This is a genomic window from Nocardia sp. CA-151230 (genome assembly GCF_050942175.1).
Taxonomy (GTDB): Bacteria; Actinomycetota; Actinomycetes; order Mycobacteriales; family Mycobacteriaceae; genus Nocardia.
Genome location: NZ_CP192061.1, coordinates 4263691 through 4379033 on the forward strand (window position 1 = coordinate 4263691; position 115343 = coordinate 4379033).

Genomic DNA, 115343 nt, shown 5'->3' on the forward strand with positions numbered 1-115343 from the left:
GGTAGGAGAGCAGTCCCATGCCATCCGGTTGGCCGGTACCCTGCTCGGCGAGTTGCTCTATGAGAAAGGGCAATTCATCGAGGCTGAAGCGCTGCTGACAGCCGGGCTGAGTCGTGAGGGAGGCACGGTCGAATTCCTGTCGGCCGCTTACGGAACCGGTGCGCGGCTGGCTGCGGTGCGTGGCGACCTCGACACCTTGCACGAGCGACTCGACGAAGGATCGAAGATCGCGGCCAATCTGTCGTTGCCGCGCTTGGCCGCGCGGATCCGCAACGAGCGCATCCGTTGCGGACTGACGATCACCGACGACGACCGCCGTCATCTCGAGGAACTCGAACCCTTGATCGCCTTCCCTGATGCGCCGTCCGCGATAACCGCCGAAATCGATCACGACTCCGCGATCCGGCTCCTGCTCGCCGCCGGCACCCGGTCGGCGGCGGAGCAGGCCACCCATAGGGCCGAATCCCTGGTGCGTGTCATCGCAAGCCAGAATCGCCCTCGTGCCCTGCTCAACGCCGAGCTGCTCCACGCATGCTGCCTATCCGCGACCGGCCGCGCAACCCAGGCCGCCGAGCAATCGACCTCGGCGCTGACCCGTTGCGCGGAACTCGGGCTGATTCGGCCCGTCGTCGATGCCGGAGCGGGCCTCCAGTCGGTGATCGAAACCCTTTCCGGTGCAGAGGTATCCCTGCCCCAGCCGCTGCGGGCGTTTCTGAGGCAGGTGCTGGCGGAGTTCGAACACTGAATGCGGACCGTCCGCATCGCTTGTCGACCTATCCTCTGCCTCAATGCGACATCGCCTCTTCGGCCGCGAGATCGGCTACGGTGGTCGGCTGAGAGAAGGCGCGGCCCTCGATGTCGATGCTCGGGAGCAGTCGCGCGAGCGGGCGCGGCAGCCACCACACGGCATCGCCGAATATCGACATCACCGCCGGCACGAGCAGCATGCGGACAACGAACGCATCGACGGCATTGGGGCGCGCGCTCGGAACCTCGGGCACCGCAGTCGTTTTCGCCGGCACCACCGTAGCCATTGCGCTGACAGCTTTGGCGATCGTCCGAATCCACCTGATCACGACCATGGGCCTGGCCGCCACCGCCACAGTCGCAATCGTCGTGCTGGCCGCGCTGACTCTGCTACCCGCCCTGCTCGGCCTCGCCGGTGAACGGATCTGCACACCGAACGCACGCCAGAAAGCCGCCCTCACCCGAGCGATCCGCACACCCTCACACCGGGCAGTCGATTCCGACACGCATACGGCCTACATCACGGACTTCCACGGTCAATCGGTCATGCTGGTCGACACCAATACCTATGCGGTAAGCCACATTTCGTTGAAGCCCGAGCCTTCGCACGCGGTCGCGATCGATCCCGCCCTGCATACCGTCTACCTGACCTCGGGGGCGTTCGGCAGCATCACGATGGTCGATGCCAGGACACGGAGGATCGCCGCCTCTCGCCTCACCGCGGGCACGCCCTACAGCGGCCGTTGGTCCGGCGGGATCGCGGTGGACGCCATCACCCACGAGATCTATGTGACCCAGGGCGAGAGCGCCCACACCATCGAAATCCTCGCACCCTCATAGTCGAAGGCCGGGTCGCGTGAACGACGAACGTCCCGGCAGGTGGACTGCCGGGACGTTCGTTGTCGGGGTCGGTCAGCGGCGGGCGCCGAGGCCCGTCTCGATCGCCTCGATGATGCGCGGGCGGAGTTCGGTGGCGCGGATGATGGCGTCCACCGAGCCGACCTGGACGGCGCGTTCGATGTTGTGGACGCGGTCGAATTCGGCGGCGACCTCGCCCAGCTTCTCGACGCGGACCGAGGAGCGCAGTTCGTCGCGTTCCGCGGTCAGGGTGGCGCGGTCGGTGCCGGAGGCGGTGACGGCGCGGGATTCGAAGTCGCGGACCCGGGGATCGGCGGCGGTACGCGCGCTGACCTCGCCGGCGAACACGACCGCGGCGGCGGGGGCGCCGCCGAGCACGGAGGCGAAGGAGCCCTCCAGTGCCAGGACCGTCATGTTCGGGTTGAGGGCCTTCGAGAACACCACGAACGCGCCACCGTGATAGCGCGAGATCACGCAGAACACGATCGGGCCCTCGAAATTGACGATCGCCCGGCCGATTTCGGCGCCGTACTCGAGCTGCAGCTTGCGCATCGACTCGGGGGAGCCGTCGAAGCCGGACAGGTTCGCCAGCACCACCAGCGGACGGTTGCCGCTGGCCGTGTTGATCGCGCGCGCCGCCTTCTTCGACGACTGGGGGAACAGCGTGCCCGCGGTGTAGGTGTCGGGGCCGTCGGTGGCCGGGAAACCGCGCCGCGAGACGCCCCGCGACTCGATGCCCAACAGGCACACCGGGATTCCGCCCAGCCTCGCGTCGTGCACGACGGCCGTCTCGGCGTCGGCCATGCCCGCCCAGCGTTCCAGCACCGGGTGGTCCTGGTCGGCCAGCGCCCGCATCACGGTGCGGATGTCGAAGGGCTTCTTGCGATCCGGATTGTGGGTGGCGGAGAAGATCTCGCCGACCGTGGTGAAATCGCTGCCGTCGAGCACGTGCGGGAAATCGGAGACGTCGCGGTCGACCGGGTCGCTCGTCGCCATCCGGCGCGGTCCCGGCTCACCGGGCGCGACATAGGTGTGGTCGTAGTGCGACATCAGGATGTCCCGCGCGGCAAGCAGATTCGGCGCCCAGTACTGGGCCTGGCCGTTGGGGCCCATCACCCGGTCGTAGCCGCCGATACCGAAGTTGTCCTCGGCGGAGACCGCGCCGGAGAAGTCCAGCGCCTGCTTACCGGTCAGCACCATGGCCGATTCCGGCGTCATGATCAGCACACCCTTGGTGTGCATGAGCATGGTCGCCTCGGCGTTCCAGTACGGCTGCGCACCGACATTGATGCCGTTGACCACGATATTGATCTCGCCACCGGCCTGGGTGAACTCGACGATCCGCTTGAGCGCGGCCGCCACCCAGTCCATGTTCTCGGTACCCGACTGCATCGAGATGCGGGCGCCCGAGGACAGCGCGTACCACTCCAGCGGCACCCGCAGCTGCTCGGCGAGATCCAGGGCCGCGATCACCCGGCGGCACTCCGGTTCCGACAGCGCGCCCAGCGATTTCGTCGGATCACCGAGCAGCGCCACACGGGTGATCCCGTCGGGGTACTGCTCGGTCGCCGTGGTGACCACACCGGCGACCAGCGCCGCCTTGTTGTGTCCCTTGGGCCGGTCGACCGGCACCAGCGCGTGCTGTCCGTCGAGGTCGTATTCGGTGAAATCGCCGAGCAGACCGGTCAATTCGTAGGGGTAGACGGTGTTGCGGCTGCTGGCGCGCAGCACCTTCTGCCGGTACTCGTCGAGCGGCTCGACCGGATCGTCGGTGCGCTCGTCGACGCTCACCGAGACACCGCCGGTCGCCTCGAAGGAGACTCGCACCGCGATCTTCTCCAACTGACCGGTCTGCGGGTCGCGCTGGCGCGCGATGAGCAGGATCTCCTCGAGCCCCGCGCCCGCCGTCATCGGCTGCACGTGCCCGGCGATCACCGTCTCCAGCTCGCTGCGGGTGACGTCGACCACCGGCCAGATGTACATGACGATGCGGTTGGTGTTGAACCGCTTGTTCGACGGTCGCTGGGTCTGCGCGCGGCGGATGGAGTCCAGGCAGGTGGCGATGGTGCTCTCCGCGGTCGGCAGCACCAGCAGCCGGCCGTCGTGCTCGCGCAGCGCGGCCAGGTCGCGCACCTGCGCGAACGCGATGAGCCGTTCGTCGGCCGCGTTCTCCTTGGCCACGGCGCGGAACAGGTACACCTCTTCGTCGTCCGAGGACGGCAACCGGGTGAGGTCGAACTTCCGCAGCCGCCGCATCTGCATGCGCTGGGCGATGTAGGGGTGCAGGCCGCGGATGAGCCGTTCCTCGCTCATCCCGGTGGTCGCGGGCCGGAAGGTGAAGTGGTGGTGCATGACCGCACCGCCGCTGCCCGCCACCGTGCAGGTGATCCGATGCACCTGATCCGGAAGCGGTTGCGCCGCCAGCGCTTCCTGCAACGCCCCCGCCATCGCCTCGAAGTCCTCGGGCTGCTTCTCCCAGCTGAGGTAGATGTCGGCTTCGACGGAGGCGGTATTACGGCCCACCTCGGCCAGCCCGCGCAGGACGGTGTCGAGCGCGTCGAAACTCACCGCGGCCGACACCAGGTTCACGCCCCGGCGCTCGGCGATGACGAAACGGTGACCGTTCGACTCCTCGGTCCGCACGTCGGTGAGGTCTTTGTTGCCGTAGTAGCGGCGGGTCAGCACCTCCAGCATGGCGGTGTTGTCCGCGCTGCCGCGCACCAGCCGCTGACCGAGCAGCCGCACCAGCGGTTCGGTGGCGCGCACCATGTCCGCGATGCGCTCGGAGCGCTCGTGGGTATCCGGCTGGGCGTCAAGGAAACTCAGGTGCTTGCGCACGGTGGTGTACACGCGGGCGCGGTTGCGGCGCAGCAGCGGATGGCCGTACCAGGCGTACGCGACGCCGCGCGCGAGGTCGGCGAGGCCGGGGAAACGGATCTGGGTCGCTGTGACCAGGCGCTCCAGCGCCAGACCGGCCGGCTCCCGCAGCGCACGGTCCGGCACCGGCTCGCGCAGCCATTCGCGCAGTAGCGAGGTGATGACGGTGACGGTGTCGGCGGGCCGCTGCTGGGCGAGGAAGATCCGGAAGACCGCGGCCTCGAGGTCGGGGGAGCGGTCCAGTTCGGTGACGCCGTAGTGCGCGAACGCCTTCGACAGATCGGCCCGGTACGACTCCGGCAGTCCGGCCCGCTCGACGTCGAGGCTCTGCATGTAGGTGTGGAAGAACTCGCGGGCGCTGTGCACGTGGCCCTGCGCGCCGTCGTCCTCCCAGGACCGGTTGGTGCTGAGTTCTGCGAGGTCGGCGAACATCTGCACGAGCTCGACCTCGTCGGACAGGGGGCGGCGGTTGTCGGCGACGGCGGCCCGGCGCGCGGCCAGGTAGTCGTCGAGCACGCGCTGCTCGTCGTGCGGGTCGACATCGAAGCCCAGCAGCAGGCTCCGCAGATCCTGCAGGCTGCGGGTCAGGCCCTCGTGCGGCAGCACCGGCGCGGAGGCGCCGGGCAGATCCAGCTCGACCGCACCGGCGGCCGCGGTGTCCTCGGCCTCGTCGTCGGCGGCGAGCGGTTCGAGCCGCAGCAGCGGCGCGCCCGTCTCGACCTGGGTGCCGACCGAGACCGCGCTTTCCTTCAGCCGCGCCCGGAACGGTGCGCGCAGCACCGTCTCCATCTTCATGCTCTCGAGCACGAGTACCGGCGCGCCCGCCTCGACCTCGTCGCCGACGGCCAGCGGCGTGGCGACGACCAGCGCCGGTGCGGGCGAACGCACCACACCGCCCTCGTCACGGCTGATCCGGTGCGTGACACCTTCGACGTCGACCAGCGTGACCGGGCCGTGCGTGCCGGTGACGACGCGGAATCGGCTGCCGTTCACCACGATCTGTCCGGTGTGGCGATCGAAGCGTTCGAGATCCACATCGGCAGTGCTCATTTCGCCGCCCGCCTCGATCCCGATCCGGAACCGGTGCGCACCGATGCGGGCGACGCGCACCCGGTAGCCGACACCGCGCAGCTTCAGGTCGTGCGGACGTCCGCTCTCGTGCTGCACCTGGGGACGGCCGCCGGCCGCCGTGGACAGCAACCGCGTGCGTTCGGCCTGCTCTTCCTCCTCGTAGGCGTCGATGGCCGCGACGGCCACCGCGATCGCGGAGTGGCGATGCGACACCAGCCGCCCCTGCGCGCGGACGCGGTCGATCCAGCCGGTGTCGGCGCTGCCGTCGATCACCTCGGGCTGGTCGAGCAGGTCGAGCACGAAACTCTTGTTGGTGGAGCCGCCTTCGATGACCACCCGGGTCTGCGCCATCGCGCGGCGCAGCCGGCCGAGGGCCTCGTCGCGGTCGCGGCCGTAGGCGATGATCTTGGCGATCATGGAGTCGAAGTCGGCAGGGATGGTGTCGCCCTCGCTGACGCCGGTGTCGACCCGAATGCCAGGCCCGGCAGGCAGATCCAGGCGCGCGATGCGGCCCGGGGCGGGCGCGAAGTCGCGGTCGGGGTCCTCGGCATTGAGCCGCGCCTCGATGGCGTGGCCGCGTTCGGCCGGGGGCTCTCCCTCCAACCGGCCGCCCGAGGCGACCAGCAACTGCGCCCGCACGAGGTCGAAACCGGTGGTGGCCTCGGTAATCGGGTGCTCGACCTGCAGGCGGGTATTGACCTCGAGGAAGGCGAACAGTTCGTCACCGGGGTGGTACAGGAATTCGACCGTCGCCGCGCCGCGATACCCGACCGCGATCGCCAGCCGCTCGGCCGATGCCTTCAACTCGGCGGCCTGCTCGGGGCGCAGCACCGGCGAGGCCGACTCCTCGATGACCTTCTGGTTGCGCCGCTGCACCGAGCAGTCGCGCACACCCAGCGCCCACGCGGTGCCCTGACCGTCCGCGATCACCTGCACCTCGACATGGCGTGCGCCGGTGACCAGGCGCTCCAGGAACACGACGCCACTGCCGAAGGCGCGCGCGGCTTCCTGCCGGGTGCGTTCGTAGGCGTCGACCAGCTCGGCCTCGTTGGTGATCATGCGAATGCCGCGACCGCCACCGCCGGCGGTGGCCTTCAACATCAGCGGGTAGCCGATCTCCTCGGCGGCGGCCACGGCGGCCTCGACAGTGTCGACGCCACCACGGCTCCACGGCGCGACCGGCACGCCGACCTCCTCGGCGATCAGCTTCGCGCCGATCTTGTCGCCGAGCTTGCGCATGGCCTCGGGGCTGGGACCGATGAAGGTGACCCCGATCTGCTCACACAATTCTGCGAAGGCCGGATCCTCGGCGACGAAACCCCAGCCGACCCAGGCGGAATCGGCTTCGGTCGCCAGCAGCGCGCGCTCGAGCGCCTTCAGATCGAGATATGGGCGTGCCGACGCCGGCCCGAGGTCGTAGGCGATATCGGCCTCGCGCACGAAGGTCGCGCTGCGGTCGACATCGGTGTGCAATGCGATGATCTGGATCGATTGTCCGGTCTCGGCTGCGAGATCCCGGACGGCATGAATCAGGCGAACCGCAGCCTCACCGCGGTTCACGATTGCAATACGGCTGAACACCGCCAGCTCCTTCCGATGCGCTTCGTTGGCCCGGTCGGGCGACATTGCGACTGCGGGTCCCGGGTAGTGTGCATCCCTGCTGCGTTCGATACCACCTCGGTAGGGGGTTACTCGTACGTATCGTGGGGACAGCGTCATCCGAGCCCGTGACTTGTGGGAGGCGATCCGCGTGGCCGACATCATCGACGTACTGCAGTCGCGCTGGGCCGAGTCGGCCGCGGAAGCCATCTTCACCGGGGACGAGCACCCGAGCTTGACTCTCACCACCCACGAGGCGGTGGACCTCATCGCGCACATCGCGGCTCTGCGTCACGCGGTCACCGAAGCCGCCGCCTCCTTCGAACGCATCCGCGCGGTCCTGGACCAGCACACCGCCCACCCGGAAGCGCAATCCCGCCAGGCCTGCACCATCGCCCGCCACGCCGCCGAGAGCCTTACCAGCGCGAGCGAGCGCCCACTCTGAACGATGTGCTCCGGCGGTGGAACCGCGGGGCGTCGACCATCGGTCCGGCCGCTCAGCGGCGCGGCGCGCCGGTTCGCGGGCTCGGGCCGACCAGGGTGATCGGGCGGCGGAGGTCGAATGCGTTCCGTGTCGGGAACGTGGTGTCACGGACGATGATCGGTCCGAGGTCCGGTGTGCCGATGGAGACCGAGGCGGTGCAGTCGCCGGAGCCGAGTTGGATCAGTCGCCCGCCCTGGACGGTCGCCTCGAGCGGCAGGATCTGCAGCGTGATCTCGACCGTGACCTCGAACCGGCCGACCTGGCGACCGTCCACGAACACTTCGAGGGCCGGCTGGTAGGAGTGGGTGATCTCGTGTTCGTACAGGGGCACGTGCTCGGATCCGCCGTGGCGGGTGCGTTCGGCGGCGCGTAACAGCCGGTCGTAGCGGGACCAGCCTTCCACGGCCACCTGGGCCAGGCTGACGCTGAGCAGCCCGTCGATCGCCTTGGCGATCTCGGCGAGGGCCGCCGTGCGCAGGGGCTCGGTGATCGCGACCGCGCCGTTCAGGGCGATGCGGTCGATTCCGCTCGAGCGCAGGTAGTTCGCGAGGTCGCCCGCATCCGGGGCCGCGTAACCGAGCACCACCGTGCGGGCCGACATCATCGGAGTGGTCATCGTCGTATCTCCCTGACGAGCACCTCGGGTCCGCCGACGTGCATACGAATGTGGACGGTGGGCGGATCTGCCGCGCGGGGGAACTCGCGAATGACGGTCCGCGGATTCGTATCCGGTGAAACGGACACTCGCACCGTCGGTTGGTGTGTTGTTCGGGGGCCTTGGTCCCTGGTGAAGTGACTGGCGGAGCGGGCAGAGTGGGCAGGACTCACCCGGTCATGAGGGAGAGCACCCTGATCTGGATGGGAGTTACCGATGGGGGCATCAAAAGTCTTGGGACGCGCGGTTGGCCGGCGACTGTACGCGATCAAGCGTGGGATGTATCCGGACGGGCGACCGGGCGCGGTGGCTCGGGTGCTGAACTGGATCTCGCGCCTGCAGTACTCGGCGGGTCTTCTGTCGCCACATTATGCCGTGACTTTGGAGGTCGCCGGTCGGCGCAGTGGTCGTCCGGTGATGCTGCCGATCGTGGTTGCCGAGTACGAGGGCAACCGGTATTTGGTATCGATGCTCGGCTCGGATGCCAACTGGGTCCGCAACGTCCGGGCTGCTGAGGGGCGAGCCGTGTTGCACCGTCGCGGTAGTGAGACTGTGCAGCTGGTAGAGGTACCCCCAGATGCTCGTGCTCCTGTCCTGCGCCGATACCTCGCGGTGGCTCTCGGGGCGCGCCCCCACTTTCCGATCGATCGCAAGGCGCCGCTGGCCGAATTCGAGAAGATCGCCGACCGATATCCGGTCTTCCGGATAGACAGTGCGTTCTGATCGAAAGACCTCACACCGGGGAAACCTGCGCAGCGGAACGGACCGCGCGAACCCGAGTCGAAGATCAACGCGCCGAAATCATCTCAGCCACAGGAACGCGCGATCATGCCGGTTCCCGCGCTCACCGACGGCCAGCGCGGACCAGGTGGAAGGTCAACTGGCCGTGGCGATCCGAGGTCGGCGAACGCACGCACTATGCCGAATGTCGTGCAGTTCGATGGACGTCCGGATACCAATCCTGGAGGGTGGGGGATCCATGTTTTCTCCAGCTCAGAGATGCGTCGCCAGCATGCGGTCGGGCATGTCGGCGGGGTGGGCTCGGTAGAAGTCGAGGTGGGCGCGCGCGGCCCGATCCCAGCTGAACAAGGCGGCCAGCGCCTTTCCGTGTTCGGCGCGGGATGGGTCGGTAGCCAGCGCGTGGGACATGCCTGCGGCCATGTCGACTGGCGACACGGCGTACTGGACGGTGTCGCCGAAGACCTCGCGCAGGACGGGGAGATCGCGTGCGACAACGGGGATTCCGGCGGCCAGGGCTTCCATCGCGGCGAGTCCGAATCCCTCTTTGGTGGAGAAGAACGGGACCATGGCGGCACTGGCCATCAGCGCGGGCAGGTCGGGGTGGGGAACCGTCCCCAGAATCGTGGGGCGGATGCCTAGTTCGGCGGCCCGGGCATCGAATCGGGAGCGATAGTCACGATAGTCGAAAAGTGTTTCGCCTCCCGCGAATACGAGGTGCAGGTCCGGGCTATCCCGGTGGAGGAGGGCGAAGGCTTCGAGGAGGTCGAGGCCGCCCTTGCGGGGTTCGATTCCGCCCAAGGCCAAGACATAGCGGCCGAGTCGCTGTCGCCAGCCGGCGCGTGCCGCGCGTGCGTCGGTGGAATCGCCTGCGGCAGTGGCGAAGCGCTCGTACTCGACGCCATTGGGGATGACGGTCGGCCGCAGCCCCCACCCGGCGCGGACTTCCTCGGCGACCGCGGCCGACACGCAGATCCGCGCGTAGGGCTCGACGACGGCGCGTTCGTGACAGCTCGCGAGTTCGGGGGTGGTGAAGGTGTCGAGGTGGTGGATGGTCCGGATGCAGCGCCCGACGGCGTTGGCGCTGATGCAGTCCTGGGCGTGCACGATGTCGTAGTCGGAGGGTGTGAAAGTGTCGCGTAAGACGTTGATGGAGCGCATGATTCGCGGTCCGACAGCCTCGCCCTCGAGGCCCTCGAAAGGCACGACGCGAATCGTGACCCCCGGGTCGACCGGCCGGAAGAACGCCCCGTCGCCGCCGCGGCCCAGGGTCCACACGGTGGTGTCGGCGCCGAGGCGGGAGAGGGCTTCGGCGAGGTTGAGCGTGTGCACCACGCCGCCGCGCGGTTTGGTGGAGTAGGTGAGCAGCGCGATCCGCATCAGTGGCCGCCTTTGTCTGTCATGAGGTTGTGGTAGGTGTCCACGCGGCGTTCGTCGAGATGCCGCAGCACGCGGCGGGCACGTTCGACCTCGGCGTCGACGTCGATGTCGGCCAACGCGAGTCCGCCCTTGGACCAGGTTCGGGAGAGGATGTCACCGCCCGGCCCGACTACCTTCGCCTGGCCGAGAAAGCGCAGGTTCCCGGTGATTCCGGTTTGGTTGGAGGAGGCGAGCACGATCTGGTTCTCGGCGGCGCGGGCCTGGTCGTAGAGATCGAACAACCGGGATTGGCGATCATTGGGCATTCGGGAAGCCCGGTCGGTGACGCTCGCCGGCCAGGCCGACAGGGCGGCGATGGTACGCGCGCCGTCGAGGGCGAGGACGCGCGCGGACTCCGGGAAGGTCTTGTCGTAGTCGATGAGCATGCCGAGTCGGCCGATCGGAGTATCGAAGGCCGCGAAGCGGTCTCCGGCGGCATACGCCAAGTGTTCGCCGGCCGGTTGGTGGACCTTCCGGTGTCGTCCGAGGACACCGTCGCCCGTCAAGCACACCGCCGCGTTGTAGCGGGTGCTGTCGGCGTACTCGGCGTAGCCGATGCAAATTGTCATGGCCCCCGCCAGTCGGCACAGCAGCCGGATCTCGGGCCCATCCGGGTCGATGGCCTCCGGCCCGGTAGCGGGGTCCGGGTTCCGGAGGTCACCGATATAGCCGCCGAGGGTGGCGTCGGGCAGGACCAGCAGGTCGACGCCATCGTGGGCGAGCCGGTCCACGATGCTGGTGATCTTGTCCAGGGCACGGGCGATGTCGGCGCCGAAATGGGCTGCGACAGCGGCGATTCGTGTGACGGCCATGACGGTGCTCAGGCGGCGGCGGTGGCGCGGGCGGTGACGGTGATCTGATCGGCCAGGTGCTCGGCGTCTCGTGCGATGGCGGCGAAGCGACCCGAGCCCCAGGTGTGCAGCCACGGCAAACCCAGGAAGTACAGGCCGGGGGTGGTGGTGACACCGCGGTTGTGGCACGGGTGGCCTTCGCCGTCGAAGACCCCGACCCGCAGCCACCGGTAGTCGGTGCGGAACCCGACCGACCACACCACCGCGGTGATATCGGTGGTGGCCAGGTCGATTTCGGTGATCTCGCGATCAGGCCGCCACACGGGCTGGTAGCGCGGTTCGACGGGCGCGTCGATTCCTGTCCGGGCGATGTAGGCGTCGATGGAGTCCTTGATGCTCTCGGCGACGGCGTCGGCGGCGTCGAGCTCCTTCTCCAGTGACGATTCGAAACGTGCCGCGCCGTCTGCCACGTCGACCAGGCGGCCGTAGAGCGCCATGCCCTCGACTGCGAACTGCCGCAGGTCGATATCGCGGCCGCCATCACGGCCGGTGACATAGTGGTTGGTGTTCTCCCGCTTCCCGAGGCCGCCGGGCTGGTCTTCGATCGGAATGTCGTAGTGGCCCATATCCTGCAGCCACGCCACACAGTCGCGGCCGCGGTAGGACCGTGCGACACGGGGCGCGCTGCCGACCGCGAGATGCACCTTGCGGCCTTCCAGGTGCAGATCCTCGGCGATCTGCGCGCCGGACTGTCCGGTGCCGACCACCAGGACGGCACCGTCGGGAAGGTCCGCGGCACTGCGGTATTCGGCCGAGTGCAATTGCCGGATCGAATCCGGCAGGCGTTCGGCGAAACGGGGGATGGCCGGCGCGTGATAGCCGCCAACGGCAACCACGATCTGATCGGAATGCAATGGGCCGGAGGTGGTTTCGACGTCGAAACCTCCGTCCTTCGCGACCGTGACTGCAGTGACCGTGACGCCCTCGCGCACGGGCGGGTCGAAGGTATCGGCGTAGTCGCGCAACCAGGCGTAGACCTCGTCGCGTTTCATGAACCCGTCCGGATCCGGCCCGTTGTATCTGTAACCGGGCAGCACGCACTGCCAGTTCGGGGTGACGAGGGTGAAGTTGTCCCAGCGGGTGTCGCGCCACTCGTGGGCGATGGTGTCGCGTTCGAGCACGACGTGGTCGATGCCGCGTGCGGTCAGATGCCAGGACATCGACAACCCGGCCTGCCCGCCGCCGATCACGACGATGTCGTGGTGCTCGACGGGATTCGAATCAGGGAGCGGGGTCACGGTTTTCCTCCAGGGTTCGCGGCGTGCACCGACGGTGGGGTCATCGACAGCACACGCACCGTGCCGGGGGTCGTACGGGCGTGTGCGGCAGCGGTTTCGATGGCGTCCAGGGTCTGCACGGCGGAGCTGCAATAGAAGCCGAACTTTTCCTTCACGCGTTCGGCGGCGATGGTCAATGCGGTCGAGGCGCGTCGCAGGAATTCGTCGACCGCATAGTCCACGCCGGTCGCGAGGTGGTCGTGAATGACCAGTGACGGCGAATAACAGCTCTGGACGGTGCCGTTCGGCCAGCGGATGTCGAAGGTCATCTCAGGCATGAGCGGCCGCCAGCTGTTCGGGCACGCCGGGCTGTCCCACGACCCCGTGCCGGGCGACGACTCGGTTGTAGAGCTCCGGTCGCCGGTCGCCCAGGTTGTACATGCCGCCGCCGCGGGCGAGTTCGAGCACGTGGTCGACGTCGACGGTCACGGTGGCCAGCCCTGCTTCGGTGCCGGTGGTGGCGAGGATCTCGCCGCCGGGGCCGACGATCTTGGCGCTGCACACGAAGCGCAGCGAGCCGAAGGTGCCGGCCTGGTTGGCCGCGATCCACACCACCTGGTTCTCGAGGGCGCGGGCACGGTCGTAGATGTCGAAGCGCTGGGTCCAGCGGTCGTCCTCGAGCCGTTCGGCGGTGGCGGTGCGGGCGGTGGGCCACGCCGAGAGCGAGGTGATGATCTCCGCGCCGTCCAGTGCCAGGGCACGTGCTGCCTCGGGGAAGGCCTTGTCGTAGCAGATCTGCATCCCCATCCGACCGACCGGGGTGTCGAAGGCCTGGTACTCGGATCCCGCTGCGTAGCAGAGGTTTTCACCGAGCGGCTGATGCACCTTACGATAGGAGCCGAGAATTCCGTCGCCGTGCAGCGTCACGGCGGCGTTGTAGCGCACGTCGCCGTCGGCTTCGCAGAAGCCGAGCGTGATGACCAGGTCCCCGGCCATCGCGGCGATGCGGCGCAATTCCGGTCCGTCGAGGGTGAGGGCGGGCGGCAGGCTGCGTAGCCGGCGTTGCTTGGCCTCGTCGCTCTCGGCTCCGCCGCCGAGGCTGGGCAGATATCCGCCCAGGCAGGCTTCGGGCAGTACCAGCAGGCGGCTGCCGCGGGCATGGGCCTGTTCGATCAGGCCCGCGATGGTGGCGTAGCAGGCTTCCATGTCGCGGCCGAATTCGGCGGCGGCCACGGACATCGTCAGTTCGGTCATGAGTGTCCCAATCCGGTGACGGTGCCGGGCACCGCTGTCGTGGTTGTTCCGTCCGGCCAGCGCAGGCGCACGCCGGGAGCGGAGGTGAGTACGCCGCACACCGCGGACGCGGCGGGGCCGGGGTCGGCAATGTTCGCTTCGGGGCGATCGGCGGTGAGCATGGCGAAGCCGGGAAAACAGGTGATCCAGTCCGCCAGAGCGGCATTCGCCGGTCGCGGGATACGCGCAATATCCAATTCGACGCCGACCCCGGATGCTTCGGCCAGCATGCCCGCCGTTCCGGCGATACCCGCCATGCTGACGTCCTTGGCGGCGGCGGGGGAGGTCGCGGCGACGAACCGGCCCAGCGCGCGGAGCTCGGTGGCGGCGCGGTGGGAGGACGAATCCCATTGGCGGCCTTGGTATCCGTGCCGCCACCGGCCGCCGAGGTCTGCGGTGATGCGCAAGTGGTCGCCGACGCGTCCGCCGCCGCCCGGCACCGGACGGGCCGTCCGACCCAGCGCGGTGACCGACAACGCTGCCGGGCCGAGCTGGGTGTGGCCGCCCAGGACCGGCACACCCCAGGTCTCGCTCGCGCGGGCCAGTCCCCTCATGATCCTGGTCAGCAACGAGCGGGTCGGGGCGGCGACGGCGTCGAGCAGGCCGACGGGTTCCGCGCCCATGGCCGAGAGATCATTGAGGTTGACCAGCACCGAACACCATCCGGCCCATTCCGGATCACGCTCCACCATCGACGGCAGGATCGCGTCACAGGCGGCGATGAGGTCGCTACCGGGCACCGGAGCGCCATCGTCGCCCCGGAATCCATTGCCGCCCAGAGTCATCGGTTGTCCACCGAGGTCGCCCAGCAGCGGGCCGAGCATCGACTTGGTGGCGTGGGCCAACCGTTCGATGCGGTCGATCGGCCAGCGCATCCGGGCGTGGGGCGTCCCGTTGATCTCCGTCTCGCCCAGCCGAATCCAACCCAGGTGGGTGAACAGGGCAGCGTAGCGGGCCTGCACGGTCGCCTCGAAACGCAGCACATTGTTGCTCTCGGCGAAGGCGCAGGCCGCGCGGACCAGCGCGTTGCCCACACCGCGGGTGCGGCGTCCGCAGTCGACGACCAGGCGACTACCGGTCCACCATCCGAGGTCTTCGGCGGTGGCCGGTGCGACCCGGACGCCACCGAGTACGGTGCCGTCCGGTGTCAGGGCGACCAGCACGATGGTGCGTGGGTCGTCGTCGATGTCGTCGGTGTCGCTGCCGCGGAACAAGCCCTGCTCGATCACGAAGTTCTCGCGGCGCAGTGCCCGGTAGGCGGCCAGCTGCCGGACGTCGGCCGGGCGGATCAGGAATCCGTCCTCGGGTTCGGCCGGATACGGATGCCCGGACAGGACGCAGTAATCCAGAGACACCGTGCTGGGCTCGGGTGCGTCGTCGATCCAGGAGCGTTGTGCGCGTCGAGGTTCGGTGGTGGTCATGTCACCCTCCAGCGGTCTGCAGCACGCTGCACGCCCCACATGCCGCGCAGCCGGCCTTCTGCCCTGCACCGAACATCCCGGCATCGCGCAGCTCGAGGGCGACCCGGCGAGTGACGTCCTCGAGCATTTCCGGCGTCGGTGCCATCGCCCCGTCGACGTCGACGGCGAGCGTCCCGGCCAGCGGCCGGAACGGGACGATGAACGGGTAAACGCCCATGTCGATCAATTCCCGTGCGCCGGAAACCAATTCGTCAGGGTCCTCGCCCAGACCGACCAGGAGGTAGGTCGAGACCTGGTTGCGCCCGAACACGCGGACCGCCTCGGCCCACGCGGCTTTGTACTCTGCCATCGGCACGGTGGACTTGCCGGGCATCCACCGGGCGCGCACCCGGTCGTCGAGGGACTCGACGTGGATGCCGATGGAGTCGGCCCCCGCCTCGTGCAGTTCGGTGAGCACGGCCAGATCCGCCGGCGGCTCGCACTGCACCTGGACCGGCAGATCCGGCACCGCCTGCTTGACCGCCCGCACGCATCGTGCGAGATGCCTTGCGCCACGGTCTTTTCCGGCGGAGGTGCCGGTGGTCATGACCATCTGGCGCACCCCGTCGAGCCGGACCGCCGCGGCGGCGACCTCGGCCAGTTGCTCGGGGCGCTTGACCGCGACGGTCTGACCCGCGTCCAGGGATGCCTCGATGGCACAGAACCGGCAGCGCTGGTCCTCGGCGTAGCGGATGCAGGTTTGCACGACCGTTGTCGCGAGGACGTCCGCGCCGTGCAGTTTGGCGATCTGCTCGTAGGCGACCCCGTCGTCGGTCCGCAGATCGTAGAAACGCGGCCGCCGCACCGGTTCCACCGAGACACCCAGATCGGCGCCGTCGAGGAGCAGCCGGTCGCCACGCAGGGTGTAGGGCGAATCGGAGCGGATGGGGATGGCAGCGCCGGCACCCCCGAACAGCACATGACCGTCGTCGCTGGGCCCGGCTCCGGAACGGCGCTGCACCGGCACATCGACGCGGATGCCGAGTAGCGCGAGGTCTACTCGTGTGGATACCTCGGTCATGGCTGCCGCCTACACCTGGTAGGTGGAGTTGATGATGGCGCCCTTGCGCGCGTAATGGATCAGCGCGTCCTGCACATCCAGCGGGTGCGCGGGGATCACGCCCTCGATGAGGTCCTCTTCGCGGGCACCGTGCAGGGCCAGGCCGAAGCGGCAGGCGAACACCTTGCCGCCCTCCTTGATGAAGGTCGACAGCGCCTCGTTGATGTTCTGCTCGCCGGGGAACCCGCTGTCACCAGTGGTCGGGAAGCCGCGGGTGGCAATGGCATTGATCGCGCCGGGACCGTAGAAGTAGATGGCGGACTCGAACCCCTTGCGCAGCGCACGGGTCGCCTGCAACACCGCCACGAAACTCACCGACGACTCGTGGGCGATACCGTGCACCAGTGTGAAGTAGGTTTCGCCGGCCTCGGCCCGATAGTCGGGGAAGATCTTGGTCGCGCCGTAGATGTTGGTGCCCTTGGGCAGCGCCGGATGCGGAATCTCAGCGAGGGACTTGGCGATGTTCTCCTCGATCGCCTTGTCGATGTCGGCGGTCGTCTTGGTGGGTGCGGACATAGTCGTCTCCTGCGAAAGATGGGCGAGAATCGGTGATTGCGGACCGTCTGCCGAGTGGGGGAGCGGCTCACCGATGAGTCAAGTTGACGCTCGGGGTATTTCTGATTGGTCACGTACGGAAGAAGTCGACGTTGCCGCCTGTTCACGATGAGCGCATGGTGGCTGCCGTCCTGTAATAGCCGGTGCCACAATAGAATTCGAGGAAATCTCAATCTGGTCGCCGGCGCATGTCGTGGTGCGAGTTCGATGCGTTGTAATCACAGTCCTGGGCTTTTGCCGATGCCATTAACAATCGGTAGCCCGCGAACCCGCCCATTCGTAACATCGGCGAAATCGCTACCCAGCAGTAGCTTCCCACCGGGGTCTGTGGTGCGCGATCCGATTTCCAGTCCGAGCAGAACCGACAACGATTCGAGGTGGAGACGGAGGACGTACGACCGATGGGCCGCACACTCGAGCAAGCTCGTCGTCGGAGCCGGGCGTTCCGGTATTGCTGCGCACAACCTGCGGCGGGAACTGCCGGAAGCTATGTGATTCTCGAGGCGCGCGACGTGCGGTCCCACGTGGGATCACGCAAACCGTGCCAGATCCAGTACTCACGTGCTGCCGAGTGGGTGTGGGGGATGGTAGACAGCTCGCGGTGAGGGCATTGGTACACGAGGGTCCCGTTGGGTGGATCGTTGGGTAGCCGAGGACGTTGGGCTCAGCTGTGGGGTCTTCGGACTCTGCTGGCATCGGGGCCTGCCGTGTGATCGTCGAACTCGACGCGGTCGGCGATGTTGGACGACCCGAGTTCGAGGAGAGATCGATGGATATGAACAGCATGGACATGCAGTCGCCGCTGATGCAGGTGTGCCACACGGTCATGATGTGGCTGCATCAGCAGGGCATTCTGCCCCCGATGACGATGTGATCGCCTGCGGCAGCGGCCGATCGGTTCGATCGGGGGCCTCGTCACCCTCGTTCGTTACTCGAGTGGACCCGCTCCGCGCGGCGACACCGGTGCGCGGCCGACCCCGCAGCAGATGCTGGCCGAGCGGTACACGCGCGGGGAGACCGACGACGAGGAATACACCCGCCGCCTGAAGGTCCTCGGTATCGGCACGTCGAGTTGACCGCGGAGTCCGGGGCGGCGCCGGAAAGGGGACGAACAGTGGACACGAAATTGTCGGCGACCGTCCACGCGGCCATCGACGAGATCACTGCCGGATGGCACTCTCTGCGGGTCAGTGGGCGTGGCCGGACGGATTATGGCCGGTGTGGTCGTGGTGGGTGTGCTCGTCGTCGGGTGCGCTGCCCATCATGCGCAGCATGGGGATGCCGCCGGTGCGGACGAAGCGCAGGACGAGGAGTGCGGTGAGGGTGAGGAAGGCGATGTTGAGCCAGGTGGTGTAGTTCCAGTGGATGCCTTCGGTCATCACCATGGCGTTGCGTTCACGGGGGATGAGACCGGTTGTGCCGAAGAGGATCTCGACGAGGTAGCCGGCGCCGACCATGGCGGCGTAGAAGGTGCAGAGCAGGGTGAGCATCATGCGGGTGCCGTAGTACTTGCGGTAGATGTTGAGGATCGGCAGGATCAGCAGGTCCGCGTAGATGAAGGCGATGACGCCGCCGAAGCTGATGCCGCCGTTCCACAGCACCGCGGCGAGCGGCACGTTGCCGATCGAGCAGACGAACGACCCGATCGCCACCAGCGGTCCGACGAGTGGGCTCCAGATCGCCGAGGCCAGCGGGTGGTCGGTCAGGAAGAACTTCTGCCAGAACGAATCCGGCACCCAGGCGCCGATCGCGCCCGCGATGAGCAGGCCGATGACCAGGTCGCGCAGGATGGCGGCCCATTCCATGACGAAGACGTGAGATACGGCGGTCAGACCCTGTCGGGAGAAGAGTCGTCGCAGGAACGGACCCTCCGTCGGCACCGACATGTCCATGGCCGCATGGCCTTCCATCGATCCGGACAGCCCCTTGTCGGCCTGTTCGTGGGCCGCGTCGACCAGTCGGGAGCGCACGAACAGCCGGAACAACACCGCCAGCAACACGATCATGATCGGGCCGCCGACGAATTCGGCCGCAGTGAACTGCCACCCCATCAGCAGGGCCAGGATGATGCCGAGTTCGACGACCAGGTTGGTCGAGCCGATCTCGAATGCCATGGCCGCGGTGAAGTTCGCGCCCTTGCGGAACAGCGAACGTGCCAGCGCCACAGCGGCATACGAGCACGACGACGACGCCGCACCCAATCCGGCCGCGATCGTCAGGGTACGCGGGCGGTCGTCGCCGAGTAGTCGAACGATCGTCGACTTGCGTACGACCGCCTGCACCAGCGCCGACAGCGCGAAACCCAGGATCAGTGCCCACAGGATCTCCCAGGTCATCGACCCGGCCAACGCCAGCGCGTGCCCGATAGCGTTCATCGCCGTCCTCGTCTCGTCCTGTTCGGCAGTCTCTGTGACTATGCCGCGACCATATACCCCATAGGGGTATGAATCAACCGGTAGGGGCCGGAAGCCCGCCGCCCAAGGACGGATTGCCCCATCAACGCCAGTGCACGTGGTGCATACTCCACTCGAAGAATGCTGTCGCAAAGGCAGCTGCGCGATGACGGCCACGAACAGCCGATGGTGCTCGAGCGGAGCGCTTTCGGCCCGATTCGGAGTGGGCGGGCAGCAGCAGGGAGACGGAAAGGGAACGCTTGCCAGCGCGTCATCGGGATCGGTCGCGTTGAACGCGTTCAGGATCGGACCCGCGGCGATACCTACCAGGACTGATTCGACGGAGCACGGCGATCGCCTCCCCGCTGAAGCTGGTGATGTTGTCACCGCTCTGGCCCGGTCCCGGCGTTGCGGCCCGATGTCACCATCCTGGGTGTGCGGCTGCTCGATTGAGCGCATCACCGAGAAACCAGTTGCGGGCCGCCGAAACGTGGACCAGCACTGCGGCTTTGCTCAGGCCACGCGGTTCGAGGTCGGTAACGGAGCGCCCGTGTAGGTCCACACGGCCGGTATCAGCACGTCGACGTCGAGCTCGTCCGCCAATCGCTGCCTGGCCAGGCGTTCGCTCAGCTCCGGCATGGCACCGACAGGACTGCCCGCCAGATCGGTCAGGCACCTTCGCAGTACCAATTCCACTTGCGGCCGCGATAGCTCGCCGCCGAACTCCGCGCATAGCCGCGTCACGGTCTGCTCGTACATTCCGGGATCCATTGTGTGCCGCGACTGCGTGGTATCGAGAACCATGATCACGGCTACCAGGCTGCAGTGTGCGCCGACGCCACGGCAGGGCCGAAAGGCTCCTCCCGATTTGCCTTGGCCACCAACGGTTGTGCACTACATCCAGGACCGACGGCTCGGTTCTGGCAACAGTGATGTGCCCTTCGGGCCCCGACAGCTGACTTTCGGCCCCTGTGGTGAGCCAGTGTGGTGGGCGATCTTGGATCAGGCAGCGCCGGCGTAGTCGCTGCCACTTCCGGAATGTTCGTGCACATCAGGAGAATCGCATGAGCGACACCACCGCCCAGCCCGCCATCGGCCGCGTCCGGAACTCGGTGGTCTGGCCCGACCCGAGCCCCTTGGACTCTTGGTGGCACAGGGTGATGTACGCCGAAACCAGCTCGGCCCCGCAGACACTCCGAACGGCACGCTGACCAGCGACCCCATACACGCAAATCGACACCTCGAGCCGAAGAAGGAGAATCGGAGATGGCCCGAACGCAGTGGAACGATCTGAACGTGCGCACTCGCAGGCTGATCGTGGGCGCGGGCGTGATCGACGGCATCGCGAAGATCGCAGCCCTGCTGGATCTGCTCCAACGGCCGCCCGAGCAGATCCGCGGCTCCCAACGCGTATGGGCAACCTCGATCGTGCTGGTGAACTCGATAGGCGCCCTCCCCGTCGCATACTTCCTCCTCGGGCGCCGCGCACCGGACGACAACGCTTGACCTGCCTCTGTACGTTCCTCCCGATCCCAATGAAGATCACCGAGAGCGCAATCATGAAGAACGCCATCGAGGTCACCAGGTACATTTGCCCGAGCACCTTGGGTCGGTGGTGGTGACCGGGCGCTGGATGACCGATCCCTGCGGTGCGCGCCGAGTATGGGCGCGTGACCTGTACTGGTAGTTCCGGTTTCGGTGATATGCGGTCACCAACATCCTCCTTGTTCGGCTTTCAGGAGGAGTACGTCCGCGGCTGGATTTCCGGACGGCGCTCAACCCAGCGGACGGTAGTGACCGGACGGTATTCGATGACCTTGGTCTATCGGTTAGGGCCCGATTGCTCTGCCGTGGCCCGGTGCGGGGCGGCAGCCTGGCGCGTATGGGTTCGAGGGTGCGGCGCATCGCCGTGGTGTATGCGACAGGGCGGGGAACGACCGGGGAGATCGCCGAGTTCATCGGTACGGCACTGGAATCCCCGGAGGTGGTGGTGGAGGTGTTGCCCATCGGTCACCGGGTGCCCGATCTGAGTGGGTTCGACACGGTGGTGCTGGGCAGCCCCGTGTACCACGGGGCGTTGATGAAGTCGTTCGTCGTCTTCGTGTATCAGCGGCTCGACCAGCTCGCGAAACCGAATGTCTGGCTGTTCAGCACCGGCCTGGCCCCGGAACTGTCCGGCTCGATCGGCCGACGGTGGGCGCGTGCGGTGCCGAAGAACATTGCGACCGTGCGGGATGCGTTGGCGGTGCGCGGCTACCGGGCGTTCTCCGGCTGCTACCAGCGGTCCAACATGCCGGTGCGTGCCCAGTTGCGGTACTTCCTGATGGGTGGCCGTCGCTACGGTGATCTGCGCGATTGGGACGCCATTCGAGCCTGGGCCGCAGGGATAGCGGCGGACTCCGCGCAGTGCGCATGATCTTCACCGGCGGTATGCCGGCGCCCGCTGCGAGGCGGGCACCGACATGCCTTTCTCTCAGGGCTGTCCAGCGCCGATGGTGAAGTCGTGGCCCCACAGGCTGACGGCGGTGGATTCGCGTGCGATCCAGGAGCGGTCGTCCACTTCCAGGCCGCCGCAGCCGAATTCGATGTCGAAGCCACCGGGTGTCTTCAGATAGAACGACAGCATCGCGTCGTTGATGTGCCGGCCGAGGGTGGCCGAGAGCGGGATTTTCCTGCGCTGGGCCCGATCCAGGCAGAGGCCGACATCGTCGGAGCTCTCGACTTCGACCATCAGATGGACGATGCCGGACGGCGTCGGCAGGGGCACCAGTGCCAGCGAATGGTGGCGCGCATTGCAGCCCAGGAACCGCAGCCAGGCGGGTTCGCCGTCGGCGGGCCGACCGATCACCTGCGGGGGGAGCCGCATGGAGTCGCGCAGCCGGAAGCCGAGCACGTCCCGGTAGAAGGCGAGGGCGGTCGTGTCATCGGTGCAGGTCAGCACTACATGGCCGAGACCCTGTTCCGCGGTGACGAAGCTGTGGCCGTGGGGGCTGACGAAACGTCGGGCCAGGTACTGTGTGCCGTGAAAGGCTTCGAGCACATTGCCCGACGGGTCGCTGAACCGGATCATCTCCTGGACCCGCCGGTCGGCGAGCTCGTCCGCGGCGGCTTCCGCGAAGGGCACCGCGGCGTGTCGCAACCGATCCCGAAGCGCCTGCAGGGCAACGGAGTCCGTGACCTCCCAACCCGATGCTTGCAGCTGGTCCTGGTCTCCCGGCACGATCACCAGTCGTGCCGGGAACTCGTCCATGCGCAGGTAGAGGGAGTCCGGGTCGGCGCCGTCCACCTCCTGCATGCCGAGTACCTTCAGCCCGAATTCGCGCCACGCTGCCACATCGGTGGCCTCGATACGCAGGTAGCCCAGCGCGCGAATGCCCACGGGCAGGTTCCCGGCACCGAGGTCCCCGGCGGGTCGCGATATCGATTGTGTCGTGATGGTCATCGGCTACACCATCGTGTCGCCGACGGGCAGCCCGAAGGCGTGGTTGCCGTACATGACGTAGACGCGCTCGGCGTCATTGGCCGCGTGCACCCGACCGGCGTGCGCGTCGCGCCAGAACCGCTGCAGCGCAGTGCCGTTCGCGAGAGCGGTAGCACCCGACGCCTCGAACAGCCGGTCGATGGAGGCGATGGCGCGGCCGGTGGCGCGTACCTGGTCGCGGCGGGCGCGGGCGCGCACGTCGAACGGGATCTCCCGGCCCGCGACCAGACACGCGTACTCGTCGGCGACATTGCCCGACAGCTGACGCCAGGCGGCGTCGATGTCACTGGCGGCCTCGGCGATGCGCACCTTGCCGAATGGATCGTCCTTGGCGTTCTCGCCCGCGTAGGCGGCGCGCACCCGCTTGCCCTGGTGCTCGACATGCGCGGCGTACGCGCCGTAGGCCATACCCACGATCGGAGTGGAGATGGTGGTGGGGTGGATTGTGCCCCACGGCATCTTGTACACCGGATCGGTATTCTGCTCCAGACCAGGTGATTTCAGCTCGCCCATGGTCCTGAAGCCGAGGAAGCGGTGTTCGGGGACGAAGACGTTCTCGACGACGATGTTGTTGGATCCGGTGCCGCGCAGGCCGACCACGTCCCACACGTCGTCGATGCGATAGTCGCTGCGGGGGATGAGGAACGAGCCGAAGTCGACCGGCTTGCCGTTCTTGATCACCGGGCCGCCGACGAACACCCAGTCGGCGTGGTCGCAGCCGGAGGACCATGCCCACGTCCCGTTCACGAGGTAGCCGCCGTCGACCGTTGTGCCCGCACCCATGGGGGCGTAGGAGGATGCGACTCGCGCATCGGTGTTCTCACCCCAGACATCCTGCTGCGCACGCTGATCGAACAGCGCCAGGTGCCAGTTGTGGATGCCGAGGATGCCCGCGACCCAGCCGGTGGAACCGCACGCGCCGGCGATCTTGCGGACGGTGTCGTAGAAGAGCACCGGGTCGGCGGCATGACCGCCCCACTGCCGTGGTTGCAGCAGCGTGAAGAAGCCGGTCGCCTGGAGGTCCTTGATGGACTCGTCCGGGATGCGGCGCAGATCTTCGGTTTCCTGGGCGCGTTCGCGCAGACTCGGCAGTACTGCTTCGACGCGCTCGATGATTTCCTGGGCCATGTCGCCGGATGCTCCTGACTGTCGGGCGGTGGGTGTCTCGCCGCCGCCGAAATAGAACAAGTTCTAGTCAATATCGAGCACTGGTACGCCGGGGGCTAGTGGAGCAAATGACCAAAAAATGGGGACTTTCGACCATTGACGGGCGGTCGGCTCGTCGCGGAAGCTGGCACAGTTCTGCAACAGGTTCTATTGATGCGAGGAGCGTGTGATGGTGGCAAACCCCCAGGGCCGCAGCGGGAAGGTCCGCGAAATCGACGTGGGCTCGTTGCCCGGCCGGTATGCCCGGGGCTGGCACTGCCTCGGCCTGGCCGAGACCTTCCGTGACGGTAAACCGCACTCGGTCAATGCTTTCGGCACCAAGCTGGTCGTCTGGGCCGACGGCGCGGGTGAGCTGAGAGTACTGGATGCCTACTGCCGGCACCTGGGCGGGGACCTGTCCATGGGAAAGGTCAAGGGCGACAATGTCGCCTGCCCCTTCCACGACTGGAGCTGGGGCGGCGACGGCAAGTGCAAGGACATCCCCTACGCGCGGCGGGTGCCCCCGTTGGCCCGCACCCGCTCATGGCTCACCCTGGAACGCAACGGGCAGCTGTTCGTCTGGCACGACCACGAGGGCAATCCGCCCGCGCCCGACGTGACCATCCCCTCCATCGAGGGCCCGTACTCGGATCACGAAGACAATCCGACCCGTACGCACAACAGCGACTGGACGCCGTGGACGTGGCATTCGATCCTCATCGAGGGCTCCAACTGCCGCGAGATCATCGACAACATCGTGGATATGGCGCACTTCTTCTATATCCACTACGCGTTCCCCACCTACTTCAAGAATGTCTTCGAGGGCCACATCGCGACCCAGTACCTGGAGACCAAGGGCCGCCCCGATATCGGCATGGCCACCAAGTACGCCGGTGACACCTTGTTGAAGTCGGAGGCTTCGTACTTCGGGCCGTCGTACATGATCAATCCGCTGCTCAATATCTACAGCGGCTTCGAGGTCCGCAGCGTGCTCGTCAACTGCCATTACCCGGTCACCCAGGACTCGTTCGTCCTGCAGTACGGGATCACGCTGGAGAAACCCACGGGTCTGCCCGACGCGGCGGCGAACCGGCTGGCGGCCAAGATGACCGAGGGCATCGGCGAGGGTTTCCTGCAGGACGTGGAGATCTGGAAGCACAAGTCCAAGATCGAGAATCCGCTGCTGTGCGACGAGGACGGCCCGGTGTATCAGCTGCGACGCTGGTACGAGCAGTTCTATGTCGACGTCGCCGACATCGACCCGAAGTCCAGGCAGCGCTTCGAATTCGAGGTCGACACCTCCAAGGCCAATGAGATCTGGGAGGCAGAGGTCGCCGAGAACCTGCGCAGGCAGCGAGAAACCGTTCCCACCCACCCCTGCACCGACTCGTGAGGATCTGCGAGATATGGCCTATGTGATCACGCAGCGTTGTTGCAACGACGCCAGCTGCGTACCCGAGTGTCCGGTCGATTGCATTCGTCCCACGCCCGAGCAACGTGAGTTCGCTACCACCGAGCAGCTCTACATCGACCCGGACACCTGCATCGACTGCGGCGCCTGTGTCGATGCCTGCCCGGTCGATGCGATCTTCTCCGAGGATGATCTGCTCGCCTCGCTGGCGCGGTTCCGCGATATCAATGCCGACTATTTCGGGCGGCATCCGCTGGAGTCGAACTTCGAGCCGCTGGTCGCGCCGTCGCGGGCGCCGAAGGAACTGGGTACGTTGCGTGTCGCCATTGTCGGCGCGGGCCCGGCCGCCTGCTATGCCGCCGAGGAGCTGCTGCGCCGCGCCGATGTCGAGGTGGAGCTGTTCGACCGGCTGCCCACCCCGTACGGCCTGGTGCGTGCGGGTGTGGCCCCCGATCACCCGGGCACCAAGTCGGTGGCCGGGCTGTTCGAGTCGGCGTTCCGGCGCGAGGCGCTGGCGTACCGGTTGAATGTCGAAGTCGGCAAGCACATCTCGCACGAGGAGCTGCTGGCCCACCACCACGCTGTCATCTACGCCGTCGGCGCGGCCACCGACCGCCACCTCGGTATCCCCGGCGAGGACCTGCCCGGCAGCCACTCGGCCACCGAGTTCGTGGCCTGGTACAACGGTCACCCGGACTTCGCCGACCGCGAATTCGACCTCTCCGGCGAGCGCGCCGTGATCGTCGGCAACGGCAATGTGGCCCTGGATGTGGCCCGTGTGCTCACCGTCGGCCCGGACGAGCTGGCCCGCACCGATATCGCCGACCACGCCCTGGATGCGCTGCGCCGCAGCAACATCACCGAGGTCGTGGTGCTGGGCCGTCGCGGTCCGTTGCAGGCCGCCTACACCTCGCCGGAATTCCTGGCGCTGACCCACCTGAAGGGCGTCGACATCATCGTCGACCCCCAGGACCTGGTCCTGGACCCGGCGTCGCAGGCCGTCCTGGACGACCCGCAGGTCGAGCCCTCGCTGCAGCTCAAGTACACCCTGGCCCAGGAGTACGCCGCCGGTTCCCGCAACCGGGCCAACAAGCGAATCGTGTTCCGTTACCTGGTCTCTCCCACCGCCATCACCGGCGACGGCAAGGCGCAGGTGGTCGAGTACGTGCACAACGACCTCGTCGAGGAGAACGGCCGCACCATCGCGCGCGCCGGCGATCGTAGCGGCACCCTGCAGGCGTCGCTGGTGCTGCGCTCCATCGGCTACAAGGGCGAGCCCGTCGCGGACGTGCCGTTCGACGAGTCCGCCGGTGTCATCCCCAATGACAAGGGCCGGGTCCTGGCCGACGGCAACCCCGTTGCGGGGGTCTATGTCTCGGGCTGGATCAAGCGCGGCCCGCGTGGGGTCATCGGCTCCAACCGGGTGGACTCGCAGGAGACCGTCGACCAGCTCATCGAGGACTTCACCCAGGGCAGGCTGCCTGCCCCGCAAGCCGGTCGTGCCGCGCTCGAGGCCCTGCTCGCCGAGCGCCAGCCCGACCAGATCGGCCGCGACGGCTGGAAGGCCATCGACGCCGCCGAGAAGACCGCGGGCAAATCCGCGGGCCGCCCGCGCGTGAAGTTCACCAGCGTCGAAAACCTCCTCAAGGCCGCCAAGGGATAACCCTCGAAACAGATGCGGCCCCATCCGAATTGGCCATTCGGGTGGGGCCGCTATGCCCTGTGGAAGGGGGAGCCGGACAGCGGAGAGCGGGCTGATGTGCCGTCATCCCGTCTCGTCGCAGTGACGAAGGACCTGTCCGCGACCTTTCTGTGGGGTAGCCGGGTCGACCCGGATTGGCAGGTAACGGTCAACCTAGTAGTGGCCGGTCGCGAACAGGTCCGCCGGTGTTTCCGGCGAAATGGAGATTATTGGGTGGACAGTGGCGATCACATCGGCCGAATGTCCCCCGATCTCGGGACTTTCGGCACATCGACCCGGCCCGGAGAACGAATCGGCGCGCCGTCGTCGCCCCACGGTCGCCCACGGCTTCCCCCGTGGCCCTTCGTCCTCGATGCCGAAGGGCCTTCGGTCACTGTCACCGATTTCCGAACCCTCTTGCGGAAGGTCGAATCCCCGTGATCCACAGTCCAATTCGGTTGGTCATGGGGCATGAGCCGATTACGGCCGGTACCCGGATCACTATGTCGGTTCGAAGGCAGACCTGCTGCGCGAGATCGCATTACAGGTCGATCGGGATATGACGACCGCGCTGCACGACGGCTTGGCCGCGGGCAGCGATCCGGTCACCCAACTGCGGGCGATCATCACCCGATTCACCTCCGCGGTAATCGCCAACCACCTCACCTTCGCCGTCTATCGCAGCGAGCAGCGCTGGCTGGAACCGGCGGTGGCCGAGGAAGTGCAACTGCACGAGCGCGAATTCGTCGCCACCGTCCGCGGTGTCGTCGAAAAGGTACAGGCGCTGGGGCAGCTTCCGGATGCGTCCTCATCGGTCGTGACTTTCGCGATTCTGAATATGGTCAGCGAAAGCCATCGCTGGTATCACCAGGACGGCTCGCTGGATCCCGCGTCGATCGCCGACGCCTACTGCAAACTCATCGGTCTGCCGCCGCAGGATTGACGGCAGCGCAACGATATTCGACGGACTACTGGTAGACCCCGTCCTTGCGGGCCTGTTCACGGTGCGCCCGCCCGCGCAGGAAACGAACGTACCCGCTGTGGTGGCTCCTCGGTGTGGTGCCCGGAACCAGGGCGGTCTCGGCGAGATCGAGTGAGTCCTCCAAGGCGGCGTCGTGCAGCCATCGCCACATGAGGGCCCAGGTGAACCGTTCCTTTCCGTGTGTCCGCATGACCAATTCGTGGGTCAGGCGGGTATGCGTGGCGTCCAGTGCTTCCACGATGAATCCGTGCGTCCCGTCGAAACCGAGCGGGCGACGGAACCGGAACATCACCTCGCGTCCCGGAACGTATTTCACGCAGGTGTAGCGGATCGGTCCATGGCCGCCCGTGGCGTCGACTCCCAGCGGCCGGTCGAACCGCATCGCAGGCCACTGCTGGACCGGCCACAGCCGGTCGTCGTCGGTAGACAGCGTGTCGAGCAGCCGGCCGACCGCCTGAGCATCGGCTGCGATCACCCGACTGTGGACATTGCGCACCATGAGCTGGACCTTTCATTTAGCGAATACTCTCTAATTTCAATTAGAGGCTACTCTCTAAGTCGTGTCAAGAAAGCCCGCCCACACCCTGGACTCGCTATTGGACGCCGCAGCCGACCTGGCCGCGTCCCAAGGTGCCGCGGCGGTCACCATGAGCGCGGTCGCGACCGCGGCGGGAGCGCCGAGCGGCTCGGTCTACTACCGCTTTCCCGACCGGGCGGCGCTGCTGGCAGGTCTCTGGTTGCGCACGGTCGAGCGATTCCAGGCCGGATTTCTCGAGGCATTGCGGGTCGATCCGCCGCAGCAGGCCGCCATGCGGGCCGCGCACCACGTGACCGACTGGTCGCGACATCACCCGACGGACGCAGCGGTATTGCTCGCGGGCCCGGAAGCCTTCGGGTCCGCGCAGTGGAGCGCCGAATCCCGAGACGTGGCCGCGGCGCAGCACGCGCGCGTGAACGATGCCGTGCGGGAGCTCGGCGACCGGCTGGGCTACAGCAGCCCGGCCGATCGAGAACGGTTGGCGCTGCTGATCATCGAGTTGCCCTATGCGGCGGTGCGCCGCTGCGCGCGCAACGCCGACGCCGACCTGGTGCACACCGCTGAGGCCGTCGACCGGATCGTCCACGACGCGCTCGGAGAGCACGTCGTGTCATTCGATGCCCTCGATGGTTAGCGGAGACTGTCGAAACCGCCTGCGGGGTCGAGGTATCGGGCTTCGTCGACGCTGTGCAGCAGTTCGCTCATGGCGCGCAGAGCCTGTCCGAGGGTCTCGATCGCGGTGTTCTCGGCGGGGTTGGTCGACCAGGTTGTCGGTTCGGTCATCGTCGGCTCCGAATCGTGTGTCAGCGGGTAGTGGGGACGGCCAGGTGGTGAGCGGTGCGGCGCTGGTAGGCGTCGCCGGCGCGCAGCACGATCGCCTCGTCGAAGTGCTTGCCGCTGATCGACATCGACAGCGGTACGCCGTCCGCCGACAGCCCGATCGGGAGGGCGAGGGTGGGGTTGCCCAGGGGGTTCCAGTACGGAGTGTGCAGGGAGGCCAGCACATTCAGCGGCTGCAGCTGGTCGATGGCGTCGAGCCGGGGTGCGCCGAGGTGCCCGGTCGGAGTGACGACGAGATCGACGTCGGTGAGCAGTTCGGCCATGCGGGCCGCGGCGATCCGCCGGACGCGTTGTGCCTGTAGGTAATCCGAGGCGGAGACGGCCGATCCGGATGCCAGGATGATTCGGGTGGCACGTCCGTAGTCCTCCCAGCGGTCGCGCAATGCCGATCGGTGGTAGGCATGGGCCTCGGCGAGCATGACGACGACATCGATGGCCATCACTTCCGGGTACATCGGCACCTCGACCGGGACGATGCGGGCACCGGCGGCGGCGAGGACGTCCAGGGCTGCGGTGAACCGCTCGGGTTGGGCCGGGTCGATGCCCGCGTTGGCGTAGCGGTCGAGGTTGTCGACGCCGATGGTGAGGCCCTCGAGATCGCCGGTGAGCCCGCCCGGGTAATCGTCGATCGACGCAGTCGCGCTGTAGGGATCGGCCGGGTCGTGCCCGGCGATGGTCGACAACAGCAGGGCGCAATCGGCCGCGCTGCGGGCCATGGGTCCGACATGGTCGAGGGTGTAGCCCAGCGGCACCACGCCGGACTTGGGCGTGCGGCCGAACGTGGGTTTGAGCCCGGTGGTTCCGTTGAACGCGGAGGGGATTCGGATGCTGCCCGCGGTGTCGGTGCCGACCGCCGCCAGGAACATGCCGGTCGCGACGCCACTGGCGGATCCGGAACTCGACCCGCCCGCCCAACGCTCGGTGTCCCAGGCGTTGCGCGGGATCGGGAAGGGCTTGTCCGGATCCGGTACACCGATGGCGAATTCCATGGTCGTGGTCTTGCCGGTGATGATCGCACCGGCGCGCTCGAGTCGTTGCACCACCGTGGCGTCCCCTGCGGCCGCGCCCCAGGCGGGGTCGAGCACCAGGCTCTGCGCGGTGGTCGGTCCGTGCCCGCTGGCGAGGATGTCCTTGATGCCCAACGGGATTCCGTCCAGCGGTGCCAGCGGCTGCCCGGCCGCGATCTTGGCGTCGACCCGGGCGGCCCGGTCCCGGGCGACATCGTCGAATCGGGCCAGGTACACGCCGACGCGGTCGTCGAGGGCGTCGGCGGCGGCCAGGCACTGTTCGAGGAGTTCACCGGCGGTGATCTCGCCGCGGCGCAGTGCCGCCGTGGCATCGGTGACGGTGGTGATCCGGGTGGTCGTGGTCATCGGTGTCCTTATCGGCGGGGTTGCGAGGTCAGGGATCGGGTCAGGTCGATGCGGGGTATGTCACCGAACTTCATGACGACGTCACCGCGAAGAGCGCCGAGGGCGTAGTCGACCGCCTGACCGCTCGGATTGCGAATCGTCTGCTCCCACAGCAGGATCGGCTCGCCCCGCGCAATGTGCAGCAGCGTGGCGGTGCAGTCGTCGGCCGCGGCGGCCTGCACCGACAGGTCGAAGCCCGCGACAGCGACGTTGCTGGAATGAAGCAGGGAGTAGAAGTCGGTCTGGAACTGCTGCTGGTCGACCCTCGATGCCTCCGGGGAACGGAGGTAGTTGGTGAAGACTGCCATCGGTCGGTCATCGACGAGCAACACGTAGTCGATGCACAGGCAGTCGTCGTCGACGGTGACTCCGTCGAGGTGAGCGGCTACCGCGCTCGGTGCGGGTATCCAGGTCCAGCGCAGCAGATGCGGCGTGATGTGGCCGTCGGCCAGATACGTCTCGAACAGGTTGCCCTGTGGCGGTAGGACACCCGGCACCACGTACTCCTCGCGGACCGTCATGGTGCCGACTCCGCGTCGTCGCTCGACGAGTCCATCGCGGCGCAGCAGGTCGAGCGCTTCGCGCACCGCCTCCCGCGACGCCTGATGCTGTGCCATGAGCTCGGATTCGCCCGGCAGCCGACCATCGGCGAAGGCACCCCGGCGAATCTCGGCCCGCAACAGGTCACGCACCGGCCGTGCCGCCAATTGGGCGGACCCGGGCATCAACTGGTCGACCCGACGGCGGAGCGTCAGACGGTCGGACCGGTCGCTGATGTCCGCACCCGGAGCTCGGTGCTGTCGATGATCGTGCATGACGCCAGATTGCGTGCTCGCGCCGTTACGCGACGGAGTTTTGAGTTAACGCTGAGTTACGCCGGAATCTCCGCCTCGCGCGCAACCGTCTACCTGCGAATCCGCCCTTCCGGCAACGGCGTTTCGCGGCTGATCAACCGGCTGCTATGGGGTGTCCATCGCCACCGCGAAGACGCCGACCGGCCGGTCGCCTCCGCCACGAATGTGTCGCTGGCGATGCGAACCGGTATCGACCACTTCGCGCCGATCACTGAGTGAGCGTTCTACCCGGGGCGGATACGCCCGACGCCGGACCGACCCATCAACCTCGGGCGGTTTATCCCCTGTGAGAGGGGCTCGACGTTTGTCGTCGAACCCGCTCTCGCAGTAGTCATTACACGGTATCCGACGTCTCTGGAGCAGGGATGGCGCGCCGGGTGCCGGCCACCAGTAAGCCGGTCGCCACCGCCATGATCGGCCATGGCGTGAGCGGCATGATCACCGCGGCCAACACGGTCCATGATCCCAGCACCCAGGCAATGAATCGCGGTGGAGTGAGGCCGCGTCGATCCAGCCACAGCACGGTCAGCCCGACCATGACGAGCGGAATTCCGAAGCTGTCCAACGACAGCCATAATGCGCTGTTCGCGGGGCTCATCGCGGCCAGATCGTCGTGCCACAGCGCGCCACTGAACCAGTCGCCGGCATAGCGCGCGGCATGTTCCAGGGTCAGGGCCAGGATCGTATGTGCGGCTCCGAAGAAAACGATGAGCCGACCCGCCCACGCGATCACCGGGCCTCCCCGGTTTCGCGCGCGGACTCGACGTGCCCGACCGAATCATGTTGGCGCCATGCGCGATCCCATCGCCGCATCATCGCTGGATAGACGATGAGCAGGCGGAACGGTTCGATTCCGGTCAGGTACAGCCGACCGAACAGTCCATTCGGTTTGACCAGGACTGCCATCCGCAACTCGTACCCATCGCGGGTCGCGCCCCAGCCGAAGTGCGCCACCCCGTGCACGGTTTCGTTCGCCAGCTCGAACGCCGATTCATCGTGAAGTTCGTACACGGTGGTGAACGGGGTGTTCGGCATCGCCGACCCGGTCGGCTCTTGACACAGATCGTCGGGTAGCCGGTCTCGGAGCGACCGAACTCGGGCCCCGAGACCCGCACCGGGTTCGTCCCAGCCCAGCAATGCGCCCAGCCGCCGGCGCGCCGCGAACAGGAATCGGACCGGCGCGGAGGCGGTCGACGGGCCATCGCCCGCGCGGAGCTCAGCGAGAGCGATCGGGAAATCGTCCGGTCCGGCGCCTGGCGCGGGAAAGGCCCAGACGTCCAGCACTTGGAAATCCGGCGCGATCTCATGGATCCGCCACGGCTTTTCGGTGTGCGCGGAGCGGGGGAGTCGATGGGACATGACACCGTCCTCTAGAGGTTATACGGTTACGTATAACCAGAGGCTAGATCTGATATACGGTTCCGTACAACACTGAAGTGAGGTGGATCACGGCATGGGCGCGTTGCGCACACCGCGCGAAAAATGGATCGACGCGGGACTGGGGGCGCTGGCGACGGGCGGGGTCGATTCCGTGCGCATCGAGGTGCTCGCCAAGACGCTCGGAGTGACCAAGGGCGGGTTCTACGGCTACTTCGCCGATCGCGAGGCACTGCTGACGGCAATGCTCGAAACCTGGGAGCAGGAGGCGGTCGACGATGTGCTCGCCGAGGTCGAGCAGGCCGACGGCAACGCGCTCGACAAGGCGCAACTGGCGGGTCGGCTCACCTTCTCCGGCGACCGGTTGCTCCCCATCGACCTGGCCATCCGCGACTGGGCCCGCCGCGACGCCGCCGTAGCCGAACGTCTACGCCGGGTGGACAACCGGCGCATGGACCTGCTTCGCGACGCGATCGGCACCGTCTGCTCGGATCCCGACGAGGTCGAGGCCCGCAGCCTGCTCGCCTTCTGTACGGCCATCGGCAGCCATTTCCTCGCCGCTGATCACCCCGGCCGCACCCGCGAAGAGGTCATCGCCCGCGCCGGCGACCTGATCCTGAAACGCTCGAATCGACCTGAGGGCCTGTGAAATGACGACCGACCGAATGCCGCACGGCAAAAGCGTTGAAGTGCATGGAATCTTCCAGAAGATCGCCGACTACTACGACCTGATGAATTTCGTCATGACCCTGGGCCGTCACGGACGTTGGTGCCGAGAAGTCGCCGCCCGTGCCGCGCCGCCCATGGGCGGGCAGCTGTTGGATCTGGCCACGGGCACCGGTGTGATCGCGCTGGAGGCGGCTCGCGCGTATCCCACTGTCGCGGTGACCGGTGCCGACTTCTCCGCGCAGATGCTGGCGCACGCCAAGGCCAAGCCCGGAGCTGAAGCGGTGCGATGGCAGCAGGCCGACGCTGCTCGACTGCCGTTCGACAACGAGTCGTTCGACGCGATCACCGAGGGCTACCTGCTGCGCAACGTCGAAGATCTCGCGGGAGTGCTGCGCGAACAGCACCGTGTTCTCAAACCCGGCGGTCGCCTCGTCATCCTCGAGACCTGCCCGCCCAGCGGCCCGATGAAGCCGGTTGTGGAGTGGGGGATCCGTACGATCGTCCCGCTACTCGGGAAGGTGGTGTCCGGCGATCGGTCGTCCTACGCCTATCTCGAATCCAGCACGCGCGCTTTCGAATCGCCACAACAGGTCGCAGATCTGTTGACCCGAACGGGTTTTCGCGACATTGGATGGCGCAAGAAGTTCTTCGGGACGAACGTCATCCTCTGGGCTGTCAAAGCGCGGTGAACCGCCTGGTCGAGCCGAGGTTGTGCCTCGCCTCACGCTTCGTGCCTCCCTGCACCCTCGAGGATGGACCAACTAATCCGGCGCCCGGTCGAGCTGGAACGACGTGGCGGCCCAACCGGCGTCCCCGCGGCGCACTGACCGCAGGGCACTCATCGCGCCGAACGCTGTCCGCGGCTGCCCGTTCCGACGCCACCGCGACGATCGGGGTCCGTCGCCGTATGAGGCGGCCCTGCGACCTTGCCGCCTGCCAGGGTGAGTATCTCCGCCACGGGGCGTCGCGGAGTGGGCGGGGGAGTGTAGGTGTTGTCCGCGGGTACCGTGCCGATGCGGACCACCACCTGCGGGATGCCGGGGGAGGAGATCAGGCCGGTGAGAAGGTCTCGCCCGGCGGGCAATTCGGTGATGTTGGTCAGGGCGCAGGTGGCCAGGTCGGCGGCCGTGCATTCGAGCAGCACCGCTGACAGCGCCTCGCCGATACGGAGCCATTGCGGAACCGAATCCCGCACGGCGCTCAGCACCACGAGCCGGGCACGGTCGGTGAGGTGGTCGCGGTGGGCCGTGCGCGGACCTGGGGGGAAGACGCGGCCGACACCCACCCGGGCGAACTCCGCGTCGGATGCCAGCGCGCTGCGCGGAATTCCCTGATGGTCCTCGGAATGTCCTGTCCACCAGTGTAATTCGGTGTCGTAGAACAGGTCGTGACCGCGGAGGGTGGCGAACTCGCGGGAGAGCGCGGTGAGCTCGGGCCGGACCGATTCGTCCAGCACGTCCAGGCGCGCGTACTGCGCCGCGGTGAGTGCCCGCAGTCTGGGCAAGAGCTCACCCCAGCCGTGCGGCGCGCGAAGGGCCAGCCGGTCGGTGCGGCGGTGCTCGATGGCGCGCGCCAGGGAGCGGATGCTCGGCGGGGGATTGTGCCATGGCCGGAATTCGATGGCGGCCAGTCGATCCGGGTGTCGTTGATCGGGCACACGCGTGATGTCGGTGCGCCAGCCACGGTCGGCGAAACCGGTTCTGACGTGATGCAGCATCGCACCGCAGCTGATCACCAATTGGCGGCCGAGCGGGTCGGTGGAGGACAGCTGCCGTGCGGCATCGGCGAACAGCGACAGCCGCCGGCCATCGAAGCGCCAGCGCCACGGTTGCGTGTTGTGCAACGACGGCGCGCGCGCCGCCAGTTCGACCACCGCCCTGATTGTCGCCGGATCAGGCACCGGCTGGCCGCTCACACCGTCGTCGACACTCATGTCGACAGTCTTCGCCAACCGGGAGGCCCTGCACACGGCCGTTGCTCCTGCGCCAGAGGGCATTTGGTCACCCATTTCGCGTCGGTCCGCGGGCGGCCGGATCCGTCGGGGACGCACGTGGCGGGAGCTGCGTGGCGTTCGATCGGACGACATAGGGGCAATGGTCATTTCCCTGGTGACCTGTCGGCTCTGCTGGCATCACCGGTGCTTGCGCGAGGCTCGGGATGACCGCCGGGATCGATGGCGGGCACGAGCTTCGAGAAAACCGGATGAGGGACCTGATGATGACTTCGGCTGACGAGCCGAGGGAGCCGCGTGGAGCGGCGCCCGGGCGTGAGGTGGACGGGCGGCCCGAACCGGGCACAGGGCAGCGTGTCCTGATGCTGATCCTGGCCACCATCGGTTTCGCGGTGAATTTCTGGGCGTGGGCGCTGCTGAGCCCCCTGGGGCCGAGGTTCAAGGAATCCTTGGGGCTCACCGCCTTCGAGCAGGCGCTGGTGGTGGCGGTGCCGGTGGTCGTCGGTTCGCTGGGGCGGATCCCGGTGGGGGCGCTGACCGACAGGCTCGGCGGGCGGGTCATGTTCCCGCTCGTCTCGGCGGCCACGATCGTACCGGTGCTCTATGTCGGCGTGGCCGGGCACGATTCGCTGGCGGCTCTGCTGGTGGGCGGATTCTTCCTCGGCATCGGTGGGACGGCCTTCGCGGTGGGCGTGCCCTTCGTGAACGCCTGGTTTCCGCCCGAGCGGCGTGGGCTCGCGATCGGAGTGTTCGGCGCGGGGATGGGCGGTACCGCGATCAGCGCACTCACGACTGTGCGACTGGTGAATTCGAGTTCGCTCGCCACTCCGTTCCTGGTGACGGCGGCGGCGCTGGCGCTGTATGCCGCATTGGCGGCACTGCTGTTGCGCGACGCCCCGAATCGGGTGCAACCGGCGGAGTCGTTGCCGCGGAGGCTGTCCGCCGTGGGCCGGATGGTGGTGACCTGGCAGGCGGCCGCACTGTACGCGGTGGCCTTCGGCGGATACGTCGCGTTCTCGGTGTACCTCCCGGCGTATCTGAAGACCGCGTACGGCTTGTCGCAGTCGGATGCGTCGATGCGGATGGCCGGATTCGTGCTCTTGGCAGTGCTCATGCGCCCGTTGGGCGGGTGGGCCTCCGACCAAATCGGGTCCGTGCGGGTACTGGCGGTGGCCATGACGGCGGTCAGCGTGGCCGCTGTGGTCCAGGCGACGACACCGGTGTTGGTGCCGGTCGCGACGATCGCCTTCCTGGTCATGGCCGCCGCGCTGGGCGCGGGCACCGGCGCGGTGTTCGCACTGGTGGCGCAGCTGGTTCCGGCCGCGCGCGTCGGCGCGGTGACCGGTGTGGTCGGTGCCGCCGGCGGACTGGGTGGTTTCGTGCCGCCGCTGGTGATGGGCGCAGTGTTCGGCCACTACGGCTCCTACGCGGCGGGTTTGGCGGCGCTGGCCGTCGTGGCCGCCGCGACCGGCCTGTTCACCCTCACGACCGTGCGGCATCGCGTCCACGTCGCCCTGGCGGTGGGTGCGGCATGAGGCGACGGAAACAGCGCGAAGAATTGCTCGCGCAGGCTGATTCGAGCGCCCGAACCGCCGGACTCGACGACGGGGTGGCCGACGCGCTGGTACGGACTCGCCGATTCTTCACTCGCGCCGACATTTCCGACGATGGGCGGACCCTGTTCCAGATCGGGGGCCGTCAGGCCGACGAGTTCTACCGCGACCGATGGGCCCACGACAAGGTGGTGCGCTCCACCCATGGCGTGAACTGCACCGGATCGTGTTCGTGGAAGGTGTATGTCAAGGACGGCATCATCACCTGGGAGACCCAGCAGACCGACTACCCGAGCGCCGGGCCCGACCGCCCCGACTACGAGCCGCGCGGATGCCCGCGGGGTGCGGCGTTCTCCTGGTACACCTATTCGCCGACCCGGATCCGCTATCCCTACATCCGTGGTCTGCTGCTCGAGATGTATCGGGAAGCCAAGGCACACACCGGGGATCCGGTGCTGGCCTGGGAGAGAATCGTCACCGATCCCGACGCGGCGCGCCGCTACAAGGGGGCGCGCGGGCGAGGCGGCCTGGTGCGCGCCACCTGGGAAGAGGCGACGGAGCTGATCGCGGCCGCGCACGTGTACACGATCAAAACCTATGGCCCGGACCGGATCGCGGGATTCTCGCCGATTCCGGCGATGTCGATGGTGTCGCACGCGTCCGGGGCCAGGTTCGTGTCGCTGCTGGGCGGAACGATGCTGTCGTTCTACGACTGGTACGCGGATCTGCCGGTGGCATCGCCTCAGGTGTTCGGCGACCAGACCGACGTACCCGAGTCCGGGGATTGGTGGGACGCGGGCTATCTCATCATGTGGGGGTCCAATGTCCCGGTGACCCGGACCCCGGACGCGCACTGGATGGCCGAGGCACGCTACCGCGGCCAGAAGGTGATCGCGGTCGCGCCGGACTACGCCGACAGTGTGAAGTTCGCCGACGAATGGCTGGCCGTGCATCCCGGCACGGACGGCGCCCTGGCCATGGCGATGGGGCATGTCATCCTGCGGGAGTTCTTCGTCGACAAGCGCACGGGCTACTTCGAGGATTACGTCAAGCGCTACACCGATCTGCCGTTCCTGGTGCGCCTGGTTCCCGAAGGCGAGGTCTACCGGCCCGGAAAGTCGCTGACCGCAGCGGATCTGAACGGTTTCGCCGCCGAGGAGAACGCCGCGTTCAAGACCGTCGTGCTCGGCGCGGACGGTCGGGTCGTGATCCCCAATGGGTCGCTGGGGTTCCGCTACGGCGATCAGGGCGCGGGGAAGTGGAATCTCGACCTCGGCGACGTGGACCCCCTGCTGACGGTCGCGGGCGGCGAGTCCGTCGAAGTGATGCTGCCCCGCTTCGACATTCCCCGGGCCGAGCTGCGCCGCGGCGTCCCGGTTCGCCGCGTCGGCGATCACCTGGTGACCACCGTGTTCGACCTGCTGCTCGCGCAGTACGGCGTGCACCGGGCCGGTCTGCCCGGGCAATGGCCGACCGGCTACGACGATCCGGCCGAACCCGCCACACCCGCCTGGCAGGAGCCGTTCACCGGTGTCCCCGCGGCCGCCGCGGCCCGGATCGCCCGCGAATTCGCCGCCAACGCCGAGGAATCACATGGACGATCGATGATCCTGATGGGCGCGGGCACCAACCACTGGTTCCACTCCGACACCATCTACCGCGCCTTCCTGGCGCTGACGACGCTGACCGGCTGTCAGGGCGTGAACGGTGGTGGTTGGGCGCATTACGTAGGGCAGGAGAAGTGTCGGCCGGTGACCGGCTGGGCGCAGCTGGCTTTCGCATCGGATTGGTCGCGCCCGCCGCGTCAGATGATCCAGACCGCCTACTGGTACCTGCACACCGATCAGTTCCGCTACGACCGGTTCGGTGCGGAGACGCTTGCCGCCGCGGGCTCGGGCGGTGCGCTGGCGGGGATGACCACCGCCGATGTGATCGCGCAGGCGGCGCGGCTGGGTTGGATGCCGTCCTACCCGACCTTCGACCGCAACCCGCTCGATCTGGCCGACGACGCGGACCGGTCCGGTCAGCCCATCGGCGATTATGTGGTGGCCGAGCTGAAGTCGGGGCGGCTGCGCTTCGCGTGCGAGGATCCCGATGCGCCGCAGAACTTTCCGCGTGTGCTCAGCGTCTGGCGCGCCAATCTGCTCGGATCCTCGGCCAAGGGCAACGAGTACTTCCTGAAGCATCTGCTGGGGGCCGATTCGTCGCTGCGCGCCGACCAGGCCGAGCCGGGGACGCGACCGCGTGATGTGGTGTGGCACGAGGACGCGCCGGTCGGGAAGCTGGATCTGCTGCTGAGCGTGGACTTCCGGATGACGAGCACCACCATGTTCTCGGATGTGGTGCTGCCCGCGGCGACCTGGTACGAGAAGCACGATCTCAACACCACCGACATGCACCCGTTCGTCCATTCGTTCAATCCCGCGATCGCCCCGCCCTGGCAGACCCGCACCGACTGGGCCGCGTTCCAGGCGATCGCCGCCGCGTTCGCTCCGCTCGCGCGCGAGCATCTCGGTGTCCGCCGCGATGTGGTCGCCACGCCGCTGCTGCACGACACCCCGGATGAGCTGGCAACCCCGCACGGTGTCGTCCGCGACTGGAAAACCGGTGAGTGCGAACCGATTCCGGGTGTGACAATGCCGCGGCTGACCGTGGTCGAACGCGACTACGGTGCGGTCGCGGCGAAGCTGTCCGCGCTCGGGCCGCTGCTGGACACCCTCGGCGCGACCACGAAGGGCATCACCTACCGGGTCGGACGAGAAGTGGACTACCTGGCCCACAAGAACGGCGTGATCCGTGGGGGACCGGCGGACGGACGGCCCTCCCTGCGCCGTGAGATCGATGCGTGTGAGGCCGTTCTCGCGCTCTCGGGTACCACCAACGGCCATCTCGCCACCCAGGGATTCCGGACGCTGGAGCAGCGCACCGGAACCCGGCTCGCCGACCTGGCCGCCGAGCACGAGGGCAAGCAGATCACCTTCGCCGACACCCAGGCCGCGCCGGTCCCGGTGATCACCTCACCCGAGTGGTCCGGAAGCGAAACCGGCGGCCGCCGTTACTCGCCGTTCACCATCAATGTCGAGCGCCTCAAGCCGTGGCACACCCTCACCGGCCGCCAGCACTTCTACCTCGACCACGACTGGATGATCGAACTGGGTGAACAGCTTCCGGTGTTCCGGCCGCCGTTGAACATGACTGCCCTCTTCGGCGAGCCGAACATCGGGCACAGTGGCGAGCCGAACATCGGGCACAGTGGCGAGCCGAATATCGGGCAGGGCGGCGCGAGTGAGATCACCCTCCGCTATCTGACGCCCCATTCGAAATGGTCGATCCATTCCGAATATCAGGACAACCTGTTCATGCTCAGCCTGTCCCGCGGCGGCCCGGCCATCTGGATGTCGGACCGTGACGCCGCGAAAATCGGTGTCGCCGACAATGATTGGATCGAGGCGGTGAACCGCAACGGTGTCGTGGCGGCCCGGGCGGTGGTCTCCCACCGCATGCCCGAGGGCACCGTGTACATGCACCACGCCCAGGATCGGCTCATCGACGTACCGCTCACCGAGACCTCGGGCAAACGCGGCGGCATCCACAATTCGCTCACCCGGTTGCTGATCAAGCCCAGCCATCTCATCGGCGGCTATGCCCAGTTGTCGTTCGCCTTCAACTATCTGGGCCCTACCGGAAACCAGCGCGACGAGGTCACCGTGATCCGCCGCCGCAGCCAGGAGGTGACCTACTGATGCGTGTCATGGCTCAGATGGCGATGGTGATGAACCTCGACAAGTGCATCGGCTGCCACACCTGCTCGGTAACCTGCAAACAAACCTGGACCAACCGGTCGGGCACCGAGTATGTCTGGTTCAACAATGTGGAAACCCGTCCCGGGCAAGGCTATCCGCGCGGTTACGAGGACCAGGACAGGTGGCGCGGCGGGTGGACACTGAATCGGCGCGGCCGATTGCGCCTACGCGGCGGCGGGCGCTGGCGGAGGCTGGCCTCCATCTTCAGCAATCCCGAACTGCCCGGACTCGACGACTACTACGAACCCTGGACCTACGACTACGCCGATCTCACCACCGCGCCGCTGCAACCGCACACCCCGGTCGCGCGACCGCGGTCCCTCATCAGCGGCAAGCCCACCAAGATCACATGGTCGGCCAACTGGGACGACAATCTCGGCGGCGCACCCGAACACGGCGGTGCCGATCCGATCCGCAAGGGCATCGAGGACAAGGTTCGCTTCGAATTCGAGCAGACCTTCATGTTCTACCTGCCGCGTATCTGCGAACACTGCCTCAATCCCGCGTGCGCGGCCGCCTGCCCCTCCGGCGCGATCTACAAGCGCAGCGAGGACGGGATCGTGCTCGTCGACCAGGATCGCTGCCGCGGCTGGCGCATGTGCGTGTCCGGATGTCCGTACAAGAAGGTGTATTTCAACCATCGGACCGGCAAGGCGGAGAAGTGCACCTTCTGCTTCCCGCGCGTCGAGGTCGGGCTGCCCACGGTGTGCGCGGAGACGTGCGTCGGCCGACTGCGTTACATCGGGCTGGTCCTCTACGACGCCGACCGGGTCCTCGAAGCCGCGACCACTCCTGACGACGCCGGGCTCTATGACGCGCAGCGCGCGGTGCTCCTCGACCCGAACGATCCGGCCGTCGTCCGTGCGGCAGAACACGCCGGGATTCCCGCCGATTGGATCGCGGCCGCCCAGCGCTCACCGATCTACACCCTGATCAACACCTACCGGGTGGCCCTGCCCTTGCATCCGGAATACCGCACCATGCCGATGGTGTGGTACATCCCACCGTTGTCCCCGGTCTCCGACATCCTGCGCGACACCGGCCACGACGGCGAGGACCACCGCAACCTCTTCGCCGCCATCGACGCATTGCGCATACCGGTCGAGTACCTCGCCCGGTTGTTCACCGCGGGCGATCCGGCCCCGGTGACCGCCGTGCTGCGGCGGCTGGCCGCCATGCGGTCCTATATGCGCGACATCACCCTCGGCAGAGAACCTCGCGAGGAGATCGCCGCGGCCGCGGGGATGACCGGCGAACAGATCCACGACATGTACCGGCTTCTGGCCATCGCCAAATACGAAGAGCGGTACGTGATTCCGCCCGCACATGCCGAACAGGCGCACAGCCTCGAGGAACTCGCCACCGAATGCAGCCTGGACTACGCGGGCGGGCCCGGCATGGGCGGTTCCGGGCCGTTCGGCGAGAATTCCGGCGCCGCATCACCTCTCGCAGTGGAGAACTTCCGGATGCTGCAGGCCCGGCAGACCGTCGACACCATCGCCGCGCCGGCCGACAAGGACAGGCGGGTCAATCTGCTCAATTGGGACGGCAAGGGCCGGCCCGAGGGCCTGTTCACGCCCCGCCGCACCCCCGACGGTGCCCCAGCCGAGGACACGAAGTCATGACCGACACCTCCCGCCACATCGCCTGGCAGCTCCAATCCCTGCTGCTCGGCTACCCGGATGATGCCCTGCGCGAGCGGCTTCCGTTGGTGCGCACCGCTGCCGGGACATTGCCGGAGCGATGGCGACGACCGTTGCTGTCCTTCGTCGACTACGCCGAGGCGACGCCGCTGTTCGAGCTGACCGCCGATTACGTCACGACCTTCGACCATCACAAACGGCTCAGCCCCTACCTGACCTATTTCACCCACGGCGACACCCGCAATCGTGGCATGGCCCTGCTGCGCCTCAAGGACACCTACCGCAGGGCCGGATTGGCTCTCGGCGAAGGCGAGCTGCCGGACCATCTGTCTGTCCTGCTCGAGTTCGCGGCGACCCGGCCCCGCGCCGGGGAACAGCTGCTCGCCGAGTTCCGGACGGCACTGGAACTGCTGCGCGCGGGCCTGAACGATGCGGGTTCGGCATGGGCGGGCGTGCTGGACTCGGTCTCGGCGACCCTCCCGCCGCTGAATTCGCGTCGGCACCAGCGGATTGCGCGGCTCGCCGCCGCCGGCCCGCCCGTGGAATCGGTCGGTCTCCCGGCCTTCAGCCCGGTCGGCCCCATCTGTGACGGAGAAACACCCTCATGAGCGCTCCGATGTCCGCACCCGCCACCGACCCGGTGAGCGCCTTCGATCTGCTGTTGTGGGTCGCGGTCCCGTACGCGGCCTTCGCGGTCTTCGTGGTCGGGCACCTGTGGCGCTATCGCTACGACAAGTTCGGCTGGACCACCCGATCCTCGCAGCTGTACGAGAATCGCCTGTTACGCCTGGGCAGTCCGCTGTTCCACTACGGCATCCTGCTCGTGGTGCTCGGGCACGTCGGTGGGCTGCTCATCCCCGAGTCCTGGACCGAGGCCGTCGGCATCTCCGAATTCGCGTATCACACGGTCGCTGTCGGTCTCGGTACGGTCGCGGGCGCGGCAACCCTGACCGGTGCGGCGATCCTCATCTACCGCCGTCGCACCGTGGGGCCGGTCTTCTCCGCGACCACCCGCAACGACAAGATCATGTACGTGCTGCTGATCGGCACGCTCGTACTCGGGCTCGGCACCACCGTGCTCGGTAATCTCACCGACCATCCACACGACTACCGGCAGACCGTGTCACCGTGGTTCCGTTCGCTGTTCTACCTGCGACCGGACCCGGCACTGATGTCGGCCGCCCCTATCGGTTTCCGGCTGCATGCACTGGCGGCGCTGGCCCTGTTCGCCTTCTGGCCCTTCAGCCGTCTGGTGCACGTGTTCTCGCTGCCACTCGGCTATCTCGCCCGCCCCTACATCGTCTACCGCGCGCGCACCGATCAGCTCGGTTCCCGGGCCGTGCGCCGCGGATGGCAGCGGCCGTGACCCGCCACCGGAAGGAGTCTCACCGTGGCCACGGTGGCGCTGAACAGTGCAGTGGCGCAACGGCGGTGACCGCCTCGCTCGCCAGTCCTGCGCCACTGCGTCGGGCCGCATCTAGGTATCCGCAAGGTTGTTTGCGGGGCGCACGGCATCCATGGGTTCCTTTTCGTGTCACGGGGGACACGGTGCCCGCAGGTCCATGGCCACCTCGCAGACTTCGACGCCAGCTTCGGTTCCGACTGGCAAGGCCAATCGGAGTAGCACAGCAGATAGTTGACAGTCCGGCGCTACTCGGGCCGTGAGTGAATCAACGTATCGCTCCCAGCTCTGCCAGAATGCGGAGTATGAGCGTGGAGTACGCGGGACTCATCGTTTGGGATGTTGACGGAACCCTGATTCCGGCCGATCTGCGATGGCTCCGAAGGGCTGTCGCGCGCACTTACGCCATCACGGAGGAAGCCGTTGTCTTCCCGACCTCGCGCGTACATGGCTACACCGATGAGTCGATCGTGGTGGATACCGCTCTCGCATCCGGCGTTTCGCCGGAGATCGCAGAGCAGGGAGTACGGCGCTTCCATCAACAGCTGGCTCGCGTGATGGAGGAGGGCAAGGAAGAGTTGGCACGGGATCAGCCCGCGTATCCGGGCGCGGCAGCCACGATCGAAGGCCTGAATGCGCACGGGTTTGTTCAGACCGTGTTGACCGGCAATCTGCGGTCGGCGGCTGAGGTCAAACTTCGGGTCAACGGTTTGAAGCTACACCTCGACTTGGAGATCGGGGCGTTCGGGTCTGACGCGAGGGACCGTTTCGATCTCCCTGACGTGATCGCCAAACGGTTTTCCACGAAGTACGGCAATGAGTTCAACCCTGCGCGAACCGTTGTTATCGGTGATGCCCCGAACGACATCGCCTGCGCTCGGCACGCGGGATTTCATGTCATCGTTGTGACCCATCGAGCAACCCACGAAGAACTCGCTCAGTGCGCTCCGGATGCGATCGTCGATGCGCTGCAACCGGATACGGTGGTGGCTACGGCGGAAGCGCTGATCGGCGGAACCGCTGGCCAGCGGGATCATTGAGCAGTCAGCGCCGCGATTCGCTGCTCGAGTTCGCGAACCGGTCGCTCCGCCGTCCAAGGGGCCAACCGCTCGACGGCCCGCTGAGCGCGTTCGATGCCGCGCTGATTGCCCATCGCGGTCAGGCTCTCATAGGTCTCGCCGATCAGCAGGCAGCCCTCCTCGAGTTCGCCATCGAGCACGTAGGCACTGGCGAGGTCGACTTGCGCAGCCAGCGCGACGTTGCGGTCTCCTTCCCTGGTTGCCCGCAATGCGGCTTGGAGAGCTGCAATCGCCTTGCGTGGCTTGTCGAGAAATAGCCAGCATGTCCCTTCGTAGACATGTAGGCGTGCGGTATTCCAGTCGCTGAACAACCCGGTCCGGTCTGGCTCATCGATTTCGTCCACCGCGCGGTGAGCCAGTGCCAGGGTGTCTCGGCATTCGCGTGGCAGTTCTAGCACCGCATAAGCCTGCGCTTGTTCGGCCGCGATCCGAGCCCGAGCAGCTGGGGGCAGAACGTCGCCAAATACGGCGGCTTCCCTCAACATTCGGAGACCGATCACGATGTCACCGTCCGCACCGATCAACGTGGCGGCATCGGATCGGAGGTTGCTCTCAAAGATTCGCGCGATCCCGCCTAGAAGTGGATTCCGAAGCTTGTCGGCGAGCCGCCGGGCGTACACGCAGTTGGCCAAGGCCATGGGGCGATCACCCACGGCGCTCCACAAACGGCTCGCGACAATCGATGTCTCTCCGAGCAGCGCGCCGAGCCGCTCTTTGACATGGTCCTCGTCTGCGGCGCGGAAGAGTTCCGCCACCGAATCGCGATGTGCTGCTATGAGGCCCACCAGGGCGTCTGGTGCGATGCTTTGCCTCTGGCTTGCCAACAGGCGTGTCACCGCTGTGAAGCTGGTGATTGTCCTGTTCGAAATCTTGCGTGAATGTACGAGCGACTCAACAGGATCGAGCACGGTCGGCCCAATTTCCGAGAAACCCGGCGGTACAACAATATTCGACCCAGTCCAGGTGGCAACGATTGCGTGCTGATCGAGCGGCGGCTGCCTACGTAGCCCGTCGTGGACAACGGATTCCGCACCGACACCCATGCTCAGCACCTCTGAATCCGTGGTGGCGGCAGGGGATTGCGTTCGAGTCGACGAACTGCCTCGGCTCGCTTGGGTGCGCATTGCGATCAGTGCCCCACCAGCACCGAGCACGGTGTCGATAGCGGTCACCAGGTCCAACGAGGGCAGGTTGGCGTCTTCCCATTCGGTCATGGACACGTACTGACGTGAATAGCCGATCTGGGTAGCCAGCACTCGCTGACTCAACCCGGCTGCAATTCTGCGGCATTTGATCTCGCGCGCTAAGCGGTCCGCCACCGTTGCCGGCTGCCGGTCGGGTTCGCAACCCGGGTCATTCATCGCCGCCCTGCGCATGCACTCATTCTTGCTGACGACGAGGGGTGGCAAGTCGGTTCTTCCACGGATTTGCCACCTTCCTGAGTCGATCATCACCGGGGTTCTCTCGAAGGAGGTAATTCACCACGAACGTTGAGGGCAGCCATTATGAGAGCGTTTCCTACAGCACTCGGCCATGTGGACGATGAGCGTTCAGGTGTTGGTGCTCAGTGGGATCGGGCACAGGTCGCTCGTTTGGCGCGGCGGCTCGGGTACAAGCTGATCTGGCCGCAGGACCTATCGCCGCTGAACCTGATCGACCAGATACGCGCCGCCGACGTGGATGCAGTACTGGTCCCATCCCCGAGCGATCTCGATGCACTCACTCTGGACCAGCTGATGCACCTGTGTGATGTGGAAGTTGTCGAACCGCGTGAGTCGTTCGCGCGGTATTTCGGTGGGCGGCACGGATGTCCAGCGTGACGCCGCTTGCGCTGAACGACTTCGCGGTGCTCGGCGTGCTGAACCTCGCAGGCGGCGCGCTGACCGTCGACAGAGTTGCACAGCGGTTGCCGTCCCGCCATCCGGCCCGGGCGTCTCCCTCAGCCACGACTCCGTTCGTCGCATCATGACGCGACTGCATGCCCGTGGGCTGGTCGAGAATGACGGTGACGGTGGGTGGCAACTCACCCAACATGGCCGAGTCCTGTGGGCCGCCAAGGGGAAGCGATTCACCTTGTGAACCCGCTTGCGCTGCAGCGGAGACCCGCCGTTGTGTCTCGACGGCAGTGAGGAGCGGACCGATCGGGTTCTCAACCCCCCGAACGGGCGGGCGCAACGGGTCTCCGGAGTTCCGCGCACTTTGTTCTAAGCCTCGCTGGAGCCGACGAATCCGGCTTCGTCGACAGCTGACACGACCGCCGATCGCAGAAGACAGGATGGGCGTTCGTTCGCCTGGCCAGGATTACCGCCTGGGTGCGGTCTCGGGCGCCGAGCTTGGTGAGGATGCCGCTGCTCTTGACGGTCTCGGCACCGATGTGGAGTTGCTCAGCGATTTGCTTGTTGGACAGTCCGCGGGTCATCGGCATCAGCACGGTTTCTTCACGGTCGGTGAGGGCGGCGTGAACGAATTGCTCACGGGCGCTCGAACATTGAGGAATGGCTCGCCCGAGCGGGCTGGAAAAAGAGAATAACAACTAGATGAGGTGAATTGCTTTGCAACAGGTCATGATCCGCGCCGCACTGATTGCATCCGCCGCCACCGCAGCCCTATGGCTGACCACCGGGACCGCCGAGGCCATGACCGCCGACGCGTGCGAAGGATTTGGCGGTCACGTGTATCCGACGACGGTTTTCAAACTTCCCGACAGCGCGAAAGCTGTAGCAGGCGAGGCGTACTGCGTGTGCAGGCATGTCGGCGATACCGCGATAGACGGGATGCCCGTATGGGGTGACTGGATTTGGGTCGGTAGCGTGACCAGCGGGGCTACTCCCGGGTTCTATCACTGCGCCAGTCCCACGGGGTAGCATCGCCCGGCATGACCAGCGAAGACCAGACCCCTGCTATCTCGGTCGGCAAACATCTTGGTCCGCCCCCGGGCGAGTTCGCACCCCTGATCCAAATCGGCCAGCCGCTACCGTGGCCGAACGCCCCGTTCGTGGGATGCGTGGTGCGGATCAGGGGCCACGAGGACATGGTGGCCGCTGGACCCACCGCCGCCGAAGCGGTGACGAACGCAATCCGCACTGTCAACGATGTTCTCGAACACCGACCCAACTGGCTGGAATGAAACATCACCGCGGGCGCAGATGGTCGGACCCGTCCGGGCTCGGCTCCCGATCATGGCGCAGCAGCTGTGGTCGGGTCGTGATACCGGGTTTCGGGAGTTCACCGAACGGGTTCGGGCCGTGGGCATCCCCGCCGCCCGCACCTGACGCCCTCGAACCCCACACCTTGCGCCCGGGCGTACCGTTCATCCGGGTGCATGGCCACGAAGACCGACGAAAGCCTTTGCATGGCAGCGGCTTTCGTCGACCATGGTGAGGATGCGAGGTCAGCGGGCATGCCCGCTGACCTTCCCGGCGTGGTGCGGGGTGCTCACCAGGCTCGCCGGGTAGAGGGTCTGCGCGAACTTCCGGTCCTGGTCGTCGATATCGAGTCCACCGGGGGCGAAGCGGCCGTCGCGCATGATGAATCCCGGCAGTTGACAGCACATGATCGACACCGTGTCGGTCGGCGTCTCGACGAGGTTGGAGTCCTCGAGTGGAGTCAGGACCTGGGCTTTCGTCGTCGCCGCACTCCAGCCGTCGGCCTCGAGGAAGTACCGGATCGCTTTCTTCGGGTCGATGTTCCCCACCACCTCGCGCCGCAGGTGTTCGTGCGGGAAACCCAGTGTGTGCCCGGTCTCGTGGCGGACGACGCGCTTGTATTCGGTCTCGGGAGTATCCATCGAGAAGGAATCCAGATTCATGGTCGGCTGGTCGGCCTCGATGTGCAGGATGTCGGTACCCAGATACGACCAGTACCCGTCGCCGGGTGTGCGCGCGATGCGCACTTCCGCGTCATTGCTGTGGCTGTCGGAGAACTTGATGTTCGCGCCCGGTGACCACGTGCTCATGTGACCGACGATCCGCGCCTTCAGGTCGGCGTCGTCGGTGTCGAGGAACCGGACCGCGAGATGGACGCCGCCGCTGTGCCAGTACTTCGTGGTCAGTGCGGAAATGAACTCCTTCGTCACCGTTCCCGGGGGAATCAGATCGGTCACTGGGCGCGCAGGTCCGGCCGGTTCGCGGGATTGATTTCCACAGCTGTCTTCGCGGCCCGCGAACAGGTCTGCTCCGGGCAGGCTCTTGGGCGTACAGACTTTGATGGCGTCGTTGGCGGACAGGATTACTCCTGAGGGTGACTCGGTGCGGTGACAGTGACCTCGGTCCACAGATCGCCGTTGACGGCGAGGTGGCCGGGGACAGCGGCGGGCGGCTGATCCGCTCGGACAACCGTGTGATGGTGACTCACGAGCGATTCGATGAGTGACTTCTTGGGGATCGTCTTCAGCCAACGCTGCACCGGCCCGAACGGAACCATCGCATAACCCGCTGTCTGCCAATCCTTTTCGACGAACCGACGAGGAGTGGCGTTGTGCGAACCATGATGGCCGACCTTGTAGAAGGCCAGGTCGGACAATAGTTCGACATTGCCTGCGTCGGACAGCACGTAATCCCACGCGCCCTGCTGTGCGTCACCTGGGAACAGCAGCCGCGTACCGGAGACATCGAGGACGAAGAAGACGCTCGTATTGTTCACCGCGTTCTCCAGAATCGCGGCGGCACGCAGTAGCCGGTCGTCATCGTGCACGAGTTTCTCAGCGCCAGATCGGCTTTCGCGCTCGGCAGCCAGTCCGGCAGCGGGCCGGTTGCGCTGTAGTGCGGAGGAAACAGTGGGGTGATCGGGCCGCCGGAGTCGGTGGCGGCCGCGCGCACCAACGGCCACTGCTGCGGCGCGGGGGGATCCATCCGCTTGAGAAAGCTGACGTCACGCGAGGGCCCGAGGACGTGGGCGACGAGACCGACCCGATCCACCTCGATCCGGTTCTCGACCTCGTTCTTGCTGGGCAGGAACCGAACCCGGTGCGGTGCCGCGAAGCCGAGCCGATCGCGGCCCAGCAGTCGATCGGTCGCGGCGGCGTTGCCCTGGGCGTTCAATGCGAACATCCGCGCCTGCTCGACACCGGCCGGCACGCGGCGACCGTCGAGTTCGGCGACGCGCCGGTCGCCCAGCGCCAGCAGGCCATGGGCGGCGGCGGTCTGCCCGTCGCGGATCCGGCGTGCGTCCTCGTCGTCCGGATCCTCGATGAAGGGCACCCACACCTCGTCCACCAGCACCTGTTCCCATTCCTCGCAGGCGAATCCGGTGATGTGGTCTGCATGGTGATGGGTGGCGACCACGACATCGAGGTGCGGCCGCTGGTCGGGTGCGGCCGCGGTGAGATCGGCGATGATCGCGCGCACGGAGTCACGGATCGGGCGGGCCCGGCCCTGACTGTGCACGCCGCAGTCGACCAGCATCCGCCAGGTTTCCGGCCCGTGCCGGACGGTCACCGTGAAGGCGTCACCGAAACCCACGTTGTACATTCGAACCGAAATCACTGTCCGCGTTGACATGTCGCACCTACGCACCGGTTTCGGAGTGGATCGTGGCGAAGCTGAGGCGGTGGATCGCGTGCTCGGCGGTCCAAGGGCTCAGCTGATCGGCGGACTCCAATTGCTCGAACCACTCGGTCATCTCGGCGAGCCGCTGGGTGCCGGCTTCGTGGAATTCCCGGGTGCTGTCGTCGGTGACCATCGACGGGTCACTCAGTGGCAGCGGCTTCGCGATGATGTAGTCCACGCTCCCGTCGGCCCGGGCGACGAGGGCGGTACCCGCACGAATCGCCGGTGGCCTGTACTGTTTCGGGTCCTCGAGGTCCGCGCGCCGCTGCAGCAGCTGGATCGCCAGTTCCGGCCGCGGCAACCGGTCGCCCGCCCGGCGGTACGAGACGTGGATGCCCCCACAGCTGATGGGGAATTTCGGATCGAGCCCGAGCTGGAGCGCATTCGATCGGGCCCATGCGGTGATCTCTTTGGCAACCTCACGGAAGACCGAACTCGTGTTCGGGGGCTCCGGCGGGGGAGAGCTGCCGTTGCCGTCGAGCACGGGCGGCGTGCGCAGATCGCCTGCATGGCCGATCGGATCGAGGTCTCGTGACGCCGACAGGATGACCTGGGACAAGTCGACCGAGGGCTTGCCCCGGCCGAGGTTCAGTCCGGTGTCGGGCTGATGCCAGACCAGCGCCTCGTCGGTCAACGACCTGACGCTGGTCGGCCAGATGCCGCGCCGTCGCAGCGCCTCAACCAGCGTGCTGCGCAGGTGTTGCCGATCCTCCGGGTAGAGGCCGCGATCCGCGGTGACGATCGCCCGCACGACATCACCGAACCTGACATCCACCACCGGGAGGTAGTCGAAGGCGCGCACCACCATGCCGAGGATGCGGTCCGCGGTTCGCACCGCCTCATCGGCGATCCGGGACACCAGATCGGGGTGCAGGTGCCCCGGTGGCAGCACCCCGGTACCGCCGGTCGCGATCCGCAGCAGGTCCGCGATCGCGCTCTGGTAGGCATCCAGGTAGGCGTCGAACACCGCGGCCACGAAACACGCGCCGAGTTCGTGCGGCTCCCGCGCCGCGAGAAACTGATTGGGTGTGCGGTCCGGGTTCCGGATCGCCGAGCGCAGGGCCGCGCCGCGACCTGTGGACTCCCCGAACTCCCGGGCCAGATCCAGCAGCCCCGCGCTCTTGCCGAGTTCGCCCGAGGTCGTCGCGATGGCGTCCAGCACCACGTCGCGGTGCGTGAAATGCTGGAACAGCGCCATCAGGTCGGCGACGGCCTCGTGCCACGCGAAGACATCGCGGTGCGTGGATTCGCTGTAGAGCCGGCGGATTCGATGCACGATCGCGTGCGTCAGCTCGTGCGCGACGATGTCACTGGACAGGCAGGTGAAGATGATCTGGTGCGGGAGATTCGCGCCGGGGTTCTCGGCGTCGGCTCGGTAATAGCCGAACAGCACGGCGCGACGCTGCGGATCGAAATACGCGTTCTGCCCTTCGAAGGCGTGCGGAACCAGCCGCAGTATCTGCTCGCGGTGCCAGCGGAATCGGCGTCCCATGAATCGCTCGAACCGCTCCAGAACGCTCATCGCGACCGCGTAGACGACCTGCTGATGCGCCCGGGGATCACTTTCCGACGGACGAATTCCGTCCTGTGCCAAGAGATATGGGTCATTGAGATCTATCGGCGCGTACCACTTGTCGCGGCTGGCGTCGTAGTCGACCACCTGCACGAGCTCGCCGTCCGGGCCCGGGTTCTTGATCCGCTCGAATGGGATGTCCAGGGTCAGGAAGCGTCCCGTGAGGCGTGTCGACATGGGGTCGAAGGCGAAGGTGCGCAGACGCCGTCGGGCAGGCGGGCAGATGCTGCCCATGCTGTAGGCCGGGGTTCTGGGGCCGGTCGCGGGAGTGGTCGCGCGGTGGTCGGCTACAGGTGTGGTTTCGTCCATTGTTCGTCCTCCCACCGGACTTCTCGCGGGATTCGCCTGCCGTAATTCGCGTCGGTCTCGCTCCGGGACCGCACACTCGCGTGCACGCGGGCATCGGCTGGAATGCTGCGATGGCGGTAGGTGAGCAACGCCCAGATCCAGCCCATCCGATGCACACGACCGTCGGCGTGCTCCTCGGTCAGCGCGCAGATGTGGTGGTATGCCTCGGCTTTCACGAGCAGTCCGGCCTCGAGCGCGCCATCGGCCATCCATTTGAGCGCGATCTCGGCCAGCCGCGGATCGTCCTCGAATGTCCCGCCCACATCGGAGTGGACACCGGCGAACCATGCTTCGTCGAGCACCGGCCGCTGCCCTTTGGGCATCACCAGGTATTGCTCGTAGGGGCGGCGCTTCTCATCGATCGACACCGCGTGCCTGGCCCGCACCACATTCGGAACCTGCCGAGTGAAGGGCCAGCGCAGGCTCCAGCGCAACAGGCCCGCCGCCTTCACCGTGTCCCAGACCCCCAGGTATTCGATGGGGATCGAGTACTCGCCGTCCGCGGACTTCGAACAGAAGGATCGGGCGTATCGACGAAGCTCGGGCCAGTCGGTCGTCTTGCGGGTATAGGCGCTGACGACATATTGGACGAGATTCTCGCTACCGGGACGCAGGAGGCCCGGCTCGTGCAACAACCCGGCCAGGGCGCGAGCGGTGTACGCACCGCGACTGAACCCGAACACGAACACCCGGTCGCCCGGTCGCCAGTGCCCGATCAGATAGGAGTAGGCCTCAGCGAGATTCGAGCGCAGCCCGCTGCCGACGGCCAGCCCGAGCATTCTCGAGAACCATCGCGCCGGCGGTGACCACGCACCCCGGGCACTGAATGTTCCGACACCCGGATCATAGAAGGCGATCTGCCTGCCGGGATCGCTCAGATCGAGCATCTCGAACAGGCGAACGACATTGGTACTGCCACTGGCCCGGAGCTGATTACCTGTCCCGTCGAGACAGATGACGATGTTCTTACCCGCCGATCCCGCAAACACCCAATGAGTGTCGCGCCGGCAACGCCGCGCGTATCGAGTAGTCCGGTACTCGAATGTCGTGGTCGGCGCGGGATCGACGGGTTCTCGATCGCCTGGGCACCGGTCGATCAGGGGTAGACGGCCGATCGCAGTGCGGTCAGTACTCTGCCGGTGTTGGGGCCGAAGCTGAGTAGGACGCTGTCGGACATGTCGATGATTCGGTGCGCGCGCCCGGCCGGGGTCTGTGAGACGCCGGGGAGTTTGAGCAATCCCGCTGTGCCACCGATCGAATCGAGCCCTTCGGTCATGACCAGGAGAACGTCCGGGCGGGCCGCGATCATCGCCTCGCTGGTGATGGCGACGAAGGGCTCACTGAGTCCGGCCGCGGTTCCCGCGTCTTCCGCGCCGAGGCCGGCGATCAGTGCGTCCGCGCCGGAGCCCCGGCCGGCGAGCATGGTGAGGGCCGTGCCGCGCAGATAGACGAATGCGATGCGCAATCTCGGATCCGTCGCGGGGAGATTCGCGGTCGCGGTCCCGATTTCGGTGGTCGTGCGCTGGGCGAGGGCGACACCTTGGTCGTGGACGCCCAGCGCGTCGGCGATCGCCTGGATCTGTGGGCCGGCGCCGTTCAGTGTGCGGGCGGGGTCGAAGAAGACGATCGGCACCCCGGCGGCGCGCAGTTGCTCGAAGACCGCGGGAGTTGCGGTTGTGGCGTCCGTCAGCAGCACGGTCGGGTGCAGGGCCAGGATGGCTTCGACACTCATGGATTCGCCGTCGGGGGTGACGTTGGGCAGGCCGGCGATCGCGGGGATCTTGGCCGACATGCTGCGCCCGACGAGACGGCCGCCGAGGCCGAGCGCGTAGATGGTCTGCGCGAGGGTGCCGAACCGGTCGACGGCGATGATGCGACTTGAGTCCTGGATTGTGACGTCGGTGCCGTCGAAACTGTGAACCGTCGCCGGCAGCGTCGGGTGCGGGTCCGATGCTATCGGTTGCGGGTTGGCGTCTCCCAGGGTAGCTGTGACATTGCCCTTGGTGGCGCTGTCGCCGGCATCGGTGGCTGAGCACGCACTCAGCCCGAGCGAGACCACCAGTCCGATTGTGAGTATTCCGAGCTTGCCGCAGCTGAACACGCACTCAGCGTATCGGGCGGCAGCTGATCGACCGCTACTCAATTCTCGTGTGACGGATGGTGCATGTTCCTTTCCCGCAACGGCTTTCCGGTGTTCAGGATGCATTAATGTGAGCGCCCGGCCGACCCTGCCGGTCTGCCGAAGTGCCCCTGACAGGACAGGTTCGGCGTGGGCGCACGGTGAAATCGAGGGGGCTGGGGTGAACGCGGCGTGAACCACGCCGAAATGGGCAGCTGACCAGGTGTTTTGCTGGATTTGCGAACCGATCGGTAGCCCTGTGATGAGTGCTGGATCGGTCGATGACCGGGGGATGCTTGGGTACAGTACTGGCTGACTCCGGGGGTGTCTCCGAGAGATAACCCGGTGCATCGTGTGTGGGAATCGTGAGGGATATCGGCGATGGTGATCGTGGCGCGAACATGGCGTTGGCACTGGACTTTTCGGCGAGATAACAATAGCAGAAGATTAGCTGAAGTGAGAAAGTATGGCGGGGCTGATGTATGAGGCCGAATCTGCCGGAGTATGCGGCCGCACGTTTGAAGGACCGACGACAGTATCTGATCGATCGCTACCGCCTGGAATTGGAACATGCTGGGAGCGCGCTGATTACGGACAGTGCGGTCTGGGAGGAATGTGTCGTTCAGGCGCGCCAGATCATCGATGAATGCGCGCAGTCGCTGGCAACCGGACGGGCGAGCGGAGTCGAGGTCCCCGTCGAGCGATTCGTGAACATGGCCGAGCGGCGAGGTATCCGCGGGATCCGCCCGGACTGCTCGGTGCGCGCGGCCATGATCATGTACGAGCTGGTGATGACCGAAGTGGTCGATGCACTCGGTCCGGGATCCGGGGAGCGGGATCAGATCGTCACGCTGGCAACGGCTCTCAGCCGCAGCCTGTTCGCTCGGCTGGAGGCCGGAGCAAAAGGCTATGACGCCTTCCTGCTGGACCAGATTCGCATCGTGAACGACGCCGATCGGCGGAAGCTCGCGCGTGAGGTGCACGACCGGCTGGGGAACACACTCAGCCTCGCCATGCATCAGATGGAGATCATCGCGGCCGGCGATCCCAAGGGCTGCAAGGGAATCAACGCCGCGGTGGACGTACTTTCGGGCGCGATCGCGGAAATGTCGGCAATCACCACGGGTTTGCGGACGGTAGCGGGCGGAAACTCCCTGCGGGACGCGCTGACGGCCTTCGTGCGTTCGGTCGGGCGGACGACTCCGATGGTCGACATCCGGGTCAGCGGGTCGCAGTCGTGGGTCACCGCCGAGGTCATGGACGAGACGTTCCTCATTCTGCGCGAGGCGCTGCGCAATGTCTTCACCCACGCGCGGGCCACCCGGGTCACCGTCGAAATCGATATAGCGCCCCACGAGATCTGGGCACGGGTGGTGGACAACGGGATCGGATTCGACCCGTCGCGGACCAAGCGGGCGAACGGGCTTCAGTCGATGCGGGAGCGGGCCGAGTTGCTGTCCGGATCGGTCACCCACAGTTCGTCTCCCGGCATCGGAACACGCGTCGCACTGTGGATCCCGCTACTGATCGACGGGGAGTGAGGGCTCGATGATTACGGTGCTGGTGATCGACGACCACAACATGCTGCGCGGTGCGTTGTGCGAGATCCTCGACCGCGAAAGCGATATCACCGTCGTGGCCCAGGCGGCCGACGGCCGCGCCGGCGCGGAATACGCGGCGCGCCTGCACCCGAAGGTCGTGATCCTCGATGTCGAGATCCCCGGGGGCGACGTCGTGCAGAACCTGCTCACCCTGCGCGACGTGAGCCCGGAGTCGCGGGTGCTGATCGTGAGCATGCATCAGGACATGGCCCTGATCCGCGACCTCGTCGAGTACGGCATCGCCGGCTATCTGCACAAGAGCGCCAAGCGGGAGACGCTGCTGTCGGCGATTCGTGCCGCGGATGCGGGCGGCGAGATGGTCGTCTATGTGTCGTGGCAGGAGGACAAGAGATCCGTCGCCGGCGACCGGGATCCGCTGCCGGATCCTACGCTCACCGACCGGGAGCTGGAGGTTGCCGAACAGGTCGCCGGCGCGTTGAGCAACCGGCAGATCGCCAATGCCCTCGGTATCACCGAGGGCACCGTGAAGCGGCATCTGCGGAACATCTTCCGGAAGCTCGGGGCCGTCTCGCGATTGGACATGGTCAATCGCGCGACGGCGGCCAAGCTGATCGCTCCGTACCCGGCGGAGACGGCGTCGTATCCGCCGGAGTGATCACACCGGAATGCCGCTGATCAGCGCACCGAGATTGGCGGCCAGCTGGGTGAGCATGAAGGCGCGGTAAGGTCGCCGGCTCACCGGCCGTGGATCGCGATAGCGGGTGGTGAGCGTGTAGCCCACCACCAGCGCCGCACCGAACAGCATGGGGACGCAGGGGCATTCGAGGTTCGGCAGTCGGGAAGCGCCGACCGCGAGGCCCGTCGCGACGCCGAGGGCGGCGAGAGATACCCACCCGCGCAACGGCATCTCGCCGACCAGCAGGGTGAGCACCCGCCGCTGTGCGACGCGATCACCGGCGACATCGGAGAAGTCCTTGACCACCGCGCCGATCAATCCCATCCACAGTGACATCACGACCGCGAAGACCACCAGGTCGGGCGTGAGCTGGGCGCGGATGGCCACGCCTCCCGCGAGATAGGTGCACAATCCGCCGAGCGTGACGATTGCGCTCGAGCCGGCCCAGGTGCGGCTGAGCTGGATGGGGGGCATCGAGTAGAGGTAGCCGAGCGCGAGGAACACCGAAACCAGGGCGGCCATGGCGATTCCGGCGTGCAGTGCGAGTACGAGCGCGGCGATCGCGGCCAGAGCCGTGACCGCGGCCGCGTCGCGAGGGTGCAGGTCGCCGCGGCCGATCGGCCGCCCGACTCCGTTGATCCGATCGTTCACGCCGTCGGCGATACCGTTCATCAGATAGACGCACACCGTTGTGAGAAACCACGCCGCGACCGCCCAGGAGTAATCGATCCAGGCCGTGAGCGGTATCGAGGAGAACGGGGGCGCGGCGAGCGCCGACGCGGCGACAAAACGTAGTGCGAACATGAATTGAACGAATGGTCGCGCTTCCGCGAAACAGAGGCGGACAGTTCGTGCTAGATTAACAATTCGATAGGCTTCGGTTTTCCAAGGGTGTACAGACGTCGTTCTGTCGATCGCCATGGTCGCAGTCTCGCAGACTACCGTCGCGCCTCGAATACCTCTTTGGATACATGCCCGCGTGCTCCCTTCGTGGCGTTCTGCGCCGGCCGCCCTCCTGTTTATGGTGATACCGGATCGTGATCAACCGTGAAGGGATGGGCATGGCAAAGGTTGCTGTGATCGGCGCCGGAATAGCAGGTATCTCGGCCGCTTATCATCTGCGTGGGCACGCCGATGTGACCGTATTCGAGAAGGAATCGAATGCCGGTGGGCATGCCAACTCGGTCGAGGTGACCGACGCCGGCCGGACCCTCGGTCTGGACACCGCATTCATCGTCTACAACGAACCGCACTACCAGAAGATCACTCAGTTCTTCGCTGATCTCGGGGTCGCTTGTCAGGCCCATCCGGGCCGCTTCAGTTTCAACAATGCCGACACCGGGGTCTGCTACGTGTCGGATGATTTCGAACTGGATGAGGCCGCGATTCGGGCCAAGTATCCCGAAGACTTCGTACAGCTGTGGACCGAGGCCGAGCGCTTCTACGAAGAGTCACCGAAGCACTTCATCCGCAAGCAGGCCGAGATGCCGCTCGGTGAATACCTGACCGCCAACGGCTACAGCGACACCTTCCGGTACGGGTTCGTGGTGCTGGTAGCGACCGCCGCCTGGTCGGTGCCCGCGGACCGGATCTGGGACATGCCCGCCGCGACCGTGATCGCCTTCTTCCTCGGCCACGGCCGGGAGGGCCTGGGCGGGCGGACCGCGCCCTGGCGGACAGTGACCGGCGGCAGCATCACCTACGTGCGTGCCGCACTGGAACGCCTGGCCGAAGCCGGTCAGCAGGTGCGACTGGGCACGAGCGTCGACCGGGTCGCCGAGGACGCGGAGGGTGTGATCGTCTCCGCCGGCGCCGGCACCGAGCGCTTCGACGAGGTGATCATCGCCGCGCACGCCGATGACGCGCTGGCAATGCTGGCCGAGCCGACGCCGGCCCAGCGCATGCTGGAGGCGATCCGCTACAACCACACCCGCGCCGCCCTGCACACCGATGCCGCGTGCATGCCGGCCGACCGGGAGAAGTGGCGCAGCTGGAATTACGCGCGCGCGGGCAGCAATGACGATATGAGCACCTGGGTCGTCTACTACCTCAACCAGTTGCACGACTTCACCAGTGCGACCGACTACTTCCTGACGCTGGACTATCCGTTCGACGTCGCGCCGGAGAAGATGATCCGCGAATTCGACTATCGGCACCCGGTGTTCACCGTCGAGGCGCGGTCCTTGCAGTCCAAGATTCACACCATCAATGCCGGTGACTCCCGAGTGAAGTTCGCCGGCTCGTATTTCCACTCCCGGAAGATGGGCATCGACATCGTGGGCAGCCACGAGTCGGCCTTCGATTCCGGTGCGGCCGCCGCCGATGCGGTCGTTCAGAGCCTTTCCGTCGAGAACGCTCGCTGACCCGAATTACCTACAGTTTGTTGGAGTTTGATCATGACCGACAAGATTGACACCCCCGATCTCACCGTCGAGCAGGTTCAGGACTGGCTGGCCGAGAAGATTGCTTTCAAATTGCAGGCAGAGCCGTCCGAGATTTCCTTCGACGATTTCTTCGATTCTTTCGGCCTGGATTCCACCGAGGCCCTGGTGCTGGGGAACGAACTGGAATCCTGGCTCGGTTTCGAACTGGAGACCACCGCGCTGTGGTACCACCCGACCATCGCCGAACTCGCCCGCTACATCGTCACCGAGAAGGACCGCCTCGCGGCGGCCTGACCGGACGCTCCAGCCAAGGAAAAGTGCAATGGACAATCGGATGAAGCTCGGCGATACGCCTATCGCCATCGTCGGCCTGGGCGCGTTGTTCCCGCGTTCCGCCGATCTCTCGGAATTCTGGTCGAATGTGGTCGAGGCCGCCGACTGCATCGAGGATGTGCCGGAATCGCATTGGCGGATCGAGGATTACTACGACCCGGATCCCAGTGCGCCGGACAAGACCTACGTCAAACGCGGCGGCTTCATTCCGACGATCGACTTCAACCCGCTCGAATTCGGCCTGCCGCCGAACCAGCTGGAGGTCACCGACGTCCTGCAGCTGCTGAGCCTGGTGGTCGCCAAGCAAACCCTCGCGGACGCGGGCGCCCTCGACTCGAACTGGTACGACTCGAGCCGCACCGGCGTGATTCTCGGTATCACCGGCGCGAACTCGCTCACCCAGCCGCTGGCCACGCGCCTGCAGACGCCGGTCCTCAAGGAGGTCGTGCGCAGCTGCGGGCTCAGCGACCAGGACGCCGAGGAGATCGCGGCGAAGTTCGTGAAGGCCTTCGCGCCCTGGGAGGAGAACTCCTTCCCGGGCATGCTCGGCAACGTCGTCGCCGGCCGCATCGCCAACCGTTTCGACCTCGGTGGCACCAACTGCACCGTCGACGCCGCGTGCGCGAGTTCGCTTGCCGCCGTGCACATGGCGGTCGCCGAACTGGTGTCCGGCCGTGCCGATCTGATGATCAGCGGTGGCTGCGACGCCGAGAACACCATCCTGATGTACCTGTGCTTCAGCAAGACTCCCGCGCTGTCCAAGTCCGGCATGATCCGCCCGTTCGACGAGAACTCGGACGGCACCATGATCGGCGAGGGCATGGGCATGCTGGCCCTCAAGCGACTGGCCGACGCCGAACGCGACGGCGACCGCATCTACTCGGTGCTGCGCGGTATCGGCAGTTCCAGTGACGGGCGTTTCAAGAGCATTTACGCCCCGCGCAAGGAAGGCCAGATCGTCGCGCTCAAGCGCGCCTACGACGACGCCGGATTCGGGCCGGAGCAGATCGGTCTCGTGGAATGCCACGGCACCGGTACCGCGGTCGGCGATGTGACCGAATTGTCGGCGCTGCGTGAGGTTTTCGCCGACGCGAGCGACGACAAGCAGTTCTGCGCGGTCGGCAGCGTCAAATCGCAGATCGGCCACACCAAGGCGGCGGCCGGCGCGGCGGGGCTGATCAAGCTCTCGATGGCGTTGCACCAGAAGGTGCTGCCGCCGACGATCAATGTCGACAAGCCCAAGGAGTCCGTCGACTTCCCGAACTCGCCGTTCTGGGTGAACACCACGACCCGGCCGTGGCTGCTGGAGCCGAATCGCGACCGGCGCCGGGCGGCGAGCTCGTCGTTCGGATTCGGTGGCACCAATTTCCACTGCGTGCTCGAGGAATACGACCCGGCCGGGGCGGATGCCCGTGCGCTGCACCGCGATTACCGGGTGCACGTGTGGCAGGGCGCGGACGCCGAGGCGCTGCTGGCCGCGGTCGCGGCGCAGCCGTCGGGCGGCGACCTGGAGGCGCCGATCGAGGCCGGGCAGGCCCGCCTGGCGGTGGTCGCACGTGACGCCGCCGAACTGAACACGCTGCGGGACAAGGCGATCGAGCGGTTGCGCACCGAGCCGAACGCCGAAGCCTTCGAGCTGCCGGGCGGCGCCTGGTACCGCCGCCGGGCCGCGGTGCCCGGCAAGATCGCCGCGCTGTTCGCCGGTCAGGGCAGCCAGTACGTCGGCATGGGCGTGCGGACCGCGCTGGCCGTGCCGCCGGTGCGTGCCACCCTCGACGCCGCCAGCCGGATCTCGGAGCCCGCCGAGCCGCTGAGCCGGGTGATCTACCCGCCGCAGGCCTTCGATCCCGAGACGGCCGCGGGCCAGGAAGAGGCGTTGCGCCGCACGGACTTCGCCCAGCCCGCGATCGGCGCGCTGTCCTCCGGCCAGTACCGGTACCTGCTGGAGCTGGGTTTCGACGCGGAAGGCACCCTGGGACACAGCTTCGGTGAGCTCACCGCCCTGTGGGCGGCCGGCGCCCTGGACGACGACACCTTCCACCGCCTGGCCCGGGCTCGCGGCCAGGCCATGGCCCAGCTGCCCGAGGGCGCGTCCGACCGGGGCACCATGGCGGCGCTCCGCTGTGGCCCCGAGCAGCTCACCGAGCTGCTGGCGGCCCACCCGGATGTGGTGATCTGCAACCTCAATGCCCCGGAGCAGACGGTCGTGGGCGGCGGCACCGATGCGGTGCGCGCCTTCGCCGAGGAGGCCGACCGGCTCGGTCTGGGCGCGAGCCTGCTGCCGGTGTCGGCGGCGTTCCACACCTCCTATGTCGCACACGGTGTTTCGGCCTTCCGCGCCGCGGTGGCCGAGGCGGTCTGCGCCGCTCCCTCGATCCCGGTGTTCGCGAACACCGCCGGCGCGGAGTACGGCACGGACCTCGACCGCAACCGATCGGTCCTGGTCGAGCAGCTGTCGCAGCCGGTCTCGTTCGCGCCGCGCGTGCTCGAGATGTACGAGGCCGGGTACCGGGTGTTCGTCGAATTCGGTCCCAAGTCAGTGCTTTCCGGACTGGTGCGCAAGATCCTGGCCGACCGCGACGACGTCGTGGTGCTGGCCGCGGATGCCGGCCCCGCCACGGACGGCGACCGCTCGCTCAAGCAGCTCGCGGCCCGCCTCGCGGTCCTGGGTCTGCCGCTCGCCGGATTCAACCGCTACAGCGTCACAGCCCCCGATGTAGTCGAAACCAAAGGAATGAGGATTCCGTTGAACGGCATCAACTACGTCTCCGAGGAGCGCCGCGGCGCTTATCGGGACGCACTCGAGAACGGCTATCAGGTGCCCCGGCCGGAGGCCGCTCCGGCGCCGGCGCCGGCCCCGGGCAACGGGAACGGCAATGGCCACGGCACCCCGGCTCCGGCCGCGGCGCCGGTGACGACCGGGTCCGACACCATGGCCGGTGACCACCTCGCGCTGCACCGCGAGTACCTGAGCAGCCAGCTGCGGGTGGCCGAAAGGCTCAGCGGCATCCTGGAATACGACGCGCTGCAGGGCAACCTGACCGACCGCACCGTCGCCGGTCTGGCCTCGGTCAGTGACCACAGCGTCGCGATCGGCCAGGCGCACAGCCAGGCCAGCGAGGTGCTGCTGGGCTTCGCGTACCTGGAGGCCGGCATGGGCGGTGTCGCCCCGGCCGTGCGCCGCCCGGTCGAGCGCCTGCCGCGTCCCGAGCTGAACGTGGGTCAGTCCGCCCACACCCAGGCCATCGCCGCTGCGGCGCCTGCCCCGGTCGCCCAGCCCGTGGCCGTCGCTCAGCCCGTCTCTCAGCCTGTGGCCGTCGCTGCTCCCGCCGCTCCGGTCGCCGCCCCCGCCGCGCCGGTCGCTCCGGTTGCCGCTCCCGTGGTTCCGGCCGCCCCGGTTGCCGCTCCCGTCGCCGCTGCCCCGGCTCCCGCCCCGGCCGCCGCCGCCCCCGCCGGTGACACCACCGAGGTCGTCCAGCAGGCCCTGCTGGAGGTCGTGGCCGAGAAGACCGGTTACCCGACCGACATGCTCGACATGGACATGGACGTCGAGGCCGACCTCGGCATCGACTCCATCAAGCGAGTCGAGATCATGGGCGCGCTGCAGGAGCGCTTCCCCGACAGCCCGCAGGCCGGACCCGAGCAGATGGGTGAGCTGCGGACCCTGGGTGGCATCGTCACCTTCATCAGCGGCGCGCTCGCCGGTGCCAATGGGGTGGAGGCGGTTCTCCCAAAAGCTGACGGCGCGTCCCGGATTGGCCGGATGCAGGCGCGCCTTGTCGAGATTCCTTCTGTCCTCACTCTGGTCGGGGCCTACGCCGAACAGCCGGTGGCGCTGGTCGCCGGCGACGGTAGCGCCCTGACCGAACCGATCTCCGCAGCCCTCGAGGCGGCGGGCTGGACCGTGCAGCGTGGCACGGAGGCGCCGGCCGATCGGGTGGATCTGGTGCTGTTCCTGGCTCCGGATGCCCCGGCCGGATGGTCGGAGTCCATCGTGACCCTCGAATCCGCACTGCTGACAGCGGCTTCCGTCCAGCGCCCGCTGGAACGGACCGCAGAACACGGACGCGCGGGCTTCGTCACGGTCAGCCGGATCGATGGGCTCCTGGGCCTGTCCGGCGGCAGCGATGCCGCCGGACTCCTCGGCGGACTGCCGGGCCTGGTGAAAACCCTGGCGATCGAAGCGCCTTCGCTGTTCTGCCGCGCTGTCGACCTGAGCCCGGAACTCACCGGCGAGCAGGCGGTGGCCCAGCTGATCGCGGAGATCACCGATGCGGACACCTCGGCCGTCGAGGTCGGCGTGGCGGCGGACCTGAGCCGCCGCACGCTGACCGCGACCATCGAGGACGGCACCGATCCCCTGCTCCCGCAGGGTGATGCGGTCGCCGAGCCCACCGAGGCGGATCTGCTCGTGGTCACCGGTGGTGGCCGCGGCGTCACCGCGGCGTGCGCCATCGGCCTGGCCCGGCGCTACCGCAGCGGCCTGCTGCTGCTGGGCCGCAGTGCACTCGGCGACGAACCCGCCTGGGCCGCAGGCGTTCCCGACGGCGCGCTCAAGGGCGCCATCGTGGGCGAGCTGCGGGCGGCGGGCACCAAGCCGACGCCGCGCGACGTGGAGCGGATCTACCGCGGGCTCATCGCGGGCCGGGAGATCCGGGAAACCCTCGCGGCCATCCGGGCGACCGGCGCGACCGCGGAGTACCTGGCCGTGGACGTGACCGACGCCGCCGCCACCGTTGCCGCGCTGCAACCGCACCGGGACCGGATCACCGGCCTGGTGCACGGGGCGGGCGTGCTCGCGGACAAGGCGATCGTCGATCAGCGCAGCGCTGACGTCGGTCCGGTACTGGCGACCAAACTGGCCGGGTTGCGCTCGGTGCTGGACGCCATCGGTGCGGACCGCCTGAACCATGTGGTGCTGTTCTCCTCGATCGCCGGATTCTTCGGCAACCGTGGGCAGTCCAGCTACGCCAGTGCGAACGAGGCGCTCAACCGCGTCGCCGCCGCCCTGCGCAACCGTCTTCCGGGCACCCGCGTCACCTCGGTGAACTGGGGCGCCTGGGCGGGCGGCATGGTGACTCCGGAGCTGGAGCGGATGTTCGCCGAACGCGGTGTCACGCTGATTCCGCTGCCGACGGGCGTGGACTTCTTCGCCGAGCAGTTCAGCACGGCCCGCTCCCACGACGTGGTGGTCGTGGTCGGGCCGAACCAGCCGCTGTCGGCGAAGCCACCGCGTGAGATCGCGAGTGGGACAACGGTACTGCGGTTGCCGATGACCGGTCTGGCGGACGACGAGGTGCTGTCCGACCACGCCATCGGCGGGATCCCGGTGCTGCCGGCGACGGCGGCGGTGGGTGCGATCCTGGGTGCGGCGCAGCGTCTGCGCGGCATCCCGGCCACCCGGCTGACCGACTTCTCGGTCCTCAAGGGCGTGGTGCTCGACGAGGACGCACCGCAGCACCTGGATCTGGCGGTCACGGGGGAGCAGGTGCTGGTCACCGACTCGACCGGCCGCCCGCGCTTCCGCGCGCAGGTTCCGGCGGAACCGGCCGGCGCCGCACCGGCTCTCACCCTGCCCGATCTGAGCGTCGTCGAACCGGTCACGGCCTACATCGACGGCGTGCTGTTCCACGGACCGACCCTGGCCGCGATCACCGGCACGGTGGCGGCGGCGGACGGGCGGTTGGTGGCGGTGTGCCGTGCGGTCGAGTCTCGGCTCGGCGCAGGCGAATTCGCCGCGGGGCAGTACTCCCCGGAGTCGGCCGATCTGCTGCTGCAAGCGGCACTGGTGCAGGTGCACCGGACCGTCGGGCTGAACAGCCTGCCGACGGCGATCGGCGCGGTCGAGGTGTACGACGCCCTGCCCGGGACGGGTGAATTCCTGGTGGTCGTGGATGCCCTCCAGATCAACGGTTCAGTGGCCAGAGGCACGGTCACCGCCTGCGCTCGCGACGGCCGCGTGCTGTTGCGCTTCGAGGCGGTGCAGTTGGTGGCGGACGCCGCTCTGGGCGCGAAATTCCATTCCTGACGGATCAATCGGATCGGACAGTGTGACATCCATGTCGGACACATACAGCGGTACGCCGATCGCCATCGTCGGCATCGGCTGCCTGCTCCCGGGCGCGAATACGCCCCAGCAGTTCTGGGACAACCTGCTCGCCGGCGCCGACCTGCGCCGGGCGGGCACCGCCGACACCTTCGGCGCGGACCCGGCGACGCCGGGCGCGTGGGGTGACGAGACCCACGGAATCACCTCCGTGCGTGGTGGTTTCGTGACCGAACCCGAAATGGACCACGACGGCCTGCGCATCGACGCGCAGACCCTCGAGGGCCTCGGCGCGGTGGTCCAGTGGCCGCTGTATGCGATCCGGCAGGCACTGGCCGATGCCGGGATCGCCGAGGACGATCCGGCGCTCGCCCGCACCGGACTCGTCCTCGGCAACTACTCCTTCCCGACGGAGCAGTCGGTCAGGCTGTGCCTGCCGATGTTCCGCGCGGGCGTCAGCAGGGGACTGCGGCTGGCCGGACTTCCCGTGCCGGACAGCGAGTCCCGATCGTGGCAGCCGGACGCGCCGGTGCGGTCGCTCTGGCCGTCCGGGCTGCCCGCGACCGTCGTGGGCGACGCGCTCGGGCTGGGTGGTCCGCGCCTGGCGCTGGACGCTGCCTGCTCCTCGGCGCTGTACAGCATGAGCCTGGCCCGCGACTACCTCGCCACCGGCGTGGCCGACGTGGTCCTCGCCGGCGCGGTGTGCGCCCCGGATCCCTTGCTGATCCACCTGTCCTTCAGCGACCTGCACGCCTACCCGGGCAATGGCGTCAGCCAGCCCTTCGATTCGGCGTCCACCGGCATCGTCACCGGCCAGGGCGCGGGCGTGCTGGTGCTCAAGCGGCTCGCCGACGCGGTGCGCGACGGCGACCGCATCCATGCGGTGGTGGAATCCATCGCCCTCGGCAACGACGGCGCCGGCGCGCATCCGCTGGTGCCCAACATCTCCGGGCAACTCGCCACCTACCGGCAGGCGTACGGCGCGGGCGTGAACCCGGCGACCGTCGACTACATCGAATGCCACGCGACCGGCACCCCGGTCGGCGATCCGATCGAACTGCGTGGGCTCACCGAATTCTTCGGCGCGGACCGGGTGCCGCTGCTCGGGTCGGTGAAGGGCAATGTGGGCCACCTGCTCACCGTCGCCGGATTCACCAGCGTCCTCAAGGCGATTCTGGCCATGCGGCACGGCATCATTCCCGCCACGCCGACCGCCACCGAGCCGATCCGGCCGAGCGGCGCGGAACATGCGGCCGATCGGCTCGTGACGGCCACCCAGCCGTGGCCCGGCACCGGCGAGCGGGCCCGCCGAGCGGGTGTGTCCGCCTTCGGATTCGGTGGCACCAACGCTCACCTCGTGCTGACCGACGCGGTGGACGCCGCCCCGGAAACCGCCGCGCCGCAGCCGATCCAGATGGCGATCAGCGGTCTCGGCGTGCGGGTGGGTGAGGTCGCCGGGGTGCCCGCGCTGCGCCGCGCCCGCCGCGCGGGGCGCGCCGCGCTCGTTCAGCGCCCCGAAACCCGTTGGTACGGCGCGGAATCGCTCGGTATCACCGAACTCGATGCGGACTCCGATGCCGGGTACATCGGCAGCGTCGAGGTGGACGTGCGGGGCTACCGCATGCCGCCCGCCGAACTCGCCCAGGCCAATCCGCAGCACCTGCTGCTGTTCGAGGCCGCGGACGAGGCGCTGGCCGAGGCCGGACTCGCCGCCACGTCGGCCAAGGACCGCACCGAGCGCCGCATCGGCGTGGTGATCGCCATGGAGATGGAGCCGCGTTCGCACGCGCACCGCGCCCGCTTCGACATCGGCGCGCACGTGCGGTCCGAATGCGCCCGCACCGGAATGGATCTCACCGCGGACGAGCTCGACCGGCTGGAGGCCGCGGTCCGCGCCGGCGTGCACGACCCGATCGGCGCCAACGAGGTGCTGAGCTACATCGGCAACGTCATGGCGGCGCGCATCGCCTCCGCGCACAACTTCACCGGTCCGGCGTTCACGGTGTCGGCCGATGCCACCGGCGGCGCCCGCGCTCTCGAGATCGCGTCCCTGCTGCTGCTCGATCCGAGCGTCGAGGCCGTTCTCGTCGGGGGTGTCGAGCTGGCCGCCGGCTACGAGAACACCCTCGTGCGAACGGCTCTCGCCGACGGCGCCCGCCCGGTGCTGGGCGATGGCGCGGCGGCCGTGGTGCTCACCCGGGCGGCGGCGGACTCCGCGCTCACCATCGACGCGGTGGTGACCGATGCCGCCGGCCCGGAATCGCTGGCGGACAAGGTGCGCTCGGCGCTCACCGCCCACGATCTGACGCTGGACGACATCGGGTATCTGGAACTGGCCGCCGACCTGGATGCCGAGCGGCTCGGCGAGCTCGCCCGGCTCTACGCCGACCGCGGCAGTGAGATCCCCGGTTGCGCGCTGGCCGGCCACCCGCCGCTGTTGGGCGACACCCAGCAGGCGAGCGTGCTCGTGGGTGTGGTCGCCGCGGCGCTGAGCCTGCGGCACCGCGAATTGCCGCCCGCCGCAGCCGGAATCGGCGAGACGGCCGACGCGACGGCAGGATTCACCGATTCCGCGCTGCGGCTGCTCGATGGGCCGGTCCCGTGGCTCGGCCGCCGGGTCGAGGACCGCCTGGTCGCCGCCGTGCACGCGGTCGACGGCGCCGCCGCCGCGCACATCATCCTGTCCGCCCCGCCCGCGCGCCCCGCGGTCGAAACCCTCGACTGGTCGGGTTCGGTCGCTCCGCTGCTGGTGCCGCTGTCGGGTGACAGCGGCCGGGAGCTGGCCACGGCCGCCCAGGCGTGCCTGGACGCGCTCGACGCCGGCACCACACCGCTGGATCTGGCTCGGCGGCAGGCGACGGCCGAACGTCGCGGGCGGTATGTCGCGGCCATCGTCGCCGCCGACGCGACGGCGCTGCGCCGGGAACTGTCCGCGGCCGTGAAGCACCTGCCGGAAACGATGGCGGCGCAACGTGATTGGACGACGCCCGCCGGCAGCTACTGCACGCCGCGCCCGGTCGGCGCCGAGGGCCGGATCGCCTTCGTCTATCCGGGCGCCTTCACCGCCTACCCCGGCGCGGGCCGCGAGTTGTTCACCCTCTTCCCGGGCCTGCTGTCGGAATTCGAGCGTGACGCCCGCACGCCCTGGGCCGAGTACAAGCATGCGGCGCTGTTCCCGACCGCGCCGCTGGGTGTCGACCGCGCCGCCCTGATGCGGCACGAGGGCGAGCTCATCGAGTCGATCCCGACCATGCTCGCCCTGGGCACCAACGCCGCCGTGCTGGCGACCCGGATGTTGCGCGACGCCTTGGGCATTCGCCCGCACGGCGGCTTCGGCTACAGCCTGGGGGAGAGCAGCATGCTCTTCGCGATGGACGTGTGGGACGCCGCCGTCCGCGACGACGCCGCGCTGACCCGGTCGCCGTTGTTCATCGACCAGCTGCGCGGACCCAAGCGCCTCATCCGTTCGGCGTGGGAGCTGCCGGATTCGATGCCCGACCGGGAAGTCTGGACCACCCAGGTGCTGCTCGCCGGTGCCGAGCAGGTGCGTGCGGCGATGGCGGGCCTGGACCGGGTCTACCTGACCCACATCAACACTCCGCGCGAAGTGGTCGTGGCGGGTTTCGCGGAGCAGGTCCGCGAGCTCATCGCCCGGCTGGACTGCAAGTCCGCCAAGGCTCCCGCGAACCACGTCATGCACTGCGCCGTGGTGGAATCCGAGTTCGCCGAGTTCGCCTCCCTCAACGACCACCCGCTGGGCGCGCCGGGACCGGACCTGGAGTTGCTGTCGAGCTTCGACTACGGCCTGGTCGACGTGTCCGACCGCGCCGTGATCTCCCGCCGCATCGCCGACACCCTGTGCACCACCGTCGATTTCGCCCGGCTCACCGACACCGCCTACGACCGCGGATTCCGCGTGTTCATCGAGGTCGGCCCGGGCGCGACGTGCACCCGCTGGATCGGGGACACCCTCGGGGACCGTCCGCACGTCGCCGTCTCGGTGGACCGCCGCGGCATGTCCACCGGGCAGTCGGTGTGCGCCGCCCTGGCCCGGCTGGTGAGCCACGGGGTCGAGGTGCGGCTCGACCGCCTGTTCCCCGCCGAGTCCGCCCCGGCCCGTCCCGCGTTCCGCGCCGCGGTCACCTGCGGCGGCGAATCGCTGGTCGAGCGGGTCCGCGAGCGTGCGGAACCCGTTCTGGCCGAGGCGAGTACGCGACGCGCCTTCGAGGCCGAGGTCCAGATTCTGCTTCCGATCACCGTCGAACCGGATGCCATCGTCATCGAGGGAGAACCGTTCGTGTTTCTACCGTCCCGTCGTCCCGCCGAGCTCGCCGCGGCGCCTGCCGCCCCGGCGCCGCCGACGGCGATCCAGGTCCAGCCGACCACGATCCAGCGGCAGCCGGCAGCCGGCCGACCGCAGCCGGCCATTGTCGCCACGCATGTGGTCGCGGCACGCACCCGCGTCATCCAGCCCATGCGGCTCAGCGTCTCCGAGGCGCACGAATCCTTCCTGCGCGTGCAGAACGCCCTCGCGCTGGCCAGTCTCGACGCCCTCGAGGCGAGCCGCGGACCGGTGCCTCCGGCCGTGCCGGATGCGCCCGTCCCGGCCGTACCGGATGCGCCCGTCCCGGCCGAGCCCGCCCGACCGGTGGTGTGGGATGAAGCGCAGTTGCTGGAGTTCGCCTCCGGCAAGGTCGTCAACGTTTTCGGACCGGACTTCGCCGAGTACGACACCTACCCGGTCCGGGTGCGACTGCCCGAGCCGCCCTACCACTTCGTCACCCGCGTCACCGAAATCAACGGCACGCCGGGTGTCTACGAGCCCTCGTCGATCACCACCGAATACGACGTGCCGGTCGGTGCCTGGTACTCGGTGGACGGCCTGGTGCCCTGCGCGGTCACCATCGAGGCCGGCCAGTGCGACCTGCTGCTGATCAGCTACCTGGGCATCGACTTCCGGAACAAGGGCGAGCGCGTCTACCGCCTGCTCGACAGTGAGCTGGTCTTCCACGGGGGCCTCCCGCGCGAGGGCCAGACGCTGCGCTACGAGATCAATATCGCGCGCTTCGTCTGGAACGGCGACAGCCTGCTGTTCTTCTTCAACTACCGTTGCTACGCCGACGACGTGCTCATCCTCGAGCTGCTCAATGCCTGCGCGGGCTTCTTCTCCAGCGCGGAGCTGGAGAACTCCCTCGGCGTGGTGACCAGCGCGGCCGACCGCAAGCGGCGAGAAGCCATGAGCCGCACCTGGTTCAAGCCGCTGGAGCGCACCGACCGGACCGCGCTGTCGGGCGCCGATCTGGAACTGCTGGCCCAGGGCCGCCCCGCCGAGGTGTTCGGCCCGGCCTGGGACCAGACCGCCGACGGCTGCAATCGCTCACTGCGCCTGCCGGATTCGATGCTGCGCATGATCGACGAGATCACCGTGATCGACCGGCTCGGCGGCCCGTGCGGGATCGGTGAGCTGAGCGCGGTCAAGTACCTCGACCCCGAGGGCTGGTATTTCAAGTGCCACTTCCCGGGTGACCCGGTGCTGGCCGGTTCCCTGGTCGCCGAGGGCGGCGTGCAGCTGCTGCAGGTCTACGCCATGTATCTGGGCATGCACCTGGTGGTCCCCGACGGCGAGTTCCAGTCCGTGCCGGGTCTGAAGACGCAGGTCAAGGTGCGCGGGCAGATCACGCCGCGCCAGCGCAGCCTGCGCTATCACGTCGAGATCACCAAGCTGTCGATGCTGCCGCGCCCCACCGTCATCGCCGACATCGTCGTCTACGACGGTGACAAGGCGATGATCAGCATGCAGAACTTCGGCGTGCAGGTCCGCGAGAAGCCCGGCACCCCGTACCGGCCCGAAACCGGGGGCATCCCGGCCTTCCTCGGCCGGCGCAACGCCCACGGAGAGCCCGCGTTCATCAACGAGCTGCACCTGGCCCACGCCGCCAAGGGCGACCTGGCGACGGCCATGGGGCCGGAATTCGAGATCTACGCCGACCGCAAGGCGCCCTACATCCCCAACGGGGACTTCCGCTTCGTGGACCGGATCATGCGATTCGGCGGCGTCCGTGGCCAATTGAAGTCCGGGGCCACCATGGAGACCGAGTACGACTGCCCGCCGGAAGCGTGGTACTTCCACGAGAACGCCTTCCCCGGCATGCCGAACTGCGTGTACATGGAGTCCTCGCTGCAGGCGGCCATTCTGCTCGGCTACTACCTGGGCGCCACCCTGGCCACGCCGGAGCAGGAGCTCAATATCCGCAACCTGGACGGCACCGCCGGTGTCGTCAAGCAGATCGACCTGCGCGGCAAGACGATTCGCCAGCACACGCGGATGACCTTCAACCAGATCATGCCCGGCACGTCGCTGCAGAAGTTCAGGTACGAGCTGTTCGCCGACGGCGAGCTCTTCTACCAGGGCGAGTCCATGTTCGGCTATCACACCGCCGACGCGCTGGCCAACCAGATCGGCCTGGACGCGGGCAAGTACGTCGCGCCCTGGCTGGATCAGCAGGACAGCCTGCCGCCCAGCGCGATTCGCACCCTCGAGGTGCGCGGCGCGGACGACTGGTTCTCGCGGCCGGGCCTGCGGCTCGCCGACGGCCACCTGCGCATGGTCGACACCGTGGACATCGTCGCCGGCGGCGGCAAGTACGAGCAGGGGTACCTGCGCGGCCACCGCGAAATCGACCACGACGACTGGTATTTCGAGTGCCACTTCTACCGCGACCCGGTCATGCCCGGTTCGCTGGGCGTCGAGGCGCTGATCCAGGCGCTGCAGGTCTACGCCATCGAAGAGGGGCTCGGCGGGGAGTTCGACGACCCGGTCTTCGCCATGCCGGTCGGGGTGCCGATGACCTGGAAGTACCGCGGTCAGATTCTGCGGACCGAGGGTCCGATGACCTTCGACCTGCACATCAAGGAAATCCGGCGCGAGGACGGCCGGGCGCTGGTCATCGCCGACGCCAATGTCTGGAAGCCGGGCATGCGCATCTACGAGATCACAGACATCGCTGTTGAGGTGCACAACCGTCGAGAGGACGAACGATGAGCATCACCCTCGGAACCGACGACTTCGTCGAACCGATTGTCCACACCACCGTCGAAGGCTGCTACGACACCCTCACCGACCTCGAGTCGTCGGTCTACGTGGTGCGCACCCCCGAGGGTGCCGGGCTGAGCGTGCACCGGCCGCTCGACGACGCGTCCGTGGTCGCCGCGGTCGGCCCGCTGCTCCCGGAAAGCCTGGGCTCGCAGGCGTTCCGCGCGCACCACGGCGTCCGGTACGCCTACATGGGTGGCGCGATGGCCGGCGGCATCGCCTCGGAGGACTATGTCATCGCGCTGGCACGGGACGGATACCTCGGCTCGTTCGGCGCGGCCGGGTTGCTGCCGTCGCGAGTGGAGGCCGCCCTGCAGCGATTCGCGGCGGAGATTCCGGGACTTCCCTACGCCGCCAACCTGATTCACAGCCCCAGCGAGGCCGAGCTGGAGCGCGCCGCGGTGGAGCTGTTCCTGCGCTACGGCGTCCGCTGTGTCGAGGCCTCGGCCTTCATGGACATCACCCCGAACATCGTCCGCTACCGGGTGGCCGGGCTCTCCCGTTCCGCCGACGGCTGGGTGATCACCGGAAACCGGGTGATCGCCAAGGTTTCCCGCGCCGAGGTCGCCGAGAAGTTCATGCGCCCGGCGCCGGAGGCCATGGTCGCCGAGCTGGTCGCCGCCGGTCTGGTGACCGCCGAGCAGGCCGAGCTGGCCCGGCTGGTCCCGCTGGCCGACGACATCACCGCCGAGGCCGACTCCGGCGGCCACACCGACCGCCGTCCGCTGACCACCCTGTTCCCGTCGCTGGTGCGCCGTCGCGATCAGATGCGACACGAACTGGGCCTGCCGCTGGACGTCCGGATCGGCGCCGCCGGCGGCATCGGCACCCCGATCGCCGCGGCCGCGGCCTTCGCCATGGGCGCCGACTACATCGTGACCGGCTCGGTGAACCAATCCTGCCTGGAGGCAGGGACCTCCAGCGAGGTCCGGCACCTGCTCGCCCAGTCCGGCGTCGCCGATGTGGACATGGCCCCGGCCGCCGACATGTTCGAGCTCGGCGTGGAGCTGCAGGTGCTGAAGAAGGGCACCATGTTCGCGATGCGCGCCAAGCGCCTCTACGAAATCTATTGCGCCTACCCCGGTCTGGACGCCCTGCCGCAGCCGGAGCTGGCCCGGCTCGAGGGGCAGATCCTGCGCCGCACCGTGGACGAGGTCTGGCAGGACGTGATCGAGTACTTCACCCGGCGCGACCCCGACCAGCTGACCCGCGCCGCCGGCGACCCGAAGCGGAAGATGGCGCTCATCTTCCGCTGGTACCTGGGCATGGCCTCGCGGTGGGCGGTCGTCGGCGAGGGCGATCGGACGCTGGACTACCAGATCTGGTGCGGCCCGGCGATGGGCAGCTTCAACGAATGGGTTCGCGGTTCCTACCTGGCGGCCGCCGAGAACCGTCGCGTCGCCGATGTCGCGCGGAACCTGATGCACGGTGCGGCCTTCACCTCCCGCGTGCATCAGCTCGCGCTGGCCGGGGTGCGGATGCCCCGGGGCTGCGGCGACTTCCGCCCCGCGCCGGCCGATCAGAGCGGGAACGAGCTGTGACTGCGGTAGCGAATATCGCGCCCGCCCAGCTGTATTCGGCCGCGGCGGAGTTGGACGCCGCGCTCGGGGATCCCGCCGACCCGGAGAACGCATGCGGATTCGCCGCCATGGTCACCCGGGCCGAGCGGGGCGCGTTTCCCGACGCGCTGACCGAGGCGGCCGGCCCGGCGTTGCGAATGTCCTACGTGCCCGTGGCGGCGGGTGGCGATCTGGTGCGCTACGACGAGATGTTCGCGCTGGTGCGGGTGGCCGCCCGGCGCGATCTGACCGTCATGCCCGCCACGATGATCGACATCACGGCCACCTCGTGCGTCCTGCTGGCGGGCTCGGAAGCCCAGCGACAGCGGGTCGTCGAGCTGCTGCGCGGCGGCGGTTCCATCGGATTCGCGTTCTCCGAGCCCGGCCACGGCAGTGACCTGCTCGCCAATACCTGCGCGCTGACACCGTCGGAGGCCGGGTGGCGGCTGGACGGGTCGAAATGGCTCGCGGGCTTCGGGCGCCGGGCCGAGGCGGCCCTGGTGATCGGCCACACGGGTGGCCGGGGCCCGGCCGCCTTCAGCGCCGTGCTGCTCGAGAATCCGCTCGACCTGCCCTCCGCGGGACCGGATTCCGCCACCTCGATCCGTTTCCAGCGCGTCGCGGGAATGCGCGGCGCACACTTCACCGAGTTCCATTTCGACCAGGTACCCGTCGCCGCCGACGCGCTGGTCGGCCAGCTCGGCCGCGGCATGGAAACGGCCATGAAGGCCATGCAGATCGTGCGTGCCACCAGTACGGCCGCCAACCTGGCCGGCGCCGACAGCGCGCTGCGACTCAGCCTGGACTTCGCCCGGGGACACCTGGTCGCGAACCGTCCGGTCGATCACCACCCGGCCAACCGCCGTGAGCTGGGTACCGCGGCCGCGGCCCTGATCGCCTGCGACGCTGCCGCTCTGGCGTGTGTGCGCGCGATGCACACCTTCCCGGAAACACAGAGCCTGTGGTCCGGGACGCTGAAGACGGTCCTCACCGCGCTGTCCGAGGAAGTGTTCGCGCGGTGCGCGGATGTCCTCGGCACCCGCAGTGTGCTGCGCGAGGGCCCTGCGGGCGCCTTCGACGTGCTGCGTGCCGACAATGCCGCGGTCCGGTACTTCGACACCAGCCCGACGGCGAATCTGCGCCTGGTGTCGATGCAGTTGAACTGCTTCGCGGACGCGAAGGCGATCGAGCGCGACCCTGAATTGCTCGCTACCACATACGATTTGGGTCGGGAGCTGCCCCCGCTGGAATTCGGCCGGCTCGCGCTGAGCACCCGGGGCCGCGATGTGGTGACCGGCGAACTGGCCGGGGTTCTCGCCGAGGTCCGGGCCGTGCTGGATCCGGTCGTGCTCGACCGCGGCGTTCTGGAAGCCGATGCGGCCCTGCTGGTCGAGGCACTCGAACAGCTCGAGGCCGAGCTGAGTGCGGCCGCGGCCGACATCCGGACGATTGCCGCACAGTCGACCGGGCAACGTGGTCCGGCACAGCTGGACCTGGCCGCCCGGATCGCGTATCTGCACGCGGCCGCGTCGTGTGTACACCTGTGGTGGTTCAACCGGCATCGCCCGCTCTACGGCTGCCCGCCCGGCGCGGTCGGCTGGCTGACGGCCGCGTTGTCGCTGCTGCTGGACCGGGCCTCGGAGCGCACCGCCCGGCTCCCGATGCCGGTGGCGGACACCGCATTCCGCATCGTGTCGCGGTTGCGGCGGGAGCAGCGGCTGTTCTCCGCCGCTCCGATCCAGCTGGCCGGACCTCACCCGGACCCGGAAGACGAGAAAGGACGGATGCTGGCATGACCGTTCAGCACAATATCGCGCTCGCCGAGGGACTCGAACGTCATCTCGGCGATCCCCACGATCCGGCGACCCTGCTGTCGTTCCAGCGCATCCTGCGGTACGACGAGCTGGAGGAGTTTCCGCACGAACTGGTCGGCGAACTGCAGCGGCAGGCCGTGCACGAGTACTGCCTGCCCGCCGAATGGGGCGGGCGCGCAGGCGATGTCGAGACCGGTTTCCTGCTGCTGCGGCTGGTCGCGCGGCGCGACCCCACCACGGCCAGCGCGCTGATGCTGACCGACCTGGCCTTCATGCCGACCTGGATCGGCGGCAGTGACGACCAGCGCACCCGATTCGTCTCCATGATCAACAACGGCGCGAAGATGGCCTGGGGCCTGTCCGAACGCCACCACGGCAGCGACGTGCTGTCCAACGACATGCGCGCCGAGAAGACCGACGGTGGATACCTGCTCACCGGTGAGAAGTGGCTCATCGGCGTCGCGACGCTCGCCGATGTGGTCACCGTGCACGCGCGCACCGGCGCCCGGGGCGGGCCTGGCGACTGGTCGGTGTTCGCGGTCGAAAAACGTTTGTGCCCGGCCGGATCCGTGCGTGAGGTGCCCAACGAGCGGCTGCACGGATTGCGTGCGCTGGATCTGAGCGGAATCCAGCTCGACGGGGTGTTCGTACCGGACAGCCACCGCATCGGCGCGGAGGGCCAGGGTCTAGAACTGGTCCTCAAGAGCGCGCAGGTGGCCCGCACCACGATCAGCGGCATCGCCCTCGGCGCGGCCGACACCGCCCTGCGAGTGACCTGCGACTTCATCGTCGCCCGGGAGATCTTCGGGCAGAAGGTCGCCCAGATTCCCTACACCCGCCGCCAGATGGCCGAGAGTTTCGCCGACCTGCTGCTCGCGGAGGCGGTCGCGACCGGGGGCGTGCGCGGCCTGCAGGCCTGCCCGGAACAGGCGGGCATCTTCTCCGCCATCGTCAAATACTTCGTGCCGACCTCGCTGGAACGCACGCTGTCGCAGTTGTCCCTGGTGCTGGGCGCCCGGCTGTACCTGCGTGAGCACCCGCACTACGGCATCTTCCAGAAGATGCTGCGCGACATTCTGGTCTCGGTGTTCGCCGACGGCAATACCGTCGTGAACCTGAAGAGCGTCGGCGCGCAGCTGGAGACGATCCTGACCCGCGGCGCGACCGCGACGCCGGAACAGCGCTCGGCCGCCGAGGCCAAGGTCGCGCTCATGTACGACATCGACGCCAAGCTCGACGCATGGGTTCCGGCGCAGCAGCAATTGTTCTGCCGTGACGGTGATCTCGTGTTGCTGGCGCTGCCGGCCGCGATCGAGAAGCTGCGGGCGCTGGCCGCGGCCCGGGAGGGCGACCAGCGCGCCTGGTTCCAGCGATCGGCCGACCTGGCCGACCTGCTGCTGGGTGAGGTCGACCGGCTGGCCGCCGACCAGCGCGACCTGCAGCAGCGACTGGGCCGCGCCTACGGACCCTCCGCCGAGTTGTACCGGCTGGCCGAGCAGTACTGCGCCCTGCACGCCGCCGCCGCGATCATCCACCTGACCGTCAATTCCGGTGCGGTGCTGGCAGATCCGTTCCCCGACGGTGCGGTCCTGCTGCTGTGTCTGGAACGCGTCTGGCGCACCTTCCACCCGACCGGGACATGCACGGACGTGGCCGAGATCGATCATGTCACCGAGGTCCTCCTGCGACTGCACGACGAACGAAAGCTGTTCTCGCACTGGCAGATCCAGGTCCAGGCATCCGGCGAGGCCGGAACCGACGAATGAACGGAACGAATACATGTACTCGATGACCTCCCGGCACGCCCTGACGTGCGCGCCCGAACAGCTGTGGGACGTGCTCCTGGACTGCGCCGCCTACCCCGACTACATGACCGGCGTCAACGAGGTGGAGATCCTCGACGACGGCGGCGAGCGCCGCACCAGCAGCTGGGTGGTCGAGCTCAAGGGGTCGGAAATGGAGTGGGAGCAGGAGGATCTCATCGCCGCCGAGCAGCGCCGCATCGAATTCCGCCAGCTCGACGGTGACCTCGCGGAATACCGGGGCTACTGGCAGGTCCACCCGGAAGAGCTCGAGCTGAGCGTGGAGTTCGACATCGGGATGCCCCTGGTGGCGGAGATGATCCACCCCGCCATCGCCAAGGCGCTCGAAGGCTACGCCGGGTCCATCGTCGCCCGCGCCGGGCAGTAGGGGAAATACGATGAGCGACATCAGAACCGGTGATGCCAAGACGACGTTCAAGCGGGTCAAGCGTCACTTTTCCCCGTCGATGGCCCTGGCCGGCAAGTTCACCGGCCAGGGTGCGGTCGAGGCCTCCGCCAGCGGCTGCCGGGTCACCCTCTCGGACGGTCGTGAGGCCCTCGACTTCGGCTCGTACGCCGTCGCCCTGCTGGGGCACCGCAGCGCCGCGGTAGTCGATGCGGTGCGCCGGCAGCTGGACACGATGCCCACCTCGACCCGCTCGGTGCTCAACCCGTTGCCCGCGCAGGCCGCCGAGACGATCGTCGAGCACCTCGGCGGCGCACTGCCGAAGGTGTACCTCGGCGGTAGCGGCGCGGACGCGGTCGAGGCGGCGGTCAAGCTCGCCCGCCTGGCGACCGGGCGGCAGACGGTGATCGCCGTGCAGGGCTCCTACCACGGCAAGACACTCGGCGCGCTGGCGCTGACCCACCACGAGCGGTTCAAGGGCAACCTCGGCCCGCTGCTGATCGGATCGGTGCACGTCGATCCGGCCGACGTCGGTGCGGTCGCGCGCGTGATCGCCGAAACCGACGTCGCCGCACTGATTTTCGAACCCGTCCAGGGTGAGAACGGTGTCACCACGCTCGACCCGGCGATCCTGGCGCGGTGGTGCGTGGACGCGAAAGCGGCCGGAGCCTTCGTGATCGCCGACGAGATCCAGGTAGGTCTGCGTCGCTGCGGGGAACGCTCCGTCGCCCTGGCAGCCGGTCTGCCGGTGGACGCGGTGCTGCTGGGTAAGGCACTCGGCGGCGGCGTCGTCCCGGTCTCCGCCCTGGTGTGCTCCGAGGAGCTCTACGCCCCCCTGGCGGCCGATCCGGTGCTGCACACCGCCACCTTCTCCGGTCATCCGTTGTGTACCGCCGCGATCGAGCCCGCGCTGGCCACGATCGAGGAGCACGTCGAGGACGGCGTCCGCATCAGTGCCGAGATGGCTGCCGGGCTGGCGGAGATCGCCTCCGACCACGCACAGGTCGTCACCGAGGTGCGGGGCAAAGGTCTCTTGTGGGGCATCGATTTCCACTCGGCGGAATTCGTCGGTGAGGTGCAGGTCGGTCTGGCACAGCGCGGCCTGATCGTGTCGACCTGCCTGAGCCGGCCCGAGGTGCTGCGCCTCATTCCGCCCATCGTCGCCACCTCCGAGGACATCGCCCAGGCGCTGTTCCTGCTCCGCGGATCGATCGAACAGGCGCGCGCCGCGGTCGCGTAGCCATCAGAACGGGAAGGCAAGCATATGACATCGCTCGAAATCGAAGGCGACGCAGCGCAGTTCGCCGAGGACACTGTGCTCGCGGACGACATCGAGGGCTTCACCGCGCGGACTCCGGCAGCGCAGATGAAGTCGGTGCTGCTCACCGGCGCGACGGGCTTTCTCGGCGTGTTCCTGCTGCGTGAACTGCTCGCGGCCGACCTGACGGTGTACTGCCTGGTCCGGGCCGACTCGGTCGAGAAGGCCCGGGAGCGGTTGCACGCCAATATCGCGTCCTACGACCTGACCGACCAGGTCGCCATGGAGCGCATCGAGCTCGTGCCCGGCGACATCACGCTGCCGCGGCTGGGGCTGTCCGAATCGGATTACCAGGACCTCGCCGGACGGGTCGACGCGATCTTCCACACCGCGGCCAAGGTCAACTTCCTCACCCCCTACAAGTGGTTGCGCAAGTCGACCGTCAGTGGAATCCACGAGGTGTTGCGCTTCGCGTGCGCGGCTTCGGTTCCACTGCACCATGTCTCGACCACCGGTGTCTTCAGCGGTCAGACGGGGGACAACGTCACTCCGCGCGGTGAGCGGCATCCGACCGGGCCCGCCGAAGGAATGCCGCTGGGGTACACCAAGAGCAAATGGGTCGCCGAGCAGCTGATCGAACACGCTCGCGAACGCGGCGTGCCGGTCACGGTGCATCGGCCCACCCAGGTGTGGGGCGATTCGCGGTCGGGGGCGTGCCAGCGCAACGACTTCGTCTGGCGCTTCGTCATCGGCTCCATCCAGGCCGGTGTCTACCCGCGCAGGTTCCGGTTGAAGATGAACCTCGTCCCGGTCGACTACGTGTGCGCGGCCATCGTGGCCGTGTCGCGGCAGGACGACGCGATCGGCGGGATCTACCACGCCATCGGCCCGGAGGCCATCGACTCGGCCACCATCCAGGGCTTCATCGCCGCCGCCGGATACGACCTGAAAGAGGTCAGCATCATCAAGTGGCTGAAGGCGATCTCGGCCGACGTCGACAACGCCATGTTCCCCCTGATCCGCACCACGATGCTGATGGAGCAGGAAGAACAGCCACCGTTCACCGACGAGACCACGCGCGGCTTCCTGCGCGGGGCAGGATCGGAGGGCACCGACATCACCTGCCCACCGATCGACGCGGCATTGTTCGCCACCTACACGGACTATTTCGTCTGCCGCGGGTTCCTGCCCGCGCCGTAAGACACAGAGCAGCAGGAGAGTTCGATGACCACCGTATCGTTCGCCACTTACAGCAACCATTCCGCGACGCTCACCCGCCGCGAGCGTGTGATCGTGGCCCTAGCGGCACAGGGGATGTCGAACCGGGATATCGCCGAGCGTCTGTTCATCTCCATCCGGACGGTCGAAAACCACCTGCAGCGCAGCTACTACAAGCTCGGCGTGCACAGCCGGCACGAGCTCGGCGATGCCGCCGCGCGAGTGCGCGCCGCCGTATGAATGGGGAAAGGTGATGGCAGAGAACAGTTCGACACTGAGTGAGCTACTGCGACCGATTCGATGGCGGCTGCGTGCGGCCGTCGTGGCCCAGGGTCTCGGCGCGGCCGCCGGGGTCGTGCCGTTCATCGCGATCGCGGAACTCGGGCGCGTACTGGTCGGTACCGGACCGGACCGCGCCCATGATGCGTGGCGGTGGGTGGTGGTCGCCGTCGTCGCGTTGCTCGTCCGGACCATCCTGCTGCTCGCCGCGGGCGGCATCACCCATTTCGCGGACAACGAACTGCAGCTGCATATCCGGCGGCGACTGGTGCGGCGGCTGGGGGAGGTGCCACTGGCGTGGTTCTCCGACCGCAACTCCGGGGCGGTGAAGAAGGTCGTCACCGACGACGTGGAGGCCATGCACCATCTGGTGGCGCACTCCATGCTCGAGATCACCTCCGCCACGGTGGTTCCGGTCACCTCGCTGGCCTATCTGATCTGGGTCGACTGGCGGATGACACTGGTGACGGTGCTGCCGCTGGTCATCGGTTTGGGGCTGTACTCCATCACCGCGGCCGCGATCGGCAAGAGCATGCCCGAGTACGGCCGGGCGATGGCCGAAATCAACGGCCGCGCGGTCGAATTCGTGCAGGGCATCGGCGTGGTCAAGATCTTCGGGCAGACCCGCCGTGCGCACGAACGCTATTCTCGGGCCGCCGACGCCTTCACCACGTTCTTCACCGCCTGGGTGCGCTCGACGCTGACGTCGAAGACCGTGGCCGAGGTGGTGCTGTCACCGGTGGTCGTGCTGACCGTGGTGCTCGGCGGGGGTGCGATATTCGTGACCCGCGGCTGGCTCGCGGCGGTCGACCTGCTGCCCTTCGCGCTGCTGGGCGTCGGCCTCACCGCCCCGATCCTGTCGCTGTTCTACGCCGGCTACGAACTGAGCATGGCGAAGACGGCCGCCGCGCAGGTGCGCGCGACGCTCGACGCGGATGTCCTGCCGGTGTCCGCGAGTCCGCGCATGCCGCAGGACAATACGGTCCGGTTCGAGGGCGTGCGCTGCTCGTACGACGGTGAGGTGGAGGTGCTCGCCGGTGTCGGCCTCGAACTCGCGGAAGGCACGGTGACGGCGCTGGTCGGGCCGTCGGGCGCGGGTAAGAGCACGCTCGCGACGCTGGTGCCGCGATTCCGCGACGTGACCGCCGGCGCGGTCACCGTCGGCGGCGTGGACGTGCGGGAGATCGCGCCCCAGGAGCTGTACCGGCGAGTGGCCTTCGTGTTCCAGGACGTCCGGCTGCTGCGCGACACCGTCGCGGCGAACATCGCGCTGGCCCGGCCCGAGGCGACCCGGGACGAGATCGTCGCCATGGCTCGCGCGGCCGCGATCCACGAGGAGATCGAGGCGCTCCCGCGCGGCTACGACTCGGTGGTCGGCATGGACGCCCGGCTGTCGGGCGGTCAGGCGCAACGGGTTTCGATCGCGCGGGCGCTGCTCGCGAATACCCCGATCGTCGTCCTGGACGAGGCCGCCGCCTACGCCGACCCGGAGTCCGAGGCCGCCGTGCAGGACGCGCTGTCCCGCTTGACGGCCGGGAAGACGGTGCTGATGATCGCGCACCGGTTGTCCACGGTGACCGGGGCCGACCAGATCGTGGTCCTCGCCGACGGCGCCATCGCCGAGCAGGGCACGCACGACGAATTGCTGGACGCCGGTGGGCGCTACGCCCGCATGTGGGCGGACTACGAACGTATCGAGGAGAGGACCGGCGCATGATCCGGAAACTGCTGACGGTCGTCGGGCCCGAGCACCGCGGCGCCCTGCGGCACATGCTCGCCGCGCTCGTGATCGGCGCTGTCCTGCAGGGCATCGCCTTCGCCCTGCTGGTACCGATCCTGAAGACCCTCTTCGGATCCGACCCGGGCTCGGTGCTGTGGCCGTGGATGTACGCGCTGCTGGTCGTGCTCGTGCTGTATGCCGTCGAGTACTACGTGAGCCTGCAACTCGGCGTCCGGGTGGGCGCCGCCCTGTCCAAGAGCCTGCACACCCGGCTGGGCGACACCGTCGCCTCGCTGCCGCTGGGCTGGTTCGGCGCCGACCGGGTGGGCATGCTCGGCCAACTGGCCACCAAGAGCGTCATGGACATCATGGGCGTGCCGGCACACCTGTTGCGCCCGCTGGTGAACACCGTTGTGACTCCGGCGACGGTGATCGTGGCGTTGTATGTCTTCGACTGGCGTCTTGCGGTCGCCGTGACGCTGACCGTCCCCGTGATCGTCCTCGTCTACCGCTGGAGTGTGGCACTCAGCGGCCGGGCCGATGCCGCACGAGCCGCCTCGCGCGCCGAGACCGGTGGTCGAGTCGTGGAATTCGCCCAATTGCAGCCCGTACTGCGGGTTTACGGGCGCGGAGCCGGCGACGGGCTGCTGGAGCAGGCCCTTCGGTCCGATCATCGAACCGCACGACGAGTGCTGGCGACCGCCGTTCCCGGTCTGGTCGGCCTGAGCGTCGCCGTCCAGGCGACCTTCACCATCGTGATCGCGCTCGGCGCCTACCTCGTACTCGACCGCGGCCTCGCGCCCGCCACCCTGGTGGCGGTCCTGGTGCTGGCGGCCCGATTCACCGAGCCCATCACCGAATTGGCGGTGCTGGGATCCACGCTGAAGTCCGCGGGCGGTGCGCTGGATCGCGTCCTGGCCCTCCTGGACGAGCCGGTGCTGCCCGAGCCGCTCACGCCGGCGACCCCCGCCGGCAACGAGATCCGGTTCGAGTCGGTCGAATTCGGCTACGGTGACACCCCGGTGCTGCGGGACGTGTCCTTCGTGATCCCCGAGGGCACCACCACCGCGCTCGTCGGTCCCTCGGGCTCCGGCAAGACGACGGTCAGCCGCCTGATCGGGCGTTTCTGGGACGTGGATGCCGGCCGCATCACGCTGGGCGGTGTCGATATCCGCTCCCTCGCCGGCGTGGATCTGATGGCCCGCCTCTCGGTGGTCTTCCAGGACGTCTATCTGTTCGAGGACACCATCGAGGAGAACATTCGCCTCGGCCGCCCGAATGCCACCGACGCTCAGGTCCGGGCCGCCGCCGAGGCCGCGCGGGTCACCGAGATCGTCGATCGCCTGCCCGACGGCTGGGCGACGCGGGTCGGCGAGGGCGGCGCGAGCCTGTCCGGCGGTGAGCGGCAACGGGTTTCGATCGCCCGCGCGATCCTGAAGGACGCCCCGATCGTCCTGCTCGACGAGGCGACGGCCGCCCTCGACGCCGAGAACGAGCGGGCGGTCCACGATGCGCTCGCCACTCTCACCGCCGACCGCACCGTCCTGGTCATCGCGCACCGCCTGCACACCGTCATGCACGCGGACCAGATCCTCTTCCTGGACAACGGTGCGATCGCCGAACGCGGAACCCACGACGAACTGCTGACGGCCGATGGCCGCTACGCCGGTTTCTGGGCGCAACGCGCCCGCGCCCGCCAGTGGTCGCTGACCTGACACTTCACCATCGTTCGTCTCGCGACGTCACCGTCGCGAGGAAGGAGCACCTCCTGATGAAGACCCTGAACACGGTCGCCATCGCCGCCGCACTCACCCTGTGCGCCGGCGGTGGCACCGCGTCCGCCGACGCACCCGCGGTTCCCGACCGCCCGGGCACCACCGTCAGCACCGATGTCCTGCCCGGTATCCACTACACCGCGAGCGTCGTGGACCACTCCGTGGTGCTGCGTACCGATGCCGGTCGAATCACCGTGCGCGGCAACCAGTTCGAAATCCTCGACGCGGCCGGCACGCCGGTCTTCGGCATGCCGCTGACCTACCGGCTGGATCAGCAGGACTGGCCGATCGCCGCCCGGATCGACGCCGACGGCCGCACCATCACCCTCACCCCCGGCACGGATCCCGCTCAGGCGGTCCCCGCCGCCCCGCAGACCCTGAAGACGGTCTTCTCCCAGGACGACATCAACAGCGCCGTCGGCCTGGCCAGCTCGCAGATCGGACTGGCCACCGCGATCGGCGGAATGGTCGGCGCCGCTATCGGTCTGGTCGGCGGCTGTGTGGCCGGCATGGCCGTCGGCACCGCCCTCATGCCCCCGGCCTTCCTGGCCGGGGCCCCGGGCGGCTGCATTGCCGGCGCGGCTGTCGGCGCCGGGCTCGCCACCGCTGTCGGAACCCTCGCCCTCGGTGTGCCGGTCGCGGTCGTCACCCTGATCGAGGTCTACAACATGCTGGCCGGCAGCCAGAACTGATCCACCGGTCGGGCCTCCCGCGCCGCACAGGCGCGGGAGGCCCGACCGTTTTCGTGAATCATGCTGTCGTACCGTCGGATTGGTGCCCGATGCCGGATTGCCTCCCGCGCGACCACTGGTCTCGCGGGAGGCAATCCGGCTGTCTCGCGTCGGCGGCGAGTTCGTGTCAGCTGCGCCGGACCAGGTAGGGAGCCACGCTGCCGAGCTTCTCGCAGGTCTCCTCGAACTCACGCTCGGGGCTGGATTGCGCGATGATGCCCGCGCCGGCGCGGAGCCAGGCGGTGCTCGCGGACTGGTAGACCGCGCGCAGGACGAGGGTGGCTTCGAGAGCGCCATCGGGCGAGAGGGTCACCACCGCACCGGAATACAGGCCGCGGGCGGAGCCGTCGATGCGGAAGATGGCGTCGACGCAGGGGCGCTTCGGGATGCCGGAGGCGGTGACCGAAGGGAAGAGGACTTCGAGGGCGTCCCAGGGGGTGTGCTGGGCGGCGAGGCGGCCCTGGACGGTCGAGGCGAGGTGCTGGACGCTGCCGCGTTCGCGCACCGACATGAAGTCGGTGACCGACAGGGTGCCCGGGTCGGCGATCGTGGCGACCTCGGCGCAGGAGGCCCGGACCGAGACCGCGTGTTCGACAATCTCTTTGGGGTCGTTCTGGAGGTCGTCGCGAGCGGCGCGGTCGGCCGAGAGACCGCGACCGAAGGCGCGGGTCCCGGCGAGCGGTTCGGTGGTCACGGTGCCGTCGGCATCGACGGACACCACCAGCTCGGGGCTGAAGCCCGCCGCCTCGAGATCGCCGAGGTGGAGCAGGAACGATCGGGCCGGGGTGTTGTTCGCGCGGCCGAGGCGGTAGGTCTCGGCGATGTCGATCGGGAAGGGCAGGTCGACTCGGCGCGAGAGGATGACCTTGTCGTAGTAGCCCGAGCGGATCTCTTTGATCGCCGTCGCGACCCGGCGGCGATAGCCGGTGGTGTCGGCTCCGACATCCACCGGCTGGGCGGCCGGCAGGGGATCGACTGCCGCGGCGAGGATTTCGTCGATGTGGGCGGCCTCCCCGGCGCTGGCTCCCCAGACCGTGACCGCCGACGCGGTGATGGTGATCTCGACGCGCGGAATCATCAGGTACGCCAGCGTGATTCCCGGCGCGAGGTGATGGCTCGCGTCGAGGGCGTGGGCGCAGAATTCGAATCCGATCCAGCCATAGGCGGAGCCTGTCGCGGCGGTGGGATCGTCCAGGCGAGCTCGGTCGAGCGCCTGCTCGAGGGCGGTCACGGGACGGCCCGTCCAGGACTCCTCGCTGGTCGTCCCGCGGCTGGTGATCCGGACCCTGTCGGTGTTCAGCTCGATCGTCGCCAGGGGATCTGCCGCGAAAACCCAAGCGCCGGGGCGCTCGTAGACGACATAGTCGCCGAACAGTCCCGATCGTGCCAGCCGGCTGACAGCGGCCACCGGGTCGGCGACAGTGTCGGTGGCGGCAAACTCTGTTGTGGTCACGTGCCTTCTCCGTCGTTCTCTACTGTGGCCCCGTCGATTCGTGGCGGGTCACTGGTACATCAGGGCTTTGTCCCAGGATTCGTCCGGCCCGAACAGATAGCGGGCCTTGAGGATGTCGCGCTGCGCGGTCAGTGCCTCGGTCGGTACGAGCGTTCCCGGCCGCGACGGTGTGATCCGATGCGGAATGCCCAGGGTGTCGTCGATCGCGACGCCCAATTCGCGTGCGGCGCAGTCGCGGACCTCGTCGGGCGCCTCGAATTCCAGCAGCAGCGCGTCCGGCGTCGCCCGGGCGCGCCAGAACATCACCTCGAATTCCCGGGGCAGGGCGAAGACCAGCTCCTCGAGCTGGTTCTGCGTCACCGTCCGACCGGCCACCGGGTACCCGAAGCCCGCCCGTCCCAGCACCCGCACCGTCGGCAGCACCAGCCCGCACGTGCACGGGTCGTAGCTCACCTCGACGTCGTCGGCGAGGTTGTAGCGGAGCAGCGGCATGGCCTCGCGATACAGCGGCGTCACGACCAGCTGGCCGCGGCCCGCGGCGGAAATCCGGCCCGTATCGGGGGAGTACACCTCGAAGATCGCCCGATCCGCCCACAGATGCAGACGGCCGTCCTGGCATTCACCGGCGACGGTGCCGGTCTCGGTCGAGCCGTACTCCTCGACGATCTTGACGCCGCCCCAGATCTCGCTCAGCCGGCGCTTCCGCGCGGCGGTCATCGGCTCGGCGGCGACGAACATGGCTCGGAGGGAAGGGAAGTCGGTGTCCGGGCGCAGGCCGGCCGCGCGAGCGGCCGCGGCGATCATCACGGCCTCGGTGGGGTTGCACCACGTCAGGGTGACGTCGAGGGCGACGAGCAGCCGCACGATTCGCGCCAGCGGCAGCGCCAGCGAGCGGGCGTCGCCGGGGACGACCGTCGCCCCGCGCAGCCGTCCTGCGGCCTGCGCCAGGTGCCCGGTGATCACGAGCGCATACGGCGTCCGGACCAGAAAGGTGTCCTCGGGGGTGATTCCCACCCATTTGCGGGCATATCGCTCCGCGAGATCGATCCAGTCCTCGTCGGTGTAGTAGGACGCGGTGGGATGGCCCGAGGTGCCACTGGATTCGTGGTAGGTGGCCAGTTCCCGGCGGTCCACGGCGAGGAGCCCGAACGGGTAGCAGTCCCGCAGATCCTGTTTGGTGGTCAGGGCGATGGACTCGAAGTCCGCAGCCTCGACCGGCGCTCCGCCGCCCGCGTATCGGCCGGCGTAGAACGGGGATCGAACTGCGCGTTCGAACAGTCGAGGCAGTCCGGCTCGCTGTAGCTCCGCGAGTTCTTCGAAGCTCGACCAGTCGCCCAGCTCGGGGCGGCGGGCGTGCGCAGCGGCGGCCGACACGTGTGTCATGAGTACTCCTTCGGCGGAACGTATTCATGACTACCCTGGGCCGGGACGGCCTTGCCAGAGGCAAGGCTACTCAAAGTCCGGCCGCGGCTACTCAAATTTGCGAGAGGTTGTCCACAGCAAGCAAATTGAGTAGCCACTACTCATGAGATTCGGGCCTGCGTAGTGGTCCTATTGTCGCCATGCGGACCCAAGACCTGTATCTGGCCGGCATCGGAAGCGAAGTGCCGGAACTGATTCCGACGTCCTCGGCGGTCGCGGCGGGCTGGTACGACGAGGCGTCGCTGGCGGCCTCCGGCCTCGAGTCGATCGCGGTGAGCGCGAGCACTCCGGCACCCGAACTCGCGATCGAGGCGGCCCGGAAGGCGCTCTCGACCAGCGGGCACCAGCCCGGCGACATCGGCGCTCTGATGCACAGCTACACCCATCACCAGGGGCCCGACGGATGGTCGGCGGCTCACTACATCCTGAACCACACCGTCGATCGCCCCGTCCCGGCCCTGGAGATCAAGCAGGGCTGCCTGGGTATGCTCGCGGGTCTGGAGGCCGCGGCGAATCGCTTGGCGGCCAACCCCTCTCACGACGCGGTGCTGATCACGACCGGCGACAACTTCTCGACACCGCTGGTCGATCGCTGGCGGGCCTCGAAGCTGTTCGTGCTGGCGGACGCCGGTTCGGCCGCGGTGGTGTCGCGCCGCGGCGGTTTCGCCAAGGTGCTCGCGGTCGGCTCGCTGTCGGACTCCTCGATGGAGGTGCTGCACCGCGCCGGTGAGGACCTCTTCCCGCCCGGTGTCACCCGCGGTGTCGGATTGAACTTCGACGACCGTTCCAGGAAGGTGCGCGAGCAGTGGGCCGCGGGCCAGGCGCCGCCGATCCGCAACTTCGGGCTGCGGGTCGCCGAGATCGCCCAGCGCACGCTGGACGAGGCCGGGATCGGCATGGACAAGATCGCCAAGGTCTGTCATCTCGGTTTCGCCCGCGACTCTCTCGAGGCCATGTTCCTGCTGCCGCTGGAAATCGATGAGCAGCAGGAGGTCTGGGACTTCGTCCGGACGATCGGCCACACGGGGACAGCCGATCTGTTCCTGGGGCTCGAGCACGTCTGGGCGACCGGCCAGGTCGGACCCGGTGATCATGTGCTGATGATCGCGACGGCGGTCGGCATGGAAGCCGGCGCGGCCGTCGTCGAGATCCTGGCTCCGGCGCCGGCCGCCTAGGGGGATCGCGATGCTCACCGGATGCACCCCGTGGCCCGCGGACACGGCTGATCGGTACCGGCGCCTGGGAATCTGGCGCGGCGAGCCACTCGACGCGCTGATCACCCATGCCGCCCACCGCGAAACCGACGCCATCGCGCTGGTATACGGCGATCGTCGATACACCTACGGCGAACTGGAGGAGTGGGTCTTCCGGCTGGCATCCGGTTTCGCCCGCCAGGGCGTGACCGCCGGCGAACGCGTGCTCGTGCAACTTCCCAATGTTCCGGAGTTCGTCGCAGTCGTCTTCGCGCTGATGAGACTGGGCGCCAAGCCGGTCTTCTCGCTGATCGCCCACCGGCACACGGAGATCACCCACCTCGTGCGGCTGTCCGGCGCGACCCACTACGTGTTCCCGGACGTGCACCGCACCTATGACCACCGGGAACTCGCCCTCCGCGTCCGGAGCGAGAATCCCGCACTGCGAACGCTCTTCGTGGTCGGCGAGGCCGTCGAAGGTGTGGTGGCGGTGGACGAGCTCGGTGTCGACGAGAACTGGACGCCGCCCGCCGCGGACGCCTCCGACATCGCCTTCTTCCTGCTGTCCGGCGGTACCACGGCGCTGCCGAAGCTGGTGCCCCGGACCCACGACGACTACGTGTATCAACTGGCACAGACGACCGCGCTGTGCGGAATCACCAGCCACGACACGTATCTGGCGGCGCTGCCCATCGAGTTCAACTTCGCCTGGGGTTGTCCCGGTGTCCTCGGCACGCTGGCGGCGGGCGGCACCGTGGTCCTGTCCGACACCCCCAATCCCATGGCCTGCATGCCGCTCGTCGAGCGCGAAGGGGTGACCTTCACCTCGCTGGTGCCGTCCGTGCTGGCGCTGTGGATCGAGGTCGCCGAGTGGACGGACGCGAATCTGAGCAGTCTGCGCCTGCTGCAGGTCGGCGGCGCGAAGCTGACCCGGGATCTGGCCGTGAAGGTGATGCCCGCCCTGGACTGCGATCTGCAGCAGGTATTCGGGATGGCGGAGGGACTGCTCTGCTTCAGTCGCGCCGACGACCCGCTCGAGGTGAAGCTGACCACCCAGGGCAGACCGGTTTCCTACGCGGACGAGATCCGGATCGTCGACGGACTCGAGCCCGTACCGCTGGGTGCCGTCGGTGAGCTGATCACGCGTGGCCCGTACACGATTCGCGGCTACTACTCCGCGCCCGAACACAACGCCCGGGCGTTCACCACGGACGGTTTCTACCGCACCGGCGATCTCGCCCGGCTGACCTCACGCGGCGATCTGGTCATCGAGGGCCGGATCAAGGACGTCGTCATCCGTGGCGGCGACAAGATCAACGCTGTCGAGGTCGAGGAGCATCTGCTCACGCACGACGCGGTCGCCGCGGCCGCGGTCGTCGGACTGCCCGATGAGCTTTTCGGCGAACGCATCTGCGCGTTCATCGTGCCGTCGGGGCCGGCGCCGACGACCGCCGAGCTGAGGCAGGCAATGCACGCGCGGGGCGTAGCCGACTACAAGCTGCCCGACGAAGTGCGGATCGTCGAGGAACTGCCGCTGACCCCGCTGGGCAAGGTCGACAAGAAGGCGCTGACGCGCACACAGGAAGGAGTGCCGTCATGACGAACGGTGCGGTTCAAGGTGTTTCGGCGATGCCCGGGGAGAGTGAACTCCGCGCACTGCTGGCCGTCCCCTTGGAGTTGGCGGACCCCGCCGAACTCGATGCGGACGCGAATCTCGTACTGCTGGGCCTGAGTTCGCTCGAGATCATGCGGATGGTGGGGCGCTGGAACAAGGCCGGCATTCCCGCGGACTTCGAGGCCCTGATCGACGTCCCGACGCTGCGTGGCTGGGTGACGTACTTTACCGGGCTGGAGACGAGTCGATGACCGAGCGCGCGGTACTGATCGAAGGCGGCTGCGTCTATCCGGCAGACTCCAGTGACACCGTCATCGCGCGGGGCTCGGTACTCGTGGTGGGGGAGCGGATCGCCGCTGTCGGCTCCGTGGAGGAGGTCCGCAGCGCTGTCGCCGCCCTCGACGTGGCTGTCCGTGACGAACTGGAAGTCGTCGACGCGCACGCCATGATGGTGCTGCCCGGTCTCGTCAACGGGCACTGGCACGACATGTTCGCCATGGGATTCCCGCTGCGCGGCGCCCTGCGCCCGGCGGCTGATCGAGCCGATGAGATCGGCTTCTTCGGCGGTGGCGGTGATATGCACACCATCTCGCGGACCTTCGACTCCTTCGACGGACTCATCGCGGGGCTGACGCCCGATGAGGCCTATGCCATCGCCCAGTACTCCCTGTGGACACAGCTGCGCGGCGGTGTCACCACGATCGGCGACGTCGGCTCGCTCAATCGACCGCACGACATGGTCAGGGCCGCACTGGATCTCGGAATTCGATTCAGCGCGACCACGTGGGCGGGCGACGCCGTCTGCCCGCCCGGCGGTGACCGGTACGAGCGCACGCGCGATACCGAGACGGTTCTGTCCGCGGTCGAAGACCTGCTGCGGCAGTGCGATTCCGATACGACCGGCCGCGTCCGGTGCCGTCCGAGCATCGCGTACGTGACCAATATGACCGACGAACTCGGCTTCGGTTTCGCCGAGCTCGTCCGGCGTCACGACGTGGGCTTCGCGACCCACGTCGGCGCGGTCCGCAACGAACCCGAGGTGCTGCGCACGTTCTACGGCACCACGGGCGTCCGGCGGCTGCACGACCTCGGCCTGCTCACCGGCAAGCTGATGGCGGCCCACTGCGCCTTCGTCGACGAGGAAGAGCAGCGCCTGCTGCTCGAGGCGGGCGTCCATATCAGCCACTCGCCCGGAAAGTACGGTCCCGCAGGAGAATCCACCCTCTCCGAGACGGGGGTGGTGCCCGCGCTGCGGCGCGCGGGCCTGGACGTCTCACTGTCCACCGACGGGGCCTCGCTGCCGAACGCCGGCATGGCCGAGACCATGCGCGCGGCCTGGCTGACCTACAACGAAATGGCCGCCAGCCAGATCGAGGTACTCCCCACCGACGCGCTGGCGATGGCGACCCGCATCGCCGCCAAGGGCCTGCAGTGGTCCGACGAGATCGGCAGTCTGGAGCCGGGCAAGCAGGCCGACCTGGTGCTCGTGCGCACCGACGACTGGCGCTATCTGCTCAATCCGCGTCCGCTGGAAAGTTTCCTGTGGCTCGGCGGCTCCGCCGACGTGGACACCGTGATGGTGGCCGGGCGGACCTTGATCGCCGGTGGCGAACCGGTCGGACACTGCTTCGCTGAACTGCGCGACCGCTACCTGGACGCGCTGGGCTCCTTCACGACCCGTTGCCTGCGGGTCCCCGGTGACGTGGTCGACGGCATCCTGAGCGGGGTGGCGCGATGAAGGTGGCGGTGGTGACCGGCGCGGCCGGCGGAATCGGCGAGGCCATCGTCCGTGAACTGGCCTTCGCCGGAATCGCGGTCGCCATGGTCGACCGAGATCGAGACGCGTTGGAACGGGTCGCATCCGGGCCGGGACTCGGGGACTGCCGGACGCTGTCGCTGGTGGCGGACGTCAGCTGCGCCGAGCAGGCCGAGGCGGCGGTGCTGCGGGCCGGCACCGAGCTCGGAGGCATCGACTATCTGGTCAACGCGGCCGGGATCCTCCAGTCCGGCTGGATCGCCGACCTGTCCGACGAGGACTGGCACCACACCATGGCGGTCAACGTCGGCGGTGTCTTCCACATGAGCCGCGCCGTCGCGCGGCACATGGTGCGCCGGTCGAGCGGCGCGATCGTCACCGTGTCGTCCAATGCGGGGTCGACCCCGCGGGTGGGCATGGCGGCCTACGCGGCCTCGAAGGCCGCCGCGACCATGTTCACTCGCTGCCTCGGGCTGGAGCTCGCGAAGTCCGGGATCCGCTGCAACGTGGTGGCTCCCGGTTCGACCGACACACCGATGCTGACCGCATTGTGGAACGACGAGCAGGCTGCGCGCAGTGCGGTGGAGGGCGTCCCGGAGGCCTTCCGGATCGGCATTCCCCTGGGCCGCATCGCGCAGCCCGACGACATTGCGGCCGCCGTCCGCTTCCTGCTCTCCGACGCCGCAGCCCACATCACCCTGCAGGAGCTCGTCGTCGACGGCGGCGCGACCCTGGGTGTCTGACCGAGGAGGACTGTCTCCGTGGCGATTTCGCCTATTGCCCCCTACCCCATGCCGACCGAATCGGAGCTGCCGGGCAACCTCGTCGACTGGGCGATCGAGCCGGACAAGACCGTGCTCCTCGTCCACGACATGCAGCACTACTTCCTGCAACCGTTCGCGGACGGCTGTGAGCCGCGCAGCGCACTCATGCGCAACGTGCGATGGCTGCGGGAACGCTGTGAGCAGCTGGACATTCCGATCATCTACACCGCGCAGCCGGGCAGCATGACCAGTGAGGAGCGGGGTCTGCTGGTGGACTTCTGGGGTCCGGGCATGTCCGCGCGGCCCGAGGACCGGGGCATTCCCGCCGAGATCGCCCCGGCCCTCGGCGATCCCGTCCTGACCAAGTGGCGGGCCAGCGCGTTCCACCACACGAATCTGCTCGAGCGGATGCACTATCTGGAGCGCGACCAACTGCTGATCTGCGGTGTCTACGCTCACGTCGGTGTGCTGCTGACCGCCGCCGATGCCTTCGCGAACAATGTGCGGGCCTTCGTGGTCGCCGACGCGGTCGCCGACTTCACCCCCGAATACCACCGGATGGCCACGGAATACGTGGCCACCCGCTGTGGTCGCGTGGTGATGACCTCGCAGGTGGCCGCCGAACTCGCGGTGTCCGAGACGAGAGTGCCTTGACCGCTATGAGCCGGCAGCGGATCGCCGAATTGGGCCGCGGCGGGCAACCTTTCGCGCTGTTGTATCGCCCGGAGACCGGACCCGCGAATCGTATCGAGGTGCTGGTGGGTGATATGCACCAGGTAGCGGGCACCGCGGAGCTGCCCGATGCCGACGCGGGCAGCGCGGACAGTCACCAGCTGCTGGCGCTGTTGCCGTATCGGGTGGTCAGCGAACGCGGCTTCGCTCACCCGCCCGACACGGAGCCGGTGTCGTATCTGAAGGTCGCCGAGAGCTTCGAGCTGGATCCGGCCGTCTTCCGGGCCCTGGTCGCCGAGTACCGGATCGAGGTGGGCGAGGGCGAATTCGACGTCAGCGACGAGGACTATGCGGCCCTGGTCGCCCGCGTCGTGGCCGAGGAGATCGGCCACGGCGCGGGCGCCAACTTCGTGCTGCGGCGAACCTGGCGGGCCACGGTCGACGACTGGGACGTCACGTCCGGATTGGCCTTGTTCGCTCGCCTGCTCACCGGCGAGCGCAGTGCGTATTGGACGTTTCTCGTCTACACCGGCGATCGGATGCTCATCGGAGCGAGCCCGGAACGCCACGTCAGCCTCGATCACGGCACCGTCGCCATGACACCGATCAGCGGCACGTACCGCTATCCGGCCGGCGGGCCCACCCCCGCGGGCGTCCTGGATTTCCTCGCCGACGGCAAGGAAGCCAACGAGCTCTACATGGTGCTCGACGAAGAGCTGAAGATGATGTGCCATCTCTGCGACGAGCCCTATGTGGAGGGCCCGGAACTGCAGGAGATGGCTCACCTCGCCCACACCCGCTACCTCATCACCGGGCGCAGCGATCGAGACTATCGAGAGGTGCTGCGGGAGACCCTGCTCGCGCCCACGGTCACCGGCAGCCCGCTCGAGAACGCGTGCCGGGTGATCGCACGCTTCGAGCCGGCCGGACGCGGCTACTACGCCGGGGTGGTGGCACTCGTCGGCCGCGACGAGAGCGGCACGCGGCGAATGGATTCGGCGATCCTGATCCGGACCGCCGACATCGACTCCGCAGGGGCCATGCGAATCGGTGTGGGCGCCACCATCGTTCGTGATTCCGATCCCGCCGCGGAGGCACTGGAGACGCGGGCCAAGGCCGCGGGACTGCTGAACGCCCTGTGCCGCGACACGGCGCCGCCGGCGTATGCGGGTATCGGCGACCATGCCGCCGTTCGTGAGGCATTGCGCGCACGAAACACTCCGCTCGCGCCGCTGTGGCTGGAGCCGTTGCCGCCCGCACCGGAGTACGACGGTCGCACCGCGGTGATCATCGATGGCGAAGACGCCTTCACCGCGATGGGCGCGCGGATGCTGCGCGCGCTCGGATTCGCCATCACCGTGCGCAGATTCGATGCGCCGCTCGATGTTTCGCGATTCGACCTGGCCGTCGTGGGTCCGGGGCCCGGAGACCCCCGCGACGTGCGGGATCCGAAGATCGCGAGGCTGCGCGAGCTCACCGGGGACCTGCTCGCCGCCCGGAGACCGTTCTTCTCGGTATGTCTGGGTCACCAGGTGCTGAGTACGGTGCTGGGGTTGCCGATTCGGCGCAGAGCAGTGTCGAATCAGGGCGTGCTGCGGGTGATCGACCTGTTCGGGGTCGCCGAGCCGGTGTACTTCTACAACGCCTTCGAAGCGCACAGCGACAGTGAGGTGTTCGAGACCCGGGACAGCGGCATGCGTGTCCGGGTGGCGCGCGACCAGGACACCGGCGAAGTGCACGGCCTGCGCGGCGACGGTTTCGCCTCGCTGCAGTTCCATCCGGCATCGGTGATGTCCCGGAACGGGAGCCGCATCGTGGCGAGTTTGGTGTCCGAACTGTTAACGGCTGCCGAACTGTCCGCCTAGCACGTTGCTTAGTTGGGTGAGTGCTCACTAAACTAAGGACCATGAGCTCACCGGTAAGGGCGCGCATGTCGAAGAGTGCGCGACGCGAACAGGTATTGGCCGCCGCCATAGCTGAATTCGCTGCCGGTGGCTATGCGGCGACGTCAACGGAGTCGATCGCCCAGCGCGCCGGAATTTCGCAGACCTACCTCTTCCGATTGTTCCCGACCAAGAAAGCGGTCTTCCTCGCCGCGGCGAATCAAGGATTCGACGCGGTGGAGGATACTTTTCGCGCGGCGGCCGCCCGCAGCGTGGCAACCGATGCACCCGATCGTCTGGACGCGATGGCGGACGCGTACATCGATCTGCTGGGCGATCGCCAGTCACTGACCTTTCAACTGCAGATATACGCGGCGTCGGCTCTCGACGAGGAGATCCGGACCCTGGCACGTGAACGCTTCCACCGGCTCTACCAGACGGTGCGGGAGCTGTCCGGCAGCGACGCCGGCGGAGCGTTCGATTTCATGGCTCAGGGGATGCTGCTGAATGTCACGAGTGTGCTGGAACTCGAACTGTTGAACCCGGACGTCGGCGAGTAGCGTCCGGGTTTCTGGCGGTTTCTTAGCGCAGTCGAATCACGAACTACGCCATAATTCTTCATAAGGAACCACCATGTCGAACACCGACTCTCGTCGTGTGTTGTGGACCTTCATTGTCAGCGGAATCGCCATTTTCATGGTCTCGCTGGACAATCTGGTCGTCTTCAACGCGCTTCCCACCATTCGCACCGAACTGCACACCGGCCTGGACGGCTTGCAGTGGATCATCAACTCCTACACGCTGACCGAAGCGGTGCTGCTGCTGGCGGGCGCGTCGCTGGGTGACCGATTCGGTCGCAAGCGAACGTTCGTGGTCGGCCTGGTCATCTTCACCGCGGCCTCCGCGGCCTGCGCGCTGTCCTCCTCGATCGGCGCGCTGATCGCCGCCCGCGCGGTGCAGGGCGTCGGTGCGGCCATCGTCATTCCACTGACCTTGACGCTGCTCGCCCAGGCGGTCCCACCGGCCAAACGCGGTGCGGCCATCGGGATGTGGAGCGCGATGAGCGGTCTGGCGGTCGGCCTCGGCCCGGTGGTCGGCGGTGCCATCACGAATTACGCGTCGTGGCAATGGATCTTCTGGATCAACGTGCCGATCGGCGCGGTGCTCGTTCCGCTCGCCGTCACCCTGGTGGGGGAGAGCGTCGGCAACAGCACGCGGTTGGATCTGGTGGGTAACGCGCTGATCGCCCTGGGCCTGCTCGGCATTGTGTTCGGTCTGATCCGCGGCAACGATCATGGCTGGACCAGCGCCGGCGTGCTCGGCTCGCTGATCGGCGGCGCGGTGCTGCTGGCCGTGTTCGTCGGGTGGATCAACCGGGTCGCCGAGCCGATGGTGCCGCCGGTCATCTTCACCAGCCGCGGTTTCACCTTGACCGCGCTGGCGGCGCTCGGCATGTCGGTCGGCATGTTCGGCGCGGTGTTCTTCCTGGTGCAGTTCCTGCAGTCGGCCCAGCACTACTCGGCGCTGTCGGCGGGCGTGCACACCCTGGCGTGGACGGCCATGCCGACGTTCACGGCTCCGATCGCGGGCATCCTGATCGACAAGATCGGCGGAAAGCCCGTGCTGGTCGTGGGTCTCGTGCTCCAGGCGATCGGCGTGGGATGGCTGGCGGCGGTCACGACCCCCGATGTCTCCTACGCGGTGCTCGTGCCCTGCTTCGTGATCAGCGGTGCCGGGATGGGTCTGTTCTTCCCGCCGATCGCACGGCTCGCACTGGAATACGTTGCGCCGCAATTCGAAGGTGTCGCCTCGGGCGTGTCCAGTGCCATCCGCTACTTCGGGACGGTGCTCGGAATCGCGGTGCTGGGAGCGGTGTTCGCCGCCCACGGCAGCTACGCCAACCCTCGGGCCTTCACCGATGGCTATGTGCCCGCGCTCTGGTGGGCCTGTGCCTTCCTGGCGGTGAGCGCGGTGGTCGCGATCCTGCTGCCGCGCCGGCCCGAGCGGGCCGGGGCGCCCGCGGACGCCGCGGTGGGCGAGCCGTCCACGGATCTGCCCGAATCAATCACGGCTCATTGATCTTTACTGCTCGAAAGGGGCGAAGCAGTGTTCGAAAGTCTGGGTTATTTCATCCACCGCCGGCGATTGTTCGTGCTGGCCGTCTCGGCGGTGATCGCCGTACTGTCCGGAATCTATGGACTCGGGGTGTTCGGCGACATGGTGCCGAACGGCTTCGAAGCCCGCGGCTCCGACAGCCGCACCGCGGCCGAACTGGCCGACAAGTCGTTCGCACAGCGCAGTCCCGACGCGGTGATCGTGTACCGCAGCGCTGATCGAACCGTCGACGACCCGGCGTTTCGGAAGTCGGTCGAGGATGTGCTCGACGGACTCCCGAACACCGCGGTCACCGGTTCGGTCGACTACTGGCGAACCGGTATGGAGGAGCTCGTCAGTCATGACCGGCACGCGACGTACACGCTGCTGAATTTCGTCGGTGGCGACGACAACGCCAAGCAGGACAGCTATCTGAAGATCAAGGACAAGCTGTCCGCACCGGGGCTGCAGACCCTCCGCGGCGGTAACACCCCCGCCGGCTACGAGGCCGGTGATCAGGTCGGCAAGGATCTCGGCATGGCCGAGGGACTGTCGTTCCCCGTGCTGTTCATCTGCCTGGTGATCGTGTTCGGCGGATTCGTTGCGGCGAGCCTTCCGCTCGCGGTCGGTGGCCTCTCGATCCTCGGCTCGATGGCCGTATTGCGGGTGTTCGCCCGCTTCACCGACATCTCCGTCTTCGCCATGAGTCTGGTGACCATCCTCGGCCTGGCCGTCGCCATCGACTACGGCCTGTTCATCGTGAGCCGCTACCGCGAGGAGATGGAACAGGGGCGCACGGGTGGTGACGCGCTGGCTCGCACCCTGGCGACCGCGGGACGCACGGTCGCCGTCTCCGGCATCACCGTCGCGGTCGCACTGGCCTCGATGAGCTTCTTCCCGTTCGTGTTCCTGAAGTCGATGGCCTACGGCGGTGTCGCGGCCGTGCTGCTGTCCATGTTCTTCTCGCTGGTGGCGCTGCCCGCGGCCCTGTCGCTGCTGGGACACCGCATCAACGCGCTGTCGCTGTGGAAGCAGCGTTCGGTGATCCCGAGCGCCACCGGCTTCTGGTACCGGCTGGCCCAGGGCGTCATGGGCCGCCCGGTGCTCGTCGCGACGGCCGCCATCGCGCTGCTGCTGGTGCTGGCCTCACCCGTGCTGCGCATCGAGTTCGGCGTGAACGACGCGCGACAGCTGCCGGACTCGGCGCAGGGCCGTCAGGTGTTCAACATGCTGGAGAAGGACTTCCCGCGCGGTGCGGCGAAGACCATCGACGCCGTCGTGGTGCTGCCCGCGGGTGCCGACACGCCGAATCAGCAAGCGGCACTGGCGGATTACGCGCACCGGCTGGCGGGCGTGCCCGGCGCGGGTCGTGCCGAGATCACCGGCGCCGAGGGCGCCGTCGCGCGCGTCTCGGTGGCCTACGACGGCGTGGCGGTGTCCAAGCCGAGCCGCGAGCTGCTGCACCGGTTGCGTGATCAGCCGAAACCCCCGGGCGCCTCGGTGTATTTCGGCGGTGAGACCGCGACCTACGACGACACCCTGAACCGGCTCGGCGACGCCCTGCCCGCGATGCTGATCTACATTGCCCTCGCCACCTACCTGCTGCTGTTCCTGGCCTTCGGCTCGGTGCTGTTGCCGCTGAAGGCGATCGTGATGAACCTGCTGTCGCTGTCGGCGACCTTCGGCGTGCTGGTCTGGATCTTCCAGGACGGCCACTTCGCCGATCTGCTCGGCTTCCAGCCCACCGGCAATATCGAACCGAACATGCCGATCATGTTGTTCGCCTTGATCTTCGGGCTGTCCATGGACTACGAGGTCTTCCTGCTGTCGCGGGTGCGCGAACAGTACGACGCGCTCGGTGACCCGACCGCCGCGGTGGCCACCGGTGTGCAGCGCACGGGCCGGCTCATCACCAGCGCCGCGTTGCTGATGTGCGTGCCCTTGGCGGCGATGGCCTCCAGTCAGGTCCTCACCATGATCCTGTTCGGCGTCGGCATGGTCGTCGCGATCGTGCTGGACGCCACGGTGGTTCGCATCCTGCTCGTCCCGGCCATCCTGCGGCTGCTCGGGCACCTCGGCTGGTGGGCCCCGGGGCCCCTGCGCCGCCTCTACGACCGGTTCGGCATCCGCGAGTCGGACGGCGACATCGACAACGAGCCCGCGGTGGATTCGGAACGAGCAGTCTCCGGAACCCCGTCGTAATCAGACCGAACGAACAACAGCACACCGACAAGAGAAGGAAGTCCGTCATGCCCGCTCTACCCTGGACCAAGGGAACCCACACGCCCGCCGCCGGTGATCAGCTGCACGTGCTCACCTCACGGTTGCCGCTTCGCAGCTACGCCGACGTGCCCCGATTCCTGTACTGGACCATGAGGATTCGCAGCCAGCTGCAGGCGGCTCCCGGCTGCGTCGGATTCGCGTTGGACGCGAAGCTGATCACCAAGACCTTCTGGACCCTGTCGGCGTGGTCGGACAAGGAGGCCATGGAGAACTTCGCGCACAGCGGCACACACGCGAACATGCTCGCCGATATGAAGGGCCGGATCGGGGATCCGAGCTTCGTGGATTCGACGGCGACCACGCAGGACATCCCGCTGTCCTGGCGGGATGCCCGGGTTCGAATCCAGAATCTGCTGCCCTGAGGGCCGCCGAGCGGTACGACTAGGAGTGGTTGTGGGTCAAAAGATTCGACTGATCAGTGAATTTCCCTACTCGGCTGGACTGTTCCACGACGCGATGGTCAGTCCCGAATACTGGCAGGCGCGGGTGGCGGAGCTGGATGGGCCGCTGGCCGAGCTGTCGATTCGACACGACTCGGACGACCTGATCGCTACCGTGTCCAAACCTCTTGCGCCGGACCGCATCCCGCCCCGGCTGTCGAAGGCGTGGCCGGCCGGCATGCGCCTGGAGTACTCCGAACGCTGGGCGCCGTTCGCCGACGGGGTGGCCCGGGCGCAGGTCCAGGGCGCCATCTCCGCGATCGGCTCGCTGGCCGGCTTCTTCGAACTGCGCGACACCGCGGACGGCTGCGTCTGCGAATACGTGGTGACAGTCGAATCCGGAATCCCGATGGCGGGCAGGCTGATCGCCGGAGCCTTCGCCAAGGGGGTCATCGAGGACTCGGGCGCGGTGGACGCGTTCACCGAGCGCTGGCTGAAGGCGCGCGGGCCGGAGGTTCCCGGTGGCGCGTGACATGTTCGCGACGTGGACCCGGCGCATGCGCGCCGGTGCGCCCGGACAGCCCACCCTGGTGTGCTTTCCACCCGGCGGCGGGGCAGCCGGTGGGTATCGCGCACTCGCGAACCACATCGCCGACGGTGTCGCGGTCTACGCCATCCAGTATCCGGGCCGCCGCGATCGGATCAGCGAGGCGCCGATCGCCTCGTTGACCGAGCTGGCCGATCACGTGGCCGAGGCGCTGGAACCGCTGCTCGGCGGCGAGCTGGCCTTCTTCGGCCACAGTATGGGCGCCACAGTGGCTTTCGAGACGGCGTTGCGGCTCGAGGCGCGCGGCCGCCGCCTGAGAATGTTGTTCGCCTCGGGCCGGACCGCCCCCTCCGAGCCGGTGCCGGACACGACGATCGAGACCGACGACGCCACCTTGATCGCCGAGATGGAGCGTTTGGCGAACGACCCGCGGTCGGTGGCCGTGCTGCGGACCGACGCCGCGCTCGCCGCCGCCGTGCTGCCCTCGGTCCGCAACGATTACCACGCGATCGAGAGCTACGTTCATATCCCCGGCGAGCCACTGCGCTGTCCGATCGTCGGCCTCACCGGCGCCGACGATCCCGTGGTCACACCCGCCCAGCTCGAACGGTGGCGCACGCACACCACCGGGGCGTTCGAGTTGCACATCTTCCCCGGCTCGCACTTCTACCTCGACGCCCGGCCCGCGGAGATCGCGCATGTGATCAACTGCTGTATCTGAGATCCGCTCTCGGGCCTCTGTATTCGTGAGAGACAGTACCGAGACTCGGAGGAGATGCGGTGACCCGTCCCCGGCTGACGGCCGATGAACGTCGGCAGCAGATCACCATCGCGGCGGTCGACGTGTTCGCGGCCCATGGGTTTGCCGCTACCTCCACGGACGCGATCGCCCGCAGCGTGGATGTGTCGCAGCCGTACGTCGTACGCCTGTTCGGCAGCAAGACAGGGATCTTCGTAGCGGCTGCCGAGCACGTCTTCGACCAGATCGAACGGCAGCTCTACGACTTGTTGCGCCGGTCCAGCGCGTCGTGCGCCGCGGCGTCGTTCGAGAACTGTCGTGGATTGCTGGACGACGAGACCGTCTCACGATTCCTGGTCCAGCTCTACAGCCTTGCTTGCGTCGACGACGAGATCCAGCGGGTGGCGAGCGATGGTTTCTCGCGGGTCGGGGTAATGCTGCTCGATCTGTTCGGCGGGGATGTGTCCAAGGTGAACGCGCTGCTGGGCGAGGCGTTGGTGCGGGCCATCGGTGTGCAGGCTCGCGTGCGATGAGGTTCTGCTCGCCTACCTCTTTCGAGGTATGCGGCTACCTCGAAAGAGGACTCCAGTCCTCGCGTCCGCGCCCATAGCCTGGGAAGCAAGTCTTGTTGTGAACGACAAAGGTTGGACATGGCCGAGGACAATGGGCACGAGCGGGTTCAGGAACTCGTCTCGTCGTGTGTGCACGGCAGTCCGGAAGCATGGCGAAAACTGATCGACACGTATTCGCCACTGGTGTGGACCATCATCGGATCATTCCGATTGCCGAAGCACGACTCCGAAGACATCTACCAGTCGACATGGGTGAACGTGCTGTGTCACCTGGGCGACTTGCGATCCACCGAGTATTTGGCGGCGTGGTTGACCACAACCACGCGCCGAGAATGCTTGAAGCACACCGCGAAGAGCATCAGCTGGATTTCAGCTCAGCTGGATGCGGTACCCGACATTGCCGACCCGCGCGATTCGACGGTCGAGCATGTCATGCGCGGTGTCGCGGTGCACGGCGTGCGCATCGCGATGGGCCGGCTTCCGGCTCGAGACCAGCGTTTGCTCGAGGCATTGATGGCCGATGCCGAACCGAGTTACGACTGCGTCAGCGCCCAATTGGGGGTTCCGCGTGGATCTATCGGCCCATTGCGCGGACGCGCGCTGAATCGGTTACGCGCCCTGCTCCCGCCGGAGGCCGAAAGTTGGGTGGCCTGATCGGCTTCGACGAGGAGTGGCCCCGAGCTCTCACGCGGCCACCATCGACCGTGCGTCGATCCAGCGCGGTCCCGGCATTCCACGTCTCGATCCAGACCCGTAGTCGCTGAAAGGAAACCGGTCCGATGTCGGTTGAAAGCCGAACAAACCCGAGTGAAGCAATATCCCCGAGGCTCTCGCGGACCACCTGTCGAATCGCCGGAATTCTGTTACTGGTCATGCCATCAGTGGAGTTCGGCGGGTACTTCCTTACGTTGGTCGATACCGGCAAGGTTCCGCAGACCGTGTTCCAGCAGAGCTTCGATCGCGCCGGCCACGCGCATGCGGCCGTGTTGTTGATTCTGTCGCTGGTTTCCCTGCTATTGGCCGATTCGCTGCGTCTGGCCGGGTGGTTCGGCTGGGTCACCCGGCTGGCGATTCCGGCTGCCGCGGTACTGATTTCGGCCGGGTTCTTCCTCTCGGCACTCGGGAGCGGTCGTACCCAGCCGAACTCACTGGTCATCGTGCTGTGGCTCGGAGTCATCAGCCTGACCACCGGATTGATAAGTCTCGGCGTGGCTTTGCTGCGTCGCTAACCGTCTCGCGTTCCACTTCTTCGTAGTTTTCTGCCTGGAGTAGTCAATGTTCACGCGCATCGCCATCGTCAACCGTGGAGAGGCAGCCCGCCGCCTGATCCACGCGGTCAGGGAATTCAATGCCCAGCATCGCGATCGGGAGCCGCTGCGCACCATCGCGCTATATACCGATGGCGAGCGGCACGCAGGGTTCGTTCGTGAAGCGGACGAGACGTACTGCCTGGGCCCGGCCTCGGCCCGGCCGTATCTGGACATGGCGGTGCTCGGGCGGGCGCTGACCGAATCCGGAGCCGACGCGGCATGGGTCGGCTGGGGTTTCGTCGCCGAGGACCCGGCCTTCGTCGAACTGTGTGACCGCCTCGGAATCACCTTCATCGGCCCGAGCGCCGCGGCCATGCGGGCACTGGGGGACAAGATCGGCGCCAAGCTGCTGGCCGAACAGGTCGGTGTGCCCGTGGCCGCTTGGAGCCGCGGGCCGGTCGAGTCGCTCGACGACGCCCTGGGAGCGGCCGAGGCGATCGGATACCCCTTGATGCTCAAGGCGACCGCCGGTGGCGGCGGCCGCGGCATCCGGATCGTCACGACGGCTCAGGAGTTGCGTGACGCTTACTCACGGACCAGCGAAGAGGCGGCGCGTTCGTTCGGCAACGGGACCGTCTTTCTGGAGCGACTGGTCTCCGGTGCCCGGCACATCGAAGTACAGGTGATCGCCGACTCGCATGGCACCGCCTGGGCGCTGGGTGTGCGCGACTGCACCGTGCAGCGGCGCAACCAGAAGATCATCGAGGAGTCCGCCTCTCCGCTGCTGAGCGCGCAACAGATTGCGGCGGTCAAGGATTCGGCCGAGCGACTGGCCCTGGCGGTCGAGTACTGCGGGGCCGCCACGGTGGAGTTCCTCTACCAGCCGCAAGAACAGCTGTTCGCCTTCCTGGAGGTCAACACGCGGCTGCAGGTCGAGCATCCGGTTACCGAGGTCACCAGCGGAATCGACCTGGTGAAAGCGCAATTGGAGGTGGCGGCCGGAATGCCGCTGCGTGGTGACAAGCCGGTCGAGCGCGGCCACGCCATCGAGGCCCGGTTGAACGCGGAGGACGCCGACCGCGATTTCGCCCCGGCGCCGGGCCGGATCGAGTTGCTGCGCTGGCCCGTCGGGCCCGGCATCCGCATCGACACCGGCGTCGTCGAAGGTGACGACATCCCCTCGGATTTCGACTCGATGATCGCGAAGATCATCGCCTACGGCCGGGATCGAGACGAGGCCATGGCCAGGCTGCGCAGGGCGGTCGCCGAGACAACGGTCGTCATCGAGGGCGGCGCTACCAACAAGGGCCTGCTGATGGCGCTGCTGGAGTCCGCCGAGGTGGTGAACGCCACCGCCGACACCCGCTGGGTGGACCGCGCTCGCGCCGAAGGTGGGCTGCTCGCGGTGCAGCGCACCGGGATCGCCCTCGCGGCCGCCGCCATCGCCGGATACGAGGAGGACGAGGCGGCACGCCGGATCCTCCTGTGGGAGACCGGCCGCGGGGGGCGCCCGCAGGTGCTCGACGAACCGCTGCGCGCCGTCGAGGTGAAGCTGACGGGCCGGGGCCATCGGGTGATCGCGGCCAGGACCGGTGCGGACAGTTTCCGCATCGGCATCGGCGACGACACCGCCTTCGATGTCGACCTCACGCGAATCGATACCTATTCCAGTCGGCTCGCGGTCGGTGATCGGAGCTATCGCGTCGTGACGGCGACACACGACACCGTGCAGGTCGTCGAGATCGATGGCGTCGCACACCGGGTCAGCCGCGACGAAGGCGGCGCCGTCCGAGCGCCGGCCCCCGCACTCGTGGTCGCCACGCCGGTCGCCCAGGGCGCCGAGGTCAGTGCTGGAACACCGGTTCTCGTGCTGGAGAGCATGAAGATGGAGACGGTGCTCCCAGCGCCGTTCGACGGCCGGGTCCGCAAGCTTCTGGTCGCGGTGGGCAGCCAGGTGTCCACCGGAACGCTGCTGGCGCAGCTGGAGGTGCTCGACGACAACGCCACCGAGGAACCGCCAGAACCCGTCGACCTGATGTTGCCCGCGCTCGACGAGCCGTCCGCGGCGGTCCAGGCGGCGCGGGCGCTGCGCGAAATATCCGGTGTCATCCTGGGTTTCGACCACGCGGCCGACGCCGAGTCGGCGGTGACGCGATACCTGCGCGACCGCAGCGGCCTCGTCGCCGAGTCCGGAGCGCCGTTGGCGGCCGAGGCCGAGCTGATGGAATCCTTCTGCGACATAGCCGAACTGTGCGACCCGCGCCCGGAAGATGACACCCACCGCTCACGGCGTGAACAGCTGCACATCTATCTGCAGAGCCTGGACGCGAATCGCGGTCGGCTGACGACGGGTTTCCGGCAGGTGTTGACCAGCGCCCTGCGCCGTTACGGCGTGGATGGGCTGGAGCGCACCCCGGCGCTGGAAGCAGCCGCCTACCGAATTGTGCTGGCCACCAAACGATTCGATGAATCCAGCCACGTGATGCAGGACCTGCTGAAGGCATGGCTCAGCGAGCCCCGCCTGCAGGATGACGGCATCCGGCCCGCGCTGGAGCGGATGATCCGGGTCGGGGCGGCGCGCACGCCCGTGCTCGCCGATCTCGCGCGCAGTGTCGAATTCCGGTGGTACCTGCACCCGGAGGCCGAGGCGGCGAAGGCCGGGGCACTGGCCGGGGTACCCGACGAACTGCGCATTCTCGCCGGCCTGCCGCATCTGCCGGAACGCACACGGCGCATCGTGGCCATCGCGGATATCGCCGAGTCGCTGGATCACCTGGTGTCGGCTCGACTCCAGCGGGACATCCACCTGCCGGTCGATCCGCTGCTCGAGGTGCTGTGCCGCCGCCGCTACGGCGAGCAGAACCTGGGCGGTGCGCGCGGGGTGACCATCGCGGGACGGGCGTTCGCGATCTGCGACTACGAGCTAGAGCTCCGCCCGGGCAACACTGTGCCGACGACCTGCGTGGCCACCATGGCGCGGATGAGCGACCTGCGGGACGGGCCGTCGGGTGCCCTCACCACCGCACTGCGCGGTCTGCTGGAAGGCGCGCCCGCCGACCACGTCCGGGTGGTCGATCTCCTGCTGTCCTGGCCCGCCGCACCCGGTTCCGTCGACGAACGGGCCAGTGCGCTGCTGGACGCGCTGCAGAACGCCGGGCTGGCCTCGGATGTACGCCGCATCACGGTGGCGCTGGCACCGCCGCACGACGATCCGCTGGAACACTTCACATTCCGAACCCGAGCCGGTGAGCTGGTGGAAGACACTGTGATTCGCGGAGTGCACCCGCTGGTGGGCCGCCGTCTGCACCTGTGGCGGCTGCGCAACTTCCACCTCGACCGGCTGCCGGCGCCACCGGACATGATCGTGTATCACGCGGTCGCCAAGGAGAATTCGTCCGACGAGCGGCTGGTGGCGCTGGCTCAGGTTCGGCGGTTCGAGCCGGTCCGCGACGGGGCCGGCGCGATCGTCACCGTGCGTGGCGCCGAAACAGTGCTCAATGCGTGCGCCGAAGTGGTGGCGCGGGCCCGCCGAGACCTGGATCCGACCGGGGCACGGCTGGCGCTCAACCACGTGTGGCTCGATATCCGTCCGGTGATCGACGTCGACACCGCCGTGCTGGCCGACTGGCTGCACGCCACCGCGCCGCAGATCGTGCGGGCCGGTATCCAGGAAGTGGTGGTGCACGGCCGCGTTCGCCAGGCCGATGGCACCTACGACTTCCAGGTGACGCGGTTCCGCTACGACCTGACCGGCGGCACCGAAGTCAGCGTCGACGCGCCGCCCGCGGAACCTCTTGCACCGCTGCGTGATTACGACCAGAAGGTGCTGCGGGTCCGGCGTCGCGGTGCCGTCTATCCCTACGAGCTGATCGACCTGGTGCGGGGCCCGAACGGAAGCTTCACCGAGCTGGACCTGCCTGCGCAGGGCGACGATCTGGTCGAGGTCGAGCGTCCGCGCGGCCTCAACGAGGCCGGCATCGTCGTCGGAACCGTCAGCACGCCGACCCCGCTGCACCCGGACGGGGTCCGCCGGATCGTCCTGTTCGGTGATCCCTATCGCGAACTGGGCGCGCTCGGTCAGCCCGAATGCGCACGCATCGATGCCGCGCTCGCACTGGCAGAGCGCGAAGGGATTCCGCTCGAGTGGTACTCGTTGTCGTCGGGCGCCCGGATCTCGATGGACTCCGGCACCGAGAACATGGACTGGGTGGCTCGGGTGCTCCGCCGCATCGTGCAGTTCACTCAGCACGGCGGCGAGATCAATATCGTGGTCGCGGGCATCAATGTCGGTGCTCAGCCGTACTGGAACGCCGAGGCCACGATGCTGATGCACACCCGCGGCATTCTGGTCATGACGCCGGCCAGCGCCATGGTGCTCACCGGCAAGCAGTCGCTGGACTTCTCCGGCGGTGTTTCGGCGGAGGACAACTTCGGCATCGGCGGATACGCCCGGGTCATGGGCGCCAACGGCCAGGCGCAGTACTTCGCTCCCGATCTCGGTGCCGCGCACGAGATTCTGATGCGCCACTACGAACACACCTACGTCGCACCCGGGGATCGCGGTCCGCGCCGTGCGCCGAGTCTCGACCCGGTGAATCGCGACATCGCACAGTTCCCGCACCACCATCTCGACAGCGAATTCACCACCGTCGGGCAGATATTCGGGTCGGACACCAATCCTGATCGCAAGAAGCCGTTCTCGATCCGGGCCGTGCTCCAGGCGGTCTCGGACCAGGACTACCCGCTCTCGGAGCGCTGGGCGGACATGGCCGAGGCCGAGACCGCGGTCGTCACCGATGCCCGGATCGACGGCTGGTCCGTGTCCCTCATCGGCATCGAATCCGCGCCGGTCGCCCGGCACGGCTTCCCGCCGGCGGATGGTCCCGAATCCTTCACCGCCGGAACTCTTTTCCCGCTGTCGTCGAAAAAGGTGGCCCGCGCGATCAACGCCGCCAGCGGCAACCGCCCGGTCGTGGTACTGGCCAACCTGTCCGGCTTCGACGGGTCTCCGGAGTCGATGCGGCGGCTCCAATTGGAGTACGGCGCCGAAATCGGCCGAGCCATCGTCAATTTCGACGGCCGGATCGTCTTCTGTGTGATCTCGCGCTATCACGGGGGAGCCTTCGTGGTGTTCTCCAAGGCGCTCAACCCGAACATGACGGTGCTGGCTGTCGAGGGCTCCTTCGCATCGGTGATCGGCGGCGCTCCTGCCGCGGCCGTGGTGTTCGCCCGCACCGTCGACGCTCGCACCGCGGCCGATCCGCGGATCCGCCGTCTCCAGGAGGAAATAGCCATGACCGAGGACGCCGGCAAGCGGGCCGAGCTTGTCACCGAGCTGGCGGACAGCCGCGTCACAGTACGGGCCGAGCACCTGTCCGCCCTCGGAACCGAATTCGATGGCGTGCACAGCATCCAGCGGGCGGTCGAGGTCGGCTCGGTCGACGCGGTCGTCTCCGTGTCCGAACTTCGCGCACGCATCGCCGCCGCCATCGCCGCCGCCTGGTGAGCGAAGGAGAAGGGCTTCTCATGACCGAAATGCAGCAGATCCTCTCCAGCGTGTCCGACACCGCCCGCTGGGTCGCGGTCTACCGGGCGATCGAGTCGGCTCGCCCCGACGCACTGTTCCACGATCCCCTGGCCGGCATGCTCGCGGGCGAGGTCGGTCCCGCGATCGCGGCCGATACGGCCCGCGTGATGGGCGACCACGGCTGGCCGATCGTCGCCCGCACCAAGCTGATCGACGACATGATCGGCGCAGCGCTCGCCGACGGCTGCGACCGGGTGATCAACCTCGCCGCGGGGCTGGACACCCGACCGTACCGACTCGACCTGCCCCCACACCTGACCTGGATCGAAGCCGATCTGCCGGCGCTGCTGGACGAGAAGAAGCGCCTGCTCGACCCCTACACGCCGCGCTGCCGCCTGATCAGGCGTGCGGTCGACCTCGCCGATCCGGTGGCGCGGCGGGCGTTCCTGAACAACGCCCTGGCCGGATCCTCCCGCGCCTTCGTGATCACCGAAGGCCTGGTCATGTACCTGCAACCCGACGAGGTCCGCCAGCTGACGATCGACTTCCGCCGCGAAGAGATCGCCTGGTGGGCAGTCGATATCGTCTCCATCGTGATCGCCGAGCGCCTGGAACGCAGCGGCGAAGGCCTCATGAAGAACACCCCGTTCACCTTCACCCCGCCCAACGGCGTCGCGTTCTTCGAAGACGAAGGCTGGCAACCACTCGAAATCGAGCCGATCCTCCAGGCCGCCGGCCGATTCCGCCGACTCACCCCGATGTACCGCTTCTTTTCTCGTCTGCCCCAACCGAACCCGCGCAAGCCCGGCACAGTCATCCCCTGGAGCGCCGTTCTGCTGTTGACCCACTGAGCCCTCTGGCGGATCGAGCAACCGAGGATGTTGCTCTCGACGCACAGCGCCGCACGCGGTAGTTCCGGCCGGCTGTGGACGCGACCGCGTCGACACTGGAGGCGGTCGCGCCACCGCTCGCGCCGTGACTTCGGCTGCGCGGCATCGACCCGGAGATGATGTGGGCGGGGTTTACCGTCTAATGGGAGCGATTGGGAGACAAGGCCACTCGCCGCATCGACGGCCCGTGTCCCACTGAGCGGAACGGCGTCCGTGTATCGGATGGTTGCTGCTAGGTTCCGCGATCATGAGGTCCTCACTCGCTGTCGTTGCCGCTGCCCTCACTGTCGGTCTCGTCGTCCAAGCGCCGATCGCTCTGGCCGACACCGGATCATCCGCATCCGGCTCGGTCAGCGGTTCGGCGTCGGGATCGGGTGATCTGTGGGTTGTCCCCACCGCGTCCGCCGACAAGTTCACGTTCCTTGTCGCCTACAGCTTCGGCAATCGCATCCCCGCCGGGGCCGACCCCACCCGCACCGAGGGCGAGCCCGGACCGGTGAACGAAGCACTCGCCGCCGCCGTCGTCGCCGCCCGCGGCACCAGGACCATCCCCGTCTACGCCCAGACCTCCATCGCCGATGTCCTGCGCACCGAATACGGCATGACCGACGTCATCGCGATCGAGGCGGACCGCCAGCCTGACGGCACCCTGACCTACCTGTCCACCGATGGCGTGGCGAAAAAGGTCTCCGCGCTGCGTGGGACGGCGCAGGCCACCGACGTCGCTGGTGTCATCGCGTTCAAGGACCACCTGTGGCGCGCCACCTACACCACCCGCAACAACGGATTGCGCGCCTATGCCCCCGCCGGCATCACCATGCCAAGCCAGTACGACCCGCAGTCCGGCCAAGCCTGGACCACCAGCGCCCTGGCCTACCTGCCCGTCGACATGGCAGCCCGAATCCCACTGCTGCTCAACGGCACCGGCAGCAGCCGATAATCCCTCGTGCCACCGGATCGGCCGGGCACGGTGTCGGCGTTCGCCCCCATCCTGCTCCGTGCTCGCGGCCGGTGTAGACGCCGCGGGCCTGGGCAGCGGCGATGCCCTCACGCCGGCGTTCCCGGATCAAGGAGCGCCCGAACTCGGCGAAAGCCCCCATCACCGACGGCCGTTCGACACCACCCCGAGCAAGGAGACGCGATCACCATGCGAGCGGGCCATGTCCGGGTCGGCACGGTTGATCAGAACACCGCCCGCCAGCTCGACGGGATCGAGGTCGTCGCGGACGGCCGCTACCCGCTCCTGGCGCATGTCGCGGAATTGGTTCCGGCCCAGCAGGACTGAGACTCGACGTGCGCCCGTGCCGTGAAGGCGAGGGCCCCTCGTGGTCGGTGGCGTGGTGCCCGGTGAGGCCGCGTGGTCGAAGGCGAGGGATCGCGGCTCGACAACCCCTCAGTGCTCGACCATGGTTTCCGCGTTCTGCTGGGCATCGCCGGACTCACGGGCCGCGGTCGCTATCGGGCCGCGCAGGCACAGGAAGAACATGGCGAAACCGACGGACAACAGGATGTGGCCGAGTCCGGCGATACCCGAGATGGCGGGACTGACATCGTGGTTGAGGACCGTGAGGATGCCGTGCGCGACCATCATGGCCACGGTCACGACCAGCCCGGCGTTGTAGGTCCAGAAGAAGGCGTCGAACCATCGGCCGGCGGTCAGCGCGAATTGCTTGTCCAACACGATGACGAGGAGGAAGAACAGCGTTCCGAGTGCGAGGACGTGGGTGTGGGTGGCGGTGAGTTGTGAGCTTCCGGAAAAGTCGTGGGCCTTGGTGAATTCGCGGTAGAAGAACCCCAGGACGAGTCCCAGGACCGTGTAGCAGACAGCGGCGTAGTACGACTTCTTCATCGGTCCTCCATGGTGGATGTTCGGCGGGTGCGGGAATTCAGGATGGTCGCGCTCACCACGCCGAGGGCGAGAAAGGCTGCGGCCACGCCCAGTGCGGCTCTGGTGGCGTCGCCGAATCCTTCGGACAGTGCGGTGGTGACCTGTGGTCCCGCGGGTCCGAGTTGTCCGGTGTCGCCTTGGGCGCGCAGTGCGGAGATCGCTCCTCCGGCCGAATCTCTGGTTGCGGTGACCAGGTGCTGTGCCGTTGGAGGCGGCAGCGGGGTGACCGAGTCCAATCGGTCGGTCAGGTTGTGCGCCAACCCGATCGACAGCACTGCGCCCAGGATGGCGGAGCCGAGTGCCGCCCCGAGTTGCCGGACGGTACTCTGCGTCGCCGAACCCTGGCCCGATCGCTCCGGCGGGATGTCGGCCAGTACGGTGCCGGTCAGCTGCGCCGAGGCGAGACCGAGTCCGGCGCCATACCCGGCCAGCAGCACGGCGAGCAGCCAGGGCGAGACCGTCGAGGACAGGAGCAGCGCGACCACGGCGACGCCCACCGCCTCGAGGGCCAGGCCCACGATCACCGTTCTCGAGGCACCGAGCACGGCGGCGATGTGCCGGGCGGCGGCACCGGATCCGAAGGCGCCCAAGGCCATTGCGGCCAGTACCAGGCCGGCGCCCAGCGTCGACAGGCCGAGCGCGTTCACCAGGAACAGCGGCAGCACGAGCAGCAGGCCGAACTCTCCGATCGCTACGGTCAGCGCGGTCAGATTGCCCCAGCTGAAGGTCGGGATGGAGAACAGACTCACGTCCAGGATCGCGGACCGGCCCGCCCGCGCCCGGTGTCGTTCCCAGACCACGAACAGCACCAGCGCGACCACGCCGATCAGCCCGATGACCGGAACCACCGAGACCGGAGCGCTTCGCGGCCAATCGATTCCGAGGACACTGAACGCGGTGTTCGGCCGCCACCAGCCCAGGCTCTGACCTTCGATGAGTGCGAAGACGACCCCGCCGAACCCGATCGCGCTGAGCAGTAGTCCGTCGACGTCGAGCCCGGGTTCGCTGATCGTGGCCTTGGTTTCGCGCACCGCGAGCAGTGTGCCGATCAGTACCGCCGCCCCGATCGGGATATTGACGAGGAAGATCCATCGCCAGCTGAAGTAGGTGGTCAGGCTGCCGCCGAGGAGCGGGCCCACCGCGGCCATGCCGGAGATGATCGCGCCCCACACCGCGAACGCGATGACGCGGTCCTTGCCGCGGAAAGTGGCGTTCACGCTCGACAGGGTGGCGGGCAACACGAACGCTCCGCCGATCCCCTGTACCACACGCGAAAGGATCAGCGCCGCAACGCTCGACGCGACGGCGGCCATCAGGCTGCCCGCCAGGAACACGAGTACGCCGAGCACGAAAATCCGGCGTCGGCCGAGCCGGTCGCCGAGACGGCCCGCAGTCAGCAACAGTGCGGCGAAGACGACCGAATAGGCGCTGTTGACCCACTGGGCATCGGTCAGATCGAGTCCGAGATCGGTGACGATCGCCGGTAGGGCTACCCCGACGATGGTGCCGTCCACGACGATCAACGAGAGCCCTGCGGCGAGGACACCGAGCCCGATCCACGCGCTGCGGTCGGCCCGCGGCACCGAGTCGGCCGCGGTACTTGGATCGATTTGCATTGTTGCGATTCTGCGATCTCGGACCGGCCGCCGGTAGATTCGATCGGTCCATGCCGGACCAACCTTCGTAGGAGTCCGGATCGTCCGATCGGCAATCCGCGGAATGCCCACCGTCTACGACTGGGCCTTGATCGAGATCGGTCCCGACGACGACAAAGCCGTGCCCGGGTACCGCCGGCTGTGATCCGGCGCAACCGGCGTACCGGGGAACAGGCCTTCAACCGTTGCTTCGCCACACACCCGGTGACATTGGCTCGGCCGGTGAAAGTCGCCGGCCGCCGCTGGTCGACTCCGATGGACCATCCCGACCACACCCTCAGCACGGACAGCCCGCCAGGCAACCACCGAACAGCCCGGCCGGCCACCCGACCGAGTCCATCGAATCAAGCCGGGCCAGAACAGAATTCAGACAGCCCGGATCACGGAGCATCGCTGAGCGCCGGATTTCCCGAACATTCCCGCGGGCCACCACCTTCTCGGCCGGCATGTCGGCCGAGATGCCCGCCGCTGCGGGGAGGCGCGGCCGGACCTTGCTACCTGCCCGTTCACGGCGCAGAAGCGGGGGCGGCCGGCTCGTCCGGGGGGGGAGTGGCCCGCATCCGGTCTGATCCGGTGCGGGCCACTCGGTGTCGCCCTCGGTCAGGCCAGCATCTTGGCCTTGAGCGCGGCGATGTCGGCGGCGGTCAGCCCGAGGCCGGTGCTCACGTAGTTGGCGAAGCTGCCGTAGGTCGTATTCACCTGGGCGAAGGCCGAGTCGAGCTCGGCGGTGGTCACGCCGTTGTTCACATCACCGGGGGCGGCGTTGCGGTAGTAGCTCGACAGCATGAAGTCGTAGTACACGGTGTCCTTGTCGACCCCCAGCAGGGTCAGCAGCACGGCGCCCGCCCAGCCGGTGCGGTCCTTGCCCGCGGTGCAGTGGAACAGGACTCCGCCGTTGTTGTAGGCGATGTCGCGGATCACGTCGGCGAAGCCGGCGTTCGCCCCCGGAGCGGTGATGAACTGCGGGTATACGTTCGCCGCCGACGACATCGTGCTCAACATCGACGTCGGCGGGAGCCCGCCCAGGATGTCGTCGTGGTGTTCGGTGGCTCCGGCGGGGATCTTGTCGGCGCCGGCGAGGAGCTGTTCATAGCCGGTGCGCAGATCGTGTACCGAGACCACGTTGTGTGCGGCCAGCGACGCCACGTCGGCGGTGGTGGCCGAACCCAGTGCGGCGGTGCGGAACACCAGACCGGTGCGGACGATGTGACCGTCCGTGGTTCGGTAACCGCCGGCGTCGCGGGCGTTCTCCACGCTGGACAGGTGCAGCGAGCGTGCGGCCGGGTCGAGCAGTACGTTGCCGGTTGCCACCGGCGGATCGACCGCGAGCGCCAGGCCTGGCGAGACCCCGAAGGTCAAGGCGGCGGCCAGTACTACGGTCGCGCCGATCATGCGAGGTCGGATCATGCGTGTTCCCTT

At 67.8% G+C, this 115343-nt stretch carries 95 protein-coding genes and 1 pseudogene (1 of these 96 running past the window's edge); 59 read left to right on the plus strand and 37 right to left on the minus strand.

All coding sequences use genetic code 11. The annotated features are described in order from the left end of the window. A protein-coding gene (locus tag ACQP1O_RS19980; protein WP_433567268.1) for a protein kinase domain-containing protein crosses the window boundary here: on the plus strand, nucleotides 1-745 show its final stretch. Its footprint begins 2669 nt before the window's first position; the window shows 745 of its 3414 coding nt (coding positions 2670-3414); its start codon lies off the left edge, out of view; the stop codon is at nucleotides 743-745. Nucleotides 746-785: 40 nt separating this feature from the next. On the opposite strand, the gene ACQP1O_RS19985 is transcribed toward ACQP1O_RS19980, so the two are convergent. Continuing rightward, the gene (locus ACQP1O_RS19985) at nucleotides 786-947 is read right to left on the minus strand and encodes a hypothetical protein (RefSeq protein WP_433567269.1); all 162 of its coding nucleotides are present in this window, start codon (nucleotides 945-947) and stop codon (nucleotides 786-788) included. Nucleotides 948-969: 22 nt separating this feature from the next. Here ACQP1O_RS19985 and ACQP1O_RS19990 point away from each other — a divergent pair. Together ACQP1O_RS19990 and ACQP1O_RS19995 are read left to right on the plus strand one after the other, a co-directional pair. Further along, nucleotides 970-1213: pseudogene (locus tag ACQP1O_RS19990) on the plus strand (MMPL family transporter); the annotation flags it as partial. Nucleotides 1214-1293: 80 nt separating this feature from the next. Continuing rightward, nucleotides 1294-1587 carry a hypothetical protein gene (locus ACQP1O_RS19995; RefSeq protein ID WP_433567270.1) on the plus strand — a complete coding sequence of 98 codons (294 nt, stop codon included), beginning with the start codon at nucleotides 1294-1296 and terminating at the stop codon, nucleotides 1585-1587. Between the two features lie 72 nt (nucleotides 1588-1659). Here the strand turns inward: ACQP1O_RS19995 and ACQP1O_RS20000 are convergent, their stop codons facing one another. Then, nucleotides 1660-7134: a carboxyl transferase domain-containing protein gene (locus ACQP1O_RS20000; RefSeq protein ID WP_433567271.1), complete on the minus strand. Its 5475-nt coding sequence runs from the start codon at nucleotides 7132-7134 to the stop codon at nucleotides 1660-1662. Nucleotides 7135-7303: 169 nt separating this feature from the next. Between ACQP1O_RS20000 and ACQP1O_RS20005 the strand changes: the two genes are divergently transcribed. Continuing rightward, nucleotides 7304-7597, plus strand: a complete 294-nt coding sequence (locus ACQP1O_RS20005) for a hypothetical protein (RefSeq protein WP_433567272.1) — start codon at nucleotides 7304-7306, stop codon at nucleotides 7595-7597. Nucleotides 7598-7649: 52 nt separating this feature from the next. On the opposite strand, the gene ACQP1O_RS20010 is transcribed toward ACQP1O_RS20005, so the two are convergent. Then, complete coding sequence (locus ACQP1O_RS20010) at nucleotides 7650-8252, minus strand: hypothetical protein (protein WP_433567273.1); 603 nt, start codon at nucleotides 8250-8252, stop codon at nucleotides 7650-7652. 354 nt (nucleotides 8253-8606) lie between these two features. On the opposite strand from ACQP1O_RS20010, the gene ACQP1O_RS20015 reads away from it, so the two are divergent. Next, nucleotides 8607-9014 carry a nitroreductase/quinone reductase family protein gene (locus ACQP1O_RS20015; protein ID WP_433567274.1) on the plus strand — a complete coding sequence of 136 codons (408 nt, stop codon included), beginning with the start codon at nucleotides 8607-8609 and terminating at the stop codon, nucleotides 9012-9014. A gap of 270 nt (nucleotides 9015-9284) precedes the next feature. On the opposite strand, the gene ACQP1O_RS20020 is transcribed toward ACQP1O_RS20015, so the two are convergent. From ACQP1O_RS20020 to ACQP1O_RS20065, 10 genes are all read right to left on the minus strand, one after another. Beyond that, a complete protein-coding gene (locus ACQP1O_RS20020; RefSeq protein WP_433567275.1) occupies nucleotides 9285-10409 on the minus strand; it encodes an MSMEG_0565 family glycosyltransferase in 1125 nt (374 codons plus the stop codon). Next, complete coding sequence (locus ACQP1O_RS20025) at nucleotides 10409-11260, minus strand: carbon-nitrogen hydrolase family protein (protein WP_433567276.1); 852 nt, start codon at nucleotides 11258-11260, stop codon at nucleotides 10409-10411. Before ACQP1O_RS20025 ends, ACQP1O_RS20020 begins: the two co-directional genes overlap by 1 nt. A gap of 8 nt (nucleotides 11261-11268) precedes the next feature. After that, nucleotides 11269-12537 carry an MSMEG_0569 family flavin-dependent oxidoreductase gene (locus tag ACQP1O_RS20030; protein WP_433567277.1) on the minus strand — a complete coding sequence of 423 codons (1269 nt, stop codon included), beginning with the start codon at nucleotides 12535-12537 and terminating at the stop codon, nucleotides 11269-11271. Then, entirely contained in the window at nucleotides 12534-12854 is a 321-nt protein-coding gene (locus ACQP1O_RS20035) for an MSMEG_0570 family nitrogen starvation response protein (RefSeq protein WP_433567278.1), read from the minus strand. The genes ACQP1O_RS20030 and ACQP1O_RS20035 overlap by 4 nt, the downstream gene beginning before the upstream one ends. Further along, entirely contained in the window at nucleotides 12847-13770 is a 924-nt protein-coding gene (locus tag ACQP1O_RS20040; RefSeq protein ID WP_433567279.1) for a carbon-nitrogen hydrolase family protein, read from the minus strand. The genes ACQP1O_RS20035 and ACQP1O_RS20040 overlap by 8 nt, the downstream gene beginning before the upstream one ends. Further along, nucleotides 13767-15191, minus strand: a complete 1425-nt coding sequence (locus ACQP1O_RS20045) for an MSMEG_0567/sll0787 family protein (protein WP_433567731.1) — start codon at nucleotides 15189-15191, stop codon at nucleotides 13767-13769. The genes ACQP1O_RS20040 and ACQP1O_RS20045 overlap by 4 nt, the downstream gene beginning before the upstream one ends. Before the next feature lie 40 nt (nucleotides 15192-15231). After that, nucleotides 15232-16290: an MSMEG_0568 family radical SAM protein gene (locus ACQP1O_RS20050; protein ID WP_433567280.1), complete on the minus strand. Its 1059-nt coding sequence runs from the start codon at nucleotides 16288-16290 to the stop codon at nucleotides 15232-15234. Nucleotides 16291-16299: 9 nt separating this feature from the next. Next, nucleotides 16300-16845 (minus strand): MSMEG_0572/Sll0783 family nitrogen starvation response protein, encoded by a 546-nt coding sequence (locus tag ACQP1O_RS20055; RefSeq protein ID WP_433567281.1) that lies wholly within the window; start codon nucleotides 16843-16845, stop codon nucleotides 16300-16302. Nucleotides 16846-18071: 1226 nt separating this feature from the next. Then, nucleotides 18072-19259, minus strand: coding sequence for a permease (locus ACQP1O_RS20060; RefSeq protein WP_433567282.1), 1188 nt, complete (start codon nucleotides 19257-19259; stop codon nucleotides 18072-18074). Nucleotides 19260-19790: 531 nt separating this feature from the next. Next, on the minus strand, nucleotides 19791-20036 hold the full coding sequence (locus ACQP1O_RS20065) for a hypothetical protein (protein WP_433567283.1): 246 nt from the start codon (nucleotides 20034-20036) through the stop codon (nucleotides 19791-19793). 305 nt (nucleotides 20037-20341) lie between these two features. Here ACQP1O_RS20065 and ACQP1O_RS20070 point away from each other — a divergent pair, with 305 nt between their 5' ends. From ACQP1O_RS20070 to ACQP1O_RS20080, 3 genes are all read left to right on the plus strand, one after another. Beyond that, a complete protein-coding gene (locus ACQP1O_RS20070; RefSeq protein ID WP_433567284.1) occupies nucleotides 20342-20488 on the plus strand; it encodes a hypothetical protein in 147 nt (48 codons plus the stop codon). Nucleotides 20489-20543: 55 nt separating this feature from the next. Then, nucleotides 20544-20783: a hypothetical protein gene (locus ACQP1O_RS20075; RefSeq protein WP_433567285.1), complete on the plus strand. Its 240-nt coding sequence runs from the start codon at nucleotides 20544-20546 to the stop codon at nucleotides 20781-20783. Between the two features lie 376 nt (nucleotides 20784-21159). Continuing rightward, the gene (locus tag ACQP1O_RS20080; protein WP_433567286.1) at nucleotides 21160-21693 is read left to right on the plus strand and encodes a flavodoxin domain-containing protein; all 534 of its coding nucleotides are present in this window, start codon (nucleotides 21160-21162) and stop codon (nucleotides 21691-21693) included. A gap of 57 nt (nucleotides 21694-21750) precedes the next feature. Here the strand turns inward: ACQP1O_RS20080 and hsaC are convergent, their stop codons facing one another. Together hsaC and hsaA are read right to left on the minus strand one after the other, a co-directional pair. Then, a complete protein-coding gene (gene hsaC / locus ACQP1O_RS20085) occupies nucleotides 21751-22656 on the minus strand; it encodes an iron-dependent extradiol dioxygenase HsaC (RefSeq protein WP_433567732.1) in 906 nt (301 codons plus the stop codon). A gap of 66 nt (nucleotides 22657-22722) precedes the next feature. After that, nucleotides 22723-23886 (minus strand): 3-hydroxy-9,10-secoandrosta-1,3,5(10)-triene-9,17-dione monooxygenase oxygenase subunit, encoded by a 1164-nt coding sequence (gene hsaA / locus ACQP1O_RS20090; protein ID WP_433567287.1) that lies wholly within the window; start codon nucleotides 23884-23886, stop codon nucleotides 22723-22725. Between the two features lie 208 nt (nucleotides 23887-24094). On the opposite strand from hsaA, the gene ACQP1O_RS20095 reads away from it, so the two are divergent. From ACQP1O_RS20095 to ACQP1O_RS20105, 3 genes are all read left to right on the plus strand, one after another. After that, complete coding sequence (locus ACQP1O_RS20095) at nucleotides 24095-25297, plus strand: Rieske 2Fe-2S domain-containing protein (RefSeq protein WP_433567288.1); 1203 nt, start codon at nucleotides 24095-24097, stop codon at nucleotides 25295-25297. 13 nt (nucleotides 25298-25310) lie between these two features. Further along, entirely contained in the window at nucleotides 25311-26978 is a 1668-nt protein-coding gene (locus ACQP1O_RS20100) for an FAD-dependent oxidoreductase (protein WP_433567289.1), read from the plus strand. A 577-nt stretch (nucleotides 26979-27555) separates the two neighbouring features. Beyond that, nucleotides 27556-27939 (plus strand): hypothetical protein, encoded by a 384-nt coding sequence (locus ACQP1O_RS20105; protein ID WP_433567290.1) that lies wholly within the window; start codon nucleotides 27556-27558, stop codon nucleotides 27937-27939. Between the two features lie 25 nt (nucleotides 27940-27964). Here ACQP1O_RS20105 and ACQP1O_RS20110 read toward each other — a convergent pair whose 3' ends face one another. Next, nucleotides 27965-28477 (minus strand): SRPBCC family protein, encoded by a 513-nt coding sequence (locus ACQP1O_RS20110; protein WP_433567291.1) that lies wholly within the window; start codon nucleotides 28475-28477, stop codon nucleotides 27965-27967. A 61-nt stretch (nucleotides 28478-28538) separates the two neighbouring features. On the opposite strand from ACQP1O_RS20110, the gene ACQP1O_RS20115 reads away from it, so the two are divergent. Beyond that, a complete protein-coding gene (locus tag ACQP1O_RS20115) occupies nucleotides 28539-29150 on the plus strand; it encodes a TetR/AcrR family transcriptional regulator (protein ID WP_433567292.1) in 612 nt (203 codons plus the stop codon). On the opposite strand, the gene ACQP1O_RS20120 is transcribed toward ACQP1O_RS20115, so the two are convergent. From ACQP1O_RS20120 to ACQP1O_RS20130, 3 genes are read right to left on the minus strand one after another with little or no spacing between them, the layout of a single operon-like run. Next, the gene (locus ACQP1O_RS20120) at nucleotides 29147-29299 is read right to left on the minus strand and encodes a hypothetical protein (protein WP_433567293.1); all 153 of its coding nucleotides are present in this window, start codon (nucleotides 29297-29299) and stop codon (nucleotides 29147-29149) included. The two genes, ACQP1O_RS20115 and ACQP1O_RS20120, sit on opposite strands and share 4 nt — an antisense overlap. Before the next feature lie 20 nt (nucleotides 29300-29319). Further along, nucleotides 29320-30729 (minus strand): amidase, encoded by a 1410-nt coding sequence (locus ACQP1O_RS20125; protein WP_433567294.1) that lies wholly within the window; start codon nucleotides 30727-30729, stop codon nucleotides 29320-29322. Between the two features lie 8 nt (nucleotides 30730-30737). Continuing rightward, the gene (locus ACQP1O_RS20130; protein ID WP_433567295.1) at nucleotides 30738-31583 is read right to left on the minus strand and encodes a GntR family transcriptional regulator; all 846 of its coding nucleotides are present in this window, start codon (nucleotides 31581-31583) and stop codon (nucleotides 30738-30740) included. On the opposite strand from ACQP1O_RS20130, the gene ACQP1O_RS20135 reads away from it, so the two are divergent. Then, on the plus strand, nucleotides 31572-31841 hold the full coding sequence (locus tag ACQP1O_RS20135; protein WP_433567296.1) for a hypothetical protein: 270 nt from the start codon (nucleotides 31572-31574) through the stop codon (nucleotides 31839-31841). The genes ACQP1O_RS20130 and ACQP1O_RS20135 overlap by 12 nt on opposite strands. A gap of 115 nt (nucleotides 31842-31956) precedes the next feature. Here the strand turns inward: ACQP1O_RS20135 and ACQP1O_RS20140 are convergent, their stop codons facing one another. Further along, complete coding sequence (locus tag ACQP1O_RS20140) at nucleotides 31957-32355, minus strand: DUF6463 family protein (protein WP_433567297.1); 399 nt, start codon at nucleotides 32353-32355, stop codon at nucleotides 31957-31959. Then, complete coding sequence (locus ACQP1O_RS20145; RefSeq protein ID WP_433567298.1) at nucleotides 32352-32981, minus strand: DUF2867 domain-containing protein; 630 nt, start codon at nucleotides 32979-32981, stop codon at nucleotides 32352-32354. The genes ACQP1O_RS20140 and ACQP1O_RS20145 overlap by 4 nt, the downstream gene beginning before the upstream one ends. A gap of 94 nt (nucleotides 32982-33075) precedes the next feature. On the opposite strand from ACQP1O_RS20145, the gene ACQP1O_RS20150 reads away from it, so the two are divergent. Both ACQP1O_RS20150 and ACQP1O_RS20155 read left to right on the plus strand, forming a co-directional pair. Beyond that, nucleotides 33076-33648, plus strand: coding sequence for a TetR/AcrR family transcriptional regulator (locus ACQP1O_RS20150; protein WP_433567733.1), 573 nt, complete (start codon nucleotides 33076-33078; stop codon nucleotides 33646-33648). A gap of 1 nt (nucleotide 33649) precedes the next feature. Beyond that, nucleotides 33650-34357 carry a ubiquinone/menaquinone biosynthesis methyltransferase gene (locus ACQP1O_RS20155; RefSeq protein ID WP_433567299.1) on the plus strand — a complete coding sequence of 236 codons (708 nt, stop codon included), beginning with the start codon at nucleotides 33650-33652 and terminating at the stop codon, nucleotides 34355-34357. Between the two features lie 149 nt (nucleotides 34358-34506). Here ACQP1O_RS20155 and ACQP1O_RS20160 read toward each other — a convergent pair whose 3' ends face one another. Next, nucleotides 34507-35601: an Acg family FMN-binding oxidoreductase gene (locus ACQP1O_RS20160; protein WP_433567300.1), complete on the minus strand. Its 1095-nt coding sequence runs from the start codon at nucleotides 35599-35601 to the stop codon at nucleotides 34507-34509. Nucleotides 35602-35882: 281 nt separating this feature from the next. Here ACQP1O_RS20160 and ACQP1O_RS20165 point away from each other — a divergent pair, with 281 nt between their 5' ends. From ACQP1O_RS20165 to ACQP1O_RS20190, 6 genes are all read left to right on the plus strand, one after another. Further along, the gene (locus ACQP1O_RS20165; protein WP_433567301.1) at nucleotides 35883-37154 is read left to right on the plus strand and encodes an MFS transporter; all 1272 of its coding nucleotides are present in this window, start codon (nucleotides 35883-35885) and stop codon (nucleotides 37152-37154) included. Beyond that, a complete protein-coding gene (locus ACQP1O_RS20170) occupies nucleotides 37151-40915 on the plus strand; it encodes a nitrate reductase subunit alpha (protein ID WP_433567302.1) in 3765 nt (1254 codons plus the stop codon). The genes ACQP1O_RS20165 and ACQP1O_RS20170 overlap by 4 nt, the downstream gene beginning before the upstream one ends. Continuing rightward, nucleotides 40915-42600 (plus strand): nitrate reductase subunit beta, encoded by a 1686-nt coding sequence (gene narH / locus ACQP1O_RS20175; protein ID WP_433567303.1) that lies wholly within the window; start codon nucleotides 40915-40917, stop codon nucleotides 42598-42600. Before ACQP1O_RS20170 ends, narH begins: the two co-directional genes overlap by 1 nt. Continuing rightward, the gene (gene narJ, locus ACQP1O_RS20180; RefSeq protein WP_433567304.1) at nucleotides 42597-43226 is read left to right on the plus strand and encodes a nitrate reductase molybdenum cofactor assembly chaperone; all 630 of its coding nucleotides are present in this window, start codon (nucleotides 42597-42599) and stop codon (nucleotides 43224-43226) included. Before narH ends, narJ begins: the two co-directional genes overlap by 4 nt. Next, on the plus strand, nucleotides 43223-43984 hold the full coding sequence (gene narI / locus ACQP1O_RS20185) for a respiratory nitrate reductase subunit gamma (RefSeq protein WP_433567305.1): 762 nt from the start codon (nucleotides 43223-43225) through the stop codon (nucleotides 43982-43984). The genes narJ and narI overlap by 4 nt, the downstream gene beginning before the upstream one ends. Before the next feature lie 341 nt (nucleotides 43985-44325). Beyond that, a complete protein-coding gene (locus ACQP1O_RS20190) occupies nucleotides 44326-45060 on the plus strand; it encodes an HAD family hydrolase (protein WP_433567306.1) in 735 nt (244 codons plus the stop codon). Here the strand turns inward: ACQP1O_RS20190 and ACQP1O_RS20195 are convergent. Beyond that, entirely contained in the window at nucleotides 45054-46475 is a 1422-nt protein-coding gene (locus ACQP1O_RS20195) for a helix-turn-helix domain-containing protein (RefSeq protein ID WP_433567307.1), read from the minus strand. The genes ACQP1O_RS20190 and ACQP1O_RS20195 overlap by 7 nt on opposite strands. A gap of 159 nt (nucleotides 46476-46634) precedes the next feature. On the opposite strand from ACQP1O_RS20195, the gene ACQP1O_RS20200 reads away from it, so the two are divergent. Continuing rightward, nucleotides 46635-46919, plus strand: a complete 285-nt coding sequence (locus ACQP1O_RS20200) for a hypothetical protein (RefSeq protein WP_433567308.1) — start codon at nucleotides 46635-46637, stop codon at nucleotides 46917-46919. Nucleotides 46920-47248: 329 nt separating this feature from the next. On the opposite strand, the gene ACQP1O_RS20205 is transcribed toward ACQP1O_RS20200, so the two are convergent. After that, nucleotides 47249-47524 carry a response regulator transcription factor gene (locus tag ACQP1O_RS20205; RefSeq protein ID WP_433567734.1) on the minus strand — a complete coding sequence of 92 codons (276 nt, stop codon included), beginning with the start codon at nucleotides 47522-47524 and terminating at the stop codon, nucleotides 47249-47251. A 450-nt stretch (nucleotides 47525-47974) separates the two neighbouring features. Here ACQP1O_RS20205 and ACQP1O_RS20210 point away from each other — a divergent pair, with 450 nt between their 5' ends. Next, complete coding sequence (locus ACQP1O_RS20210) at nucleotides 47975-48226, plus strand: hypothetical protein (protein WP_433567309.1); 252 nt, start codon at nucleotides 47975-47977, stop codon at nucleotides 48224-48226. Between the two features lie 264 nt (nucleotides 48227-48490). Here the strand turns inward: ACQP1O_RS20210 and ACQP1O_RS20215 are convergent, their stop codons facing one another. The 6 genes from ACQP1O_RS20215 to ACQP1O_RS20240 all read right to left on the minus strand — a co-directional run bounded on the left by ACQP1O_RS20215 (nucleotide 48491) and on the right by ACQP1O_RS20240 (nucleotide 54625). After that, a complete protein-coding gene (locus ACQP1O_RS20215; protein WP_433567310.1) occupies nucleotides 48491-49174 on the minus strand; it encodes a M12 family metallopeptidase in 684 nt (227 codons plus the stop codon). Nucleotides 49175-49326: 152 nt separating this feature from the next. Beyond that, nucleotides 49327-49740 (minus strand): hypothetical protein, encoded by a 414-nt coding sequence (locus tag ACQP1O_RS20220; protein WP_433567311.1) that lies wholly within the window; start codon nucleotides 49738-49740, stop codon nucleotides 49327-49329. Next, nucleotides 49737-50558: a hypothetical protein gene (locus ACQP1O_RS20225; RefSeq protein WP_433567312.1), complete on the minus strand. Its 822-nt coding sequence runs from the start codon at nucleotides 50556-50558 to the stop codon at nucleotides 49737-49739. Before ACQP1O_RS20225 ends, ACQP1O_RS20220 begins: the two co-directional genes overlap by 4 nt. A gap of 46 nt (nucleotides 50559-50604) precedes the next feature. Continuing rightward, a complete protein-coding gene (locus ACQP1O_RS20230; RefSeq protein WP_433567313.1) occupies nucleotides 50605-52527 on the minus strand; it encodes a hypothetical protein in 1923 nt (640 codons plus the stop codon). After that, a complete protein-coding gene (locus ACQP1O_RS20235) occupies nucleotides 52506-53555 on the minus strand; it encodes a DUF2235 domain-containing protein (RefSeq protein WP_433567314.1) in 1050 nt (349 codons plus the stop codon). Before ACQP1O_RS20235 ends, ACQP1O_RS20230 begins: the two co-directional genes overlap by 22 nt. Before the next feature lie 107 nt (nucleotides 53556-53662). Next, entirely contained in the window at nucleotides 53663-54625 is a 963-nt protein-coding gene (locus tag ACQP1O_RS20240; RefSeq protein WP_433567315.1) for a heme/hemin ABC transporter substrate-binding protein, read from the minus strand. Nucleotides 54626-55167: 542 nt separating this feature from the next. On the opposite strand from ACQP1O_RS20240, the gene ACQP1O_RS20245 reads away from it, so the two are divergent. Next, a complete protein-coding gene (locus ACQP1O_RS20245) occupies nucleotides 55168-56226 on the plus strand; it encodes a sensor histidine kinase (protein ID WP_433567316.1) in 1059 nt (352 codons plus the stop codon). A 7-nt stretch (nucleotides 56227-56233) separates the two neighbouring features. After that, nucleotides 56234-56902 (plus strand): response regulator, encoded by a 669-nt coding sequence (locus tag ACQP1O_RS20250; protein WP_433567317.1) that lies wholly within the window; start codon nucleotides 56234-56236, stop codon nucleotides 56900-56902. Here the strand turns inward: ACQP1O_RS20250 and ACQP1O_RS20255 are convergent, their stop codons facing one another. Next, a complete protein-coding gene (locus ACQP1O_RS20255; RefSeq protein ID WP_433567318.1) occupies nucleotides 56903-57727 on the minus strand; it encodes a UbiA family prenyltransferase in 825 nt (274 codons plus the stop codon). It lies immediately after the preceding gene. 257 nt (nucleotides 57728-57984) lie between these two features. Between ACQP1O_RS20255 and ACQP1O_RS20260 the strand changes: the two genes are divergently transcribed. From ACQP1O_RS20260 to ACQP1O_RS20325, 14 genes are read left to right on the plus strand one after another with little or no spacing between them, the layout of a single operon-like run. Then, the gene (locus tag ACQP1O_RS20260) at nucleotides 57985-59286 is read left to right on the plus strand and encodes an NAD(P)/FAD-dependent oxidoreductase (protein WP_433567319.1); all 1302 of its coding nucleotides are present in this window, start codon (nucleotides 57985-57987) and stop codon (nucleotides 59284-59286) included. A gap of 33 nt (nucleotides 59287-59319) precedes the next feature. Further along, nucleotides 59320-59601 (plus strand): acyl carrier protein, encoded by a 282-nt coding sequence (locus ACQP1O_RS20265; protein WP_379371594.1) that lies wholly within the window; start codon nucleotides 59320-59322, stop codon nucleotides 59599-59601. Nucleotides 59602-59629: 28 nt separating this feature from the next. Further along, on the plus strand, nucleotides 59630-65668 hold the full coding sequence (locus ACQP1O_RS20270; protein ID WP_433567320.1) for an SDR family NAD(P)-dependent oxidoreductase: 6039 nt from the start codon (nucleotides 59630-59632) through the stop codon (nucleotides 65666-65668). A 31-nt stretch (nucleotides 65669-65699) separates the two neighbouring features. Next, a complete protein-coding gene (locus ACQP1O_RS20275) occupies nucleotides 65700-72728 on the plus strand; it encodes a beta-ketoacyl synthase N-terminal-like domain-containing protein (protein ID WP_433567321.1) in 7029 nt (2342 codons plus the stop codon). Next, a complete protein-coding gene (locus tag ACQP1O_RS20280) occupies nucleotides 72725-74320 on the plus strand; it encodes a PfaD family polyunsaturated fatty acid/polyketide biosynthesis protein (protein ID WP_433567322.1) in 1596 nt (531 codons plus the stop codon). Before ACQP1O_RS20275 ends, ACQP1O_RS20280 begins: the two co-directional genes overlap by 4 nt. Then, nucleotides 74317-76134, plus strand: coding sequence for an acyl-CoA dehydrogenase family protein (locus tag ACQP1O_RS20285; protein WP_433567323.1), 1818 nt, complete (start codon nucleotides 74317-74319; stop codon nucleotides 76132-76134). The genes ACQP1O_RS20280 and ACQP1O_RS20285 overlap by 4 nt, the downstream gene beginning before the upstream one ends. Then, nucleotides 76131-77918 (plus strand): acyl-CoA dehydrogenase family protein, encoded by a 1788-nt coding sequence (locus ACQP1O_RS20290; RefSeq protein WP_433567324.1) that lies wholly within the window; start codon nucleotides 76131-76133, stop codon nucleotides 77916-77918. The genes ACQP1O_RS20285 and ACQP1O_RS20290 overlap by 4 nt, the downstream gene beginning before the upstream one ends. 13 nt (nucleotides 77919-77931) lie before the next feature. Further along, nucleotides 77932-78342, plus strand: coding sequence for a type II toxin-antitoxin system RatA family toxin (locus ACQP1O_RS20295; protein ID WP_433567325.1), 411 nt, complete (start codon nucleotides 77932-77934; stop codon nucleotides 78340-78342). 10 nt (nucleotides 78343-78352) lie between these two features. After that, nucleotides 78353-79600 (plus strand): aspartate aminotransferase family protein, encoded by a 1248-nt coding sequence (locus ACQP1O_RS20300; protein WP_433567326.1) that lies wholly within the window; start codon nucleotides 78353-78355, stop codon nucleotides 79598-79600. A 24-nt stretch (nucleotides 79601-79624) separates the two neighbouring features. Next, nucleotides 79625-80818, plus strand: a complete 1194-nt coding sequence (locus ACQP1O_RS20305) for a thioester reductase domain-containing protein (RefSeq protein WP_433567327.1) — start codon at nucleotides 79625-79627, stop codon at nucleotides 80816-80818. 24 nt (nucleotides 80819-80842) lie between these two features. Next, a complete protein-coding gene (locus ACQP1O_RS20310; protein WP_433567328.1) occupies nucleotides 80843-81076 on the plus strand; it encodes a response regulator transcription factor in 234 nt (77 codons plus the stop codon). A gap of 13 nt (nucleotides 81077-81089) precedes the next feature. Beyond that, nucleotides 81090-82832: an ABC transporter ATP-binding protein gene (locus ACQP1O_RS20315; protein WP_433567329.1), complete on the plus strand. Its 1743-nt coding sequence runs from the start codon at nucleotides 81090-81092 to the stop codon at nucleotides 82830-82832. Then, the gene (locus tag ACQP1O_RS20320; RefSeq protein WP_433567330.1) at nucleotides 82829-84550 is read left to right on the plus strand and encodes an ABC transporter ATP-binding protein; all 1722 of its coding nucleotides are present in this window, start codon (nucleotides 82829-82831) and stop codon (nucleotides 84548-84550) included. The genes ACQP1O_RS20315 and ACQP1O_RS20320 overlap by 4 nt, the downstream gene beginning before the upstream one ends. Nucleotides 84551-84606: 56 nt before the next feature. Further along, nucleotides 84607-85302 carry a hypothetical protein gene (locus tag ACQP1O_RS20325; RefSeq protein WP_433567331.1) on the plus strand — a complete coding sequence of 232 codons (696 nt, stop codon included), beginning with the start codon at nucleotides 84607-84609 and terminating at the stop codon, nucleotides 85300-85302. Nucleotides 85303-85468: 166 nt separating this feature from the next. Here the strand turns inward: ACQP1O_RS20325 and ACQP1O_RS20330 are convergent, their stop codons facing one another. Further along, nucleotides 85469-86794: a salicylate synthase gene (locus ACQP1O_RS20330; protein ID WP_433567332.1), complete on the minus strand. Its 1326-nt coding sequence runs from the start codon at nucleotides 86792-86794 to the stop codon at nucleotides 85469-85471. 48 nt (nucleotides 86795-86842) lie between these two features. Next, the gene (locus tag ACQP1O_RS20335) at nucleotides 86843-88177 is read right to left on the minus strand and encodes a phenylacetate--CoA ligase family protein (protein WP_433567333.1); all 1335 of its coding nucleotides are present in this window, start codon (nucleotides 88175-88177) and stop codon (nucleotides 86843-86845) included. A 179-nt stretch (nucleotides 88178-88356) separates the two neighbouring features. On the opposite strand from ACQP1O_RS20335, the gene ACQP1O_RS20340 reads away from it, so the two are divergent. The 19 genes from ACQP1O_RS20340 (at nucleotide 88357) to ACQP1O_RS20430 (ending at nucleotide 111321) form a co-directional block, all read left to right on the plus strand. Beyond that, nucleotides 88357-89391 carry a ketoacyl-ACP synthase III family protein gene (locus tag ACQP1O_RS20340; protein ID WP_433567334.1) on the plus strand — a complete coding sequence of 345 codons (1035 nt, stop codon included), beginning with the start codon at nucleotides 88357-88359 and terminating at the stop codon, nucleotides 89389-89391. Between the two features lie 10 nt (nucleotides 89392-89401). Then, a complete protein-coding gene (locus ACQP1O_RS20345) occupies nucleotides 89402-91009 on the plus strand; it encodes a (2,3-dihydroxybenzoyl)adenylate synthase (protein WP_433567335.1) in 1608 nt (535 codons plus the stop codon). A 29-nt stretch (nucleotides 91010-91038) separates the two neighbouring features. Next, nucleotides 91039-91275 carry a phosphopantetheine-binding protein gene (locus ACQP1O_RS20350; RefSeq protein ID WP_433567336.1) on the plus strand — a complete coding sequence of 79 codons (237 nt, stop codon included), beginning with the start codon at nucleotides 91039-91041 and terminating at the stop codon, nucleotides 91273-91275. Continuing rightward, on the plus strand, nucleotides 91272-92762 hold the full coding sequence (locus ACQP1O_RS20355) for an amidohydrolase family protein (RefSeq protein WP_433567337.1): 1491 nt from the start codon (nucleotides 91272-91274) through the stop codon (nucleotides 92760-92762). Before ACQP1O_RS20350 ends, ACQP1O_RS20355 begins: the two co-directional genes overlap by 4 nt. Further along, the gene (locus tag ACQP1O_RS20360; protein WP_433567338.1) at nucleotides 92759-93523 is read left to right on the plus strand and encodes a 2,3-dihydro-2,3-dihydroxybenzoate dehydrogenase; all 765 of its coding nucleotides are present in this window, start codon (nucleotides 92759-92761) and stop codon (nucleotides 93521-93523) included. Before ACQP1O_RS20355 ends, ACQP1O_RS20360 begins: the two co-directional genes overlap by 4 nt. Before the next feature lie 48 nt (nucleotides 93524-93571). Next, a complete protein-coding gene (locus tag ACQP1O_RS20365; RefSeq protein ID WP_433567735.1) occupies nucleotides 93572-94198 on the plus strand; it encodes an isochorismatase family protein in 627 nt (208 codons plus the stop codon). Nucleotides 94199-94203: 5 nt separating this feature from the next. Then, nucleotides 94204-96081: an anthranilate synthase family protein gene (locus ACQP1O_RS20370; RefSeq protein ID WP_433567736.1), complete on the plus strand. Its 1878-nt coding sequence runs from the start codon at nucleotides 94204-94206 to the stop codon at nucleotides 96079-96081. Nucleotides 96082-96176: 95 nt separating this feature from the next. Further along, nucleotides 96177-96659 (plus strand): TetR/AcrR family transcriptional regulator, encoded by a 483-nt coding sequence (locus ACQP1O_RS20375; protein ID WP_433567339.1) that lies wholly within the window; start codon nucleotides 96177-96179, stop codon nucleotides 96657-96659. A gap of 73 nt (nucleotides 96660-96732) precedes the next feature. Then, nucleotides 96733-98178 carry a DHA2 family efflux MFS transporter permease subunit gene (locus tag ACQP1O_RS20380; RefSeq protein ID WP_433567340.1) on the plus strand — a complete coding sequence of 482 codons (1446 nt, stop codon included), beginning with the start codon at nucleotides 96733-96735 and terminating at the stop codon, nucleotides 98176-98178. A 27-nt stretch (nucleotides 98179-98205) separates the two neighbouring features. After that, complete coding sequence (locus tag ACQP1O_RS20385; protein WP_433567341.1) at nucleotides 98206-100395, plus strand: MMPL family transporter; 2190 nt, start codon at nucleotides 98206-98208, stop codon at nucleotides 100393-100395. Between the two features lie 47 nt (nucleotides 100396-100442). Next, the gene (locus ACQP1O_RS20390) at nucleotides 100443-100838 is read left to right on the plus strand and encodes a hypothetical protein (protein ID WP_433567342.1); all 396 of its coding nucleotides are present in this window, start codon (nucleotides 100443-100445) and stop codon (nucleotides 100836-100838) included. Between the two features lie 31 nt (nucleotides 100839-100869). Continuing rightward, a complete protein-coding gene (locus ACQP1O_RS20395; protein ID WP_433567343.1) occupies nucleotides 100870-101388 on the plus strand; it encodes a DUF2505 domain-containing protein in 519 nt (172 codons plus the stop codon). Continuing rightward, nucleotides 101378-102124 carry a thioesterase II family protein gene (locus ACQP1O_RS20400; protein ID WP_433567344.1) on the plus strand — a complete coding sequence of 249 codons (747 nt, stop codon included), beginning with the start codon at nucleotides 101378-101380 and terminating at the stop codon, nucleotides 102122-102124. Before ACQP1O_RS20395 ends, ACQP1O_RS20400 begins: the two co-directional genes overlap by 11 nt. A gap of 59 nt (nucleotides 102125-102183) precedes the next feature. Next, the gene (locus ACQP1O_RS20405) at nucleotides 102184-102675 is read left to right on the plus strand and encodes a TetR/AcrR family transcriptional regulator (RefSeq protein WP_433567345.1); all 492 of its coding nucleotides are present in this window, start codon (nucleotides 102184-102186) and stop codon (nucleotides 102673-102675) included. A 117-nt stretch (nucleotides 102676-102792) separates the two neighbouring features. Next, nucleotides 102793-103368, plus strand: a complete 576-nt coding sequence (locus tag ACQP1O_RS20410) for an RNA polymerase sigma factor (protein WP_433567346.1) — start codon at nucleotides 102793-102795, stop codon at nucleotides 103366-103368. Between the two features lie 125 nt (nucleotides 103369-103493). Continuing rightward, entirely contained in the window at nucleotides 103494-103943 is a 450-nt protein-coding gene (locus ACQP1O_RS20415; RefSeq protein ID WP_433567347.1) for a hypothetical protein, read from the plus strand. 46 nt (nucleotides 103944-103989) lie between these two features. Next, on the plus strand, nucleotides 103990-109470 hold the full coding sequence (locus ACQP1O_RS20420) for a biotin carboxylase N-terminal domain-containing protein (protein ID WP_433567348.1): 5481 nt from the start codon (nucleotides 103990-103992) through the stop codon (nucleotides 109468-109470). Between the two features lie 20 nt (nucleotides 109471-109490). Further along, nucleotides 109491-110342: a class I SAM-dependent methyltransferase gene (locus tag ACQP1O_RS20425; protein WP_433567349.1), complete on the plus strand. Its 852-nt coding sequence runs from the start codon at nucleotides 109491-109493 to the stop codon at nucleotides 110340-110342. Between the two features lie 286 nt (nucleotides 110343-110628). Next, nucleotides 110629-111321, plus strand: a complete 693-nt coding sequence (locus ACQP1O_RS20430; RefSeq protein ID WP_433567350.1) for a hypothetical protein — start codon at nucleotides 110629-110631, stop codon at nucleotides 111319-111321. Here the strand turns inward: ACQP1O_RS20430 and ACQP1O_RS20435 are convergent. After that, nucleotides 111296-111481, minus strand: coding sequence for a hypothetical protein (locus tag ACQP1O_RS20435; protein WP_433567737.1), 186 nt, complete (start codon nucleotides 111479-111481; stop codon nucleotides 111296-111298). The genes ACQP1O_RS20430 and ACQP1O_RS20435 overlap by 26 nt on opposite strands. Nucleotides 111482-111528: 47 nt before the next feature. On the opposite strand from ACQP1O_RS20435, the gene ACQP1O_RS20440 reads away from it, so the two are divergent. Beyond that, on the plus strand, nucleotides 111529-111666 hold the full coding sequence (locus tag ACQP1O_RS20440) for a hypothetical protein (RefSeq protein ID WP_433567351.1): 138 nt from the start codon (nucleotides 111529-111531) through the stop codon (nucleotides 111664-111666). 108 nt (nucleotides 111667-111774) lie between these two features. On the opposite strand, the gene ACQP1O_RS20445 is transcribed toward ACQP1O_RS20440, so the two are convergent. From ACQP1O_RS20445 to ACQP1O_RS20455, 3 genes are all read right to left on the minus strand, one after another. Next, nucleotides 111775-112230 (minus strand): DUF2871 domain-containing protein, encoded by a 456-nt coding sequence (locus tag ACQP1O_RS20445; protein WP_433567352.1) that lies wholly within the window; start codon nucleotides 112228-112230, stop codon nucleotides 111775-111777. Beyond that, a complete protein-coding gene (locus ACQP1O_RS20450) occupies nucleotides 112227-113885 on the minus strand; it encodes a DHA2 family efflux MFS transporter permease subunit (protein WP_433567353.1) in 1659 nt (552 codons plus the stop codon). Before ACQP1O_RS20450 ends, ACQP1O_RS20445 begins: the two co-directional genes overlap by 4 nt. A 639-nt stretch (nucleotides 113886-114524) precedes the next feature. Next, entirely contained in the window at nucleotides 114525-115331 is an 807-nt protein-coding gene (locus ACQP1O_RS20455) for a tyrosine-protein phosphatase (RefSeq protein WP_433567354.1), read from the minus strand. Nucleotides 115332-115343 lie beyond the last annotated feature (12 nt).

Excerpts from the sequence above, each read along its gene's own strand:
- hsaA (WP_433567287.1), bottom strand. The coding sequence starts at position 23,886 with ATGGCCCAGGAAATCATCGAGCGCGTCGAAGCAGTACTGCCGAGTCTG.
- ACQP1O_RS20205 (WP_433567734.1), bottom strand. The coding sequence starts at position 47,524 with ATGCCGATGACCCGCGGACTGTCCAACAAGCAAATCGCTGAGCAACTC.
- ACQP1O_RS20070 (WP_433567284.1), top strand. The coding sequence starts at position 20,342 with ATGAGCGACACCACCGCCCAGCCCGCCATCGGCCGCGTCCGGAACTCG.
- ACQP1O_RS19985 (WP_433567269.1), bottom strand. The coding sequence starts at position 947 with ATGCTGCTCGTGCCGGCGGTGATGTCGATATTCGGCGATGCCGTGTGG.
- ACQP1O_RS20255 (WP_433567318.1), bottom strand. The coding sequence starts at position 57,727 with ATGTTCGCACTACGTTTTGTCGCCGCGTCGGCGCTCGCCGCGCCCCCG.
- ACQP1O_RS20260 (WP_433567319.1), top strand. The coding sequence starts at position 57,985 with ATGGCAAAGGTTGCTGTGATCGGCGCCGGAATAGCAGGTATCTCGGCC.
- ACQP1O_RS20035 (WP_433567278.1), bottom strand. The coding sequence starts at position 12,854 with ATGCCTGAGATGACCTTCGACATCCGCTGGCCGAACGGCACCGTCCAG.
- ACQP1O_RS20365 (WP_433567735.1), top strand. The coding sequence starts at position 93,572 with ATGCCGACCGAATCGGAGCTGCCGGGCAACCTCGTCGACTGGGCGATC.
- ACQP1O_RS20270 (WP_433567320.1), top strand. The coding sequence starts at position 59,630 with ATGGACAATCGGATGAAGCTCGGCGATACGCCTATCGCCATCGTCGGC.
- ACQP1O_RS20415 (WP_433567347.1), top strand. The coding sequence starts at position 103,494 with ATGTCGGTTGAAAGCCGAACAAACCCGAGTGAAGCAATATCCCCGAGG.
- ACQP1O_RS20160 (WP_433567300.1), bottom strand. The coding sequence starts at position 35,601 with ATGAGTGTCGACGACGGTGTGAGCGGCCAGCCGGTGCCTGATCCGGCG.
- ACQP1O_RS20335 (WP_433567333.1), bottom strand. The coding sequence starts at position 88,177 with ATGACACACGTGTCGGCCGCCGCTGCGCACGCCCGCCGCCCCGAGCTG.
- ACQP1O_RS20450 (WP_433567353.1), bottom strand. The coding sequence starts at position 113,885 with ATGCAAATCGATCCAAGTACCGCGGCCGACTCGGTGCCGCGGGCCGAC.
- ACQP1O_RS20095 (WP_433567288.1), top strand. The coding sequence starts at position 24,095 with ATGGTGGCAAACCCCCAGGGCCGCAGCGGGAAGGTCCGCGAAATCGAC.
- ACQP1O_RS20050 (WP_433567280.1), bottom strand. The coding sequence starts at position 16,290 with ATGACCGAGGTATCCACACGAGTAGACCTCGCGCTACTCGGCATCCGC.
- ACQP1O_RS20305 (WP_433567327.1), top strand. The coding sequence starts at position 79,625 with ATGACATCGCTCGAAATCGAAGGCGACGCAGCGCAGTTCGCCGAGGAC.
- ACQP1O_RS20020 (WP_433567275.1), bottom strand. The coding sequence starts at position 10,409 with ATGCGGATCGCGCTGCTCACCTACTCCACCAAACCGCGCGGCGGCGTG.
- ACQP1O_RS20125 (WP_433567294.1), bottom strand. The coding sequence starts at position 30,729 with ATGACCACGACCACCCGGATCACCACCGTCACCGATGCCACGGCGGCA.
- ACQP1O_RS20055 (WP_433567281.1), bottom strand. The coding sequence starts at position 16,845 with ATGTCCGCACCCACCAAGACGACCGCCGACATCGACAAGGCGATCGAG.
- ACQP1O_RS20455 (WP_433567354.1), bottom strand. The coding sequence starts at position 115,331 with ATGATCCGACCTCGCATGATCGGCGCGACCGTAGTACTGGCCGCCGCC.
- ACQP1O_RS20370 (WP_433567736.1), top strand. The coding sequence starts at position 94,204 with ATGAGCCGGCAGCGGATCGCCGAATTGGGCCGCGGCGGGCAACCTTTC.
- ACQP1O_RS20345 (WP_433567335.1), top strand. The coding sequence starts at position 89,402 with ATGCTCACCGGATGCACCCCGTGGCCCGCGGACACGGCTGATCGGTAC.
- ACQP1O_RS20010 (WP_433567273.1), bottom strand. The coding sequence starts at position 8,252 with ATGACCACTCCGATGATGTCGGCCCGCACGGTGGTGCTCGGTTACGCG.
- ACQP1O_RS20320 (WP_433567330.1), top strand. The coding sequence starts at position 82,829 with ATGATCCGGAAACTGCTGACGGTCGTCGGGCCCGAGCACCGCGGCGCC.
- ACQP1O_RS20420 (WP_433567348.1), top strand. The coding sequence starts at position 103,990 with ATGTTCACGCGCATCGCCATCGTCAACCGTGGAGAGGCAGCCCGCCGC.
- ACQP1O_RS20350 (WP_433567336.1), top strand. The coding sequence starts at position 91,039 with ATGCCCGGGGAGAGTGAACTCCGCGCACTGCTGGCCGTCCCCTTGGAG.
- ACQP1O_RS20290 (WP_433567324.1), top strand. The coding sequence starts at position 76,131 with ATGACCGTTCAGCACAATATCGCGCTCGCCGAGGGACTCGAACGTCAT.
- ACQP1O_RS20325 (WP_433567331.1), top strand. The coding sequence starts at position 84,607 with ATGAAGACCCTGAACACGGTCGCCATCGCCGCCGCACTCACCCTGTGC.
- ACQP1O_RS20025 (WP_433567276.1), bottom strand. The coding sequence starts at position 11,260 with ATGGCCGTCACACGAATCGCCGCTGTCGCAGCCCATTTCGGCGCCGAC.
- ACQP1O_RS20110 (WP_433567291.1), bottom strand. The coding sequence starts at position 28,477 with ATGGTGCGCAATGTCCACAGTCGGGTGATCGCAGCCGATGCTCAGGCG.
- ACQP1O_RS20145 (WP_433567298.1), bottom strand. The coding sequence starts at position 32,981 with ATGTCCCATCGACTCCCCCGCTCCGCGCACACCGAAAAGCCGTGGCGG.
- ACQP1O_RS20360 (WP_433567338.1), top strand. The coding sequence starts at position 92,759 with ATGAAGGTGGCGGTGGTGACCGGCGCGGCCGGCGGAATCGGCGAGGCC.
- ACQP1O_RS20100 (WP_433567289.1), top strand. The coding sequence starts at position 25,311 with ATGGCCTATGTGATCACGCAGCGTTGTTGCAACGACGCCAGCTGCGTA.
- ACQP1O_RS20150 (WP_433567733.1), top strand. The coding sequence starts at position 33,076 with ATGGGCGCGTTGCGCACACCGCGCGAAAAATGGATCGACGCGGGACTG.
- narH (WP_433567303.1), top strand. The coding sequence starts at position 40,915 with ATGCGTGTCATGGCTCAGATGGCGATGGTGATGAACCTCGACAAGTGC.
- ACQP1O_RS20425 (WP_433567349.1), top strand. The coding sequence starts at position 109,491 with ATGACCGAAATGCAGCAGATCCTCTCCAGCGTGTCCGACACCGCCCGC.
- ACQP1O_RS20435 (WP_433567737.1), bottom strand. The coding sequence starts at position 111,481 with ATGGGGGCTTTCGCCGAGTTCGGGCGCTCCTTGATCCGGGAACGCCGG.
- narJ (WP_433567304.1), top strand. The coding sequence starts at position 42,597 with ATGACCGACACCTCCCGCCACATCGCCTGGCAGCTCCAATCCCTGCTG.
- ACQP1O_RS20355 (WP_433567337.1), top strand. The coding sequence starts at position 91,272 with ATGACCGAGCGCGCGGTACTGATCGAAGGCGGCTGCGTCTATCCGGCA.
- ACQP1O_RS20075 (WP_433567285.1), top strand. The coding sequence starts at position 20,544 with ATGGCCCGAACGCAGTGGAACGATCTGAACGTGCGCACTCGCAGGCTG.
- ACQP1O_RS20315 (WP_433567329.1), top strand. The coding sequence starts at position 81,090 with ATGGCAGAGAACAGTTCGACACTGAGTGAGCTACTGCGACCGATTCGA.
- ACQP1O_RS20275 (WP_433567321.1), top strand. The coding sequence starts at position 65,700 with ATGTCGGACACATACAGCGGTACGCCGATCGCCATCGTCGGCATCGGC.
- ACQP1O_RS20065 (WP_433567283.1), bottom strand. The coding sequence starts at position 20,036 with ATGTACGAGCAGACCGTGACGCGGCTATGCGCGGAGTTCGGCGGCGAG.
- ACQP1O_RS19995 (WP_433567270.1), top strand. The coding sequence starts at position 1,294 with ATGCTGGTCGACACCAATACCTATGCGGTAAGCCACATTTCGTTGAAG.
- ACQP1O_RS20135 (WP_433567296.1), top strand. The coding sequence starts at position 31,572 with ATGATCGTGCATGACGCCAGATTGCGTGCTCGCGCCGTTACGCGACGG.
- ACQP1O_RS20245 (WP_433567316.1), top strand. The coding sequence starts at position 55,168 with ATGAGGCCGAATCTGCCGGAGTATGCGGCCGCACGTTTGAAGGACCGA.
- ACQP1O_RS20410 (WP_433567346.1), top strand. The coding sequence starts at position 102,793 with ATGGCCGAGGACAATGGGCACGAGCGGGTTCAGGAACTCGTCTCGTCG.
- ACQP1O_RS20105 (WP_433567290.1), top strand. The coding sequence starts at position 27,556 with ATGACGACCGCGCTGCACGACGGCTTGGCCGCGGGCAGCGATCCGGTC.
- ACQP1O_RS20390 (WP_433567342.1), top strand. The coding sequence starts at position 100,443 with ATGCCCGCTCTACCCTGGACCAAGGGAACCCACACGCCCGCCGCCGGT.
- ACQP1O_RS20445 (WP_433567352.1), bottom strand. The coding sequence starts at position 112,230 with ATGAAGAAGTCGTACTACGCCGCTGTCTGCTACACGGTCCTGGGACTC.
- ACQP1O_RS20190 (WP_433567306.1), top strand. The coding sequence starts at position 44,326 with ATGAGCGTGGAGTACGCGGGACTCATCGTTTGGGATGTTGACGGAACC.
- ACQP1O_RS20080 (WP_433567286.1), top strand. The coding sequence starts at position 21,160 with ATGGGTTCGAGGGTGCGGCGCATCGCCGTGGTGTATGCGACAGGGCGG.
- ACQP1O_RS20165 (WP_433567301.1), top strand. The coding sequence starts at position 35,883 with ATGATGACTTCGGCTGACGAGCCGAGGGAGCCGCGTGGAGCGGCGCCC.
- ACQP1O_RS20295 (WP_433567325.1), top strand. The coding sequence starts at position 77,932 with ATGTACTCGATGACCTCCCGGCACGCCCTGACGTGCGCGCCCGAACAG.
- ACQP1O_RS20155 (WP_433567299.1), top strand. The coding sequence starts at position 33,650 with ATGACGACCGACCGAATGCCGCACGGCAAAAGCGTTGAAGTGCATGGA.
- ACQP1O_RS20310 (WP_433567328.1), top strand. The coding sequence starts at position 80,843 with ATGACCACCGTATCGTTCGCCACTTACAGCAACCATTCCGCGACGCTC.
- ACQP1O_RS20430 (WP_433567350.1), top strand. The coding sequence starts at position 110,629 with ATGAGGTCCTCACTCGCTGTCGTTGCCGCTGCCCTCACTGTCGGTCTC.
- ACQP1O_RS20195 (WP_433567307.1), bottom strand. The coding sequence starts at position 46,475 with ATGCGCAGGGCGGCGATGAATGACCCGGGTTGCGAACCCGACCGGCAG.
- ACQP1O_RS20280 (WP_433567322.1), top strand. The coding sequence starts at position 72,725 with ATGAGCATCACCCTCGGAACCGACGACTTCGTCGAACCGATTGTCCAC.
- ACQP1O_RS20210 (WP_433567309.1), top strand. The coding sequence starts at position 47,975 with ATGACCAGCGAAGACCAGACCCCTGCTATCTCGGTCGGCAAACATCTT.
- ACQP1O_RS20250 (WP_433567317.1), top strand. The coding sequence starts at position 56,234 with ATGATTACGGTGCTGGTGATCGACGACCACAACATGCTGCGCGGTGCG.
- ACQP1O_RS20170 (WP_433567302.1), top strand. The coding sequence starts at position 37,151 with ATGAGGCGACGGAAACAGCGCGAAGAATTGCTCGCGCAGGCTGATTCG.
- ACQP1O_RS20060 (WP_433567282.1), bottom strand. The coding sequence starts at position 19,259 with ATGAACGCTATCGGGCACGCGCTGGCGTTGGCCGGGTCGATGACCTGG.
- ACQP1O_RS20130 (WP_433567295.1), bottom strand. The coding sequence starts at position 31,583 with ATGCACGATCATCGACAGCACCGAGCTCCGGGTGCGGACATCAGCGAC.
- ACQP1O_RS20120 (WP_433567293.1), bottom strand. The coding sequence starts at position 29,299 with ATGACCGAACCGACAACCTGGTCGACCAACCCCGCCGAGAACACCGCG.
- ACQP1O_RS20230 (WP_433567313.1), bottom strand. The coding sequence starts at position 52,527 with ATGGACGAAACCACACCTGTAGCCGACCACCGCGCGACCACTCCCGCG.
- ACQP1O_RS20440 (WP_433567351.1), top strand. The coding sequence starts at position 111,529 with ATGCGAGCGGGCCATGTCCGGGTCGGCACGGTTGATCAGAACACCGCC.
- ACQP1O_RS20300 (WP_433567326.1), top strand. The coding sequence starts at position 78,353 with ATGAGCGACATCAGAACCGGTGATGCCAAGACGACGTTCAAGCGGGTC.
- narI (WP_433567305.1), top strand. The coding sequence starts at position 43,223 with ATGAGCGCTCCGATGTCCGCACCCGCCACCGACCCGGTGAGCGCCTTC.
- ACQP1O_RS20380 (WP_433567340.1), top strand. The coding sequence starts at position 96,733 with ATGTCGAACACCGACTCTCGTCGTGTGTTGTGGACCTTCATTGTCAGC.
- ACQP1O_RS20340 (WP_433567334.1), top strand. The coding sequence starts at position 88,357 with ATGCGGACCCAAGACCTGTATCTGGCCGGCATCGGAAGCGAAGTGCCG.
- ACQP1O_RS20265 (WP_379371594.1), top strand. The coding sequence starts at position 59,320 with ATGACCGACAAGATTGACACCCCCGATCTCACCGTCGAGCAGGTTCAG.
- ACQP1O_RS20040 (WP_433567279.1), bottom strand. The coding sequence starts at position 13,770 with ATGACCGAACTGACGATGTCCGTGGCCGCCGCCGAATTCGGCCGCGAC.